118 protein-coding genes (2 of these 118 only partly in view) are annotated in these 115,343 nt (G+C 39.3%); 43 read left to right on the top strand and 75 right to left on the bottom strand.

Features of this window, described 5'->3' with window-relative positions; genetic code table 11:
• Positions 1 to 853: the 5' portion of an acyl-CoA dehydrogenase family protein gene (locus tag B3P16_RS04780; RefSeq protein WP_286754845.1), read on the bottom strand. Its footprint begins 320 nt before the window's first position; 853 of the gene's 1,173 nt are visible here — the first part of the coding sequence; its start codon is at positions 851 to 853; its stop codon lies beyond the left edge, outside the window.
• A 125-nt stretch (positions 854 to 978) separates the two neighbouring features.
• On the opposite strand from B3P16_RS04780, the gene B3P16_RS04775 reads away from it, so the two are divergent.
• A complete protein-coding gene (locus B3P16_RS04775) occupies positions 979 to 2,508 on the top strand; it encodes an aldehyde dehydrogenase family protein (RefSeq protein WP_286841582.1) in 1,530 nt (509 codons plus the stop codon).
• A gap of 19 nt (positions 2,509 to 2,527) precedes the next feature.
• The gene (gene lat, locus B3P16_RS04770; protein ID WP_286841580.1) at positions 2,528 to 3,817 is read left to right on the top strand and encodes an L-lysine 6-transaminase; all 1,290 of its coding nucleotides are present in this window, start codon (positions 2,528 to 2,530) and stop codon (positions 3,815 to 3,817) included.
• Between the two features lie 59 nt (positions 3,818 to 3,876).
• Here the strand turns inward: lat and B3P16_RS04765 are convergent, their stop codons facing one another.
• The 3 genes from B3P16_RS04765 to B3P16_RS04755 form a co-directional block, all read right to left on the bottom strand.
• Complete coding sequence (locus B3P16_RS04765) at positions 3,877 to 4,644, bottom strand: suppressor of fused domain protein (protein ID WP_286770667.1); 768 nt, start codon at positions 4,642 to 4,644, stop codon at positions 3,877 to 3,879.
• A 77-nt stretch (positions 4,645 to 4,721) separates the two neighbouring features.
• Positions 4,722 to 5,171 (bottom strand): energy transducer TonB, encoded by a 450-nt coding sequence (locus B3P16_RS04760; RefSeq protein WP_286841579.1) that lies wholly within the window; start codon positions 5,169 to 5,171, stop codon positions 4,722 to 4,724.
• A 70-nt stretch (positions 5,172 to 5,241) separates the two neighbouring features.
• Positions 5,242 to 6,225 carry a hypothetical protein gene (locus tag B3P16_RS04755; protein ID WP_286754841.1) on the bottom strand — a complete coding sequence of 328 codons (984 nt, stop codon included), beginning with the start codon at positions 6,223 to 6,225 and terminating at the stop codon, positions 5,242 to 5,244.
• A 223-nt stretch (positions 6,226 to 6,448) separates the two neighbouring features.
• On the opposite strand from B3P16_RS04755, the gene B3P16_RS04750 reads away from it, so the two are divergent.
• From B3P16_RS04750 to B3P16_RS04740, 3 genes are read left to right on the top strand one after another with little or no spacing between them, the layout of a single operon-like run.
• Positions 6,449 to 6,955: a GbsR/MarR family transcriptional regulator gene (locus B3P16_RS04750; protein WP_286770665.1), complete on the top strand. Its 507-nt coding sequence runs from the start codon at positions 6,449 to 6,451 to the stop codon at positions 6,953 to 6,955.
• 4 nt (positions 6,956 to 6,959) lie between these two features.
• A complete protein-coding gene (locus tag B3P16_RS04745) occupies positions 6,960 to 7,382 on the top strand; it encodes an NAD-dependent epimerase/dehydratase family protein (RefSeq protein ID WP_286841578.1) in 423 nt (140 codons plus the stop codon).
• Between the two features lie 40 nt (positions 7,383 to 7,422).
• Positions 7,423 to 7,878 (top strand): DUF1731 domain-containing protein, encoded by a 456-nt coding sequence (locus tag B3P16_RS04740; protein ID WP_286841576.1) that lies wholly within the window; start codon positions 7,423 to 7,425, stop codon positions 7,876 to 7,878.
• Between the two features lie 32 nt (positions 7,879 to 7,910).
• On the opposite strand, the gene B3P16_RS04735 is transcribed toward B3P16_RS04740, so the two are convergent.
• Together B3P16_RS04735 and B3P16_RS04730 are read right to left on the bottom strand one after the other, a co-directional pair.
• Complete coding sequence (locus B3P16_RS04735) at positions 7,911 to 10,022, bottom strand: type IA DNA topoisomerase (RefSeq protein ID WP_286841574.1); 2,112 nt, start codon at positions 10,020 to 10,022, stop codon at positions 7,911 to 7,913.
• A gap of 110 nt (positions 10,023 to 10,132) precedes the next feature.
• Positions 10,133 to 11,491: a deoxyguanosinetriphosphate triphosphohydrolase gene (locus tag B3P16_RS04730; RefSeq protein WP_286727371.1), complete on the bottom strand. Its 1,359-nt coding sequence runs from the start codon at positions 11,489 to 11,491 to the stop codon at positions 10,133 to 10,135.
• A gap of 250 nt (positions 11,492 to 11,741) precedes the next feature.
• Between B3P16_RS04730 and B3P16_RS04725 the strand changes: the two genes are divergently transcribed.
• On the top strand, positions 11,742 to 12,800 hold the full coding sequence (locus B3P16_RS04725) for an aldose epimerase family protein (protein ID WP_286841572.1): 1,059 nt from the start codon (positions 11,742 to 11,744) through the stop codon (positions 12,798 to 12,800).
• 84 nt (positions 12,801 to 12,884) lie between these two features.
• Here the strand turns inward: B3P16_RS04725 and argH are convergent, their stop codons facing one another.
• On the bottom strand, positions 12,885 to 14,216 hold the full coding sequence (argH, locus tag B3P16_RS04720) for an argininosuccinate lyase (protein ID WP_070562017.1): 1,332 nt from the start codon (positions 14,214 to 14,216) through the stop codon (positions 12,885 to 12,887).
• A 583-nt stretch (positions 14,217 to 14,799) separates the two neighbouring features.
• Between argH and rbfA the strand changes: the two genes are divergently transcribed.
• Genes rbfA through B3P16_RS04700 form a run of 4 tightly spaced genes read left to right on the top strand, consistent with a single transcriptional unit; the run spans position 14,800 to position 17,582 of the window.
• The gene (gene rbfA, locus B3P16_RS04715) at positions 14,800 to 15,171 is read left to right on the top strand and encodes a 30S ribosome-binding factor RbfA (protein WP_070562015.1); all 372 of its coding nucleotides are present in this window, start codon (positions 14,800 to 14,802) and stop codon (positions 15,169 to 15,171) included.
• 29 nt (positions 15,172 to 15,200) lie between these two features.
• Positions 15,201 to 15,848: a leucyl/phenylalanyl-tRNA--protein transferase gene (aat, locus tag B3P16_RS04710; RefSeq protein ID WP_286727370.1), complete on the top strand. Its 648-nt coding sequence runs from the start codon at positions 15,201 to 15,203 to the stop codon at positions 15,846 to 15,848.
• Positions 15,841 to 16,929 carry an aminotransferase class V-fold PLP-dependent enzyme gene (locus B3P16_RS04705; RefSeq protein WP_286778447.1) on the top strand — a complete coding sequence of 363 codons (1,089 nt, stop codon included), beginning with the start codon at positions 15,841 to 15,843 and terminating at the stop codon, positions 16,927 to 16,929. The genes aat and B3P16_RS04705 overlap by 8 nt, the downstream gene beginning before the upstream one ends.
• A gap of 2 nt (positions 16,930 to 16,931) precedes the next feature.
• Positions 16,932 to 17,582 (top strand): hypothetical protein, encoded by a 651-nt coding sequence (locus B3P16_RS04700; protein WP_070562009.1) that lies wholly within the window; start codon positions 16,932 to 16,934, stop codon positions 17,580 to 17,582.
• A 49-nt stretch (positions 17,583 to 17,631) separates the two neighbouring features.
• On the opposite strand, the gene B3P16_RS04695 is transcribed toward B3P16_RS04700, so the two are convergent.
• Positions 17,632 to 18,030, bottom strand: coding sequence for a hypothetical protein (locus B3P16_RS04695; RefSeq protein ID WP_070562007.1), 399 nt, complete (start codon positions 18,028 to 18,030; stop codon positions 17,632 to 17,634).
• Positions 18,031 to 18,251: 221 nt separating this feature from the next.
• On the opposite strand from B3P16_RS04695, the gene B3P16_RS04690 reads away from it, so the two are divergent.
• The 6 genes from B3P16_RS04690 (at position 18,252) to hemL (ending at position 25,482) form a co-directional block, all read left to right on the top strand.
• Positions 18,252 to 19,091, top strand: a complete 840-nt coding sequence (locus tag B3P16_RS04690; protein WP_286767314.1) for a hypothetical protein — start codon at positions 18,252 to 18,254, stop codon at positions 19,089 to 19,091.
• 219 nt (positions 19,092 to 19,310) lie between these two features.
• Complete coding sequence (gene hemA, locus B3P16_RS04685; RefSeq protein WP_286754835.1) at positions 19,311 to 20,552, top strand: glutamyl-tRNA reductase; 1,242 nt, start codon at positions 19,311 to 19,313, stop codon at positions 20,550 to 20,552.
• Between the two features lie 352 nt (positions 20,553 to 20,904).
• On the top strand, positions 20,905 to 22,491 hold the full coding sequence (hemC, locus tag B3P16_RS04680) for a hydroxymethylbilane synthase (RefSeq protein WP_286841569.1): 1,587 nt from the start codon (positions 20,905 to 20,907) through the stop codon (positions 22,489 to 22,491).
• 90 nt (positions 22,492 to 22,581) lie between these two features.
• Positions 22,582 to 23,550 carry a porphobilinogen synthase gene (gene hemB, locus B3P16_RS04675; protein WP_070561999.1) on the top strand — a complete coding sequence of 323 codons (969 nt, stop codon included), beginning with the start codon at positions 22,582 to 22,584 and terminating at the stop codon, positions 23,548 to 23,550.
• Between the two features lie 141 nt (positions 23,551 to 23,691).
• Complete coding sequence (locus B3P16_RS04670) at positions 23,692 to 24,084, top strand: hypothetical protein (protein ID WP_286841567.1); 393 nt, start codon at positions 23,692 to 23,694, stop codon at positions 24,082 to 24,084.
• 87 nt (positions 24,085 to 24,171) lie between these two features.
• Positions 24,172 to 25,482 carry a glutamate-1-semialdehyde 2,1-aminomutase gene (gene hemL / locus B3P16_RS04665; RefSeq protein WP_046674928.1) on the top strand — a complete coding sequence of 437 codons (1,311 nt, stop codon included), beginning with the start codon at positions 24,172 to 24,174 and terminating at the stop codon, positions 25,480 to 25,482.
• Positions 25,483 to 25,573: 91 nt separating this feature from the next.
• On the opposite strand, the gene B3P16_RS04660 is transcribed toward hemL, so the two are convergent.
• From B3P16_RS04660 to B3P16_RS04645, 4 genes are read right to left on the bottom strand one after another with little or no spacing between them, the layout of a single operon-like run.
• A complete protein-coding gene (locus B3P16_RS04660) occupies positions 25,574 to 26,119 on the bottom strand; it encodes a DUF4252 domain-containing protein (protein ID WP_083295802.1) in 546 nt (181 codons plus the stop codon).
• Positions 26,120 to 26,125: 6 nt separating this feature from the next.
• The gene (locus tag B3P16_RS04655; RefSeq protein WP_046674926.1) at positions 26,126 to 26,647 is read right to left on the bottom strand and encodes a DUF4252 domain-containing protein; all 522 of its coding nucleotides are present in this window, start codon (positions 26,645 to 26,647) and stop codon (positions 26,126 to 26,128) included.
• A gap of 6 nt (positions 26,648 to 26,653) precedes the next feature.
• On the bottom strand, positions 26,654 to 27,343 hold the full coding sequence (locus B3P16_RS04650; RefSeq protein ID WP_112373893.1) for a hypothetical protein: 690 nt from the start codon (positions 27,341 to 27,343) through the stop codon (positions 26,654 to 26,656).
• Positions 27,344 to 27,384: 41 nt separating this feature from the next.
• Positions 27,385 to 27,900 (bottom strand): RNA polymerase sigma factor, encoded by a 516-nt coding sequence (locus tag B3P16_RS04645; protein ID WP_070561993.1) that lies wholly within the window; start codon positions 27,898 to 27,900, stop codon positions 27,385 to 27,387.
• A gap of 273 nt (positions 27,901 to 28,173) precedes the next feature.
• On the opposite strand from B3P16_RS04645, the gene B3P16_RS04640 reads away from it, so the two are divergent.
• Positions 28,174 to 29,010: a hypothetical protein gene (locus B3P16_RS04640; protein ID WP_112374060.1), complete on the top strand. Its 837-nt coding sequence runs from the start codon at positions 28,174 to 28,176 to the stop codon at positions 29,008 to 29,010.
• A gap of 105 nt (positions 29,011 to 29,115) precedes the next feature.
• On the opposite strand, the gene B3P16_RS04635 is transcribed toward B3P16_RS04640, so the two are convergent.
• The gene (locus B3P16_RS04635) at positions 29,116 to 30,408 is read right to left on the bottom strand and encodes a DUF3472 domain-containing protein (RefSeq protein ID WP_286754830.1); all 1,293 of its coding nucleotides are present in this window, start codon (positions 30,406 to 30,408) and stop codon (positions 29,116 to 29,118) included.
• A gap of 429 nt (positions 30,409 to 30,837) precedes the next feature.
• Between B3P16_RS04635 and B3P16_RS04630 the strand changes: the two genes are divergently transcribed.
• The 4 genes from B3P16_RS04630 to B3P16_RS04615 all read left to right on the top strand — a co-directional run bounded on the left by B3P16_RS04630 (position 30,838) and on the right by B3P16_RS04615 (position 34,239).
• Positions 30,838 to 31,992 carry a sensor histidine kinase gene (locus tag B3P16_RS04630; RefSeq protein WP_286754829.1) on the top strand — a complete coding sequence of 385 codons (1,155 nt, stop codon included), beginning with the start codon at positions 30,838 to 30,840 and terminating at the stop codon, positions 31,990 to 31,992.
• A gap of 62 nt (positions 31,993 to 32,054) precedes the next feature.
• Positions 32,055 to 32,744: a LytR/AlgR family response regulator transcription factor gene (locus B3P16_RS04625; RefSeq protein WP_286841563.1), complete on the top strand. Its 690-nt coding sequence runs from the start codon at positions 32,055 to 32,057 to the stop codon at positions 32,742 to 32,744.
• Positions 32,745 to 32,819: 75 nt separating this feature from the next.
• Positions 32,820 to 33,542 (top strand): intradiol ring-cleavage dioxygenase, encoded by a 723-nt coding sequence (locus tag B3P16_RS04620; RefSeq protein WP_070561986.1) that lies wholly within the window; start codon positions 32,820 to 32,822, stop codon positions 33,540 to 33,542.
• Between the two features lie 10 nt (positions 33,543 to 33,552).
• Positions 33,553 to 34,239 (top strand): hypothetical protein, encoded by a 687-nt coding sequence (locus tag B3P16_RS04615; RefSeq protein WP_286841561.1) that lies wholly within the window; start codon positions 33,553 to 33,555, stop codon positions 34,237 to 34,239.
• Positions 34,240 to 34,512: 273 nt separating this feature from the next.
• Here B3P16_RS04615 and argC read toward each other — a convergent pair whose 3' ends face one another.
• The 3 genes from argC to B3P16_RS04600 form a co-directional block, all read right to left on the bottom strand.
• Complete coding sequence (gene argC / locus B3P16_RS04610; RefSeq protein ID WP_139144907.1) at positions 34,513 to 35,526, bottom strand: N-acetyl-gamma-glutamyl-phosphate reductase; 1,014 nt, start codon at positions 35,524 to 35,526, stop codon at positions 34,513 to 34,515.
• 102 nt (positions 35,527 to 35,628) lie between these two features.
• Positions 35,629 to 36,813 (bottom strand): argininosuccinate synthase, encoded by a 1,185-nt coding sequence (argG, locus tag B3P16_RS04605; protein WP_286841559.1) that lies wholly within the window; start codon positions 36,811 to 36,813, stop codon positions 35,629 to 35,631.
• Between the two features lie 161 nt (positions 36,814 to 36,974).
• Positions 36,975 to 37,691: a GNAT family N-acetyltransferase gene (locus tag B3P16_RS04600; protein WP_070561978.1), complete on the bottom strand. Its 717-nt coding sequence runs from the start codon at positions 37,689 to 37,691 to the stop codon at positions 36,975 to 36,977.
• A gap of 575 nt (positions 37,692 to 38,266) precedes the next feature.
• On the opposite strand from B3P16_RS04600, the gene B3P16_RS04595 reads away from it, so the two are divergent.
• A complete protein-coding gene (locus B3P16_RS04595) occupies positions 38,267 to 38,530 on the top strand; it encodes a hypothetical protein (protein WP_046674987.1) in 264 nt (87 codons plus the stop codon).
• Between the two features lie 25 nt (positions 38,531 to 38,555).
• Here B3P16_RS04595 and B3P16_RS04590 read toward each other — a convergent pair whose 3' ends face one another.
• On the bottom strand, positions 38,556 to 40,661 hold the full coding sequence (locus tag B3P16_RS04590; RefSeq protein ID WP_286841557.1) for a S9 family peptidase: 2,106 nt from the start codon (positions 40,659 to 40,661) through the stop codon (positions 38,556 to 38,558).
• A gap of 323 nt (positions 40,662 to 40,984) precedes the next feature.
• Between B3P16_RS04590 and B3P16_RS04585 the strand changes: the two genes are divergently transcribed.
• The 6 genes from B3P16_RS04585 (at position 40,985) to B3P16_RS04560 (ending at position 46,980) form a co-directional block, all read left to right on the top strand.
• The gene (locus tag B3P16_RS04585; RefSeq protein WP_286754825.1) at positions 40,985 to 42,610 is read left to right on the top strand and encodes a S8 family serine peptidase; all 1,626 of its coding nucleotides are present in this window, start codon (positions 40,985 to 40,987) and stop codon (positions 42,608 to 42,610) included.
• A gap of 80 nt (positions 42,611 to 42,690) precedes the next feature.
• Complete coding sequence (locus tag B3P16_RS04580; protein WP_139144906.1) at positions 42,691 to 42,882, top strand: hypothetical protein; 192 nt, start codon at positions 42,691 to 42,693, stop codon at positions 42,880 to 42,882.
• A 167-nt stretch (positions 42,883 to 43,049) separates the two neighbouring features.
• Entirely contained in the window at positions 43,050 to 43,727 is a 678-nt protein-coding gene (nth, locus tag B3P16_RS04575) for an endonuclease III (RefSeq protein WP_070562044.1), read from the top strand.
• Positions 43,728 to 43,794: 67 nt separating this feature from the next.
• Entirely contained in the window at positions 43,795 to 44,820 is a 1,026-nt protein-coding gene (recA, locus tag B3P16_RS04570) for a recombinase RecA (RefSeq protein WP_070561972.1), read from the top strand.
• Positions 44,821 to 45,011: 191 nt separating this feature from the next.
• Complete coding sequence (locus tag B3P16_RS04565) at positions 45,012 to 45,779, top strand: endonuclease/exonuclease/phosphatase family protein (RefSeq protein ID WP_286710089.1); 768 nt, start codon at positions 45,012 to 45,014, stop codon at positions 45,777 to 45,779.
• A gap of 19 nt (positions 45,780 to 45,798) precedes the next feature.
• A complete protein-coding gene (locus B3P16_RS04560; RefSeq protein WP_286841555.1) occupies positions 45,799 to 46,980 on the top strand; it encodes a metallophosphoesterase family protein in 1,182 nt (393 codons plus the stop codon).
• Between the two features lie 58 nt (positions 46,981 to 47,038).
• Here B3P16_RS04560 and pruA read toward each other — a convergent pair whose 3' ends face one another.
• The 6 genes from pruA to B3P16_RS04530 all read right to left on the bottom strand — a co-directional run bounded on the left by pruA (position 47,039) and on the right by B3P16_RS04530 (position 51,377).
• Positions 47,039 to 48,676 carry an L-glutamate gamma-semialdehyde dehydrogenase gene (gene pruA, locus B3P16_RS04555; RefSeq protein WP_070561966.1) on the bottom strand — a complete coding sequence of 546 codons (1,638 nt, stop codon included), beginning with the start codon at positions 48,674 to 48,676 and terminating at the stop codon, positions 47,039 to 47,041.
• A gap of 168 nt (positions 48,677 to 48,844) precedes the next feature.
• Positions 48,845 to 49,492, bottom strand: coding sequence for a peptide-methionine (S)-S-oxide reductase MsrA (msrA, locus tag B3P16_RS04550; protein WP_070561964.1), 648 nt, complete (start codon positions 49,490 to 49,492; stop codon positions 48,845 to 48,847).
• 150 nt (positions 49,493 to 49,642) lie between these two features.
• On the bottom strand, positions 49,643 to 50,251 hold the full coding sequence (locus B3P16_RS04545) for a superoxide dismutase (RefSeq protein ID WP_070561962.1): 609 nt from the start codon (positions 50,249 to 50,251) through the stop codon (positions 49,643 to 49,645).
• 101 nt (positions 50,252 to 50,352) lie between these two features.
• Positions 50,353 to 50,820: a nucleoside deaminase gene (locus B3P16_RS04540; RefSeq protein WP_286754821.1), complete on the bottom strand. Its 468-nt coding sequence runs from the start codon at positions 50,818 to 50,820 to the stop codon at positions 50,353 to 50,355.
• 9 nt (positions 50,821 to 50,829) lie between these two features.
• Positions 50,830 to 51,171 (bottom strand): tRNA-binding protein, encoded by a 342-nt coding sequence (locus tag B3P16_RS04535; RefSeq protein WP_112373905.1) that lies wholly within the window; start codon positions 51,169 to 51,171, stop codon positions 50,830 to 50,832.
• On the bottom strand, positions 51,168 to 51,377 hold the full coding sequence (locus B3P16_RS04530) for a hypothetical protein (RefSeq protein ID WP_112373906.1): 210 nt from the start codon (positions 51,375 to 51,377) through the stop codon (positions 51,168 to 51,170). The genes B3P16_RS04535 and B3P16_RS04530 overlap by 4 nt, the downstream gene beginning before the upstream one ends.
• Positions 51,378 to 51,464: 87 nt before the next feature.
• Here B3P16_RS04530 and B3P16_RS04525 point away from each other — a divergent pair, with 87 nt between their 5' ends.
• From B3P16_RS04525 to B3P16_RS04505, 5 genes are all read left to right on the top strand, one after another.
• Positions 51,465 to 52,061: a porin family protein gene (locus tag B3P16_RS04525; RefSeq protein WP_286841553.1), complete on the top strand. Its 597-nt coding sequence runs from the start codon at positions 51,465 to 51,467 to the stop codon at positions 52,059 to 52,061.
• 171 nt (positions 52,062 to 52,232) lie between these two features.
• Complete coding sequence (locus tag B3P16_RS04520; RefSeq protein WP_112373907.1) at positions 52,233 to 53,003, top strand: succinate dehydrogenase cytochrome b subunit; 771 nt, start codon at positions 52,233 to 52,235, stop codon at positions 53,001 to 53,003.
• Between the two features lie 57 nt (positions 53,004 to 53,060).
• The gene (locus B3P16_RS04515; RefSeq protein WP_286801610.1) at positions 53,061 to 54,995 is read left to right on the top strand and encodes a fumarate reductase/succinate dehydrogenase flavoprotein subunit; all 1,935 of its coding nucleotides are present in this window, start codon (positions 53,061 to 53,063) and stop codon (positions 54,993 to 54,995) included.
• A gap of 14 nt (positions 54,996 to 55,009) precedes the next feature.
• Entirely contained in the window at positions 55,010 to 55,783 is a 774-nt protein-coding gene (locus B3P16_RS04510; protein ID WP_175441957.1) for a succinate dehydrogenase/fumarate reductase iron-sulfur subunit, read from the top strand.
• 170 nt (positions 55,784 to 55,953) lie between these two features.
• Positions 55,954 to 59,700, top strand: coding sequence for a HAMP domain-containing sensor histidine kinase (locus tag B3P16_RS04505; protein ID WP_286801609.1), 3,747 nt, complete (start codon positions 55,954 to 55,956; stop codon positions 59,698 to 59,700).
• A gap of 295 nt (positions 59,701 to 59,995) precedes the next feature.
• Here the strand turns inward: B3P16_RS04505 and B3P16_RS04500 are convergent, their stop codons facing one another.
• The 3 genes from B3P16_RS04500 to B3P16_RS04490 form a co-directional block, all read right to left on the bottom strand.
• Positions 59,996 to 60,922 (bottom strand): hypothetical protein, encoded by a 927-nt coding sequence (locus B3P16_RS04500; protein WP_112373909.1) that lies wholly within the window; start codon positions 60,920 to 60,922, stop codon positions 59,996 to 59,998.
• Positions 60,923 to 61,021: 99 nt separating this feature from the next.
• Positions 61,022 to 62,173, bottom strand: coding sequence for a GDP-mannose 4,6-dehydratase (gmd, locus tag B3P16_RS04495; RefSeq protein ID WP_046674906.1), 1,152 nt, complete (start codon positions 62,171 to 62,173; stop codon positions 61,022 to 61,024).
• A 262-nt stretch (positions 62,174 to 62,435) separates the two neighbouring features.
• Positions 62,436 to 62,990, bottom strand: coding sequence for a lipocalin family protein (locus tag B3P16_RS04490; RefSeq protein ID WP_046674905.1), 555 nt, complete (start codon positions 62,988 to 62,990; stop codon positions 62,436 to 62,438).
• Between the two features lie 54 nt (positions 62,991 to 63,044).
• Here B3P16_RS04490 and B3P16_RS04485 point away from each other — a divergent pair, with 54 nt between their 5' ends.
• The 3 genes from B3P16_RS04485 (at position 63,045) to B3P16_RS04475 (ending at position 65,089) form a co-directional block, all read left to right on the top strand.
• Positions 63,045 to 63,377 carry a hypothetical protein gene (locus B3P16_RS04485; RefSeq protein WP_046674904.1) on the top strand — a complete coding sequence of 111 codons (333 nt, stop codon included), beginning with the start codon at positions 63,045 to 63,047 and terminating at the stop codon, positions 63,375 to 63,377.
• Positions 63,378 to 63,464: 87 nt separating this feature from the next.
• On the top strand, positions 63,465 to 64,379 hold the full coding sequence (locus B3P16_RS04480; protein WP_286841552.1) for a lysylphosphatidylglycerol synthase transmembrane domain-containing protein: 915 nt from the start codon (positions 63,465 to 63,467) through the stop codon (positions 64,377 to 64,379).
• A 2-nt stretch (positions 64,380 to 64,381) separates the two neighbouring features.
• Positions 64,382 to 65,089 carry an SDR family NAD(P)-dependent oxidoreductase gene (locus B3P16_RS04475; RefSeq protein ID WP_070570367.1) on the top strand — a complete coding sequence of 236 codons (708 nt, stop codon included), beginning with the start codon at positions 64,382 to 64,384 and terminating at the stop codon, positions 65,087 to 65,089.
• A gap of 156 nt (positions 65,090 to 65,245) precedes the next feature.
• On the opposite strand, the gene B3P16_RS04470 is transcribed toward B3P16_RS04475, so the two are convergent.
• Genes B3P16_RS04470 through B3P16_RS04455 form a run of 4 tightly spaced genes read right to left on the bottom strand, consistent with a single transcriptional unit; the run spans position 65,246 to position 68,042 of the window.
• Positions 65,246 to 66,619 (bottom strand): alpha/beta hydrolase family protein, encoded by a 1,374-nt coding sequence (locus tag B3P16_RS04470; RefSeq protein WP_286801607.1) that lies wholly within the window; start codon positions 66,617 to 66,619, stop codon positions 65,246 to 65,248.
• Positions 66,620 to 66,631: 12 nt separating this feature from the next.
• Complete coding sequence (locus B3P16_RS04465; RefSeq protein WP_286841550.1) at positions 66,632 to 67,216, bottom strand: hypothetical protein; 585 nt, start codon at positions 67,214 to 67,216, stop codon at positions 66,632 to 66,634.
• On the bottom strand, positions 67,206 to 67,700 hold the full coding sequence (locus B3P16_RS04460; RefSeq protein WP_139145106.1) for a hypothetical protein: 495 nt from the start codon (positions 67,698 to 67,700) through the stop codon (positions 67,206 to 67,208). Before B3P16_RS04460 ends, B3P16_RS04465 begins: the two co-directional genes overlap by 11 nt.
• Before the next feature lie 42 nt (positions 67,701 to 67,742).
• Positions 67,743 to 68,042 (bottom strand): DUF2089 family protein, encoded by a 300-nt coding sequence (locus tag B3P16_RS04455; protein WP_286841548.1) that lies wholly within the window; start codon positions 68,040 to 68,042, stop codon positions 67,743 to 67,745.
• A gap of 123 nt (positions 68,043 to 68,165) precedes the next feature.
• Between B3P16_RS04455 and B3P16_RS04450 the strand changes: the two genes are divergently transcribed.
• Complete coding sequence (locus B3P16_RS04450) at positions 68,166 to 68,906, top strand: lysophospholipid acyltransferase family protein (protein ID WP_286841546.1); 741 nt, start codon at positions 68,166 to 68,168, stop codon at positions 68,904 to 68,906.
• Between the two features lies 1 nt (position 68,907).
• Here the strand turns inward: B3P16_RS04450 and B3P16_RS04445 are convergent, their stop codons facing one another.
• Together B3P16_RS04445 and B3P16_RS04440 are read right to left on the bottom strand one after the other, a co-directional pair.
• Positions 68,908 to 70,038: a glycosyltransferase gene (locus tag B3P16_RS04445; RefSeq protein ID WP_286841544.1), complete on the bottom strand. Its 1,131-nt coding sequence runs from the start codon at positions 70,036 to 70,038 to the stop codon at positions 68,908 to 68,910.
• Positions 70,022 to 70,996 carry a lysylphosphatidylglycerol synthase domain-containing protein gene (locus B3P16_RS04440; RefSeq protein WP_070570381.1) on the bottom strand — a complete coding sequence of 325 codons (975 nt, stop codon included), beginning with the start codon at positions 70,994 to 70,996 and terminating at the stop codon, positions 70,022 to 70,024. The genes B3P16_RS04445 and B3P16_RS04440 overlap by 17 nt, the downstream gene beginning before the upstream one ends.
• Before the next feature lie 100 nt (positions 70,997 to 71,096).
• On the opposite strand from B3P16_RS04440, the gene ruvC reads away from it, so the two are divergent.
• Positions 71,097 to 71,663 carry a crossover junction endodeoxyribonuclease RuvC gene (ruvC, locus tag B3P16_RS04435; RefSeq protein ID WP_046674896.1) on the top strand — a complete coding sequence of 189 codons (567 nt, stop codon included), beginning with the start codon at positions 71,097 to 71,099 and terminating at the stop codon, positions 71,661 to 71,663.
• Here the strand turns inward: ruvC and B3P16_RS04430 are convergent, their stop codons facing one another.
• On the bottom strand, positions 71,664 to 72,710 hold the full coding sequence (locus tag B3P16_RS04430) for a hypothetical protein (protein WP_046674895.1): 1,047 nt from the start codon (positions 72,708 to 72,710) through the stop codon (positions 71,664 to 71,666).
• Positions 72,711 to 73,098: 388 nt separating this feature from the next.
• Between B3P16_RS04430 and B3P16_RS04425 the strand changes: the two genes are divergently transcribed.
• Positions 73,099 to 73,572, top strand: a complete 474-nt coding sequence (locus tag B3P16_RS04425; RefSeq protein ID WP_046674894.1) for an Lrp/AsnC ligand binding domain-containing protein — start codon at positions 73,099 to 73,101, stop codon at positions 73,570 to 73,572.
• A 35-nt stretch (positions 73,573 to 73,607) separates the two neighbouring features.
• Here the strand turns inward: B3P16_RS04425 and B3P16_RS04420 are convergent, their stop codons facing one another.
• The 34 genes from B3P16_RS04420 to rplC form a co-directional block, all read right to left on the bottom strand.
• The gene (locus B3P16_RS04420) at positions 73,608 to 74,672 is read right to left on the bottom strand and encodes a M20 family metallo-hydrolase (protein WP_286770647.1); all 1,065 of its coding nucleotides are present in this window, start codon (positions 74,670 to 74,672) and stop codon (positions 73,608 to 73,610) included.
• On the bottom strand, positions 74,662 to 75,468 hold the full coding sequence (proC, locus tag B3P16_RS04415; RefSeq protein WP_286754814.1) for a pyrroline-5-carboxylate reductase: 807 nt from the start codon (positions 75,466 to 75,468) through the stop codon (positions 74,662 to 74,664). Before proC ends, B3P16_RS04420 begins: the two co-directional genes overlap by 11 nt.
• Before the next feature lie 27 nt (positions 75,469 to 75,495).
• Entirely contained in the window at positions 75,496 to 76,293 is a 798-nt protein-coding gene (argB, locus tag B3P16_RS04410; protein WP_115047047.1) for an acetylglutamate kinase, read from the bottom strand.
• Between the two features lie 51 nt (positions 76,294 to 76,344).
• Positions 76,345 to 77,307: an acetylornithine carbamoyltransferase gene (locus B3P16_RS04405; protein ID WP_286770646.1), complete on the bottom strand. Its 963-nt coding sequence runs from the start codon at positions 77,305 to 77,307 to the stop codon at positions 76,345 to 76,347.
• 138 nt (positions 77,308 to 77,445) lie between these two features.
• A complete protein-coding gene (locus B3P16_RS04400) occupies positions 77,446 to 78,591 on the bottom strand; it encodes an aspartate aminotransferase family protein (RefSeq protein WP_286841542.1) in 1,146 nt (381 codons plus the stop codon).
• Positions 78,592 to 78,748: 157 nt separating this feature from the next.
• Positions 78,749 to 79,252: a 50S ribosomal protein L17 gene (rplQ, locus tag B3P16_RS04395; RefSeq protein WP_070570394.1), complete on the bottom strand. Its 504-nt coding sequence runs from the start codon at positions 79,250 to 79,252 to the stop codon at positions 78,749 to 78,751.
• Positions 79,253 to 79,360: 108 nt separating this feature from the next.
• Positions 79,361 to 80,353 carry a DNA-directed RNA polymerase subunit alpha gene (locus tag B3P16_RS04390; protein ID WP_046674887.1) on the bottom strand — a complete coding sequence of 331 codons (993 nt, stop codon included), beginning with the start codon at positions 80,351 to 80,353 and terminating at the stop codon, positions 79,361 to 79,363.
• A 96-nt stretch (positions 80,354 to 80,449) separates the two neighbouring features.
• Entirely contained in the window at positions 80,450 to 81,058 is a 609-nt protein-coding gene (gene rpsD, locus B3P16_RS04385) for a 30S ribosomal protein S4 (RefSeq protein WP_046674886.1), read from the bottom strand.
• 60 nt (positions 81,059 to 81,118) lie between these two features.
• Positions 81,119 to 81,508, bottom strand: a complete 390-nt coding sequence (gene rpsK / locus B3P16_RS04380) for a 30S ribosomal protein S11 (RefSeq protein WP_046674885.1) — start codon at positions 81,506 to 81,508, stop codon at positions 81,119 to 81,121.
• 10 nt (positions 81,509 to 81,518) lie between these two features.
• Entirely contained in the window at positions 81,519 to 81,896 is a 378-nt protein-coding gene (rpsM, locus tag B3P16_RS04375; RefSeq protein WP_112373918.1) for a 30S ribosomal protein S13, read from the bottom strand.
• A 30-nt stretch (positions 81,897 to 81,926) separates the two neighbouring features.
• Positions 81,927 to 82,043, bottom strand: a complete 117-nt coding sequence (gene ykgO, locus B3P16_RS04370) for a type B 50S ribosomal protein L36 (RefSeq protein ID WP_013665024.1) — start codon at positions 82,041 to 82,043, stop codon at positions 81,927 to 81,929.
• A 45-nt stretch (positions 82,044 to 82,088) separates the two neighbouring features.
• Positions 82,089 to 82,307: a translation initiation factor IF-1 gene (gene infA, locus B3P16_RS04365; RefSeq protein WP_002997456.1), complete on the bottom strand. Its 219-nt coding sequence runs from the start codon at positions 82,305 to 82,307 to the stop codon at positions 82,089 to 82,091.
• A gap of 74 nt (positions 82,308 to 82,381) precedes the next feature.
• On the bottom strand, positions 82,382 to 83,164 hold the full coding sequence (gene map / locus B3P16_RS04360; protein ID WP_046674883.1) for a type I methionyl aminopeptidase: 783 nt from the start codon (positions 83,162 to 83,164) through the stop codon (positions 82,382 to 82,384).
• A gap of 9 nt (positions 83,165 to 83,173) precedes the next feature.
• Positions 83,174 to 84,511, bottom strand: coding sequence for a preprotein translocase subunit SecY (gene secY / locus B3P16_RS04355; RefSeq protein ID WP_046674882.1), 1,338 nt, complete (start codon positions 84,509 to 84,511; stop codon positions 83,174 to 83,176).
• Positions 84,512 to 84,514: 3 nt separating this feature from the next.
• Positions 84,515 to 84,961: a 50S ribosomal protein L15 gene (rplO, locus tag B3P16_RS04350; RefSeq protein ID WP_046674881.1), complete on the bottom strand. Its 447-nt coding sequence runs from the start codon at positions 84,959 to 84,961 to the stop codon at positions 84,515 to 84,517.
• Between the two features lie 119 nt (positions 84,962 to 85,080).
• Entirely contained in the window at positions 85,081 to 85,260 is a 180-nt protein-coding gene (rpmD, locus tag B3P16_RS04345) for a 50S ribosomal protein L30 (RefSeq protein ID WP_046674880.1), read from the bottom strand.
• Positions 85,261 to 85,265: 5 nt separating this feature from the next.
• Entirely contained in the window at positions 85,266 to 85,769 is a 504-nt protein-coding gene (gene rpsE / locus B3P16_RS04340) for a 30S ribosomal protein S5 (RefSeq protein ID WP_236560343.1), read from the bottom strand.
• Positions 85,770 to 85,796: 27 nt separating this feature from the next.
• A complete protein-coding gene (rplR, locus tag B3P16_RS04335; RefSeq protein WP_172462327.1) occupies positions 85,797 to 86,159 on the bottom strand; it encodes a 50S ribosomal protein L18 in 363 nt (120 codons plus the stop codon).
• The gene (gene rplF, locus B3P16_RS04330) at positions 86,156 to 86,710 is read right to left on the bottom strand and encodes a 50S ribosomal protein L6 (RefSeq protein ID WP_088160090.1); all 555 of its coding nucleotides are present in this window, start codon (positions 86,708 to 86,710) and stop codon (positions 86,156 to 86,158) included. The genes rplR and rplF overlap by 4 nt, the downstream gene beginning before the upstream one ends.
• 21 nt (positions 86,711 to 86,731) lie before the next feature.
• Positions 86,732 to 87,133, bottom strand: a complete 402-nt coding sequence (gene rpsH / locus B3P16_RS04325; protein ID WP_223584601.1) for a 30S ribosomal protein S8 — start codon at positions 87,131 to 87,133, stop codon at positions 86,732 to 86,734.
• Positions 87,134 to 87,269: 136 nt separating this feature from the next.
• Positions 87,270 to 87,539 (bottom strand): 30S ribosomal protein S14, encoded by a 270-nt coding sequence (gene rpsN / locus B3P16_RS04320; RefSeq protein ID WP_028071569.1) that lies wholly within the window; start codon positions 87,537 to 87,539, stop codon positions 87,270 to 87,272.
• Positions 87,532 to 88,101: a 50S ribosomal protein L5 gene (rplE, locus tag B3P16_RS04315; RefSeq protein ID WP_046674875.1), complete on the bottom strand. Its 570-nt coding sequence runs from the start codon at positions 88,099 to 88,101 to the stop codon at positions 87,532 to 87,534. The genes rpsN and rplE overlap by 8 nt, the downstream gene beginning before the upstream one ends.
• Positions 88,101 to 88,445 (bottom strand): 50S ribosomal protein L24, encoded by a 345-nt coding sequence (gene rplX / locus B3P16_RS04310; RefSeq protein WP_070570406.1) that lies wholly within the window; start codon positions 88,443 to 88,445, stop codon positions 88,101 to 88,103. The genes rplE and rplX overlap by 1 nt, the downstream gene beginning before the upstream one ends.
• A 2-nt stretch (positions 88,446 to 88,447) precedes the next feature.
• On the bottom strand, positions 88,448 to 88,816 hold the full coding sequence (gene rplN / locus B3P16_RS04305; RefSeq protein WP_046674873.1) for a 50S ribosomal protein L14: 369 nt from the start codon (positions 88,814 to 88,816) through the stop codon (positions 88,448 to 88,450).
• 1 nt (position 88,817) lies between these two features.
• Complete coding sequence (gene rpsQ / locus B3P16_RS04300; protein WP_046674872.1) at positions 88,818 to 89,072, bottom strand: 30S ribosomal protein S17; 255 nt, start codon at positions 89,070 to 89,072, stop codon at positions 88,818 to 88,820.
• Positions 89,073 to 89,086: 14 nt separating this feature from the next.
• Positions 89,087 to 89,305, bottom strand: coding sequence for a 50S ribosomal protein L29 (gene rpmC / locus B3P16_RS04295; RefSeq protein ID WP_046674871.1), 219 nt, complete (start codon positions 89,303 to 89,305; stop codon positions 89,087 to 89,089).
• Positions 89,306 to 89,397: 92 nt separating this feature from the next.
• A complete protein-coding gene (rplP, locus tag B3P16_RS04290) occupies positions 89,398 to 89,820 on the bottom strand; it encodes a 50S ribosomal protein L16 (RefSeq protein ID WP_046674870.1) in 423 nt (140 codons plus the stop codon).
• A 59-nt stretch (positions 89,821 to 89,879) separates the two neighbouring features.
• A complete protein-coding gene (gene rpsC / locus B3P16_RS04285; protein ID WP_046674869.1) occupies positions 89,880 to 90,674 on the bottom strand; it encodes a 30S ribosomal protein S3 in 795 nt (264 codons plus the stop codon).
• Between the two features lie 11 nt (positions 90,675 to 90,685).
• On the bottom strand, positions 90,686 to 91,120 hold the full coding sequence (gene rplV / locus B3P16_RS04280; RefSeq protein ID WP_046674868.1) for a 50S ribosomal protein L22: 435 nt from the start codon (positions 91,118 to 91,120) through the stop codon (positions 90,686 to 90,688).
• 6 nt (positions 91,121 to 91,126) lie between these two features.
• Positions 91,127 to 91,393, bottom strand: coding sequence for a 30S ribosomal protein S19 (gene rpsS / locus B3P16_RS04275; RefSeq protein ID WP_002997495.1), 267 nt, complete (start codon positions 91,391 to 91,393; stop codon positions 91,127 to 91,129).
• Positions 91,393 to 92,220 (bottom strand): 50S ribosomal protein L2, encoded by an 828-nt coding sequence (gene rplB, locus B3P16_RS04270; protein WP_046674867.1) that lies wholly within the window; start codon positions 92,218 to 92,220, stop codon positions 91,393 to 91,395. Before rplB ends, rpsS begins: the two co-directional genes overlap by 1 nt.
• A gap of 6 nt (positions 92,221 to 92,226) precedes the next feature.
• Entirely contained in the window at positions 92,227 to 92,517 is a 291-nt protein-coding gene (rplW, locus tag B3P16_RS04265) for a 50S ribosomal protein L23 (RefSeq protein WP_046674866.1), read from the bottom strand.
• A 1-nt stretch (position 92,518) separates the two neighbouring features.
• The gene (gene rplD / locus B3P16_RS04260; RefSeq protein WP_046674865.1) at positions 92,519 to 93,148 is read right to left on the bottom strand and encodes a 50S ribosomal protein L4; all 630 of its coding nucleotides are present in this window, start codon (positions 93,146 to 93,148) and stop codon (positions 92,519 to 92,521) included.
• 5 nt (positions 93,149 to 93,153) lie between these two features.
• On the bottom strand, positions 93,154 to 93,771 hold the full coding sequence (gene rplC, locus B3P16_RS04255) for a 50S ribosomal protein L3 (RefSeq protein WP_104385215.1): 618 nt from the start codon (positions 93,769 to 93,771) through the stop codon (positions 93,154 to 93,156).
• A gap of 334 nt (positions 93,772 to 94,105) precedes the next feature.
• Between rplC and B3P16_RS04250 the strand changes: the two genes are divergently transcribed.
• Positions 94,106 to 94,576: a DinB family protein gene (locus B3P16_RS04250; RefSeq protein WP_286841540.1), complete on the top strand. Its 471-nt coding sequence runs from the start codon at positions 94,106 to 94,108 to the stop codon at positions 94,574 to 94,576.
• A 149-nt stretch (positions 94,577 to 94,725) separates the two neighbouring features.
• Here the strand turns inward: B3P16_RS04250 and B3P16_RS04245 are convergent, their stop codons facing one another.
• From B3P16_RS04245 to B3P16_RS04220, 6 genes are all read right to left on the bottom strand, one after another.
• Positions 94,726 to 95,679 carry a helix-turn-helix transcriptional regulator gene (locus B3P16_RS04245; RefSeq protein WP_112373924.1) on the bottom strand — a complete coding sequence of 318 codons (954 nt, stop codon included), beginning with the start codon at positions 95,677 to 95,679 and terminating at the stop codon, positions 94,726 to 94,728.
• Positions 95,680 to 96,020: 341 nt separating this feature from the next.
• Entirely contained in the window at positions 96,021 to 96,485 is a 465-nt protein-coding gene (locus tag B3P16_RS04240) for a hypothetical protein (protein ID WP_112373925.1), read from the bottom strand.
• 590 nt (positions 96,486 to 97,075) lie between these two features.
• Positions 97,076 to 98,350 carry a glycoside hydrolase family 88 protein gene (locus B3P16_RS04235; RefSeq protein WP_286841538.1) on the bottom strand — a complete coding sequence of 425 codons (1,275 nt, stop codon included), beginning with the start codon at positions 98,348 to 98,350 and terminating at the stop codon, positions 97,076 to 97,078.
• A 41-nt stretch (positions 98,351 to 98,391) separates the two neighbouring features.
• On the bottom strand, positions 98,392 to 99,657 hold the full coding sequence (locus B3P16_RS04230; RefSeq protein ID WP_286841536.1) for a DUF2264 domain-containing protein: 1,266 nt from the start codon (positions 99,655 to 99,657) through the stop codon (positions 98,392 to 98,394).
• 186 nt (positions 99,658 to 99,843) lie between these two features.
• Positions 99,844 to 101,736, bottom strand: a complete 1,893-nt coding sequence (locus B3P16_RS04225; RefSeq protein ID WP_286841534.1) for a RagB/SusD family nutrient uptake outer membrane protein — start codon at positions 101,734 to 101,736, stop codon at positions 99,844 to 99,846.
• 109 nt (positions 101,737 to 101,845) lie between these two features.
• The gene (locus B3P16_RS04220; protein WP_286841532.1) at positions 101,846 to 105,166 is read right to left on the bottom strand and encodes a SusC/RagA family TonB-linked outer membrane protein; all 3,321 of its coding nucleotides are present in this window, start codon (positions 105,164 to 105,166) and stop codon (positions 101,846 to 101,848) included.
• Between the two features lie 137 nt (positions 105,167 to 105,303).
• On the opposite strand from B3P16_RS04220, the gene B3P16_RS04215 reads away from it, so the two are divergent.
• Positions 105,304 to 109,185, top strand: a complete 3,882-nt coding sequence (locus B3P16_RS04215) for a hybrid sensor histidine kinase/response regulator transcription factor (protein WP_286841530.1) — start codon at positions 105,304 to 105,306, stop codon at positions 109,183 to 109,185.
• 126 nt (positions 109,186 to 109,311) lie between these two features.
• Here B3P16_RS04215 and B3P16_RS04210 read toward each other — a convergent pair whose 3' ends face one another.
• Positions 109,312 to 110,559 (bottom strand): glycoside hydrolase family 88 protein, encoded by a 1,248-nt coding sequence (locus tag B3P16_RS04210; protein ID WP_286841528.1) that lies wholly within the window; start codon positions 110,557 to 110,559, stop codon positions 109,312 to 109,314.
• A 151-nt stretch (positions 110,560 to 110,710) separates the two neighbouring features.
• The gene (locus tag B3P16_RS04205) at positions 110,711 to 112,855 is read right to left on the bottom strand and encodes a glycosyl hydrolase family 95 catalytic domain-containing protein (RefSeq protein WP_286801601.1); all 2,145 of its coding nucleotides are present in this window, start codon (positions 112,853 to 112,855) and stop codon (positions 110,711 to 110,713) included.
• Between the two features lie 383 nt (positions 112,856 to 113,238).
• Here B3P16_RS04205 and B3P16_RS04200 point away from each other — a divergent pair, with 383 nt between their 5' ends.
• Positions 113,239 to 114,507 carry a Gfo/Idh/MocA family oxidoreductase gene (locus B3P16_RS04200; protein ID WP_046674856.1) on the top strand — a complete coding sequence of 423 codons (1,269 nt, stop codon included), beginning with the start codon at positions 113,239 to 113,241 and terminating at the stop codon, positions 114,505 to 114,507.
• A 12-nt stretch (positions 114,508 to 114,519) separates the two neighbouring features.
• On the top strand, positions 114,520 to 115,343 hold the 5' portion of the coding sequence (locus B3P16_RS04195; protein ID WP_286841526.1) for a DUF1080 domain-containing protein. 2,578 nt of this gene lie beyond the right edge of the window; 824 of the gene's 3,402 nt are visible here — the first part of the coding sequence; its start codon is at positions 114,520 to 114,522; its stop codon lies beyond the right edge, outside the window.

The following is a 115,343-nucleotide window of genomic DNA, read 5'->3' as shown; positions in this document are numbered from 1 at the left end:
GAAAACCGGCAATTGGCTTTTCAAACTGATGTCGCTCCAACGCATATTGAACCGCAGTTTCATAACAGTCTATTGCTGCTCCGATCACGCCCCATGAAATTCCATAGCGGGCCGAATTCAAACAGGAAAGTGGGCCACGCATTGAATTTACAGCAGGAAGTATATTTTCCGCAGGGATATAAACATCATGAAAAACCAATTCACCTGTTTTGGAAGCGCGCAACGACCACTTATGCATGGTCTCCGGAGTTTCAAAACCAGCCATTCCGCGCTCAACAATAACTCCCCGTACTTTCCCGGCCTCATCTCGCGCCCAAACGACGGCAATATCACAGATAGGCGAATTTGTAATCCACATCTTTGCTCCATTTAATAAAAAACCAGCTCCTTTTGCCGTCAATTTCGTTTCCATTCCACCCGGATCAGAACCATGATTAGGCTCAGTAAGCCCAAAAGAACCGACCAACTCCCCCGATGCCAACCGCGGTAAATATTTACGACGTTGCTCCTCACTACCAAAGGTATAAATCGGAAACATCACCAAAGAGGATTGCACCGATGCTGCCGAACGAATTGCCGAGTCGCCGGCTTCCAATTCCTGCATAATTAAGCCATAGGAAATCTGATCCAACCCTGCCCCACCATATTCGACAGGAATATAAGGTCCCAACGCTCCAATTGCCCCCAATTTAGGCATCAAACCCGCAATAGCACGGTGCTCCTGCGCCGCATCTTCAATGAAAGGCTTTATCTCTGTTTTCACAAAATCACGGACAGACTGCCGTATCAGTTTATGTTCTTCGGACAATAAATCGTCCACCTGGTAATAATCGGTATTAATCTGTTTGATCATGATATAGTCTACATTAGCTTATCTAAGATAACGATTATTTTTGACTGAACAATATTCAGAACAAACTTGTCAACAAAAAATTTATTTCATATATTTAAACTATTCCACGAATAAAATAAACCATTATGATAAAATCAGCGCTTAAAACACTTGGAATATCTTCCCAGAATTCAGGATCATCAACCGGACAGCAATGGTTTTCCGAAGGTAAAGAATTCGAATCCTTTTCACCTGTCGATGGAAAACTCATCGCAAACATAAAAAGTAGCAATCGTAAAGACTATGAAGCAGTCATTAAGCAGGCCGGAGATGCATTTTTACACTGGCGCCTACTGCCTGCTCCAAAAAGAGGAGACATCGTTCGCCAGTTGGGAGACAAGCTACGTGAGCTTAAACCTACTCTCGGAAAATTAGTTTCCTATGAAATGGGAAAATCTTACCAAGAAGGCATGGGTGAAGTCCAAGAGATGATCGATATCTGTGACTTCGCCTTGGGCCTATCCCGTCAATTGTATGGTAATACCATCCATTCGGAACGTCCTGGGCACCGCATGTACGATCAATATCATCCTTTGGGTGTCGTCGGTATTATTACAGCATTTAACTTTCCAGTGGCGGTATGGGCATGGAACACCGCCCTCGCCTTGGTCTGCGGCAACACTGTCGTCTGGAAACCCAGCGAAAAAACACCGTTATGTGCCATAGCTTGCCAAAAATTACTTGCAGAAATCTTACACAACAACGGGCTGCCCGAGGGAATATCCAACCTCATTATGGGCGACAGGGAAGTTGGCGAGTGGCTTTCGGCAGACAACCGCATCGCCTTAATTTCTGCAACAGGATCTACCCGAATGGGAAAAGAAGTCGCCGTTACCGTAGCCCAACGCCTTGGTAAAACACTTTTGGAGCTCGGTGGAAACAATGCGATCATCGTTACTCCAGACGCCGACTTAAAAATGACCATTATCGGTGCTGTATTTGGTGCCGTAGGTACAGCCGGACAACGCTGTACAAGTACCCGAAGACTTATTATCCATGAAAACATTTATGACAACGTCAAAAAACAACTGACAAAAGCTTATGGTCAATTAAAAATTGGTGACCCTTTGGACACGAAAAATCATGTAGGACCATTAATCGACAAAGCCGCCGTAAAATCATACTTAAACGCACTGGACAAAATTAAAACACAAGGGGGAAAAATGCTGATCAAGGGAAAGGTCCTTGAAGGCAAAGGGTATGAAAGTGGCTGTTATGTGCAGCCTGTCATTGCCGAAGTTGAAAATCATTATGAAATCGTACAGCATGAGACCTTTGCCCCTATTCTTTACTTAATCAAATACAAAGGGGATATCAGTGCGGCCATAGCACTTCAAAACAGCGTCGCCCAGGGATTGTCTTCTGCCGTTATGACCAACAACCTACGGGAAGCCGAGCTATTTCTCAGTGCTGCTGGCTCTGATTGTGGTATTGCCAACGTCAATATCGGCACATCGGGCGCCGAAATCGGAGGTGCTTTTGGAGGCGAAAAGGAGACTGGCGGAGGCCGGGAGTCTGGATCAGATGCCTGGAAAGCTTATATGCGCCGCCAGACAAATACAATCAATTATACAACTGACCTTCCCTTGGCACAAGGTATCAAATTTGATTTATAAACCATTTACACACAAAACTATGAGCAGCGTACATGAAAGATTAAGCAAACATATATTAGCCGATGGATTCCCTTTGGTTATGGATATGGAGAAATCCCATGGTTCTTATGTCGTGGATGAAAATGGGAATGAATACCTCGATATGTTCAGTATGTTTGCCTCCATGGCCGTGGGTTACAATCATCCACATTTGGTCAAACAACGTGACTTCCTGGGTAAAATGGCCGTCAATAAGCCAGCCATGTCAGATATTTACCCCAAAGAGTTTGCTGATTTTGTCGACACTTTTGACCGTGTAGCCATACCGAAAGAACTCCCCTATGCCTTTTTCATCTCGGGGGGAACACTCGCCGTGGAAAATGCCTTAAAAGCTGCCTTCGACTGGAAGACAAGGCTTAATTTCGCACAGGGAATACAAAAGGAAGCCAGCCAGGTCATTCACTTTAAACAGGCTTTTCATGGTAGATCGGGCTATACCCTGTCATTAACGAATACACAAGACCCCAGAAAATACCTTTATTTTCCAAAGTTCAACTGGCCACGCATTACCAATCCTAAATTGAGCTATCCCTTAACAAGCGAACATATCGATCAGACGATTGCTTTGGAGGAAAAAGCTGTCTCGGAAATACGTCAGGCGATCACGGCTAACCCCAACGATATTGCCTGCATTATTATTGAACCGATACAGGGTGAAGGTGGCGACAACCATTTTCGAAAGGAATTTTTCGTACAGCTTCGTCAAATATGTGATGAAAATCAGATCCTCTTAATTTTTGACGAGGTACAGACGGGATTGGGTATTACGGGAAAAATGTGGGCTTACCAACATTATAACGTCATTCCCGATATCATTGCCTTCGGCAAAAAAGCACAAGTCTGCGGTATACTGGCGAGCAAGGAAAAATTTGATCAGGTGGAACATCATGTCTTTCAAGAATCCAGTCGTATCAATTCGACATTTGGTGGCGATTTTATGGATATGCTCCGCTTTAAATTAATTCTTGAAGTCATAGAGCAAGAAAACCTGATTCAAAATGCGGCAGAAAAAGGGCGCTATCTACAAGATAAGCTCCAGGAACTGCTATCGAAAAAACCGCAGCTGTCCAATTTACGGGGTGAGGGTTTATTCGTTGCAGTGGATTTCGAATCGGAAGCTGCACGGAATGAATTTATCAAGAAAGCCTACGCCAATAAACTGATTATGTTAGGCTGTGGAGAGAAAAGTATCCGTTTTAGACCGCACCTCAATGTGAGCTATGAGGATATCGATAAAACGATAGCAATTATAGAAAAAAGTATTTCCTAAAAAGATATGCAATGCTAAAAGCTCTAAAATAGCCCATCGCATTGCATATTTTTTATAAACTATCTATCTTTACAGACATTGGGACGGTCGATATCGACCAGCTCGGAAATTCCATATTCATCAAACAAGTCTAAGAGTGCATCTGTGCCCTCTTCCAGTTTGTAATCCATCTCTTCTTTATACACGGGAATCATTGCATAAAAATTGATCAGATTACCATCTTTGGTCTTTAACTCCAAAAATTCCTCATCAAAACTTAGCATAGGCGGAAGCAGCAACATACAACCGAAACCTGTATTTGCAATATCTTCGGCTTCCATGCCATTGGGAATGGTATGCCCATAGCCCAGCCAGGTTTTGTACTCATGTGGAAACCGCGCTAATCTTTTCAAAAAGTATACCGGCCAATAATTATTGTCATCCTGAAATTCCTCTTCTCCAATCTTCCAATCAGCGGGCAGCACAACCATTAGCTCTGCGCGCTCATAAGACTCTTTGTTTTCCACTTCATCTGGAACACGCATAGCAAGGTCACTCATGCCCGAAGTAACCAATATATGATATGGATAGTTTGCACTTGGTTTAATCCAATGCACATCGATATGAACCAATTCGGAGATAATCTCATGGAATACCATATCGGGTTCGGCAATATATTTGGTCAAATGCTCCTCGATTTCATCCAGATAAACACATTGTACCTCCGGAAATAAGTTTTTAGGATCCTTATCATCAGATTGATCTTCATAACGGTAGACCGTAGAACCTCCGGCAGTAATTTCTGTATCTTTTTTATCAGGCGAAGATTCCTCCGCTCCGCTACTCATAATCTTTTTGACTTTATCCCAAAATGACATATTATCTTATAAATGGTGAAAATTTAAGCTATTCTTTTCTTATCAATTTATTCGATCACAGCAACGACAGGTTGCCTGAATCTTGTTTTAACCGGTTTTCCCTTGACCTGACCAGGCATCCATTGTGGCGACCGGCGCATAGCAGACAACACAGCCTTTGCAAACTCGGGGCTTACCTTATCGGGATTCTCGATTTCAATATTGCAGATCGCCCCATCCTCGCAAACAATAAATTTCAGAATTGCCGTTTGCCGAGATCCGTATTTTGCATAGGCCACACTGTCCATTGCCCGGACTGTTCCGGACAGATCCAGATTATTTTGTATAAATTTGGACCAGGCCACCACCCCGCCCTTGAAATAGGGAAAATCATCAACATGCTGTGCGATACTGTCTGCAGGGATATCCCGCTTAGCAATCACTTGTGCACTTGCGGAAGTACACCATACCATAAAAAGTAAAGCTGAAAAAAGAGTCTTGAATCCTGTTAAATACATACCCTATCCTATCCATAACCGTACCATTTAACGCTTATATAAGATAATTTATTACTTTAATTCTTTTGGACTAATTGAGCGGCCTAGCAATATCAGTAACAAACTCTCCTGCTTCGTCAACAAGAAAACTAATCGGATGCTCTGGATTTTTAATAATCTCGAACAAGGTCAAACCCCAAGGTTTCCAAAAATTTTCCAAAACTTGGCCATAGGTCTTGTTTTGCCAATGATCAAAGATAGGTTTCATCGACATATCTGCTAATGGCATCGGTTCAACATAGACTTTTTGCGGGGTATTTAAATAGGTATAATCTGGTAAACGATTAAATAAGTAGGCTGAATAAAAATAGCGTGCACACAATTCTTCAAACTGAATGGGATGCAATGTTTTGCCAGCAATAATCTTGAGGATATCTTCGTGATAAATATTGTTTGTGGCATTATCTTGAAGACAGGCGATTACAGCAAAGTCCTTCATGCGGATAGAAAAGATCAAGGTATTGATTTCATCACGATACATAAATGTATCGGGTGCATTCTCAACCGGTACAACAACCAATGAAAATGGGAAGGTATTTTCAAACTCCATCGGTACAACCAGCGACTGCAACATCGCATGGAGATTTGTAAAACGCTGTGCAAGCGCCTGAGAAAAGTTCATATCTTCGCCAGAAGCTTTTTGCTGCCGAATTCCCGCAAGAATTTCATTAAAGACCACCCCATAGATGATTTTTGTCATCCATTGAAACAATAATAAGGGATCCAACTGTTTGACGGCTTCATAACCTTGTTCAAACGACTGTTCTACCACACGTTCCATTTGTTCGATCGCTTCAGCTGCAGTTATGGAACAGGGGAGCTTCAACGATTTATAAGTCACCAGATTCTCATCCAGCATTTTAAAAGGTTTATCTTCCAATTGAAAAGATTTCATCATCCATACAGGAAACACCTGAATGGATTCTTCTTCCGATTGGAGTTTATTTCCTGTTAAAAAACAAATATCTGAATCAAACTGAAATTGTTTGAATGGATTATACAAAGTTGCCGCCATAATGCAGGCAAAGTTAAAACAAATCGAAAAGTCCGCAAGAAAAGCAAATTCTTATTACGATATGGTGACTTGTCTATTTAAACTTATTTTATTTTCAGAAATTTTTAAAAGTTCAAAAACTTTGAATAACTTTAATATAAGCAATTCATAAAAAGGACGAGAAAGCCGATCGGTTCAATAGTCCGATAAAAACAAATTAAGGTATTGGCAAAATAAAAGCACGATGGAATTACAAGAAGCAAAACAGCAATTTATAGACACCTGGGGGGCATTAGGTTCTGAATGGGGAATCAACAAGTCCGTTGCGCAAGTTCATGCCTTACTCCTCTCGGCAAGCAATCCCATGTCTACAGACGAGATTATGGAAAAGTTGGTGATCTCGCGCGGCAATGCCAATATGAGTATCCGACAATTGATCGATTATGGCATCGTCTACAAAAAGCATATTGCCGGCGACAGAAAAGAATATTTTGTTGCCGAGAAAGAAGTCTTAAAATGGGCCATGAAAATTGCGGTAATGCGTAAGCAAAAAGAACTTGACCCCGTTATGGATATTCTAAAGGATATCAGCCGAAATACAGAGAAGGATCAGACGGCAGAAGGTAAGGAATTCCATAAAACGGTCAAGGACATCCAAAATCTGACGGATCAACTCGAAACTATTACCAACAAGATTTTCAATACTAGCGGTGGAGATTTATTAATTAAATTGATCAAATTAATGATGTAGCATCATGAACTGGACTGTAAACACACTTGCCATGCATAAAATAGTCATCGCTGGAGGAACAGGTTTTGTTGGACAATATCTTTCCGAGAGATTTCAAACATTGGGTTACCAGGTTATCGTCATTGGCCGTCGGCAGGGCAATATCCTTTGGACCGATCGATCCGGCATTTCCGGTGCACTGGAAAATGCGGAGATGCTAATCAATCTAGCCGGAAAGTCTGTCAACTGTCGATATAACGAAAAAAATAAGGCCCAAATATTTTCTTCAAGAACAAAGACCACAACGATTCTTGGTGAGCTGATCGCAGGCTCTACCAATCCACCAAAATTGTGGCTCAACTCCAGTACAGCAACCATTTATCGGCACGCCGAAGATCGTCCGATGACCGAAAGTTCGGGGGGAGATCGGAACAGGTTTTTCTGTTGATGTTGCCAAATTATGGGAAAAGACTTTTTTCGACTTCAAATTGGAAAAGACAAGACAGGTGGCACTTCGGATGGCGATTGTTTTGGGTGCGGATGGAGGTGTTATCCTTCCTTTCAAAAATTTGGTTCGCGCTGGACTAGGAGGTATACAAGGAAATGGTCAGCAATATTTTAGCTGGATCCATATTGAAGATCTTTTTCAAATTATTTTATTCTTAAAAGATCATGGAGATATGGATGGTGTCGTCAATTGTGCGGCTCCCCACCCGATAATGAATAAGACTTTTATGGCGACTTTTCGACAAGTAATGAACCGTAACATTGGTCTACCATCTCCCAAATGGCTACTGGAAATAGGCGCTGCTTTAATTGGTACGGAGACAGAGCTGCTTTTAAAAAGCCGTTGGGTATTACCTGAAAAGTTGGAGAATAGTGGATTTACATTTAGGTTTCCAACGATATCAAGTGCTTTACAGGATATTCTACAGCAGGGGTAAAAATTGAAAAGATAAACGTGGGGTAAACCAATTTATCCCACGTTAACCTTAAAATTTTCAAATACAAGCGGCGCAGTAACAATAGCACCCTCGTTATTTTTCACCCCTTTAAACTCGGAGGTTTTTCCTTTCTCCAACAGGTTCTTCATCTCTTTTTCGTCGAGAAAGATACCATTCAATGTCCGCCAGATCTTAAAATCACATCCACGGGCATAATGGTCGCATTGGGCTACTTTATCGTAGAGCAAAATTAATCCCTGCTCACATTTCGGACATTTTATCTTTCCTTTTTGTTGAGGTTTAACTTCCTCTTGCGCGAGAGAAATCCGCAGCGTCAACAGTTCTTTTGTAATTTTGGCCGTATAGTCCTTAATATGTTTCATAAAAACATCATAGGACACTTTATTGGCTCGCATTTCCTCCAGCTTCTGCTCCCATTTACCGGTCAAGGTTACCTTGGCAATGGAACGATCTTTTACAAGATTGTATACCGCAAGTCCTTTTTCCGTTGGGATCAGTTTTTTCTTGTCGCGCTTAATATAATCCCGCTGGAAAAGTGTTTCGATAGTTGCGGCTCGTGTAGCAGGTGTACCAAGTCCACAGTCCTTCATAGCCTGCCGCATTTCATCGTCTTCAATTTCCTTTCCCGAAGTTTCCATGGCCTTCAATAAGGAGGCTTCGGTATGTATGGGTCTTGCTTTGGTAAAACGTTCGGCAAGTTCGAGGGTCAGAATCTGCAATAATTCCTCAGCTAACAGCTTCGGTAACTGCGCATTTTCATTATCCTGATCGTCATTGTTTTTATCTTCATCGGGCGCTTCGATCTGCTCCGCGGAAAGACGCCAGCCGTATTGCTTGATTACAGTACCTTTGGCGATAAGTTCAACCCCCTGCGCGTCAATTGTCACGGTGGTAATATCTTTTATACATACCTCCGAGAAACTTTCCACCATGCGCTTGGCGATCATATTGTAAACATTCTGTTGCTCTTTGAGCATGGGACCCGGCTTTTCATCCGTCACCAATAGGGCGTGGTGATCGGTTACCTTTTTGTCATCGACAGAACGTTTGTTCAATTTTGCACCGATCAGATTTTTTGCGATCGACGAGATGGATTCATCTGCGGTATCCGACAAATGTTGAAAAAGTGCGCCAATTTCTTCAAAAACATCCTCACCGATGTAACGGGAACCCGTACGCGGATAAGTGATGACCTTCTTTTCGTAAAGTGTTTGCGCAATACTCAGTGTCTGATCGGCCGAATAACCATACTTCTTATTTGCATCCTGTTGCAGCGATGTCAAATCAAATAGCAAGGGCGGTTGCTCTTTTGTTTCTTTGGCTTCCACCTTTGCCACGCGGGCATTGGAACCAACGGTCAATCGCGCAATGGTTTGCTCGGCGACATCCTTTTTATCGATCTTATTGGAGGTTGCCTTAAAACTGATATTATCTTTTTCAAAACCGGCCTGAATTTTATAGAATGCCTGGGGTTTAAAGTCTTTATTTTCCAGATAGCGCGAACAGATCATGGCCAAGGTTGGCGTCTGAACGCGGCCCAAAGAAAGTAATCCTTTATTCCCGGCCGCCAAGGTGATGGCCTGCGTCGCATTGATACCGATGAGCCAGTCCGATTCCGAACGTGAACGGGCAGACATGTACAGGCTATCGTATTCCGTACCTGCTTTCAAATTGGCAAATCCTTCTTTAATGGCTTTATCCGTTTGGCTCGATATCCAAAGGCGTTTAAAAGGTACTTTAGAACCTAAAAAATAGTATATATTACGAAAGATCAATTCACCCTCCCGTCCCGCATCGGTAGCCACAATGATTTCTTCGGCCTGTTCCAACAGGGATTTTATGGTGTTGAGTTGCTTAACTGCTCCGGTATCATCCATCTGCTTGCCATCACGCTTCACTTTCTTCGATTCTAGCTTAAATGTTGGTGGAATGATCGGCAAATTAGAAATTGTCCACGAATTGTATCCGTAAGCCTGTGGCGTACAGAGTTGAACCAAATGGCCAAAAGCATACGTAAAAGCATAGCCATTGCCGGCGATATAACCGTCTTTGACTTCCTTCGCCCCCATAACTCGAGCCAGATCACGCGCCACGGAGGGCTTTTCAGCAATTACAACCTTCATTTTAGATATGAGATGTTAGATTTTCATCCGAGACTTTAGGATAATACCCTCAGGTATTACAGCGAGTCTCAATTTAATATTGATATTTTACCCCTTTACCTGAAACGTCCCTATTCTATGGATGGTATTGTTATTCCCTTGATTTTACGGTACAGCTCTATGGCATAAACGTCAGTCATACCTGAAACAAAATCCAATACACAACGGATTTTGGAATACGAATCTTGTTTATCCGTATAAAATTGTTCAGGAATTAATGCAACGAGCTTTTTATCGTAATTGTTCTTGTTCTTCTTTAGGTATGCCGGAACAAACTCTTTTAATAGGGCATCCATCACCCGGTAACCAGCAATCTCAATTTGCACAACAGTGGGCGCATTATAGATTTTTGCAATGGAAATCTTCGAGATTTTTTTCATTTGTGTAACAATGTCCTCATCTAAAGCATCCATCAATGCTGATCCGAAAGTTCCTGACAGAAATTTGTCCTGCTCACGTACAAAGACATCAACACATCCTTTAATCAAGGTATTGATCGCTTTAGCACGCAACAATGCTACACGGCTTGGGGTATCCAGCAATCCATCGAGCCTGTCGCGAAGATTTTCTTTGCCACAGAGCGGCAATAGTAATTCTTCCACTTCTTGATAGGACAATATCTTAAGATGATGTGCATCTTCCAAATCAATAATATTGTAACAAATATCATCCGCAGCCTCCACGAGATAAACCAAAGGATGTCTTAGGTAGCCCTTTGAATTGGAAGGATCTTTTAATAATCCCAATTCATTAGCAACCTTCTCAAATGCTTTTTGTTCTTCCGTAAAAAAGCCATATTTCTTGCGATGATGGCTTTTCTTGAGGTGGCCATCAATTGCCAGACAGGGGTATTTTACAATGGAAGCCAGGGAAGTATAGGTCAATGCAAAACCTTTGGGATCCTTTCCTTGAAAGGCATGTGTCAGAATCCGTAGCGCATTGGCATTTCCTTCAAAGTGGGTCAGATCGGCCCATTCTTCGGCTGTTACCTGCTCTTGGTATTTACGTCCATCGCCATCTGTGAAATATGTGGAAATAGCGGATTCACCCGAGTGACCAAAGGCCGGGTTGCCCAGGTCATGTGACAAACATGCCGCAGAGATAATATTTCCTACTTCTTGCAAAAAAGGGTAATCATTATCCAGGTTTGGATTTTCCTCTTTCAACTGTGCATAAAACATACGTCCCAAAGAGCGTCCTACACTGGCAACTTCTAAACTATGTGTCAACCTATTGTGCACGAATACAGCGCCAGGAAGTGGAAAAACCTGCGTTTTATTCTGTAATCTCCGAAATGGGGATGAAAAGATCAAACGATCATAATCCCGTTGAAATTCCGACCGGGCCACCAGGTAACTATCTACGCTCCGATCTTCGTAACCCCAGCGCTTTGCAGAGAGCAAATCTTTCCAATTCATTTTTTCAGACATAGCGCAAACTTAGATAAATTTGCCTTTAAATACAATTATAATCATAGGAGACCGGCTCAGAAATTCCCCGAATGACTGTGCACATATCCCTATATTTTACTGCTGTTATTTACCTGTCCAGGAGTCATTTTTGCAACAGTATCCTGGATTGCATTTCAAAATGACAAATTTTACAAACAGCTGTTGTCAAAGTCATTTTTATACTGGTTATATTCTGTATCTTTAACCTAAATACCAATAGGGATTCATCATGACGAAATATCAAACACTTATTCCAAAACATTTTGAAGGTACAATTGACGGCAAAAACACGCATTTGCTCTTATTAAAAAACGAAGGGGGCATGCAAGTCCTCTTAACGGACTACGGTGCGCGTATTGTCAGCATTTTGGTACCTGATAACAAGGGAAATTTGGTGGATGTTGCACTGGGCTTCGATTCCATTCAGGCCTACCTGGATTCTGATGAGAAATACCATGGCTGCACAGCGGGGCGTTTCGCCAATCGCATTGCTGAAGGCAAATTTGAAATAAACGGAAAACACTATACGCTTCCGCAAAACAATGGCAATAATTGTCTTCATGGTGGTATTTCGGGCTTTCATGATAAGGTTTGGGACAGAAGGGTCACTTATCAATCGCACGTCGAATTTTATTATGTTTCCCAAGATGGTGAAGAAGGATTTCCAGGGAATCTAAAAGTTATGGTTTCTTATACCCTAACCAGAAATAACGAGATTATTATCAAATATCATGCGCAATCGGATGCCGATACGCACGTCAACCTGACCAATCATACGTACTTCAATCTGGATGGGGAAGGCAGTGGCGACGTATTGCAGCAGATCCTTCAAATCAATTCAGATGAGGTCTTATTTGTAGACGACAACCAGATACCCAATGCAATAGTACCTGTGGAGGGCACCGCCTTCGACTTCCGCATACCAAAACCTATTGTGCAAGATATTACTGCAAATAACGAACAATTGATCGCTGCCAAAGGATATGATCATTGTTATGTCAACAACCAGCCTATTTCGCAGCCTTGTTCAACAGTCTATTCTAAAAACACGGGCATTCAGCTGGATGTCTTTACAACGGAGCCGGGCGTACAACTCTATACAGCAAACTGGATGACCGGAAATGATTTTGGCAAAAGAGGTTACAAGTATCTTCCTTATGCCGGATTCTGTCTGGAAACTCAGCATTTTCCGGATACACCCAATCAAGCGGAATTTCCTTCAACTTTGTTAAAAGCAGGCGAATCATTCGACTCCGAGACACATTTTAAGTTCTCCATAAAAAAATAAGAACATAAAACGGCCGATAAGCACATGCTTACCGGCCGTTTTATGTTGATGTGCTATTTCCTCTGTAGGGCTACAGCATATTTTTTATTTTAAAAGGTCATCCAATGCTGATTCGACTTTTTCAAAACCAAAAGTTGCTTTGACCTCACCGAACATCCGTTGAATCTGATCATTGCAGAGATTTCCAATACTTCCTTCATGGGTATGATTTACCTCTTTTGATGGCTTGAAGCGCCCTTCATCAATATCAATCCCGATAGTCCTGTAAGCCTCGCGGAAAGGAACTCCTTTCAGAACTTCATTGTTCACGACTTCAACAGAGAACAAATAATCGTATTTTGGATCGTCCAGGATATTGTCTTTAACAGAAATGTTTTCCAACATGAAAGTTGCGATTTCAAGACATTCATTGAGCGATTTAAACGCCGGGAATAAATTTTCCTTTAACAACTGAAGATCTCTATGGTAACCCGATGGCAGGTTGGTCGTCATCAGCGCAATTTCATTTGGCAAGGCCTGTATCTTATTACAACGTGAACGGATCAACTCAAAGACATCGGGATTTTTCTTGTGTGGCATGATGCTCGATCCCGTAGTCAAATGTGCCGGAAAAGAGATAAAGCCAAAATTTTGGTTGATATATAGACATACATCCATTGCAAACTTGGCCAACGTCGCCGCGATGGAACTCATGCCCTGTGCCAAGATACGTTCGGTTTTACCTCTACCCATCTGAGCATAAACCACATTGTAATTGAGGTCTTCAAATCCTAACAATTGCGTCGTCATCGTTCTATTCAATGGAAAGGATGATCCATACCCTGCAGCAGATCCTAAAGGATTCTTATTACAAACCTTCCATGCTGCACGCATCATCTCCAGATCATCCACAAGACTTTCGGCGTAAGCACCAAACCATAATCCAAACGATGAAGGCATGGCAATCTGCAAGTGCGTGTATCCAGGGATCAGAATATGCTTATACCGCTCGCTGAGTTGGATCAATTCATTAAAAAGAGCCTCCGTATTCTGGATGATATGCTGAATCTCTGAGCGGAAGTATAATTTTAGATCGACCAAAACCTGGTCGTTACGGGATCTGCCGGAGTGAATTTTTTTACCAGCCTCTCCAATACGCTGTGTAAGCAACATTTCAACCTGCGAATGCACATCTTCTACCGAGTCTTCAATACGAAAGTCACCGGCTAAAATTTCTTTATAGATATTTTTCAGTTCTTTTTGTACAAGCGCTAGATCCTCATCGGTCATCAGGTTTATGCTATTCAACATGCGTGTATGGGCCAATGAACCCAAAACATCCGCAGCAGCAAGTTGCAGGTCCATTACGCGGTCATTGCCCACTGTAAACGATTCTACAAAAGAATCGACATCTATATTTTTTTGCCAGATTTTCATTCGTATAATTTCTTTTTGATCCTGTTATTTTCAAAAGCCTTTGGTCGGTTTAGTGTTGATTGAAGCTTCTGATAATTCTATCACATACAATTTTTACAAAAATACCAATTGCAAATGGTTATATCAATGCAAAGATTGCATACATTTTGCTCAGAAAATTGGATGAAAAACAAAAAATCAGGTGGAAAAAAAAGACTGTTACAAAAAAAATAAAATGTTAAAAGTTTGTTAAATCGCGATAAACACACATTATAAGTAACCACTCACTTTATTTTTAAAAGTTATTTTGTCAGTTTTTTAAGTATTCCTATGTTTGTAGTGTAAGGGAGATGAAAAAATAGAAGATGGTAAGGTTAGTAAATACTTACCGCTTTAAATACACCGAAATTTCAAACCAAATATGATAGACCCCAAAGTCTTAAAACTTGAAAGAAATTACCTAACCAATTGTGAATCGAAATTTAAAGGCACGTCAAACCAAGATGTGCCTTTTTTCTTATGTCGAGTCAAGTTTCTCTTTTAATTGAAATTTTGGCTATTTTTGTTTAACATAATTGAGAATATTCAACATAAAACGTATACGATGGGAACAGAAAGCAAGAGACAGCAACGTTTTGCTGGGGTGATTCAACAGGATTTAGCAGCATTATTTCAACGCGAAGGTAATTCATGGGCTCCTGGAGCGTTTATCACGGTTACACGGGTTCGTGTTACACCTGATTTGGCAATTGCCCGTGTTTACATAAGCTTTTTGAACACAAAAACGGCACAGGAAAATATGAAGTCCATTCGTTCCAAAACATCTGAAATACGCTACAAACTGGGAGCAAAAATTAAGAACCAGGTAAAGATTGTTCCTCAATTGGAGTTCTTCCTCGATGATACCAACGAATATGTTGAACACATGGACAAACTATTTGACGAGATCGGCAAAGAACCGCGTCAGCCAGAATAATGCTATCTATCGCAGCCTGTTAAACAACCATGGTATTTGAACTGGATACGAACAGACTGGAGTTTCCACACCCAAGTTATGCAGAAGAAGATGGTTTACTCGCCGTAGGTGGAGATCTTTCGCCAGATCGTTTGCTACTGGCCTATAGTAACGGAATTTTCCCCTGGTTCAGTGATGACAGCCCTATACTTTGGTATGCCCCAGACCCCAGATTTGTGATCGATCCCTCCAAGGTCAAGATCAGCAAAAGCATGGCGAGTGTACTCCGGAAAAAAACATTTTCCTTATCGATAGACCGCAGCTTTAAAGAAGTCATTCAGCTTTGCGCGACTATCAATAGAAAAGATCAGGCTGGAACCTGGATAACCCAGGGCATGATCCAAGCATATAGTAAACTTGCGGAGCTAGGTTATGCACATTCGGTGGAAGTATGGCAAGGTGGTATACTCGTTGGCGGGCTTTATGGCGTGTTAATCAATGGTGTCTTTTGTGGAGAAAGCATGTTTTCAAAAGTCCCCAACGCTTCGAAAGCGGCCCTGATTTATCTCGCCCAAGAAATTGAACTACGTTTAATTGATTGCCAATTTCACACGGATCATTTGGAAAGCATGGGCGGTGAATACCTTTCCTTGACAGATTATTTAGCAATACTAACAAAAGACCAAAGACATGAGTAGTCCCTATCGTAAACATTTTGACATCGCTTCAGCCGTAACTTACCTCACGACACCAGGATCCGGCTTACTTTCACGTGAAACAAAGGCTTGGCGCTCCAAAAGAGACCAAGATTTCTTTGACGCGAACAGTACCTTACGCGAACAGCAAGGTGCAACTTTAGATGCCTGTCGGGATACGCTCGGTAAATTCTTTAATTGCCCTTCCCAAAATGTGTTCTTATCAAGTTGTTTTTCCTTTGCCTTCAATGCGCTATTGGCAGGTTTACCGAAACAATCGAAAGTGCTGCTATTGGACAATGATTATCCTTCGGTTAATTTTCCTACAATTATAAGCGGTTTTGAACATCAATTTGTCAGGATGGACGAACAGCTGGAAACGAATTTATTGGACACAATAGCAACATTTAAACCAGATGTCCTTATTCTTTCCATTGTTCAATATATTTCGGGATTAAAAATAGACCTATCTTTCATACAGGAATTGAAGCATCAGCATCCCGACTTGTTGATTGTAGGCGACGGCACCCAGTTTTTGGGAACAGATCTTTTTGATTTTACGCTTTCGGGCTTTGACGCCGTATTATCCAGTGGATACAAATGGCTTATGGCTGGCTTCGGCAATGGTTTTGTTCTCTTAAGTGACAGACTCAAAGCGATACTTTATGCGGATATCCAAAAAAATTACAGCTTCCTCAACAACCAATGGATGAATAAATCTGTGGTACAACTTTGTTTTGAACCAGGGCATCTGGACACCCTGTCGCACGGAACGCTACAGCAGTCCCTTCTTCAATTGGAGGAATGGGGATTTTCCGAAACAGTGGCCTATACCCAAAAGTTAATTGCAGATGCCCGCGCTGAACTTGCCGACCGGAAACTGTTATTGGACAGCATCATCAATAGACGTCCGCAGAGCAATATTTTCAATATTCAGATCAACCCCGACAATTATCAGACCCTCCTGGATGAGGGCATAAAATGCTTTCCCCGAGGATCGGGGATCCGTGTTGGATTTCATTTATACAATGATCACTCGGATCTTGAGAAGCTATTATATATTATCGACACAAAAGTAAAGTAAACATGAAATTTAGAATAGGCGACTTAGTACGGTTTGTCGATGAGCCCATTGAGGGGCATATCACATCCATGCAGCCCAACGATATTGTAGGCGTTACAGATGACACTGGTTTTGAGATTCCGGTGCCCATGGATAAAATCACCCTCGTCTTCGGTAATATGCGTCGAGCAGATGATGAACTTGACCAGCATGCGACACCACTGACACCACATCGATTTATCGAAAAAGGAATACTTTTGGCAATTTCGGGAGACCACAAAGATGGACTTGCCAAATTACATATCATCAATGAAACGAGTTTTGAGCTCCTAGTGTCCGTAGCTGAAGCTACAGCGAATAAAGTAAAAGGTATTTTCAGCAATAAAATACCGCCACACGATTCGATGCAGTTTTATACAGGCAACTTTGCAAATGTTGGGAAATGGCCTACCTTCCGTTTTCAGATCATACGGCATAGTGCTAGTTTGCAGGAACTGACATCACCAATCAACAGAGAACAGCGTGTACGTCCTGTAGATCTAACTAATCCAAAAGTCCTCAACGAAATTTTGGATGAAAAAATATGGTCCTACGAACTGGATAAGATTGAAGAGGATTTAGGACTGGACAAGCTGAAAAATCATTTCATACCACATCGTCCAAATAAAAAATAAGCTAGATGAATTTCATCTAGCTTATTTTTATTTGGTAAACGGCTTTATTTTATTCAGCCGTCGCAGAAACCTTCTTGGTGCTCAACAATAATAGTACGATGCCAACCAAATAGACAATCCAGCCCCAGCGCATGTGCAGGGATTTAGAAAGCAATTTATCGGCAAATCCCCAGCCGAAATAATTATTGATCTTAAACCAGACCGCTGTTATACTCAACAGGTACCAACAGGCGGCCACTCGGGTCATCCACTGATAAGCTCGAACCGCACGGACAAAAAACAAGAGGGCAGTCACCCCGAGTATAAGTAATGTAATAAAGAACAAGTAGGCATCTACCTGATATAAGTTCCAATTTCCCTTAATAGGCACTTTTAAGAATGGTGTCATGCTGGACAAAAAAGAAATGACTAGTCCAACAATGGCAAAGTATTTTTTGATAATAATCATGGTTCAAATTCCTTTAAAACTGCTACGAATATAAGTTGAATATTGACACATATATAACTTGTATTTCACTTTTTGAAAAATTATTCTATTTTTAAGCGCAATTAACGCTTAGAACAAATAAAAAACAAGACTAATCCAAAGATCATCAATCATTTAAATCTGGTTTTCACTTGTTTAAAAGAGATGAATATAATTTTTAGCATTTAAGCCGAATAATAAACATGAAAAGAGAAGTTGAAGAAATCGCAGCAGAACAACCTGCACAGCCTAATAAAAAGAAAAAGATCTATATCATTATTGGCGTCGTGCTATTGGTTGTCCTAGCGGGTGGCGGATATTACAACTATAGCCATCGACAAGCTATCGACGGCCTGCAGGTGGATAGTACCGCGACAGCTGTTGTAGGGTTTGACAATGCAGATCCCAAAGATCTGGAAGATGCTGATGGTTGGAGTTCACTGGAAGACTATCAACACTGGAACAATGCAATCTTCACGATTCCCGAATACGATAATATCCCGTTACGCTATAGAAGGGGTATTACAAAGATATTCATGGGTAATAACTACCTTGAACCTGTAGATGATAAACCTATATACAAGTTTACACGCATAAAAGATCGTGCTAAATCTGTTTTCTGTTATGGTAACTTTACCGATCGCAACGATTCAGACAGTTGGAATAAAGAAATGGCTTTTTTGGTAGAAAAGAACGACTACCAGAGCAGTGCCATCTGGATCATTTCAGCAAAAGGCGATATTTTATTCTGGAAGGAATATTCAAGCGAACTGCCACTCATCAACAGCTTCAAAAAGGGACAAAAAATTTTTATGGATGAGATGAAGTTAGTACCTGCTCCTGCTGATGGAATTATTGTCAAGAATAAAAATTCCAAGTACGCATTAATTTACAATAAAAGCAGCAAGACCTTCGACAGCTATTACCAATACAGTGATAGTGAAATTCAGGAAGCTACCACTTCTGAAGAGGAGCCTTATGTGGAAGAATTGCAAGATGTCACCATCGACTCTGCAACTACAAATACAGGTATTAAAGAGTAGTTTATCGTATTTTATCGCTTAAAATTTTCGTCACGACAGATCGTGACGAAAATCATTCGATATTGATACGCAAAACAAACACCTGAATTACAGACATATAACCATCAAAATCAGCTATTTAAAATCTTTCTAAATTAATCCCTTTGACAGATTTTTGACACAAGCACAAAGCTTTTAAGCTACATTTGTACCGTTAAATATAAGCGAGGGATTAGAGCTTTGAAAAATCTTAAAGTATTAGCGTTTACTCATAAACATGTCGAACTAAAAGATCTAGGTAATCTAGTGATCTGCAATGAGGATTTAGAAAGTCGCCTCATCAATCTAAAGCATAGCCTAGACATTCCAGAGATCTTTTATATTGGTACTTGTAACCGAGTAGAGTTTGTATTTTATGGTGCTCACGAATTGACCCATGAATTCATTGCTGATTTTATGGGAAAATTGAACTTCTGTGTTCCTCAGGAGAGACTACAATGTTATTTAGGACAGGTCAACAAATACGAGGGTATGGATGCTTTAAACCACCTGCTTCGGATGTCATGTTCACTTGAAAGTCTTGTTGTTGGTGAAAAAGAAATTTTGGCACAGGTACGTCGGGCTTATGATCGTTGTAGAGAAGCTGGTTTTACTGGAGATTTTCTACGTCTGATGATGGATCGTCTCGTAAAAACGGCTAAAGAAGTATACACCTATACTAAAATTTCCAGAAACCCAATTTCCGTTGTCTCGCTTGCCTATCGCAAATTGCGCGAACTAAAACTGGTTGAAAACCCTAGAATCGTCATTATCGGTTCTGGAGAAACCAATCAGAACTTAGCGAAATATTTCCAAAAGAACCAAAAAGCTAAGTTCGTTATTTTCAACCGCACACTAGAGAACGCAAAGGCCTTAGCCGAAGAATTAAATGCTGAAGCTTATCCCCTAGCTGATATTGATCAGTACAAAGAAGGCTTTGATATTTTAATTACTTGCACAGGTGCTCCGACCTCCATTATTGACAACACACTTTATCAATCCTTATTAAACGGAGAAACGGATAAGAAAATAATCATTGACTTAGCCGTTCCGAATGATATTGATGCTGAAGTTCTCCAAAACAATCCGATTCATTATATCGAAGTAAGCAGCTTACAAGCTATTGCGGAGAAAAACATCCAAGAGCGTTATAACGAATTGGAGAGTGCCGAAAAGATTATACAGGACAATATCCAAGAATTTTTACCTTTAATCAAACAGCGACGTGTAGAGGTTGCTATGCGTGAGGTTCCTGAAAAGATTAAAGAAATTAAATCATTTGCGCTAAATGAGGTTTTTGCTCAAGAGGTTCAAGCCCTAACCCCTGAAGCGAGAGAAGTATTGGAAAAAGTCATCAACTACATGGAAAAGAAATACATCAAGGTTCCAATGGTTATGGCGAAAGAAATTTTGGTTAAAACTCCAGAAACGGAAAAAAACTAATACTAAGCTTCCTCTTCGAACAGCGTTATATTCTATTACTTTTTGTTGCTTCCCTAGGTTTTGTACCAATGCCTATTAGCGGAATGAATCTGTGCCCGTCACCCGGAGCTATCCTTTGACTGTTTCTTTAAATTTCGGTTTGTCAATTATTTCCTGACATATAATGACAGTAACGTGTCAACATATTCCTTCTATTTATTTATTTTTGCTCTGATTAATGGTATTAAACACATTTTTCCGAAATTGTTTATTTCCGGGGCTCAATTGAATTAAAACACATGCTGTGCTAGTTGAATACGTCGCTACTGGGGGAACATTTTGTGATTGTTTTAATAGGTAAAGTAAAATTAACGTGAATAGAAAACTAATTATTGGTACCCGGGGAAGTGTTCTTGCCATGTGGCAGGCAAATTTTGTAAAAGATCGATTGGCAGAAATCGGAATTGAAGCAGAATTAAAAGTCATTAAAACACAAGGGGATATCATTCAACACCTTCGTTTGGATAAATTAGAAGGCAAAGGATTTTTCACCAAAGAGCTTGAAGAGGAGCTTTTAAGCGGGACCATTGATTTAGCTGTACACTCACATAAAGATTTACCTACGGTCAACCCTCCGGGATTGATCATTGCAGCGGTTTCTGAGCGTGAAGATCCCGCTGAATTATTGATTATCCACAAAGATTGTGTGGATATCAAAAAACGTCTTTCATTAAAACACAATGCGACTGTTGGGACATCATCCAACCGTAGAAAAGCGCAGATCTCGGCGCTACGTCCGGATCTAGAATTTGACGATCTCCGTGGTAATTTACAGACAAGAATCCAGAAGCTACGTGATGAGCAATACGATGCTATCGTACTTGCAAAGGCAGGTATTAGCCGTATTGAAATGGATATTACAGATTTTCATGTGGAAGAGATTCCTCCTGTTGAAATTATCCCGGCACCGGCGCAAGGAGTACTTGCTATTCAGATCCGTGAAGTTGACAAGGAACTTTTTGACGCTTTACAGCCCTTAAACAATGAAGAAGTAGCAAAAACAATCTCCGTAGAACGTTTGGTATTAAATAAATTTGACGCGGGATGTCATGCGCCATTAGGCTGTTATTGCCGTAAAAGCGGTGATGAATACGAAGCTTGGGCCTCTATTGCTGACACAAGCGAAGATTTTCCTGACCGTGTTTACCTTAGAGATACCGATGCGACGCGGTTAGCGGAGCGTATTTTCAGCAAATATGCAAAGGATAGAAAATTGCCACAATCTGTATTTATTTCCCGGGAGGTAGACGAAAATTCCTATTTCGCAAGAGCAATGGCCAAGCACAATATTACTATTGAGGGCCGCTCTTTGATCAAAATATTCCCCATCATCAACAAATTGGATCCTTTTATCCTAAAACACGTGGATTGGATTATATTTTCAAGCAAGAATGGTATTGAGCACTTTTTCAATTTAGAGCCACGTTTGAGCAAAAAGACCAAGATTGGTGTCATTGGCCGTGGCTCGGAAGAGATTTTGCGCAAATATGACCGCGTTGCTGATTTCTCTGGCGACAGAGAGGGCATCAATATGGAGGAAATTGCGAAGAAATTTGCTGAATTGGCCAATGGTGGTACCGTGCTTATACCACGTGCGAAGGAATCTTTGGAGACGATCCAAAAAGCATTAAGCCCGGAGACAAAAATTATCAATATACCGGTATATGAAACGGTCTTAGAAGAAAATGTAGATCCATCCAATGCGGAGGTATTGGTCTTTACCAGTCCGAGCAATGTGGAAGCATATTTTGCAGACAACCTACTGGAACCAGACCAAAAAGTAATCTGTATTGGCCGCTCTACCGGTGCAAAGTTTGATGAGATGAATGTCCCTTATGCACTTCCTTATTCTCCAGATGAAATAGGTCTTTCTGAAGCCGTTTTTGGATTGGAGTATTAGAATCGTATAAAGTAGTTTGTATTTCAACGTCGGTAAACGATTCCACTGACTTTGAAATAAACAACATAGATCATAAATAATCTTAATATAATGTTACAACGTCCGAGAAGAAATCGTAAATCTGCCGTGATTCGCGACATGATTCAAGAGACACGTTTAGACGCGTCAAATTTGATTTTCCCACTTTTTATCGTCGATGGGCAAAATCAAAAAACTGAGGTTAAATCGATGCCAGGCATCTATCGCTATTCAATAGACAATCTATTGAAGGAAGTGGAAAGTTGCCTGAAGTTGGGCTTACGTTCATTTGATCTTTTCCCTAACATTGAAGAGTCATTAAAAGACAAATATGCTACAGAAAGCTACCGTGATGGAAGTTTATACTTACGTGCAATTGCTGCGGTAAAGAAAAATTTTCCGGAGGCTTGTATCGTAACGGATGTTGCCATGGACCCTTACAGCAGTGACGGGCACGATGGAATTGTCGAAAACGGTGAGATCCTAAACGATGAGACATTAGAGGTATTGGGCAAAATGGCCTTGGCACATGCACAATCAGGTGCAGATATCATTGCACCATCAGATATGATGGATGGCCGCATCGGTTACATCCGTGAGCTATTGGACCATAATGGTTTTACTAACGTTTCTTTGATGTCGTATACGGCAAAATATGCTTCGGCCTATTATGGTCCTTTTAGAGATGCCTTAGGCTCGGCACCCAAGCATGGCGATAAAAAGACCTACCAGATGAATCCTGCCAATGCAAAAGAGGCGCTTATTGAAGCACAGCTCGACGCACAGGAAGGAGCGGATTTTCTGATGGTGAAACCAGGACTTCCCTACTTAGATATCGTTAAACTTCTTGCAGACAACTTCGATCTACCAATTGCAGTATATAATGTCAGTGGAGAATATGCGATGTTAAAGGCGGCAATTCAAAACGGCTGGTTAGACGAACGTGTCATCCTAGAAACGTTATTGAGCTTCAGACGTGCTGGCGCTACAGCAATCTTATCCTACCACTCCAAAGAAGTATTGGAGAAAGGTTTTATTTAACAACTTCCAGATTATCTTCGATAATCGGAATTTAACTAACAGAAGCTCGGGAATTCATTTTCGAGCTTCTGTTTTTTTAAAATATTATTTAAACCTTTTTACGACATTGCGGTCAAACAGAAAATTATAATGCGCCTTATTATGTTAAAAAGTATCATAATCAGCAGTTTCCTTTTATCGGCTCCCTCCATACATGAAACTACCTTTTACTTCTTTTTTGAAGGCAATTGGATTGCGGACAACGCTAAGCTGAAATCAATCACATTTAATAAGAATGGTGACGCCTTATTTACCTTTTCAAATTCAAACCCTCAGGGTCCCCAGACCTCAATTCATCAGAAAGTAGATAGCATTGCTATATTAAATCGCAGAAAATTTAGTGGCTACTTTTTTAGTCCAAATCTTTTTGGAAAATATAGTGATAACAAGACGGCTTTTGAGATTGAAATTAAGTCAGCAAATGAGATTATCCTGTTTGTCAATAAACAGGAAATAAAATTGCTAAAAAAAGAAGCTGTTACTCAATTTAAATAGCTAATATCAGGCTATTATGGATTCCTTACGTTTCTATGAGACTTATCTTCTTAAAAAAAGATAACTTCGCATTCAAATACATAGACTATGCAAGCACCTGATATTTCAAGAGCAAAATCTGCTGAGCTATTTGAAAAAGCAAAACAATATTTCCCTGGAGGCGTAAACTCTCCTGTTAGGGCTTTCAAATCCGTATATGGTACCCCATTATTTATTGAGCGTGGCGATAAAGCACACCTGTGGGATGCTGACGGAAATGAATTCATCGATTTTTGTTGTTCATGGGGCCCCTTAATTTTAGGGCACAATAATGATCAAGTTCGTGAAGCTGTAGCGGCACAACTCGGGAAAGGCTTAAGTTTTGGCGCTCCCACTGCGTTGGAGAACCAACTGGCTGAGTTGATTATCGAAAACAATAGGTTTATTGAGAAAATTCGCTTTGTCAGTTCCGGAACTGAGGCCGTAATGTCTGCAATCCGTTTGGCTAGAGGCTACACGAAACGTGATAAGATCATCAAATTTGATGGCTGTTATCATGGCCACTCCGATTCTCTTTTGGTTAAAGCGGGTTCTGGTTTGGTCACTTTTGGTGAGACATCATCGGCTGGTGTACCTAAAGCATTTGCAGACGAAACCATTGTTATCGAATTAAACGATAAGCAAGCTTTAGAAGCTGCTTTTGCAGAATTTAAAGATCAGATTGCCGCAGTTATCATTGAGGGTATACCTGCAAACAATGGCTTATTGTTGCAATCTAAGGAATATGTTCACTTCTTACGTAATATCACCAAAGAACATGGTGCAATGTTGATTATGGATGAAGTGATCACGGGATTCCGTATTGGTTTTGAAGGTGCTTCGGCTTACTATGACGTACAACCAGATATTATTACCTACGGCAAAATTATTGGTGGCGGAATGCCTGTTGGTGCCTATGGAGCCTCAAAAGAATTGATGGCCTGTATATCTCCTGATGGTGCAGTTTACCAAGCCGGAACTTTATCCGGAAATCCAGTTGCTATGGCTGCCGGCATTGCCGCATTAGGTATCTTGGCACAAAAGGATTTCTACACAAATTTAAATGCCAAAACAGAAGCTTTCGTCAATGATATGCGTACTTATATTGCGGAGAAAGGATATAAAGTTCAACTTTTCCATGTGGCTTCTATTTTTTGGTTTGCCTTCACAGAACAGCACGAAATTAAAAAAGCGAGTGAAATCGATCCTAAATCGATGGAATCTTATAAAATTATGCACCGCGAATTGTTAAATCGTGGCGTATATTTTGGTCCTTCAGGCTATGAAGTAGGCTTTGTTTCTGATGCACATACAGCAGCGGATCTTGACCAGGCAAAAAAACATATTTTCGATGCTTTAGACATTGTCTTTAGTGCATAAAATCAAACTACTATAAAAAAGCCCTCCAGTATATTACTAGAGGGCTTTTTTTATAGGTTAGTGGAAGTATAGGCTCGAATCAACGTGCTTATTACAGTTTGTTTGCCAGCTTCTTATCTTTAGATTTCATCTTATTTAGTCCGGCAATAAGTTCATCCAATGAAAACTTACCTTTGATATCCATAAAAACACTTTCATCTTCGTTATCATGAACGAGTAGAGAAACCCGCTGAATAACATTATTCTTATCAATACGCGCATTCAGCGAAATCTCCTGTCCATCCGTGTTAATAACCAGTAATTCCTCAAATTTGTTCTTCTTCAAAAACTTATGGTAATCGTCCAAAATCCGTGCATTCTTCGTTTTGTCATTATTTGAAAGTGTCAGCATTCTGAACTTCTTTAATTTCTTTACAATTTCAGCCATTGCACGAGACTCTTCATCATTATCGTCCTTTAAGGCTTTTTTCATAAAGGGTTTTGTTAACCACATCGGTAAATTAATGGCAACAATCTCAGCGTCGTCCGATACATTAGACCGGCTGACGAAATCCATATTGGAGGCTTTTTTTATCATGCATGACTGCATGGAGAAAAGAACGCCAACTAGGCACAACAAGGTTAGTAATCTTTTCATAATCTTCTACTTTTTGTTGTTATCACCTTTATTCTTACTCACTTTATTGTTCCCTTCGTTGACCAAGCTAGTCACGTCTTTCAACGGTATAGCCCCGTCAAGGATCATAAATAGATTTTGCCCATCTCCGTTGATCGTTAGTAACAGATTGTTTAGGATGTCGGCATTTGCAGACATATTTTCCACCATGAACCGGATATCCTGACCTTCATTATTGAGCGACATGAGTTCTTCATACTTTAAATTTGAAACTGCCCCTTGAATAATACCTGTTAAGGCTTTATCCTCCCCATCTTCAACAATCAGCATCCGCAACGATTTAACATTCTTAAGTAGTGGTGTAATTGTCTGCATATCCTCATCGTCTATTTTCAAATTACCCAATAGCTTGAACATCGGCGCCCCGATTTTAAGTGTTGTCACGCCCTTTTTTCCTTGATATTGTTCAAAAAGTTTATCCAATTTTGAAATTTGTGCATTTGCCATACTTGCTACAAGTAGAAGGCAAGCTATTAAAAAACCTTTCATTTTATTTTAGTTAATCGTTATTGACATTTGTTTTATATTCATTGCTTTATCTACACCATTTTCCAGATTATTTGCCAGTAAGCCTAAAGATTTTAGGGTCAGTTCAACAGCTTCCTGTTCGTTCGCGACAGGTTTCCCATTCAAAACAACATAATCTGCCTGATAGGGTTCACTTTCGACTGATTGCAGACTTTCAGCAACTATTTTCTTCTTTTCAGTCCATTTCTTCGCTTGTTTTTTAACTTTAGAATGTTTGAGCGTTTCTGCGATCTGTAACGTCTTACCGCTTTCCACCGAAGGGGTCCCATCATTAGCATTGGAAACTACCGTTTCTTCATTTTGTTGTTCGATCAGCTTCTTGTCCGCGGATTTTAGCTCTTTCATTTCCTTTTCGGCAAGTACAGGTACTCGCGTTGTTGGTTCCTGATTTAGGAATAGTGCAATTCCAATAGCCATTACCAACATGGCTGCCGCAGCATATTTTATCCAACTCTTATTCCACCATACAATACGTTTCTTATCCTCATTGATCTCACTTTGGAAGTCCTCAAAGGACCAGTCCATTGTTCTATTCTTTTCTTGATTCAATGATTGAAAAAAAACATCATCCGAGCTTTTCAATGCTCTTTCTTCCTCTAATGACGACTGGCCATTAAAGTACTTCTCTTCCAATTCTTTTAATTTCTTATCTTTCATCACTGTGCATCTTATTTTCAAAGACGATGAAACATTCGGGTTTATTTTTTACCTGAATAAATCCGAGTGGTTTCATAATCGAATAATTTTGTCAATTGTTCTTTTACCTTCTGTCTAGCACGCATCAGATTAACTCTTACCGCAGACTCGCCCATCTCCAATACTTCACCGATTTCATCGATGTCATAATCCTCAACATCGCGCAGATGCATAACAAGCCGTTGTTTTTCGGGAAGGGAATTGATCATTTCAAGGATAATTTCTTTCGTATTCCCAACAGTATGTTCCGTCATGGTAACAACCTGATGCTGCTCAACAAAGTCTGCCCTGACCTTATCTTTTTTTAGACGATTGAGCGCTTCATTTTTGACACTCTGCATGCAGAAGGCTTCCATATTTTTATACTGAAGCAGCTGATCTTTTAATTGCCACAAACGCATCATCACATTTTGTACCGCATCAAAAGCCTCGTCATCATCAACCAAGATCCGTTTCGCAAAGCGAAATAGCTTATCCTTATGGATGAAAACGGTATTTTTAAATTGCTCTTGGTTCATGTTATCGTCAATATTGAGACTTACGCTATTTTAATCTTCTAATCGGCTTTTGCCCCATCTCCGTATCACCTGTGCCTTTTATATTATCAAGACATTTCAGCTTATCGATTTATTACATCTAATATGACTATTTTTTTAAAAATATTTAATTCACTGTGTATTAAACTTCAATGAGTAGCCCAAACGGCCTATTTTTAACCTTATTACAAACAAAATAGGTATATAGACTGTTACTTAAGATGCTGAATGATTAAAAATTTAAACAAAAAAATTATGAAGTATTACAGAATTACAGGTATTACTGCTGCAGTAGCACTCCTAGTAGGCGCCATTGGATGTAACAACTCTTCTACGAAAAGTACAGGTGGAGCTGACTCAAGCAGCAGTATCGACACAAATACTGCACAAAAAATGGACTCTATCACCGTTAGTCCCATTGCAGACTCGAAAGAATTTCCTGGAGCTGATCTGCAGATCGCCTCGATCACTGCAGAAAAGGTAGGAACAGACTCCGCAAAAGTAACTGTAAAATATGCGATTAAGAATTTCAAATTGACTGAGATGACCGATGATGCCCATGCCGCCCATATGGCGAATTCGCATGATGGACAGCATATTCATTTTATTTTAGACAATAAACCTTATACGGCTCTTTATAAGCCCGAGAACTCCGTAACCGTACCGTTAAATTCGGAACATTACCTACTCTCGTTTCTATCGAGATCCTATCATGAATCCATAAAAACCACTGAAGCTTCTAAATTGGTAAAATTTAAGATTGATGCAACGGGTAAATTGACGACAGATGCAACGCCAAAGGAACCATCGCTTTTCTATTCTCGACCTAAAGGCGAGTATAAGGGAGATGAAACAAAAAATCTACTGTTAGATTTTTACCTAGTCAATACCAAACTTGCTCCAGACGGCAACAAAGTAATTGCAGATATCAATGGCCAGACATTTACATTGGACAAATGGGGGCCGTATGAGATAAAAGGGCTGCCAATGGGCAACAATAAAGTAAAATTGACCCTAGTAGATAAGGATGGTAACGCTGTTACAGGAGATAATGTTTCGGTAGAACGTGATATCAAACTATCTGAAAAATAAATCCAGAGCTGTACAAAACAAAAAAGAGTCGCATTGAAATGCGACTCTTTTTTGTTTAGGATAAACTTTGAGCAACAATAAGGCATCGTCTTTATTCCTTTTTGATTAAGGTAGTTTGTCAAAATCAATTTTCGGAGCACTATTTTTATTCATGAATTCAAATGTACTTCCTGGCTTAACAATGTCATTAAAGAAACCACCATTACGGAGAAAGTATCCATTTTTCGTAATCCCGCCGATTGCATCAATGCGCTGATTTGCACGATAGGTATTATCGACACTGAAAGAAGCCGCTTGTACAGCTTTCCATTGCCCATCATAGACCCATTGATTGCCAAAATCGACCTTTCTACCCAGGTAGCCTTGATTCGGACTAAAGTTCTCCAAGAAACTATGGAATCGTTTCAGGTAGGTATTTGTCTGTGGACGTTTGAAGCTTGCGATCACATTCCATGCATTCTCTTCAGGCACAAAAAACCAAGCCGTATAATCGGTATTCCCTTTTCCATCGGGCACACCTTTCAAGAGAAACTTATAAGTTATACCTGCTTTCCAAAAGTACTTACGGTAACTCTGCCCGCCTGACCCTTCATTTCCAAACTCGCCCGAATGCACATCCTTTCCTTTTTTTAGCAGATGGATTTTTTGCTCGTCCGGAATACTTTTCGGATCATCTGTATGGAAAGGACTCCATACGGAAAATAAAATACGCCGTTCGGTTTCTGAATTAACCTGTATACCAAAATAGCCTTCTCCGAAACCGTTCGCCATAAAATAGGAACCAACTTTATCTTCACCTTGAGGAACGGTTACTTCATTATAATAGTAACTCACATTCCCCTCCGTAGGAACGGTATAATTAAGATGACAGGAAGGTCCTCTCCGGGACCAATAGTAATAATCAGGCTTATCAGAGTAAATAAGTCCTTCTGACGCAGCTTCGCCGCTAACAAGTAGTTCTGTCACGTTAGCAAAATTACTGCCCGATTTACTGACTCCTTTTAGGTTGACCCGAACATAACCGGGGGCCTTTACTACAATAGACAGAGGAGCTGTTTCGGCAAGTTCAGTGCCTTCAACATCTACAACAGCTTTTTTCCCTAGTGCGTCAATTTCTATTTTAGATTTCCCAGCATCATTTTTCGCTTTCAGCTTTAATGTCAATTTCCCTGCTTTCTGAGCCCGAAAATAAACCGATGCCACTTCCTGATTGCTTGACCATTTTACAAGGCCATTATGACCGGAAATTTCCACATCACCCGCTTGTCCTGCGGTAATGAAAGCATTCCCCGCTAGAGGAACGGCATAAGTCTTCCCTACAGTCTGCGCGATACTGCTTATCGAAAGACAGGATAAAGCTCCCATAAAGAGATACTGGATAAAGTGTTTTCTTTTCATACTTTATTTTTTTTATCAATTTATATATCAACCTTAAGTTAGTTACACTACCTATGGTTATTCATATTCGTCATAAACTCGAGATGCTATTATACTCGAATACTTCGCGAAACCGACTTCTTTATTAGTTCCGAAATTCAATTTTTCAGCTATCGTTCTGCAGCACTTTATTATTGAATCAAGATGGTATCGGTTTGTGAAACTGGATTATTTGATGAAGATAAGGCTTAGATTTACAGAAAAAGAAAGGAAATGTATATCAATCGATTGTGTAAAAAAACAGCAATAATTGACTATCGTTCCTTTCCCATTAAAGGATCTATTATAAAATGAGATGCTGTATTTTAATATTTTAAAAATACAGTATCATCTTTTTGTGTATTTTTAGGTTCAGAGTCCCCTTTAATAAAAGCTAAAATAGCATGCTCCATGGACAAATCTGCTGATCGCACGTCAAAACGTATCTTAGGACAACGACAAATCTCAATATTGATTCATGGGCTCGCCTGGCTTATTTTCTTGTCTTTTCCAGTACTATTTTTTAACAACGGCCAACTGGGAATCAAGGAAATGCTTATTGCAGCAGCATTTTGGATTTTCACGGGCTGTTTTTTAATCCTATTTTATGTCAATGCCTATGTACTGATTCCATACAGCATAAGGCATCGAAAATTTATCAGTTACGGAATCTCCATTATTTTGACAGGTTTGTTACTAGCTTGCTATCTTCAGCCCTTTGACCGGCTGATGCGTATTGGACGTCAACAATTACCGACCCCTGGGGACAGAGAATTTTCACCTAGGCATCATCCTGATTTTCCACCGCCACCATCTGCTAGGCATTTCCCATACCGAGGTCCAGGGCAATCCCCGGGACAACGGCCACAACCTATCGATATCGCTTCTGTGTATATTTTCCTGTTAACTATTAGCCTTGCCGCGCTCTATAGAATCGTAACCTATTGGATGGAAACGCAGCAAAAAATGCAATTGGTCGAACAAGACCGTATGAAGGCCGAACTTTCCTTTTTAAAAGCGCAAGTCCACCCCCACTTCTTGTTTAATACCTTAAATAATATTTACGCATTGGCACTGACCAATGATGATGCCGTCGCAAGTAGTATTCATCGTCTTTCGCAATTAATGCGTTATTACATGGATGAACGGCACAGTGATACGATTGACATCAAGATCGAAATCCAGGCTATACAAGATTTTATCAATCTCCAAAAGCTACGCATTGGCCCGAATTGTTCGATCAGTGAACACTATACGGGGCTCGAACACCCTAAAACGATACACGCATTTGTGCTGCTTCCTTTTGTTGAAAATGCGTTCAAATATGGATTAAGCACCATAGAGCCCTGCCAATTAAGTTTTGAGGTCATTCTAACGCCAACATCCTGCACATTAAATGTAAAGAATAGCATTGCTACACAGTCAACCGAACAACACCGCACAGGAACAGGCCTTAAAAATGTTCAACGTCTATTGGAACATTTTTATGCCGACAGGCACCGCCTGACGATCCAACAGGAGGATCATTCTTTTTTTGTTCAGCTTATCCTCTATATTTCTCCATAAATTGTTTTTATATTAGGCTATACGATTATGTATACATAAAGCAGTCTATCTTAATTTAATCGATGTTAACTTGCATAGCTCTTGACGATGAACCATTGGCTCTTCGTGTTATTTCTACGTTCACAGCAAAGCATCCCGCTATAAAGCTTGCTGGAACCTTCAATAACCCCCATGAAGCGAAGTTGTATCTCGCCAATAACAGTGTTGATTTGATTTTTTTGGATATTGATATGCTCGAAATCAACGGTATTGATTTTGCAAAAAACTTAAATCCAAGACCCTTATTGATTTTCACTACGGCACATAAAGAATATGCGATAGATGGATTTGAACTTGATTCAGTAGACTATCTTCTCAAACCATTTGACTTCACTCGTTTTGAACGGGCTATCGATAAGGCAATGACACGTTCAGCTTCACAGAGCCATCGCCCTTTCTTAATCGTTAATGTGGAATATCAACGCATCAAAATCTACCTTGATGAAATTGAGTGTTTGGAAAGCATGCAAGATTATATCAAAATTCATCTCATACAAGGAAAAACAATATTGACTTTGTCGACGATGAAAGCCATGTTGGATCGTTTACCGCCAAATCAGTTTATCCGCATTCATCGCAGTTTTGTTATCGCGGTCAAACACATCATTACGTTTTCACAACGTAAAATACAATTACCCAACTTCACATTGAAAGTCGGCGATGGGTACTATAATGAAGTGATCAAATGTTTACGTGATTCGTCGATGCAATAAGCCTCTTTATCGACACTTAACATTATTTTACATCTCCGTCCACTACCTTGCTTCCATTCATAAAAAAGAAGAGATATGGAACGCAAAAATTTTATAAAAACCTTATCATTGCTGGCATTTACAGGTCCAATGGTCTGGGCAGCCTGCAAGAAAGACGATACCGCATCAACCACGGACGAGGGCACTGACGTCAATGTCGATTCAAGCTGTAGTGTGACACCATCTGAAACCGAAGGGCCCTTTCCGACAAAAACACCTTCAAGTTATGTCCGCTCAGATATACGCAAAGGTGATGGTATTGGGGCTAATATGCTCGGTTTAATTACTATTGTCAATACAAATAATAACTGTGCGGCACTAGAAGGTGCCTTAGTGGATATATGGCATTGTGATGTGGAAGGTAATTACTCGCAATATGGTGGAACACAAATGCAATCCAGCAACTATCAGTCTGTCAATTGGTATCGTGGTAGACAAGTTACCAATGCCAATGGACTTGTTTCTTTCCAAACCATCTTTCCGGGCTGGTATCAAGGCCGAGCAACACATATTCACGTCCATGTATATGATGCTACCGGTAAATCGCTATTAGTGACACAAATCGCTTTTCAAGATAGCCTGTGTCTTGAAGTCAATAATACAGGTTCATCTTATGGTTACAAAAAAGGAGTTTCAGGCTATACCTATAATGCCAACGACAACGTATTCAGCGATGGTGTTACCAAGGAAATGTCTACGGTCACAGGATCCTTATCTGAAGGTTTCCAAATGAAAATGACAATTCATGTAAATGCTTAACAGCCTGATCATGCAGGATATTAGAATCTATATCGCGGAACAGCGTGGGGAAACATCCATCGGAACTCATGTAGTCAGAAGCACACTCAATTATGGTTCCTTTGCTTCTCCTCACCGGGAGTCTATTGGTCGACTTCAACAGGTCAATAACTGGGAAGTTGCGCCTCAAGGCACTTTGGATCTCCCGACCAATAAAGGTACGGTCTCGCTTTTGATTCCTTTGATTGGGGATCTACTTGTAACAATGAATGGCCAAACCTACACGGTACCCGTTGGGACAATCTTAATATGCAATCCTAGAAATAGTACGGCAATTCATATAAGGGCATCGTCCGAAACTGAAGGCCCAGTGACCTTTCAAGAATTTGGACTTAATTCGACAATACACACTCCTACACTACCTCATATCGTGGATCTTCCATTTACATCTTCATTTGAGAAAAACAAGATGTATCCTGTAGGCACCGATTTAGCTACTGATTTTCAGTTCTACTTCGGTGCATTTGCTGGAAAACATGATTTTGAATTACAAACTGGCCCAGACCACAAAAACGTATTTGCATTTACGTTAGATGGTAATTTTGAAATTGAAGAACGCATCCTTTATCCATTTGATGGTCTTTATCTACCATATTCAAACAATTTGGACATCGAATGTTTATCAGCAACTGGCCTTTTGGTAGTTTTGAGTTTCTAAAAATAATATCCATCATCAAAGTCCAACCTATCAATTCACTCTGATTCAATAGGCTGTCGACATAAGAGTCCGTTTTTTTGAAAAACGACATATCATTGTTCATAACTGGATAATGTACGTTTCGAAAGCCCGATTCATAAAAAAAGTGAAGGGGCTACCCTTCACTTTTCCACACGATATTAATAAAATGTTGAAAACCTTATTTCGCTTTCAGGACGATCTCCCAAGTTATTCACAACTTGTTAATATTGCTGTTTAATATCCTAAAAAGGGTTAAAAACCAACGCTTTTCAAGTTTAATCCTGTACGCTCGTCTAAACCGAACATTAAGTTCATATTTTGTACAGCTTGACCGGATGCTCCTTTAAGCAAATTATCAGTCGCATTTAAAATAAGGAGCTTATTTCCGTGCTTTTCAAGGTGGATAATACTTTTATTTGTATTGACAACCTGCTTAAGGTCGATATTTTTTTTGCTGATATGCGTAAAAGGGTGAGCGGCATAATAGCTCTCATACAATGCGTAGGCCTGCTCTTCAGACAAATCGGTGTCTACATAAATAGCCGAGAAAATTCCCCGGGCAAAATCTCCACGTTGTGGAACAAAATTAATTTTTGCTGCAGCACGTTCCAACAACGATCCTGCTGACACCGGTAAAAATCCCGCTTGCAGCTGATCCAAAGATTCTGAAATTTCCTGTAAATGCTGGTGTTCAAAAGATTTGTAAGCAGAAAGATTATTGTTACGCCAGGAAAAATGCGTGGTTGCACCCGGTTTTTGCCCCGCTCCTGTTGATCCAGTCGTTGCATTAACATGGATTTGATCCGGTAATAAGCCTTTACTCGCTAATGGCAATAAAGCCAATTGTATGTTTGTAGCAAAGCATCCTGGGTTTGCAATATACTGCGCTGTTTTGATTGCTTCTTTGTTTAGTTCTGGAAGCCCATACACAAATTGGTGCCCTTGGAAAGCTGTATTCGCACGAAGACGATAATCTTGTGAAAGATCAATAATCTTCACGGATGCATCGATCGGATTTGCATCTAAAAATTTGCGTGCATCTCCATGGCCCACACATAAAAACAAGACATCAATCGCGGAGTGATAGTCGGAAGAGAAGGTCAATTCAGTATCGCCAAATAAATCATTGTGAACTTCATATAACTTATTTCCTGCATTGGAAGCACTATTAGCAAATACGATTTCCACCTCAGGATGATAAATCAATACACGTAATAATTCACCACCAGTATATCCTGCCGAACCAATTATTCCTACTCTTATCATTTTTTTGAATTTAGAATTTAGGGATGTGTTGTCCCCCATTATGCCCTGTATTTTTTCTTATCAATTTTACGTTAAGAAAAAATACAGGGCACAAAACACGGTTTATTTTTTATTCACTTTGTGCCAAATGATGGTTTGATTTCCAAAAATTTTGGAGAAACCTTTCACATCGTCACCTGTATAGCCCTTATTCATCTCACCATAGCTACCGAATTTATTGGACATCAAATCGTGTTCAGACTCGACACCAATGACGACAAAACGGTATGGGTGAAGTTCAACAATCACTCGGCCAGTCACTGTTTCTTGTGAAGATTGCAAGAATGCTTCAATATCACGCATAACGGGATCGTGCATTTGGCCTTCGTGCATATAATTTCCATAGAAAGCAGCGATTTGGTCTTTCCAAGACAATTGCCATTTGGTCAAGGTATGTTTTTCTAAGGCATGGTGTGCCTTAATTAAAATGACAGAAGCAGCAGCTTCAAAACCCACACGACCTTTGATACCAATGATGGTATCACCCACGTGGATATCACGGCCAATACCGTATGGTTGAGCGATTGCCTGTAATTCTTGAATCACTTTAACAGAAGCCATTTTCTCACCATTTAAGGCCACAGGCTCTCCTTTTTCAAAATCGATTGTAATTTGTTGTGGCTCTGAAGAAGTCACTGGAGTTGGCCATGCCGATTCAGGCAAATATTGGTTGGATGTCAATGTTTCTACTCCACCAACAGAAGTACCCCAAAGTCCTTTATTGATGGAGTATTTTGCTTTTTCAGCAGAATACTCTACACCATGCTTATTCAAATACTCAATTTCGGCTTCACGCGACAATTGCAGATCACGGATTGGGGTGATAATTTCCACTCCTGGAATCAGGGTCTGGAAAATCATATCGAAACGTACTTGGTCGTTTCCTGCACCGGTAGATCCATGAGCAACACATTCAGCACCAATTTTCTTTGCGTAGTTTGCAATTGCGGTTGCTTGGCATACACGCTCAGCAGATACTGACAATGGATAAGTCGCATTTTTTAACACATTGCCAAAAATCAAAAATTTAATAGTTTCGCGGTAATAGTCTGCCGTTTCGTCTATAGCTGTATGTGATTTCACACCTAAAGCATAAGCACGTTCTTCAATATTTTTTAATTCTTCATCCGAAAAACCACCTGTATTTACAACTACGGAATGAACTTCTAAACCTAAATCTTGTGTAAGATAAATACAACAGAATGAAGTATCTAATCCGCCACTAAATGCTAAAACTACTTTTTTCATTAGAATGTTATTTTATGAGTGTTTGTTTTCAACGGCTGACTTAAGCTCGTTTCACTCGGTTTTTTATTATTATGTTGAGAGAACCTTGAACTGATCTTGTTATTATGAACGTCTTCAGTTACCTGTTACATCTATTTTCAATATAATCGCTCAGCTTTAGCTTAATATCCTTTTGCGACTTTGTTATGCTTCGGAAAATTGACGGCAATAAATTTATTGGCCGATTTCCAAAACTTCGCCTGTATACGCTTTAGCAGAGACTGTTTTTGTGTAATTCTTTCCAAGCGTTCTTTCGCTTCATGCTTGCGCTGGATCTTCTCTCGCAATTCACGTTCTTTCTCTTCAGGGTCCCAAAGCATGGCTGTACACATACAGTTTTTACGGTCTTTGCTCATCAGAATTTCATAATTCACGCAACTTTGACAACCCTTCCAAAATTCATCATCGGAGGTCAATTCGGAATATGGAACCGGTTCATAGCCTAGTTCTGAGTTGATTTTCATCACGGCAAACCCGGTTGTCAAACCAAAGATCTTCGCTTTAGGGTATTTCTCACGGGAAAGTTCGAAGACTCTTTTTTTGATCGCTTTTGCCAAACCGACTTTTCTGAATTCGGGATTGACAATCAAACCTGAGTTCGCAACATAATCACCATGCCCCCAAGTTTCTATATAACAAAAACCTGCCCATCGGCCATCTCTATGTAAAGCAATCACTGCTTTACCTTCATTCATCTTGTTGGCAACGTATTCTGGTTTACGACGCGCAATACCAGTACCACGAGCCTTTGCAGACTCGAACATTTCGTCGCAAATAACCTCTGCATAATGTGCATGCTCAGGTTTAGCCGGGATAATTAAAAAATCTGATATAGTCATTGACTTACGACCCTAATAATAAAACAACAACTACTGTCGTGTTTTGTTACTAAATAAATTAAAATAATGGATTCAAAACCATCGGACAATCATGGTCTTGCTTGGAAAGATTCACTACCTCAAATCAAGCCCGAGGTAGTATAGGTCGTCGGAGGCGTAAAACAGGTATTTCTACAAAAATGAAAGCACAGAAGACCTTCCTCATAAACTTCTCAAAAGCTTGAGTATAAGAATAATCGTTCTTTTTGTTCTGTTTCATTTTTTAATGCGCTGTCAATTGTTTCTGACGATGCAAATGTATAAAAATATTTTTTTCTTTTCCACAATATTCTAATTGATTTTTTGCAAAAATCAAAAATTTACAATCTACCATCAAAACCGCGTTGTAAGCTTCATTTTCAAGCAATTAATCCGCAATAAGCCGGCAATAGACCGCGCACATTAGCGATATTAATTTGACAACAAAACGTATAAAGGTTTAAGGCTTTATCAATTGAAATTGTTGTTTTTCCTATCGGTTCGTTATTTTTAGTCAAAAACAATACTTTTGTAGGGATCATTTAATGGAGAATAGTATGTCACCGAGTTTAATTTTCTATCTTATTTTTGCTGTCCCTTACATTATCTTTATGTATTGGCTCGTCAAACAGGACAAACATAAATATGCCTGGGGAATAGCAATCATTACTATTGTTGCCCTATTAGCGATTTACGTATCGCAGAAAGCCAGTAAAGTGGCCATGGACAATTATCAACAGCATCAGATCGACTCGAGAGAGATCGAGCGGGAAGAGCGTTTACAAAAACAACAGGATAGCATTAATCATGCTCAACAATAAAAAAGCGGCTAATGCCGCTTTTTTATTATTCATTTGTATAAATTGGAATAATCCCTTCCAATTTAAAGAGAAAAGCATATTCCAATGCAATTTCCTTTAAATAGTCAAATCGACCCGATGCCCCACCATGACCATAATCCATATCTGTTTTTAACAGTAAAACCGCATCTCCTATTTTAGTAGCTCTCAGTTTTGCTACCCATTTTGCTGGTTCAAAATACTGCACCTGACTATCGTGCAGCCCGGTTGTGACCAATAAATTAGGGTATTCTTTTGCTTCAATGTTTTCATATGGAGAATAGGCCTTCATATAATAATAGGCTTCCTTCTCATTGGGGTTACCCCATTCATCATACTCATTTGTAGTCAACGGTATTGTATCATCCAACATGGTATTCACCACATCTACAAATGGTACCTGAGCTATTATGCCATGATATTGCTCAGGCGCAATATTAGCGATTACACCCATCAGCAAACCTCCGGCACTTCCCCCTTGCGCATAGAGATGTTCGGGCATACAATAATGTTGATCAATCAGGTATTTACCACAATCCACAAAATCATAAAAGGTATTCATCTTGTGCATCATTTTTCCATCTTCATACCATTGGCGCCCCATTTCCTCACCGCCTCTGATATGTGCCAAGGCATAGATAAATCCACGATCCAACAGACTTAGTCGATTGCTCGAAAAAGTGGGATCCATCGACGCACCATAAGATCCGTAGGCATATTGCAATAATGGAGCTGAACCATCAAGTTTGGTTCCCTTTTTATAAACAATAGAGATGGGCACTTGAACACCATCTCTTGCTGTTGCAAAAACACGTTCGGTGATATACGCGGTTTGGTCATACCCTCCCAAAATCTCCTGTTGCTTTAATAATATTTTCTTCTGCTTAGCCATATCATATTCATAGACTGAGCTTGGTGTCACTAAAGAAGTATAGCCATATCGTAACTTATCACTGTTGTATTCAACATTAATACCCGGGTATACCGTATAGGCAACTTCTCCGAAATCCAAATAGTGCTGATGCTGACTCTTTAAATTATAAATTGCCAATTGAGTCAATCCGTTTTTTCGTTCAGCAATAGCTAGAAAACCCTTAAACTCTTCAATATCGCTGACCAATACATCCGGTCGATGATCGATGAATGTCTGCCAGTTACCGCGCTCTGTACGATCTAAGGGACATTGCATGATTTGAAAATTGATGGCCTCATCATTGGTCAGAATTAAAAAGCGATCGTCCAATGCAATGACCGAATAGAGAACATTGTGTATCCTTGGCTGAAAAACGCGAAATTCCGACTGCGGTAAATCAGCATTCAATATCCAAATTTCTGAAGACAATGTCCCTTCAGAATTGATGATGATATATTTTCCATTTTTGGATTTCCCGACAGCAATATAATTTGTATTATCTTTCTCTTCATACACGGCCACATCCGCTTTTGTATCGCTGCCCAATGTATGTCGCATAATCCTCTCGCTAAGTAAAGTTACAGGATTTTTAGCCGTATAAAACAACGTCAGGTTATCATTTCCCCATATCGCTGCCCCCTCTGTATTCTTTATCTGGTCGGGATAAATTTCTCCGGTCTCAATATTTTTGATAAATATGGTATATTCCCTCCGGGATACGGTATCCACACTAAAGGCAAGCAAACGATTATCCGGACTAACCGAAAATCCCTTTGCCGTATAATATGCATGCCCTTGGGCAAGCTGATCTACATCCAATAGCACTTCTTCTTCGCCCTCAAGCGTACCCTTTTTCCGACAGAATTTAAAATACTGTTTCCCCTCTTCCGTACGGCTATAATAGTAGTAGCCATTTTTGAAATAAGGTACCGACTCGTCTTTTTCCTTAATACGGGACTTCAATTCGTGAAAAAGATCCTCCTGTAGGTCTACTGTATCCTGAAGCATCAAACTGGTGTAATCGTTTTCCTTTTCCAGATAGTCAATAACTTCTTGAGCTTTTTCTCCTTTTTTAAAGTAATCAATCATCCAATAATAATCATCTCGCACAGCATCATCATGTATGTTTCTTACATGAGGGTAAACTGCTGCCATTGGGGCCATTACATTAGGCCAAACTATTTTTTTATTTTGTTGCATTCGCTTTCTTATTCGCTATTTAATATAAACGCTTTCTCATTCTGCTGTCCGGACCATCCCATAAAACAGGAGCCTCCTAGAAAGATTTGAATTTAAGATATTTCGTCAACAGTTTAATAAGAGATATGGATTATAAATACTTTTAATAAAAATTAACAGTTCAGAAGAAGCATTAGCATTATCTTTGCTATTCTGCTATAGTTAGGAATAAATGAGCAGGCACGCTCTTGAAAAAAAATTAAAACACACAGGAGAGAATAACCAGGTGGAATGCGTTCATGGCAATCATTGAAAGCAGACACTTCATTAAGAATTATTTACATATGAATTTAAAAAAATCACTATATCTAATTGCTTTAGGCTCATTGCCACTTATCTCTTTCGGACAATCGGATACCATTCCAGCAAATTGGTTTAATTTGGACTATAAAACGGATGGGGTGATGGGAATCAGTACCGAAAAAACGTATAAAACTTTATTGAAAGGGAGAAAATCCACTCCAGTCATCGTTGGCGTATTGGATGGAGGTGTGGATGTTTATCACGAGGACCTCAAAGATGTCGTGTGGATCAATGTGAAGGATAGTCTTGCAAATGGTATAGATAATGATGGCAATGGCTATATCAATGATAAATATGGCTGGAACTTTATTGGAAACGCCAATGGAGAAGATGTTCAGTTCGACAACCTTGAACTGACAAGACAGCTTAGGATACTGGACGAAAAGTTTGCAAACATCACAGCGGCAACAGAACTCAATGAAGCTGGTCGAAAAGCTTTCGCTAGTTATCAAAAAATGCTTGCCAAATATAAAAACAAGCTAGAAGAAGCTAAAATGGGTCAATTTTCGTACGATGCGCTCAAACGCAACATAGACGCTGTGGTACGTGAAATAGGTAAAAAGCCCGAGGATATCACACAGGAGGACATAGACAATTTCAAAGCGACCACAAATACGCAACGCATCGCACTGGGCTATGCAAAGGATGAAATCCACAACGGCGGCTTTGCCAAATTTTTTGATGATATCACCGAAGGTGCAAAATATTTCAACAATCAAGTTGATTATCATTTAAACAAAGCATACGATTCTCGACCTATTGTTGGCGATAATTATGAAGATGCTTCAGAGCGCCATTATGGCAACGCGGACGTAAAGGGACCAGATGCATTACATGGCAGCCATGTCGCAGGAATTATCGGTGCAAAACGCAATAATAATATCGGTATCAATGGAGTAGCGGATAACGTTAAAATACTCACGGTTAGACTCGTCCCTGATGGTGATGAGCGTGACAAAGACGTCGCAAATGCTATTCGCTACGCTGCAGACAACGGAGCCAAAGTACTGAACATGAGCTTTGGGAAAAGTTATGCCCATAATAAGCAGGCCGTAGACGATGCCATCAGATATGCTGAATCCAAAGATGTATTGATGGTTCATGCCGCAGGAAATGACAGTGAAGATAACGATATAGAACCTAATTTTCCAATGAAGTATTATACGGATGGAAAAGGTGATACCACCGGAGTTGCCAATGCATGGATCACCGTAGGCGCAACCGGTCTTCATTTGGACAATGAACTATTAGCCGATTTTTCCAATTATGGCAAAAAAACGGTCGACGTTTTTGCTCCTGGCGTCCACATCAACTCAACGGTACCAGATTCCAAGTATAAAGAAGAACAGGGCACGAGTATGGCTGCGCCCGTTGTCGCTGGTCTGGCGGCAATGATTCGATCTTATTATCCCAATTTGAGCGCGGTGGAAACCAAACAGATTATTATGGAATCGGTGGAAAAGCCGAACCAACTGGTACAGATAAAGGTTGGTGAAGATGCCACCAAAACGGTTCGATTAGCGGACATCTCGGTCACCGGAGGAATCGTCAATGCTTATAACGCCATTATAAAAGCAGAAGAATATACCAACAAAAAGAAAAAATAAATATTTTCTCGTTTTTTATACCAAAACTATCTTTTGTCCGTTTAATTATTTAACTTACAGAGACAAAACAACAGATGCTTATGGTAGAAAACTTTACCCAATCAGAAAACGAAGTTCAAAATTTGCTAACCCAAAACGAGAAGGTAATGACAGACGAGGACATAGAAAATGAATTGAAACTTCAATTACCAAAAATGTTGCTTCATCCAAGCAAAAGAAGTGTAGAGAATATCCTGGCATATTCGAAACAACTGGAAAAAAGAAAGGCCTAATCTGGGAGATTAGGCCTTATTTTTTAACCTTAATATCGTCTTGATTTATCTATGATCCAAAACAGTTGAGACTTCCCTTCCGTTTTGCACATTAAAATCAGAGTATTCACCATGTAGTAGGTTTCAAAATTTCTTTTTTGATGGAAATTTTGGCTAGTTTTGAACCGATGTTAAAACAAGAACGATACAAGGCTTTCGTAGATTATTTCTCCAAAAATAGTCCTGACGCACAGACAGAACTCAACTATAGTAATCCGTTTGAATTACTGGTCGCTGTTATTTTATCTGCACAGTGTACAGATAAAAGGATCAACCAAGTCACGCCCAAATTGTTTGAACGCTACCCTGATGCACACAGTTTGGCAGCTTCTAGTGTAGACGAGGTGTTTAGCTATATACGATCCGTAAGCTATCCAAATAACAAGGCCAAACACCTTGTTGGAATGGCTCAACTACTGATTGAAAAGTTCAACAACATTGTACCCGAAAAAATTGAGGATCTTGTGAAACTTCCGGGTGTAGGTCGAAAAACTGCTAATGTCATTTCATCTGTTGTTTATCATAATCCGGCGATGGCCGTAGATACCCATGTTTTTCGTGTTGCAAATCGTCTTGGGCTAACCTATCGTGCGACAACGCCATTGGCTGTAGAAAAACAGTTGGTAAAAAATCTACCCAAAGATACAATTGCCATTGCTCATCATTGGCTGATCTTACACGGACGTTACATATGTCTGGCCCGAAAACCAATGTGTGAGAAATGCCCTATTACTTATATGTGCAAATACTTTGAAAAAAATCACCATATAAAAAGTGTTTCAGCTATATCAGAAACAAAAAGCTAATTTTTTTAGTGAAAATATTTGGTTTATGATTTTTAATTTTTAATTTTGAGAAATATATACTAAAAATATGAGCAACACAGATAAACTAAAGGCTTTACAGCTGACGTTAGATAAATTGGAGAAGAACTTTGGAAAAGGTTCAATTATGAAGTTAGGGGATACTGCTGTTGAGCCGATCGAAGCTATTTCTACAGGATCTCTAGGCTTGGATATCGCCTTAGGCATTGGCGGTGTACCAAAAGGCCGTATCATTGAAATATACGGACCTGAATCTTCGGGTAAAACTACCTTAGCAACTCACATTGTTGCAGAGGCACAAAAAAAAGGCGGTATTGCAGCAATCATTGATGCTGAACATGCTTTTGATAAATATTACGCTCAAAAATTAGGCGTAGATGTAGAAAATTTATTGATTTCTCAACCGGATAATGGTGAGCAAGGTTTAGAAATTGCTGATAACCTAATCCGTTCTGGTGCAATCGACGTTATTGTCATTGACTCCGTTGCGGCTTTGGTACCAAAAGGCGAGATCGAAGGCGAAATGGGCGATTCTAAAATGGGGCTTCAAGCTCGTTTGATGTCTCAGGCTTTACGTAAGTTAACAGGTACAATTTCAAAAACAAACTGTTGTTGTATTTTCATCAACCAATTGCGTGAAAAAATTGGTGTCATGTTTGGTAACCCAGAAACAACAACTGGTGGTAATGCCTTAAAATTTTACGCTTCTGTACGTTTAGATATCCGTCGTACATCACAAATCAAAGATTCTGATGAAGTATCGGGTAACCGCGTAAAAGTGAAGATTGTAAAAAATAAAGTAGCCCCTCCGTTCCGCATAGCGGAATTTGATATCATCTTTGGTGAAGGTATCTCTAAAGTAGGTGAAATCATTGATCTAGGTGTTGAATATGGTATTATTAAAAAAGCAGGCTCCTGGTTTAGCTATGGTGAGACCAAATTAGGACAAGGTCGAGACGCTGTTAAAGCCTTATTATTCGACAATCCAGATTTAATGGACGAACTTGAAGCTAAAATCCGCGCTGAAGTGACAGGAGAAGATCCAATGCTTAACACCGAGGAAAACGAAGACTAGTTCCTGTAAAAATTAGTATAATGTAGGTAGCCATCCTGTTTAGGATGGCTATTTTTTTGCGAAAGTTCAAGTGCTTAGATGATTATTTTGTTACATGTCCAAAGTTTTCAATTTGTACTCATAGATTTTATTAATTTTAGAAAGGCGAATTAAAAACGCCTGACATCCAAATGCTAAACTTAATATAAACAATGAATCGTAAACTAATTCTATTCCTTCTGATACTGCTAAGCTCAGTATTCCATCTACATGCACAAACAATACGCGTACTCTCGTTCAATATCCATCATGGAAACCCACCCACTGAAAAAGAATCTATTATCAATCTTGACACGGTTGCCAAGATTATTAAAAATTCCAAAGCTGACATTGTAGGTCTTCAGGAAATCGATGTTAATCTCGGTAGATCATATTTTGAAAATCAAGCCAAGAAATTAGCCGAATTAACAGGCATGCACTATATATTTTCCAAAGGAATAGACTTGGATAAAGGTGAATATGGCACCGCCATATTGTCAAAAAATCCGATTGAACGTGTAGAAAAACACCTTCTACCCTCACCTGTGGAAAGCGAAACACGTAGTTTATCTGTAATCGAAGTCACTATTCACAAAAAGAAACTCTTATTTGCGAATACACACCTTGACCTGAAAGACAAAAACAAAATCGAACAGGCAAAATTTATCACCAATCGCTTCAAAAACGAAAAGTTACCCACCATCCTTGTCGGTGATTTGAACTCCGAGCCCAATGATCCAGCGATTATTGAACTTAGCAAAATATTCACAAAAAGCAGTATTGCCAATGGATTTACGTTTCCTCAAGATAAACCCACTACTGAAATTGATTATATCATGATCAATAAAACAGTTGCCGCAAGGTTTTCTAACCATCGAATTTTGGACGAGAAATACGCTAGTGATCATCGTCCATTATATGTCGAGATAAATATTAAATAACCACTTGTGACCTTTAAATATGAATTTTAACAGAAGAAGATTTTTAGAAGTCCTGGCGCTGGCTGGGATTACATTACCGAATATAAGCGTCGCGCAAGAAAAAGAAGCAAATGAGGCAGAAGGCGAGTTCAGTTTTCTCGTACCTGCCTATCTACAGAATCAAACGGAAACAGGCGTCAGTATTTTTACAATTTTGAGCAAAGAGGCTTTTGCTTGGCTCGAGATTCTCGATAACGCAGGAAATGTCCATAAAAAAATCTACCAATCCGAAGATGGGATGATCAACGCCAATACTGACTTTTTTCATTTTACAATTGAGGACGCGCCGCGCTCATTTCGCTATCGCATCAAGGCGAAGGAAGTCCAAAAATTCGATCCTTATAAAATTGTATATGGCCAAGAAATAGAAACACCTATTTTTGAGGCTAAATTAGCCAAGAGCGATCAAGAGCAGATTCGCTGTCTTGTATATAACGATGTACATGAGGAAAAGAGCAGTTATCATGACCTTATCCCAAATCAGGATATCGCGCCTTACGATTTCTTTGTGATAAATGGAGACTCATTTCATTATGTCACCAATCAGCAAGATATCACAGAGAAATTGCTAAAGCCAATTGAATTTTTTGCGACAAGCAAACCATTCATCATGAATCGAGGAAACCATGAGACAAGGGGATCTTTCGCACGTAATTTCAAACGATATTTTGGTTATCCGGACAACAAGTATTACCAAGCCTTTAAAAGAGGGCCTATTTTTTGGATCATGCTAGACAGTGGCGAAGACAAGCCTGACAATCATGAGGTATACGCCGGAACAGTCGATTACGATAACTACAGAAAAGAACAGGCTCAATGGCTGGAACAGGTCCTCCAATCCAAAGAAAGAAAGCGTGCTCAACATACTGTTGTCATTAGCCATATTCCAATTTTTCATTCGGACGACTGGCATGGCACCCTGGATAACAGAGCATGTTTCCATCCCTTGTTTCAGAAATATAAAATTGATGCCATGATCTCGGGCCACACCCATCAATATGGATACTATTCAGCAGATAAAGACCACAATTACCCTGTCTTTATAGGTGGTGGTCCAAAAGCGGGGAAAAGAACCATCATCGATGTGGCCGGGAACAACAAGTCATTGAATATTCGGATGACTAGAGACGACGGAACAGAATTGGGATTATTTAAAAAATAGAAAAAGGCGCTTTATAAGCGCCTTTTTCTATTTTAACAAAGCTGTTATGCTAGCTTCTTTATTCTCCCTTTTCCAAGAAAGGATATCTATAATCTGTATCTGGATTAAACGTCTCTTTAATTGTACGAGGAGATACCCAACGAAGCAAATTGATCATTGATCCTGCTTTGTCGTTTGTACCCGAACCTCTAGCACCACCAAACGGTTGTTGACCTACGACAGCACCTGTACACTTATCATTCACATAGAAGTTACCCGCAGCATGTCTCAATTTATCTGTTGCTAAATTAATGGCATAACGATCTTGCGCAATGATTGATCCTGTCAAGGCATAAATAGATGTTGTATCAACAATAGCTAACGTTTCTTCAAACTTAGCATCCTCGTAAACATATACCGTCAGCACAGGTCCGAACAATTCCTCAACCATGGTCTCGTAATCTGGTTTTGAAGCCTCAATGATTGTTGGATGGATGAAATATCCTTTAGATTTATCGTATGTACCACCAACTACAATTTCTGCTTCATTAGATTCTTTAGCTCTGTCGATATACTTCGCTAATTTATCAAACGACTTCTCATCAATGACAGCATTGAAAAAGTTCGTGAAATCCTCTGTTCCGCCGATTGTAAAAGATTTTACGTCATTCGTCATAGATTCTTTCAATGCTGGCCACAATGATTTAGGAATATATGCACGTGAGGCAGCAGAACATTTCTGGCCTTGGTATTCAAAAGCACCACGAACTAAAGCTGTATTCGCAACCTTCAAATCAGCCGAAGGGTGTACAACGATAAAATCCTTACCACCAGTCTCACCAACAATACGTGGATATGTTTTATAACGGTGGATATTGTTACCGATCGTTTTCCAAATGTCTTGGAATACTCCTGTTGAGCCAGTGAAATGGATACCTGCGAAATCTGGGTGTTGGAAAATCACATCACCTGCATCAGGACCTGAAACATACACCAAGTTGATTACACCATCCGGAAGACCAGCTTCACGGAAAATTTTCATCAATACATTTGCTGAATAGATTTGGGTATTGGATGGTTTCCATACAACAACATTACCCATCATTGCAACACACGACGGTAAATTACCCGCAATAGCTGTAAAATTAAATGGAGTCAATGCAAATACAAAACCTTCAAGAGGACGTTGTTCTACACGGTTCCAAACACCTTTACCTGATATAGGAGGTTGTTGCTTATAGATTTCGCTCATGTACTGTACATTGAAACGCAAGAAATCCACAATCTCACATGCCGAATCAATTTCTGCCTGATAGGGGTTCTTCGATTGCCCCAACATTGTAGCAGCATTCAACTCATAACGGTATTTTCCCGAAATTAATTCAGCAGCTTTTAAAAAGATTGCAGCACGATCCTCCCAAGTAAGATTTTCCCAATCCTTTTTTGCCGCCAAAGCAGCATTGATTGCATCTGTTACGTGAGATTTATCGCCTTGATTGTATTGACCTAAAATATGTTGGTGGTCATGTGGAGGAGCTAGGTTTACTTTTTTAGAAGTAGTGATTTCTTTACCACCAATATACATTGGGATATCGATTTGTTTCGAACGTGCCTCATCAATTGCTGCTTTCAACAATTTACGTTCTTTCGTTCCGACAGCGTAAGTATACACCGGTTCATTGGTAGGAACAGGAACTGTAAAAAATCCTTTAGACATATTACAATTATTAATTATTCATCCAAAAAATGCTATCAATGAATCATGAAGCTATCAAGTTTGTTCGTTCCATTATTTGCATGAGAAACCATGGTTTCAACTTGTTAGCATGATACTAAATAGCGTTAATAGAAGTAAAATTACCTCAAATTTTATGAATACCCAAAGTTACTGTCCCTCTTTGAGCACCTTGGAAAAGATACGTTTAAATTTTTCCAATTTCGGTTTAATCACCAATTGGCAGTATGGTTCTTTCCCATTTAATCTGTAATAATCTTGATGATAGTCTTCTGCAGGATAAAAGACTGTTGCCGGAACTACTTCGGTTACAATAGGTTTATTGAAAACATGCTCTTTTTCTAACGCCGAAAGATAATACTGCGTCTTGTCAAGCTGCTCTTTATCGTGCACAAAAATAGCCGAGCGATATTGGGTGCCGATATCATTCCCCTGGCGATTGAGCTCTGTTGGATCATGTGCGACAAAGAAGGCCTCCAATAGTTTGTCGTAGCTGATCACTTTTGGATCAAAAATAATATTGGTTGCTTCCGCATGCCCTGTGCTCCCTGTACAAACCTGCGTATAACTTGGATTTGCTACCCATCCGCCAGTATATCCTGAAACAACATGTACAACCCCCTTTAACTCTTTGAATTGTGCCTCAGTACACCAAAAACAACCTGCCGCAAATGTCGCTGTATCCAAACTTGCCGTATTTTTTGCCGGTAACTTCGAGAAATCAGTTTTTTTTGCCTGCTGTCCCTGGCAGGAGCCTAAAATAAAAAGTGCTGCTAATAGCATTAAAATATTTTTCATCAGTAGCGGGTATGATCGTGGAGTTAACTATTATACTGTAGTGTTCTACTATGGTCTTATAAACAAATACAACTGAGGTTTTGTTTATAAAATAGAAAAGCGACAATAAATTAGTATTGTCGCTTTTCTATGGTTCTATCAAATGTTCAATTATTTTGCTGCAGCATAGTTTTGTGCTACGGCATCCCAATTGATAACATTAAAAATTTCTTCTAAATACGCCGGACGCTTATTTTGGAATTTCAAGTAATAAGCGTGCTCCCAAACATCGATACCTAAAATAGGATTTCCTTTTACTTCAGCAACATCCATCAAAGGATTGTCTTGGTTTGGTGTAGAAGTTACGGCTAATTTACCATCAGCACCAACGATTAACCACGCCCATCCTGAACCAAAACGAGTTGCACCAGCTGCTTGAAGTTGCTTTTTCAACTCATCAAATGAACCAAATGTTGCATTGATTGCTTCGGCTAATTCACCTGTTGGAGCTCCACCAGCATTTGGGCCTAAAACTTTCCAAAACAAAGAGTGATTGTAATGACCACCACCGTTGTTACGTACTGCTGCAGAATATTTACTTACATTTTTAATGATATCCAATAACGATAAGTTCTCAGCGTCTGTACCTGCGATTGCTTTATTTAAGTTATCCACATATGCCTGATGGTGTCTGTCATGGTGGATTTCCATTGTAGTTTTGTCAATATGTGGTTCCAATGCGTCGGCTGCGTATGGTAACGCTTCTAATTCAAATGCCATATCTATTTTAATTTAAATGTTTATTACTTCGTTTATACATACAAATATAACACAATATACACGGTTATGTTTTTATGTGTTACACTAAATCCATTATTTCCTTACCGTTTTTGACGAAAAAATGATTTTACCAAATCAGCACATTCTTCCTGCAAAATACCATGTGTAATGACTGTTTTGGGATGTAATATTTTATCGTGAAAATGAGAATAGCCACGCTTTTCATCTTTGGCGCCATAGACTATTTTACCAATATGTGTCCAATAGGCCGCTCCGGCACACATAATACAAGGTTCTATGGTAACGTATAATGTACATTCATCCAGGTATTTGCCTCCAAGGTAATTAGCAGCTGCTGTAAAAGCCTGCATCTCAGCATGAGCTGTCACATCATTCAATCGCTGCGTCAAATTATGACCTTTCCCTATAACACGTCCTCGATGAACAATAACTGCTCCAATAGGTACCTCCCCCTCTTCGTATGCAACCTTAGCTTCGTTCAATGCCATACGCATGAACGACTCGTCACTATCGATGAGTTGTGTTCCTTCAAAATCTATAAATGTCATGGTACAAACTTAACTAAGTTTAGATCCATTTGGTAATTTTTTGTCGACGGATGTCAAAATAATATCGCCATTTTCGTCGGCAAATCCGGTCACGAGACACTCCGAAAAGAAATTAGCGATCTGCTTTTTGGGAAAGTTCACAACTGCGACCACTTGCTTTCCAATCAACTCTTCTTTGTTATAGTGTACTGTAATCTGGGCACTACTTTGTAAAATACCAATTTCATCTCCAAAATCAAGTTTCAATTGATAGGCTGGCTTTTTAGCTTTCGGAAAGTCCTTTACTTCTAAAATAGTTCCTACCCGTAAATCCACTTTCTCAAAATCGGTCCAACTAATGGCATCACTCATAATCGGTTGCTACTAATATCCTGGATCTCTTTACCTATCGTAAATAAAACATAGGAAGGTTTACGGCCCAAACGAGAAGACAATCGATCAATCAGTTTATCCTCCTCTCCAGCTTTAAAAGCTAAATCTTCATCACTTAAGTGGTTGTACTTGCGACGGAGTTTTTCTTTGGCTACTTGCCACTGTTCTTCGTTAATTTTCAGCATAACTCAGATTTAGGTATAAAATTTGTATATCTTTACTGAACTGTAAAAGTTTGTTTAAAGATACAATATATACATAAATAAAAGATTATGAAAAAGATTTTACCAGCATTACTTTTGATTTGTGGTAGCATAGCAACGGCACAGGCGCAGCTTTTGCCGGGTTTTGAGGTGGGTGTAAAAGGAGGTTTGAACTTCTCCAAACTTAAAAGCGATGGCAAATATTTCAATTCCGACACGAAAGCAGGCTACCAAGCTGGTCTTTATGGACGTGTTGGTGTTTTGGGATTCCATATTCAACCTGAGGTGTACTTAACAGGTAAAAACACAACAGTGAAAGCTGAAAATGGGGAATCTACAGATGTTAAATTTACAACAGTTGATGTTCCAGTATTATTGGGCAAACGTTTTGGCTTAGGTCCGATTGGCGCGAGAATTCAAACTGGCCCAATATTTTCGTTTAAAGTAGATGATAAGCAAGATAAAGTCATCGACCAATTGAATCCCAATAACTACAAAAAAAGTGGTACAGCTTGGGCATTTGGCGTAGGAGCTGACATTTCAAGTTTACGTGTCGATGTTAGATACGAAATGGGCTTAAACAAAGTAAATAACGAGAGTCAGGCAAATCCAAAAATCAATATGTGGAGTATCGGGTTAGGCTATAGATTATTCAGTATGCTATAGTTCGTCCAACCTTGTTTATATGCAATTGAAAAGTCCGTTTTTATTCAAAACGGACTTTTTAATTGTATAGACTTTAGAACCGTTCTAAATTATTGCTTTTTCTTGTCAAAATGGTATCATATTTAATAGCAAATAGTAGATTTGCCTAATTCAAATTAAATTACAAGGATAATGAGTAAATCAAAGCCAGTTTTCAGTTCTTCGATTGGGAAGAAGCTAATCATGAGCTTAACAGGAATCTTCCTATGTTTATTCCTAGTTGTTCACTTGGTTGGTAACTTGCAATTATTTAAAGATGATGCGGGTCTAGCGTTCAACAAGTACGCCTATTTTATGACTCACTTTACACCAATCAAAGTTGTTTCTTACTTATTGTATGCTTCGGTCATTGTTCACGTCATCTACGCTATTACATTGTCGATGAAAAACAAGGCCGCTCGTCCTATTGGTTATGCCAAATATGATGGTCAAGCAAACAGCAAGTGGAATTCACGCAACATGGGTATCTTAGGTACTGTCATTTTAGTATTCTTAGCTACGCACATGTCTAATTTTTGGTGGAAGTTTCACAATGATGAAGTGCCGTACATCGAATACCGTACTGATTTGGCAACTGGACAAACCACAGCGAGAGAACTTCAAGCTTCTGAATTCCACGACTACCAAGAAACGGTAGAAAACAATGTTCAAATCTTAAAAGCGAGAGATTTGTACAAGCAAGTTGACTTTGCATTCCAAAATATTGCATTGGTCGCATTGTATGTTATTGCGATGGCAGCATTGGCATTCCACTTAATTCATGGTTTCCAATCTGCATTCCAAACTTTAGGTTTTAACCACAGAAGATATATTGGAATCATCAGAGTAATAGGTGTTTGGGTATTTGGAGTTTTAATCCCAATTGGCTTTGTATTAATGCCATTGTTTTTCTTCTTTAAATAATTCAGAATCTTTTAAGATAGAGCAGCAGCTCTATTCATTAATATAAAATTAAGAGATATGTTAGATTCAAAAGTACCAGCGGGCCCATTAGCCCAAAAGTGGTCAAATCATAAATTTAATCTTAAGTTGGTTAACCCTGCTAACAAACGTAAATTTACCGTTATTGTTGTTGGTACAGGTCTTGCTGGTGCATCTGCAGCAGCGTCTTTAGCTGAATTAGGATATAATGTAATTACATTCTGTTATCAAGATTCACCTCGTCGTGCGCACTCTATTGCAGCACAAGGTGGTATCAATGCAGCAAAGAGCTACCAAAATGACGGTGACTCTGTTTTCCGTTTATTCTACGATACAATCAAAGGTGGTGACTACCGCTCACGTGAGGCAAACGTTTACCGTTTGGCTGAGGTATCTGTCAACATCATTGACCAATGTGTTGCTCAAGGTGTTCCTTTTGCGCGTGAATACGGAGGTCTATTAGACAACCGTTCTTTCGGTGGTGCGCAAGTTAGCCGTACGTTCTATGCACGTGGTCAAACGGGACAACAATTGTTGTTGGGCGCTTATTCAGCGTTAAACCGTCAAATCAAAAAAGGGAAAGTAAAATCGTATACGCGTCATGAGATGTTAGACTTAGTTATGATCGATGGTCATGCTAAAGGTATCGTCACTCGTGACTTGGTTTCAGGTAAAATCGAAACGCATGCTGCACATGCAGTATTGATGTGTACTGGTGGTTACGGTAACGTATTCTTCTTGTCGACAAATGCAATGGGATGTAACGTTACAGCAGCTTGGAGAGCGCACAAACGTGGTGCTTACTTTGCAAACCCTTGTTATACGCAAATTCACCCAACTTGTATCCCGGTAACAGGTGATCACCAATCTAAATTGACATTGATGTCAGAGTCTCTACGTAATGACGGCCGTGTATGGGTTCCTAAAACTCAAGAAATGGCTGAAAGATTGCGTAAAGGTGAGATCAAAGCCAATGACATCAAAGAAGACGACAGAGATTATTTCTTGGAGCGTAAATATCCTTCATTCGGTAACTTGGTACCACGTGACGTGGCATCTCGTAATGCAAAAGAAGCTGTTGATGATGGTCGTGGTGTTGGTAAAACTGGTTTTGCGGTATTCTTGGATTTTAAAGAAGCTATCGGTCGTCTAGGCGAAGATGCTGTACGTGCTAAATATGGTAACTTATTTGACATGTACTACCAAATCACGGACGAGAACCCTTACAAACAACCAATGCGTATCTATCCAGCTGTTCACTATACAATGGGTGGCGTATGGGTTGATTACAACTTGATGACTACAATCCCAGGTTTGTATGCATTGGGTGAGTGTAACTTCTCTGACCACGGCGCAAACCGCTTAGGTGCTTCGGCATTGATGCAAGGTCTTGCCGATGGTTATTTCGTAATTCCTTACACTGTGGGTGATTACTTAGCTAAATTAGGTTCATTCGCACCAGTAGATCACAACCATCCGGCATTCGAATCTACACGTAAGGAAGTTGAAGACAAAATCAACAAATTGTTGTCTTTAAACGGTACTGAAACGGTTGATGATATCCACAAAAAACTAGGTCTCATCATGTGGGAATACTGTGGTATGGCTCGTACTGCTGAAGGCTTAAAGAAAGCACAAGGTTTGATCCAAGAGTTGAAAAAAGAATTCTGGACAAACGTTAGAGTCCTTGGAGAGAATGAAGAATTAAATCTTTCTTTAGAAAAAGCTGGTCGCGTAGCTGACTTCTTAGAATTAGGTGAGTTAATGGTAGTCGATGCATTGCAACGCGCGGAGTCTTGTGGTGGTCACTTCCGTTTAGAAAGCCAAACTGAAGAAGGTGAAGCAAAACGTAACGATGATGAATTCGCCTATGTATCTGCTTGGGAATACAAAGGAGACAATGTACCTGAGGAATTACACAAGGAAGACTTGGTATTCGAGAACGTTCAGTTAACACAAAGAAGTTATAAATAAGAAGGAAAATTATCATGGCACAACATATGAATTTAACGCTGAAAGTTTGGCGTCAAAAAAATGATAAAGATAAAGGTCAATTTGTAACTTATCAGGCAAACGATATCGCTGATGATATGTCTTTCTTAGAGATGCTTGATATTGTCAATGAAGAATTGACTCGTAAAGGAGAAGATCCTATATATTTCGATCACGACTGTCGTGAAGGTATCTGCGGGATGTGTTCATTAGTCATCAACGGTCGCCCTCACGGTCCTAAAGAAGGTACAACAACATGTCAATTGCACATGCGTAGCTTCCACGATGGACAGACTATCGTGATTGAACCTTGGAGAGCTGCTGCATTCCCTGTATTGAAAGACCTTGCAACAGACCGTACGGCTTTTGACCGCATTCAACAAGCTGGTGGATATGTAAATGTTAATACAGGTGGTGTTCCTGATGCCAATGTTATTCCGATTCCTAAACGTATCGCTGACGAAGCATTTGAATCGGCTACATGTATCGGTTGTGGTGCTTGTGTTGCAGCATGCAAAAATGCTTCTGCAATGTTATTTGTGTCTGCAAAAGTATCTCAATTTGCCTTATTACCTCAAGGCCAAACTGAGCGTTACGAACGTGCACAGGCAATGGTAGATCAAATGGATGCTGAAGGTTTCGGTAACTGTACCAATACAGGTGCTTGCGAAGCAGAATGTCCTGTAGGAATCAAATTAACAAACATTGCTCGCTTAAACCGTGAGTACTTGACTGCTAAAATCTTCAGACAAGAAGAACCGCACGCTTAATAAGCAATTAAAATCCTTCGTGTTTTCGATAGCGTTAACAAAGCTTAAGAAACCGATTGAAGATTCTTTCTAGCCAATTAAAATAGGCTATTCAGAAAATAATATAAAAGTCCTTGCCCTAAGAAAGCAAGGACTTTTTTTTATATTTACAATAATGTAAATTGACGAACGTGAATTCTGGTATAAAAATTCGATTACTCCTACTTATCTTGACTTTATGCTTTATAGGAACAGCTATCACCATTAAAGAATCTGTTACCAATAAGGAAATACTGGACATTGATACAAAATCACTCAATGATTATATCGCTCAACAAGAGAAAAAAGTCGACCGAATTTTTAATGATTCACTCCTGCTCAAAACATTTAAAAACTACGATCAGTACCCAATAGCAGTTTATCAGGCATTTGAAAAGTTCAAAACCAATGAGAAGGTTTATTTATTTCTCTTTAAGGACCATGAACCGAAGATGTGGAGCACTCATTTATTTGTGCCAATTACAGATCAGGGATTTCCGGAAAAATCCAATTTTATTCAGGATGATAACCGTTCTTACGTTGTTCGAAAAAAAACAATTGGCAATATCAGTATACTCGCCTATATTATTGTAAAAGGCTATACAAATAACAACAACCCCTATTTAAATAGCTCATTGCGGAGGAACTTCTTCGACTCTCGAAATATCGACATTGCCTCCTATACAGACACGGTCACCATTAAAAATATCTATAGCAATGAAGGGTCTTATCTATTCTCTGTTAAGCTAAAAGACGGAGAGCATGAAAATGCCTATACGATTTTGCAATTCTTCTGTTGGCTACTTGCCTGGATCGCATTACTGATCTTCTTCAATAGTCTCTGCCTACATATGGCCAAGACAGGAAGGGCCTGGTGGTCTGCATTACTGCTATTATCGGTATTTAGCCTCGTCAAATTTGCCGATCTTAAATGGAATCTGCTGTCCGAAAACGCGACATTTTCAATTTTCGATTCGCGCAATTACGCTTACAATCGCTTCTTCCCCAATATATGGTCCGTGATGTCCACCACCATATTGGTGTTATGGTTGATTCTATTTATCTATTCAATTCGCAAAGAGCTCAATTTCGACAAGATAAAGAACATCCGGTTCTTCAGAATTCCTATCGCAATCGGATTTATTCTAAGTATATACCTGTCGTTCGGTCTATTGTATGACATCGCTGGTACCCTGATTACGCACTCTAACAACATCTATTTTGATTTCACAAAACTTGTCGATTTACATTTCCTAAGTTGGGTAGATTTAGGCATTGTTGGCATGGGTATTTTGGCCTTGAGCATCTACATTGATCTTGTCCTATTTTTTCTTAAAAAATTAGAGTTAAAACCGACGCAGCTACTCAACATTCAACTGGCATGTGTCATTTTTGTCATCCTGATCATTTCCTTTTATATTGAGAAAAATAGCCTGGTCAATTTGTTACTTGCACTGATCATCCTGATTAAATCATTTGGCGAGAAGTATTTCGACCGACATATATTAACAAATTATATCGCCGTACTGATACTTTGGGCAATCATAAGTGCAATCACGCACGCTCGTTTCTATCAGGAACGGAACTTAATTGACATGAAGATCTTATTGAGTAACCTACAATCAGAAGATGATGTCAATGCTGTTTCATTGTTCTCCGATATTGAAAGTAGCCTAGCAAACGATCAAGAATTAAAACACCTATTTAATATCAGTCTCCCCTATACCAATACTGAGGGGATCAACGATTTCATCAAGAAAAAGTACTTTAGTGGCTATCTTTCCAAATATGAGTTCAAAGCATATTATTATGATCAGAATAATATTCCGCTCAATCCAGCCAGTCAGAATAAGATCAATGAATATCGAGAAAAAGTAATCAACAAGTCGATAAAAGTCACGCAGAACTTTTACCGTTCCAGTGCGGAATTAGGTACGCATGAATACTTCTCCATCATCCCTGTCACCATTGACCAAAATAGAATTGTCAATGTTATCGTCAATCTTTCCAATAAAGATTTTAGCTATACGGTTCCCTATCCCGAAATCCTTACCGATATGCGGATTAACAATTCGCAATATTATAATAAAGGAGATTATTCGATAGCCCTCTATAAAGGCGGCTCCTTAATAACACAGTTTGGGAAATATACTTACGAGAACAATTTGAGGGGGCTGAAAGGTGTTCCAGGGGAATATATTCAAGTACTCGACCGAGATGCATACCTACATATGGCTTATGTTGCCAATAAATTCTCTACATACGTTATCAGTAAACAAAAACCTTCTTTTTGGGATTATCTAGCGACGACTTCATTTCTGTTCTTGGTATTTTTTATGATTTTCATGCTTTTCCATTTCATAAAATCACTCTATATCTTTCTTAAAAATACCAAGCTAACTTTCCGTAATTTAAAGTATCAGTTCTACAAAATAGTAAATAAAATACAGTACTCTACACGTATTCAGACTTCCATCATCTCATCGGTAATTCTGGCTATTCTTATTTCAGCGGTAATTTCATATATAAGTATCAACAAGCAGCTTTATAATAACAATAAAGCAAGTAAAGAGCGCTTTATTATCGAGCTGGGTAAACGGATGGAAAATATGTTGACCTACACAGATGAAACATCCACCGAAACGCAGCTGATTAGTATTCTCAAGACATTATCCGAAACAATTTCCAAAGACTTCAATCTTTATTCCAAATCAGGCAGGTTACTTTACAGTTCGCAGCGTAGAATCTACGATCTGGAGCTTTTCTCTACTTTCATTAATCCGGCTGCACTGAAAAATCTTTCCATCTTAAAAAAATCGGAGACAATTGAAGATGAGCGTATTGGCACTTTCCAATTTGAGACCAGCTACGCCACCATCAGGGATAAAAACTATAATACACTGGCTTATATAGGTATACCAAACTTCTCACTTCAGAAGGAAGAAAATATCAATAAGAATCTTCTTTTAAATACCATAGTGAACATTTATTCGCTGATTATTATAGGCTTTGGATTTTATGCGACGTTTGTGGCCAACAGTGTCACCAATCCATTGAGCATCATCAGTAAGAAGATTTCACAACTACGCCTGGGGCAGCCCAACGAGCCTCTGTTTTGGCAACGAAATGATGAAATAGGTACATTGATCAAAGAATATAATCTTATGATCATAAAGCTGGAGGACTATGCTAATAAGATCAAAGATACCGAGCGAGAATCAACTTGGCGTGAGATGGCTCAACAGATTGCCCATGAAATCAAAAATCCGTTGACACCAATGAAATTAGGCATTCAGCAACTCCGTAGATCTTACAAAGACGAGGACCCTAAATTTCCGGATCGCTTCAATAAATTCTCCACTTCATTCATCGAACAAATCGATGCATTGACGCATATTGCCTCAGAATTTTCACATTTTGCAAAATTCCCAAATACGGTAATGGAAAACATCAATATTGTAGAGAAAGTAACAAAGTCCATTTCCTTGTACAACAATACACCAAATGTAAGTATTCGTCTCATTAACAATGCGGATCACAGAACCCTTATCGTTAAAGCAGATGGTAATGAGCTATTAAGAACCTTCAATAATTTGATAAAAAATGCGATTGAGGGCGGTTATGGACGAAAAAACATGAAGATCGAGATTTCCATTGAACGCTACTCAGACAAATTTGTCAAGATAGATATCAAAGACAACGGTTATGGGATTCCCAAAGAGATGCAGGATAAAATTTTCCAGATTAATTTCACGACAAAGAGTTCCGGAAACGGTTTAGGACTAGTTCTTGTCAAAAAGACAATTGAAGCCTGTAACGGGCAAATCTATTTTGAGACTGTAGAAGGCGAAGGTACAACGTTTCATATACTGCTTCCTTTGCAACAGATAGAATCTTAAATCAACTGTAATCAGACATCCAAGAAAGCGGATAGGATACTGCACCCAAAGCATCTAAATAATAAGATGAGCCGTTCCAAGTACATAAATAAGAGGCTACCACATTCAAGTAATGTAAATAAAACTAGGGCGTTCAGTTAGGCTCCTTATATCTCAAACATTGATTACATAAAACTGAACGATAAATGGGAATAGTCCTATTCTTACGACGTTCCAAGGATCAGCCTAACACAAACAGCGTACTATTAAACAAAAAAGCTCTNNAGAGCTTTTTTGTTTAATAGTTCATTTATTTTTAACGTAACACAACCGTAGATCGTCCCATGATTGCATTATCTTCATATAGCAAAACCGTATAGGCCCCTTTTGAGAACCCCTCTTCTGCTGCCCAATAGACGATATAATCTTCACCTTTGTTGGTAAATAAAATATTGTGTTTAAAGGTATATTGCAATTTCTCTCCATGTACATAGAAAATATTATCACCTTGCACGACCAGATTTCCCTGTGGATCGATAATTCTGACATATATATCACGTTCTCCACTTTTAGCTAACGGATTATCAGCAACGGTAAAGTTGATTTTTAACTTATCGATTTTTTTAGCACGTTCTTCTACGACTTCCTTTCCATTCTTTTTGACTTCAAGTCCATTTATACTGATACTTGAAACCTTCAATGCTGAAGCAGTTGCAACTTTCTCTTTCAGGTCCGAATTTGATGTAACTAAAGAAGTAATTTGTTTTTCTTTTTCAACTACAGATTCGCTCAAATTGGAGTTTTGCTTCGATAAAATTTGATTTTCCTGAATCAGCCGTTGCACATTTACACGATAAGTATCCACCTGCTTCTTAAGCTGATTGATCTTGTGCTGTGCATCATCAATATCTTTTGGAGTAATACTTTTATTTTCAAGCTTTTTACGAAGTACTGCGATCTCCGCCCTAGAATCATCCTTCTGCACAGTCATCTCTGGCGTCAATTGGACATTTTCTACATCAATTTTATCCAATTCAGCTTCAATACGATCGATTTGTACCTGCAGATTTTCTTTTTCTACTGTAAGTGTATAGACCTTTTCACCATTGGTCTTAAACTTGACATAAAAATATATGTTTGTTGCAAGTAATGCTGCTATCGCAATGATAAAGAAGTAAATCTTCGAAGAATCTTTCTTCTTTTCTTCTTCTTTCTTACTCGAAACAACTTCTGAATTTATCATAATATACTGTCATTTTCATAGGTATAAATCTATAAATTTATACTATTGAATGTTTAAACAAAAATTATTCCAGTTTTATTTTTTTTTACCAATTATGAATTATTCAAAATAATTCAAGGTTTCAAATCCGCCTTGTTTTAAGTATTCTTCCTTTCTCATCAGATGAAGATCGGATTGTACCATGTCTGTTACCAACATCTGAAGATCATATTTTGGCGTCCATCCAAGTTTTGTATTTGCTTTTGTCGGATCACCAATAAGTAAATCGACTTCAGTTGGCCTATAATATGCCGGATCAACTTTGACAACAGTCTGACCGAATTTAATCAGCGACTTATCAATATTTAACTGAGCTAAGCGTTCCTCGTCAATATCGATAATTACCCCCTTCTCCTGCTCTCCCTTGCCACTGAACTCAATTTCAATTCCCAATTCTGCAAAAGCCATGCGAACAAAATCCCTAACAGTTGTTGTCACACCTGTAGCAATCACAAAATCTTCTGCGGTTTCTTGTTGTAGAATCAACCACATTGCTTCTACATAATCTTTGGCATGCCCCCAGTCACGTTGTGCGGACAGATTACCAAGATATAATTTATCTTGCAGCCCTAGCGCGATTTTTGCCACAGCCCTGGTAATTTTACGTGTCACAAAAGTTTCTCCTCTTACAGGGCTCTCGTGATTAAATAAAATACCATTACAGGCATACATCTTATAAGCTTCACGGTAATTTACAGTAATCCAATAACCGTACATTTTTGCTACAGCATACGGACTTCGTGGATAAAAGGGTGTTGTTTCACTTTGTGGAACCGCTTGCACCAATCCATACAATTCGGAAGTGGAAGCCTGATAAATACGGGTTTTTTCGATCATTCCCAATAATCTGACCGCCTCAAGAATCCGCAATGTACCGATACCATCTGCATTAGCAGTATATTCTGGCGTATCAAAACTAACCTTTACGTGAGATTGTGCCGCAAGATTGTAAATCTCGTCAGGCTGTGTTTCTTGTATAATACGAATCAAATTGGTTGAATCCGTCAAATCACCAAAATGCAATGTGAAATTTCGATTGTCGAGATGAGGATCTTGATAAAGATGGTCAATACGATCAGTATTGAATAAAGAGCTGCGGCGTTTTAAACCGTGTACTTTGTATCCTTTCTTCAATAGGAATTCTGCTAGATAGGCACCATCTTGTCCTGTTATACCTGTTATTAAAGCAGTTTTCGTGTTTTGTTCAGCCATGTTTCTCTCTAGATTAAGCAATACCTGACGAAATCGTTAGATATTTATCCCATATCCATACATACAATTAGTTTATCCGCGATTAATTTAGCTACGCACAAGATTATCATTCAATACTTGCCGGTCACCGTATTCGTAAACTCATCCGTCTACAGCGCAAATAAATCATAATGAATTGGGAGTGTAAAAGTATTAAATTTTAAACAAAAAAAGCCATAGGAATTCCTATAGCTTTCTGTTATTCTTTTTTTATCGTTTACGTTTAGTTTGAGCGCGTAAAGTTAAAAACTAGATAGGCTTCTCCATTCGCAACAGTCAATGGCATACGCATAACTAATTTATTCCCATCAGAATAAGATAAATCTAAGCGGTAACCTGTTGTGACATTTTTCGCCTTATCGCCCGCATAAATCTTTTTAAATTGAAACTGAGGCTCTCCTAAGCCTTTTCCAGGGTTATAGATAGACCAAAAAATCTCACGTGATGCTCCTGGAGCACATAAAGTTCCTTGCGCATTAAATGTAATTGATCCTTTCCCATTTCCAATAAAATTCCATGTACTACCTACGAAACATTCTGCCGGAGCCTCTTCAAATACACTTTTGATCGTGAATGAAGAAGGTAAATTCTCTCTATCGATTGTATTCAATGTCCACGTTCCTTTTACCGCGGATTTCCAATCCGAAGCGCTAGGACCAGAAGCTGCACTCGTATTGGAAGAAGGATTTCCAGTTGATGTACCTTGCTTTTGTGCTCCACAAGAAAATAAGGTCACCGTAGCAAAAACAGTTGCTAATGATAAAACGAATCGATTCATATGTATAAATTTTAATTTCAAATTGTATTTTTGGGGTAAATTAATCCACAAATCATGAAGATTACAGCCAAAAATCATACCATAAGCAAAATAATCGCAAAAACGCTGTTAAGGTTATTTATCATTTTATTGGCCTTTGCTTCTTATCCGCTTTTTTTAGGACAGGAAGCAAAAAGCAAATTGAATCAAATCAGCCTTGCTTTTACGAACAAGATAGCACTCATAGCTCCTATCTTGTTATTTTGCTTCATCATTGGATTAATGATCGCTGTGCTCAAGCACAAATATAACAGAATTGACCTAAATTGGCTATTTTCTCTTGCTACTATCTTTGGTATTTTATATTTGATATTATTGTATTCAAGAATTTACCCAACGATTGCTTAAGCCCAATTGCACAATTCGCCAAAGTTTCTAACTTTGGATTCTCCAAAACGCTAATTACAGCCGAACAAGATTGGATGTATAATTTATATGGATAAAAAAAAGGGGCTCAAAATAGCCAAAAATATAGCAAAGATTGTCGTTACTGTAGGAGCCTTATACTGGGTATTTAGCAAGGTATCGCTAAAGGATCTGAAAGAAGCCGTCATCAACTCCAATCCTCTCTATCTATTCTTTGCTTTAGTTGCTTATAGTATCTCAATTTTTATTTCTTCTTCGCGCTTATTGACTTTTTTAAAGGCAATCGGTTTAGATGTTACGGAAAAATATAATTTAAAACTGTATCAACTTGGCCTATTTTACAACCTCATTTTACCAGGCGGTGTTGGCGGAGATGGTTATAAAATATTCTTCCTCAGGAAACGATTCAATATTAAAGGACGAAAATTATTTACGGCCTTATTTTTAGATAGATTAAGTGGATTATGGGCACTGTGCCTCATCATTGCAGCGCTAGTTACTTATATGCCACAACTCGGAATTCCAAACTATCTGACCGTTATTCTATTTATAATAGGGAGCGTTCTCTATTACTTTATCGTAACCAAGTTCTTTAAAGAATACAAGGCTACATTTTTAATAGCCCATTTAAAAGCAATCGGTGTGCAATCCATGCAAGTTATTGCAGCAATTCTTATCCTTTATGCACTAGGATTTAGCGGCAAATTTTCTCCTTACCTATTTTTATTCCTTGCATCTTCTCTTGTTTCGATCATTCCGTTTTCAGTGGGTGGTTTAGGGATGCGTGAGCTTGTGATCATGTGGGGAGCGGGCATATTCCACGTCGACTCACACAATGCGGTTTTAATCACCTTGTTATTTTATATTATTTCCGCTCTCGTCGCGCTTTCAGGAATTTATTTTATCTTTCATCCGCAAGCAATTGGAGAGGACAAATTACCTTCCGAAGAAGAAGTTGAACAAAGTCAAAAACTAGAAGAATAAACATGGCAAATATTATTATTACAGGTGCAAGCAGTGGTGTTGGATTTGAAGCGGTGTTGGATTTGACCTCTAAAAAGGACAACAAAGTCATTGCTTTGGCTAGATCAGCAGACAAACTGAGAAAACTTCATGAAATTGCAGGTCAGCTCAACTATGATGGCGGCACCTTATACCCGGCTCAATTTGATATTGTCTACGATGACTATACTACACTTGTTCCCTTCATCCAATCAAAATTTGATAAGGTTGATATCTTGATAAACAATGCTGGAGCACTCATCAATAAGCCATTTATGGAAACTGATGGAAAGGATTTTGCTGAAATGCTACAAACCAATGTAATGGGACATGTAAATATGATACAAAACGTTGTTCCCATGATGCCATCAGGCTCACATATTGTCAATATTGGCAGTATGGGGGGATTTCAGGGATCATTGAAGTTTCCCGGACTTTCGGCATATTCAACCAGCAAAGCCGCATTAGCAGTGCTTACAGAATGCTTAGCGGAGGAGTTTAAGGAAAAAGGAATCAAAGTGAACTGTCTAGCCTTAGGATCTGCTCAGACCGAAATGTTCGAGGCTGCTTTTCCGGGTGTTGAAGCGGGTACTTTAGCCTTTGAAATGGGACGCTATATTGCAGAGTTCGCTCAAAATGGACATCACTATTTCAATGGGAAAATACTTCCTGTAGCCAATACAACACCTTAATTGGAAAGCCCTTCAAAAAAATATCCCTTGATCTAATATAGTCAGGTTGGTGTAATATAGTCAGGGCCATTTAATAGAACATTAAATGGCCCTGATCTTTTACCCCTATTTGATCCGGAAAGAAATACTAAAACTCGCGGCCTTCAGTTTATTAAATCAATTTGTCTTCAATTTAAGCCATTTTGTAAGGTCATCCATCAATTGTTCATTAAAACTCTCTGAGTTTTCAAAATATTCTTCGATTTTTCCAGTTTGCGCATGCTGAAAAAGGTGATTCAAATTGGGATAATCCTTAATGGTGAGGTCAGTAGTCTTTAAGTGCAGGTGTTGGAGACAATAAATGTTTTCATTTGCAGGAACTTGGACGTCCTTTCCGCCAAATGAAGCAAAAACCGGTATTTTTAGCTGCTTCAGATAATAAGCCGGATCGATACGAAGAAACGTTCTAAACCAGGGGCTCATCATTGGACTGAGTTTAATTTTCATATCAGCAGTCAGGGGATTACCGTTATTTTGCTGAATAAGTTCTTTTTCCAACGATTCGGCCAATGCCTTTGGTGGCGCATCTTCCAATAGAATAGTATACAATCTTCGATTATTTGCTTTATTGATCTGTAATGCTGCTTCAGATAATCCGCCCGCTTTTCCTAAAGCATAACTCTGTAAGATCAGTAAAGAATCTCCTTTGATCACTGGGCCAGACAAAAGTGCAATATACTTTACCTTACTGTTCTCGGATGCCACTATTTCGGCAATTAGGGCTCCCTCACTATGCCCGATCATTCCGATTTTATCCACATCTACTATAGCTTTTTTGCTGAGAAAATCAACTGCAGCATTGGCATCAGAGGCAAAATCAATTGTTGTCGCTAAATTCACTTCTCCTTTAGAGCCGCCTACCCCTCGATCATCGTAACGTAATACAGCAAAACCGTTTTTGGTAAGATGATCTGCAAGCACCTTAAATGGCCTGTGACCAAACACTTCAGAATCCCTATTCTGCTGACCGCTACCGTTGACCAACACCAATGCGGGGAATGGTCCACCATTTTTAGGATAAGTCAGAGAGCCCGTAAGAACTGCATTGCCGGCACTATTTTTAAACGAAACTTCCTCTTCCGTATAGCTATAAGGAGGAAAAACATCCTGCTTACGAGAAAGCCCACTCTGTTCATTCTCGCTTCGTACTAAAATCATAGCAGATTCAAAGGGGCCTTGTTTCATCACCCCTTTCATAACATCTTTATCCCGATCCAAAAAGCCCGCATACAGAAGACCTATATTCTTAACATCCATCCAAATGGAATCGTGTTGAATACGTATTTGATTGATTGGAAATTTCTGCGCTGTTTGCATCGGACTCTCAAAGGTACCATTCCACTTCCCTGCACTATCTTTTTGAATATTGAATACCAGTAGCAGCTTCTGCCCTGAAACCTCAACCTCGCCCTTCCATGAGCCATCAAATGTCTGCGCATGGGTACATGAAAAATGAAAACAAATGATAAATAGGTATAAAATTTTTCTCATTGTCGTTTTTTACTAGAAATTAAACTGTATGCATAAATCCAATATAAAATATAATGCCACAAATACCATACTGATTCCAATCTTCTTATTATTAACGGCTACATTCATACCCTTAACCAATAAATAGAACTGATAGCATAGCAATAACAAACTGATGATTCCAAACATGCCAAACAAGAGCATCTCCGTTTTATCAACTCCAACCAATGTATGATCGTCGCTTTGCACTGCCTTTAAGACTTCATCCGTAAATTTGTCCTGGTTTAACAATTTCCCTAAAAATAAGGCAAGATAGAGCGGAAATGGTATAATCAGAACGACATTTATGACATCGATGATTCTGGTCTTTCTGTTCAATAACATCCCAGTACCGTAAAGAAGTGTAAAAGGAGCCAAAACCATACAGGCATGAACGCCCAATAAAGCCCATATCGAAATCACCCTATCCGGTTGATAGAAATGCATAAAACCATTGAACTGCTGGCCCGATAAATAAATAACATAGCTTGATAACAAAAATCCGATAACACCAGCAAAGAATAACTTCCACTCTGGGAATTCCGCAAATGGATTCTGAAAAATCTGTTTAACTTTCATTTTTTAAGAATTGAGATAAGTTCAGCTGTTCAATCGCAGCCGGATTTTGGGTTCCAATAAGTAATATCTTACCAGTTTCCAATGTAAGTTGCAACCCCATATTACCACGAGCTGAAAAAGCCAGACCTCTCACCCCCCTCCTCAATCCCCATCCACCAAACTCACCGATCGGGTTATAGTTTCGTACCTGAATAGCACGGATATCTGCCCAAAGCGTCCTTTTACGATAGAAATTAAATGGGAAAAAATAGACTTCAATTCCATCTTCACGAATAATAGTTTTTAATCGTAGTATGCCAAATAACCCCCACAATACCAAATTGATCCAAAATCCTGGTAATTGAAATAATGGAACAAAATCCAACTGCAAGATATCATGCCAGTGCACAGAAAAACTGGCTACACTGACCGTTAAAAGGATCAAACATAATAACCAGCTAAAAAAAGATTGGCTTTCGGTAAAAAGCGTATTATTTTTCATCATGACATCATTCTATGTTCATCAATCATTCGATTTCCCTCGCCACTAAATATTTCTATTTCTGCCAACACTATTTTTATTCGTAAGAGCTTTCACTTTTTGAATCAGATCATCCAGGATATTACGAACTGTCGGATAGGATTTTCCCATTTGGTTTGCCATTTCCTTAAAACTTCCTGAGTGTATCAAAAAATTCAGAACAAATTCTTGCTCCTCAACAGTAAGTTGCATTAACACGGGTAATGAAAACTTTCCAACAACTTCGGTTTCACAGGAGTCACACACCAATTTAGCGACTTTTAACTTCGCTTCACAACAAGGGCAATCAACCGGTATTTTTTTCATTAAATAATAACTATATTAATATTATTAAAGATAACATTAATAATATTAAAACAAAACACTATAAAATCAATATTTTTTAAAAACCACTGCTTAATGATATATTTGTATCATTAAATAACATTTATGAAGAAGTTTTTAGGCTATTTCCTATCTATAATATTTTGGTTTTGTTTTGGTTTATCCTTGATTATCTTTCACCCTATACAGTGGTTATGTTTAAAGCTGGGTGGATATAATGCACACAAAAAGAGTGTGGATATATTAAATGCCTGTCTCGTTGCCTGCTATTACACACTATTTAATCGGGTGACGTTTATCGACAATAAAAATATTCCAACAGGGCAACCCATTGTCTTTGTAGCCAATCACCAAAGCACCTTTGATATTCCGCCAATGATCTATTTTTTACGCAGGTTTCATGGAAAATTTATTTCTAAAATTGAACTTGCCAGCGGTATACCTAGCATCTCCTTTAACTTAAAACATGGTGGTGCCGCAAATATAGATCGCAATGACCCCAAACAGTCTATTGCTGAGATATTGAAGCTTGCCAATAATATGAAAACCAAAAACTGGTCCGCGTTTATTTTTCCAGAGGGAACAAGATCGAAAACCGGAAAAATGAAGACCTTTCATGTTGGCGGAATTGCCACATTACTAAAGAAGAATCCGAGCGCACTCGTTGTTCCTATCGCCATCACAGGATCATATGAAATGGTACAATATGGGATGTATCCATTAACCCCATTTCTTCATATGACCTGGGAGGTTCTAAATCCTTTGGATACGGAGGGCAAGAATATTGAAGAGATCGTTAAATTAGCTGAGGAAGCTATAAAACTAAAGGTCGAAAAATTGCAGTAAGCTACTTGACCTGCCTTCCTTTCCAGTCATACTTTCCAACATTACCCAATATGCCGATATAAGCTAGATAAAGGATATGAGCCAGGCTTAATAAAGGAAGATACCATAAGAGTTCATTTCTGCTTGCGAACCTGGTTAAAGGTTGAATAAAAAGAAATTCGACAGTCATCTTCAATAACAACGCGAACAGTACTACCCAAGCAACAAATTTCACACCACAGAGCGCAAGAACTGCAGCAACCAATATCAATAAGTTGAAAAACCAAATGGAAATCCCCAATGCGATGACACCTTTATTTTTATATTTGGTACTTTTTGAAGCCCAGCGTCTACGCTGACTAATGAATGATTTCAAATCTGGTTTTGCATCTGTATAAACAACGGCATCTTGTGATTTACAAAAGATTATACGATCGGGATATTGTTCTGCTACCTTATGTAAAAAAAGTTCATCATCTCCGGATGCAAGCTCATCAATCCCTTTAAATCCGCCCATTTGTTTAAAAATATCCTTTCGATAGGCCAAATTCGCTCCATTACAGGTCGTTGGTTTTTTATTACCAATACCTGCAGCGCCCAAACCTATCAAATACAAAAATTCCAGGGTCTGCAGTCGTTCAAAAAAACTCTTTTCTTCTGAATACACTACTGGAGAAGATTGTAGATAGGCACCTTCTTTCTCAAATGAACTGATAACTGTCTTTAGCCAGTTCGACCCCATGCGGCAGTCAGCATCTGTAGTGATAATAATTTCGCCATGACAGCAATTTATCGCTCTTGAAATTGCTAATTTCTTGTAGGAATTCAAACGGCCATTTTCGTTCAATTGAATCAGCTTGACACCTTTTTCTTCATATTCTTTCACAATCAAAGACGTACTATCGTCCGAATGGTCATCGATAATAATTAACTCCAGGAGCTCTCTAGGATAATTTTGTCCTAGTATCGATTCAATGGTGCGCCTAATATTTAACTCCTCATTCCGCGCTGCGATAATGACAGATACAGTCATTGTTGGCCTAACAGTATTGTTAGGCTCCGAAAGCAAGAACCAGCCTCTGCGCATCCATAAAACTAGAATTACGTATACGCAGGCAAAAATGATCAATAAATAGTTAAGAATTTGTATCACCGAAAAAATTTATCTTAAAAACAAAAATAGAACCAAATATAGCTGGAAGAATCAAATTGACGAACCAAATACAGGAAACAATAGCCATTACAGCAATTTCCTGTGTGGTAATATAACTATATAGATTGCTTGCAACGAAACTCCTAACACTGAAATCAAAAATATCCAATGTAGGTAGCGCTGCCTGCACAAAAAATAGGATAAAAATCATAAGAACCATGGATAAAAGCGGTAACTCAGGTAGCGTTAGCTTCATCAAGATGATATACTGAGAAGTAAAAATGACAAATCGCGCCAAAGAATTTAAAAGAACAATACGGAGCTCGCGCATTGAATAGTGTTCCAATACTTCAAAGAAAGGCTTAATCCGTTTCAAAAACTTAATTTTGCCGACCAATAAATCGATCCATTTTACATTGAAATATAAGATGACAAATCCTCCGGCATAAATAATTGCAAGTAGCCATACACCAAATTGTACGGTTAAAGGAGTTGAGAGAAATTTACAGATAAACCAAGCGATACTTAATGATCCCGCAACGCTTGTGAGCACCAATTGTGCAAATAATCCAACGCCCATCGCCACGGCTCCTTTTGCCCGATGTTGAGGCTGTAAAAAAAGAACGCGTCCACCATACTCTCCAATCCTATTGGGAGTAAAAATAGCCCAGGTAAGTCCGCAAAAAACGGATTGGAAGGCCTGCCAAAATGAAATACGTTCCAGTTTAGAGGCAAGATACTGCCATTTAACGACTTCAAGCAACCAATTTACAAGCATTAACACCACGATCAAAACCAGGGTCCAAACAACAGAATGTTGTTCTAAACCTGCTACTAGGGTTTTAAACTTCGCAATATTACTTTTATCAGATACTTTCACGGCAATATACCAGGTCGCCAGGGCGAAAACCAGCATCTTCAATAAAAGACTGATGTATTTTTTTTGTCTTCCAGTCAACTTTCGATAATTAGAGAGCAATGTTACTAAATTTTAGCCAAATGATTAAGTTTTGTCGAATGCAATCCGCGAATAAAACGCAAAATTTGTAATATTGTATATGCAGAAGGAAAAGGCGAAAGAAAGAATAATTTTAGGGATCGACCCCGGTACCGTTGTACTGGGATATGGCATCATCAAAGAAGTTGGCAATAACATATCCTTGATCTCAATGGGGGTCATCAAAATGGGACATTTAGACGATCATGCTCTAAAACTACAACGTATTTTCAAAAAAACTTCGGCTTTAATGCAGGAATATAATCCCGACTGCGTAGCCCTTGAATCACCATTTTATGGCAAAAACATACAGGTCATGCTCAAACTAGGGCGAGCTCAAGGTGTTGCTATGGCGGCGGCGCTGGCGCAAGATATTCCGATCTTTGAATATTCTCCAAGAAAGATAAAACAATCCGTTACAGGAAATGGAAATGCGACAAAGGAGCAGGTTTCCGCTATGCTAAAAAATCTATTAAAATTTGAGGAAACACCACAATTTTTAGATGCCACCGACGGATTGGCAATTGCTGTCTGCCACTCGTTTCAGAAAAATGCAGTATCAGGCAACAGTAAGTCGTACACGGGATGGTCCGCCTTTATCAAAGATAACAAGGATCGAATCAAGTAATCACATTTGCACCTGACGAATCACATTCTTCACATTCAATTCCACAATATCCGTCATCGTTTTACACTTGAGGTAGGAGTTGTTCTGATAAAATTCAGCATAGCCCTCACGTAACTGTTTGATATTCTCCTGGGTCGAGAGCACCTGCGTTTGCGAGGCATCCCTCAGATCAGCGATCCGATGTCTTTCGCTTCGAACTCTATGCACAATAGAGGAACGCTCCTCTTGTTGGTATTGCAGTACTGTTTTTTCATTGAGATGTTCCATCGCCAGTTTGACATAGGGAAGATTCTCCTTAAAAAATTGCGGCATATATACCTTCGGATTTCCTTCATAAAACTGCTGGTCAAAATCTATTGCCCGAATTCGAAACTGGAAATCATCAAAATCTGGTGTAATCTGCATCACGAAATTGTATGCCCGCATATCCCCCAACAACGTAATAATACATCGCTCATTAAACTTGACAAATTCTTTGGAAATCCGGGTCAGATTATAATCAGGCGAGAACATACGTGTTTTCGAAAAAGTGTCTCCCGGAATTCCAACAATATGTTCCTCAACCAAGGTATCATGGTCTACCATATAATTCACCTGATTGGGCGACAATATTTCTTCCAACTCCAGTCCATATATTCTTGATGCATCGGCCTGCTTGATGTAAAAATAATCATACACATCATTTAAACGGTTCACGATACGAATACGAAAGGGTTTCGTATTGCCAAAGCCGCAGTACTCGACACGATCAATATATTTATGCTGGACGATTCGCGTATTACCTGATGCTTTCAATTTAGCATAAATCACCTTCAACCCGTCATATAATTGGTCAATGAGATATTGTGGATACAGTGGAGTCTCCCAAAAAGTATCGTTGCCAAATTTATCCATAACAGGTACTGTCTCCGTAAAATTCAGTAGATCCTTATATCCTATAGGCAATTTTTCATCTCGCTGATACAGCTTAAGGTATTTATGAAGTCCTTCCCCTACTTCAAAAATCGGCTTCTTTTTCGAAATCTTTACATCTTGAACTTCTTCCATCGCTATTCCGTATTTGATTTTTCGTTTATTCAAACATCACACGGTTGGCTACATTTTTAACCTAACAACCGCTAAATACGAACTGATTAGATTGTTAATAGGCCAACTGCATTTCCTACTTCTTAAAAAGGCAATACTAAATTAATTTATCATAATCCTGATATCAAACATGAAAACAATCACTTAACCTATAATAAGATCACCATGAAACAATTATAATCACTTTCAATCAAAAACATATAACATTATCAATATGAATAAGTATTTTTTATTAAATTTACATCTATAAACCGAAAATTCTTAGTAATTTTGAAATAAATTTAATTATTTTAGCTATTGGTCCGATTTTGATGCAACGGCCAATTAATGAACACAAAAACCATTGTTAATGGAAAATCAATATGCAAACTATGATCTAGACAATTTGGATATCCAAATCTTGTCTATTCTAATGAACGATGCCTCTATTCCTTATACAGAAATAGCAAAAAAGCTAATTGTATCAGGTGGTACAATTCACGTTAGAATGAAGAAGATGGAAGAACTAGGTATCATTAGAGGGTCAAATCTAATTATCAATCCTCAAAAAGTCGGATTTGATATCACGGCCTTTTTGGGTATCTATCTTGAAAAAGGTTCACAATATGCAGATGCGGTAGATAAATTGAAAGAAATCAAAGAAGTGGTCGAATTACATTATTGTACTGGCCAATACAGTATTTTTGCAAAAATCATCTGTAGAGATACAGTTCACCTCAGAAAAGTATTGAATGAAGATATTCAATCCGTACCTGGGATTCAACGTACCGAGACGATCATCTCTCTCGAGGAGAGTATCAAACGTCAAATCAGCTTAGTCTAGTATAAAAAAAGCTTCCATAAAAATGGAAGCTTTTTTTATACTATCTGTTCTAACATTTCGATATAGAGATCGATCCCTGCTCTAATTTCATCGATATAGATAAACTCATCCGCCATATGCGACCTTGCGCTATCACCAGGTCCCAACTTCAGAGAAGGGACAGGAATAAGAGCCTGATCGCTCATCGTCGGCGATCCATAGACGGCACGCCCCAGTGTAACACCTGCTTTGACAATTGGATGCGTTTCAGGAATGGAAGAAGACTTCAGACGCGTTGATCTCGCTGTGACCTCTGATTTGACATGAGACTTGATAATATCCAACGTCTCTTCATTCGAATAAGCATCTGTGGTTCTGACATCGACAACAAAGTTACAAGTAGCCGGTACCACATTATGTTGTGATCCCGCCTGAATTACTGTCACCGACATCTTAATCGGGCCTAAGGTTGACGAAGTCCTTTCAAACGTATAATTTTGAAACCATTCAATATCCCTAATCGCTTTGTAGATTGCATTATCGCCCTCATTACGTGCGGCATGTCCAGCTGTCCCTAATGCTGTACAATCCAACACCATCAGTCCCTTTTCTGCAATTGCCAAATCCAATAAGGTAGGTTCACCCACAATTGCAAAATCAATTGAACCGATATCATCCAAAACAGATTCTACACCGTTCTTACCTGAGATCTCTTCTTCGGCACTAGCGACAAGACAGAAGTTATACTTCAAGTCCGTCTGCTGGTAAAAATACAAAAATGTAGCTATCAATGATACCAAACAGCCTCCGGCATCGTTGCTCCCCAATCCGTACAATTTACCTTCCTCTACAGTCGCCGCCAAAGGATCTCTTGTATAACCTGTATTTGGTTTTACTGTATCGTGATGGGAGTTGAGTAATATCGTAGGTCTGGTGCTATCATAATGAGCGTTATATACCCAGACATTATTGCCTTTTCGATGTGTTTTGATATCACGCTCCTGAAAGAAGCGAACAATTAAATCCGCTGTGAACTCTTCCTCTTTACTTAAAGACGATAGTCCAATTAATTGTTTTAAAAGGGCCAGAGCATCTTCAAATAAGCCCTGCTTATCCTTCATGGTATAGTCCTCCTGCTTTATCCGCAGACAGTTTAATTCCTTTTATAAAAGCAGAACTAAAACCATTATGTTCCATTTCGTTCAATCCCGCTATTGTACAGCCCTTCGGTGATGTTACCTTATCAATCTCTCCTTCTGGATGAGCATTGGTGTGCAATAACAAATCAGCAGCGCCTTTTGCAGTTTGAACCGCCATCTTTAATGCATCATGCGCATGAAATCCGATTTCAACTCCACCTTGTGAAGCAGCACGGATCGCACGTAGGAAAAATGCAATACCGCAAGCACACAATGCCGTCGCCGATGTCATTAGGTCCTCATTAATAACAACGACTGAACCAACAGTTTCAAACATTTTCTCAACCTCCTTCAAACTGTCGTCTGAAGCATTGTCGCTGGCGATACACGTCATTGATTGCGCTATTGCAATTGCCGTATTAGGCATTGCTCGTATCACTGTGGCATCTGCCCCCAACTCTGCTTTTAAATCGGCACAAGAAACTCCCGACACAATAGAGACAAAAATCTGATTGGTCTTTTCAATTACAGGAGCCACTTCCACCAATACCTTTTTTAGTTGTTGAGGTAGGATTGCGAAAACAACAATATCAGCCCCCTTTACAGCGAGTTTATTATCATTACTTATTGAGAAGCCTTGGCGCGCTTCTTCGGCCAGTGCATTCAAATTTCTCCTCGTCAAGGTAATATCGGCAGCATGGGCAAATTCACTTTTTACAAGTCCTTTTGCCAAAGAAAGACCGATATTACCGCTTCCGATAATGGTGACCTTTTTCATAGCGATCGTTGGGTTTAGGTTAGATTTTTATTTTAATGTCAAGCAAGTGCCAAATTGTCCTTGTTGAAACAAATGCAAATTATTAGCATTTCCAATATAGACCTCTTGAACACCTTTATTTATAGCATTGAATGCATTTTGCAATTTAGGGATCATCCCGTCGTTCACTACGCCGGATTCCTTAAGATGTTCAAACTCTTCTGACTTAATCGTTGGGATTACCGAATTCTCATCTGTTACATCCCGTAAAACGCCGTTCTTCTCGAAACAATAAACCAAAGAAGTTTCATATAATGAAGCCAAAGACACCGCCAATGAAGAAGCTATTGTATCCGCGTTGGTATTGAGCAATTGTCCAAGGCCATTATGTGTAATAGCTGAAAACACAGGAACAAAACCCGCTTCCAAAAACTTTTTGATGGCCAAGGTATTTACAGAGTCATGTAACAAATCACCTACAAAACCATAATCGATATCTTTTACAGGACGCTTTATCGCTTTAATGACATCCCCATCAGCTCCGGTTAATCCGACAGCATCACATTTCAAATTTTGCAACTTCGCAACGATTGTCTTGTTTGTCAATCCGGCGTATACCATTGTTACAACGCGTAACATTTCCTCATTTGTCACACGCCGCCCTTCTACCATTTGGGCTTCGATGCCCAGTTCACTAGCCAAACGAGTTGCAATTTTACCTCCACCATGTACAAGAATCTTTTTCCCTGATAATGCGGAGAACTTTTCTAAAAAAGAATCCAATTGGCGTTCATCATCAATAATATTCCCGCCAATTTTAATAATATTTAATACACTATTAGCCATTACGCAACTTTTCCCAATAAAAATAGTTTTTCAAAAATCAATAGGATTGTACTATACCAAATCCTCTAACATACGTTTCAAAACAACCTGAGCAGCCCAAACACGGTTGCTGGCCTCTTTAATCACGAGTGAGTTTGGCCCATCCAAAATTTCTGAAGATAATTCGAGATCTCTTCGTACTGGCAAGCAATGCATAACTTTGGCATCATTTGTCAGCTTCAGCTTCTTATTATCCATCATCCAATCTTCATCAACACCATATACCTCGCCATATTCCTGATAAGAAGACCAGTTTTTCACATAGACAAAATCAGCATTCTTTAAACTTTCTTCAAGATCATTAGATATGGTTGCACCGGCTGTAAATTCTTCACTTAACTCATAGCCCATAGGTTGAGCTATCGTAAAATCAACCAATCCCTCTTCTTGCGCTTTACACATCCATTCTGCAAAAGAATTAGGTACCGCTTGAGGTAATGCCTTTACATGCGGAGCCCAAGCCAAAACCACTTTTGGTTTCTCGGTCTTTTTATACTCAGTGATGGTAATCATATCCGTCAAACTCTGTAGCGGATGCCGCGTTGCACTTTCTAAGGAAACAACAGGAACACCACAGTATTTAATGAATTTGTTGAATAAGTCTTCACTATAATCCTCTTCGCGATCTTTCAATTTTGGAAAGGAACGAAGTCCCAAAATATCACAATACTCGCCCATAACAGCAGCGGCTTCACGAATATGTTCAACAGTTGTCCCGTTCATCACAACACCATCCTGTGTTTCAAGAGCCCAACCATCTTTATCCATATTCATAACCATCACATTCATGCCCAAATTCATCGCCGCTTTTTGTGTGCTCAAACGTGTACGTAAACTGGGATTCAAAAATACAAGTCCCAGCGTTTTGTGTTGACCAAGATCCTGATTGTCATATGGTGCAGCTTTCAAATTTAACGCTTCTTGAACAACGTCCGCTACACTGGAAACATCCTTAACAGAGAAAAACTTTTTCATCTATATCTATTTATTCGAGTGCATCTTCAACGGCAATAAATAAGCGCGTCACACTCAGTATATATTTTAACTAATACAGTGCAATCAAATTTCCACAAGCTGAAACAGCCATTGGCCAATTTGACAGCATTTAGGGGTTTACGCAACCGTTACGGCCTTTACATGCTCCTTTAATGCAGATAAAAACTGATCCGCATGCTCTTTCGTCATATTCAGGGCAGGTAATAAGCGAATCACAAATGGCTTAGCCTCTCCCGTAAAGATACGGTTCTTTAACAAGAGATCCTTCTTCACATGACCCAACGATGCTGGAAGTTCGATACCGATCATTAATCCCCTACCTCTAACTTCAATAATTTCCTCTATTTGCTTCAATTCATTGATAAGATAGGTGCCGACTTGTGCAGCATTTTCCATAAGCTGATCTTGTTGGATGACCTCCAAAACAGCCAAAGCTGCCGCGCATGCAAGATGATTCCCCCCGAAGGTAGTACCCAAACTGCCGTAAGTAGCTTTAAATTTAGGCGATATACTTATTGCTCCGATTGGAAACCCATTGCCCATACCTTTTGCCATGGTATAAATATCAGCTTCGACGCCGGAATAATCCTGGGCGTAGAATAAGCCCGTCCTGCCGTAGCCACATTGTACTTCGTCTGCAATGAAAACTGCATTATATTGATCACAAAGAGACCGAATCAAACGAAGAAAAGAAACTGAAGCCTCCCGAATACCGCCAACTCCCTGAATACTCTCTACAATAACGGATGAAATTTCCTCACCATAAGATGCGAAAGCGCTGGCTAAAGCCTCTTCATCATTAAAAGGAAGAAAAACAATATTGTCCGTCTCGTTTACAGGAGCCACGATACTCGGATTGTCTGTTGCAGCAACAGCTAATGATGTGCGTCCATGAAATGCTTTTGAAAATGCAATAACCTTCTTTCTTTTGTTATAAAAGGAAGCTAATTTCAATGCATTTTCATTCGCTTCTGCGCCCGAATTACAAAGAAATAAATCATAATCAACCTTTCCCGACACTTCCCCCAACAATCGGGCAAGTTCACGCTGAATTGGAATTTCAACAGAATTAGAATAGAACGCAATGCGGTTCAATTGCTCTGTTATACGTTGTACATAATGTGGGTGCGTGTGTCCGATCGATATCACAGCGTGGCCACCATACAAGTCCAAGTAAGCATTTCCTTCGGCATCCCACACCGTTGATCCATTAGCTTTTACTATGTTAATGGGATTAATGGGATAAACATCAAATGGTTTCATCTTAATGAATTATAGATTGATAAACGAAATAGCTTGTAATAGAAAAAGCTATCAGATTTTAGCAATACAAATATATTAGTTATAACGGTAGGAATGGTCATAAAATAAAAAAAGTCCTCTTAAAAAGAGGACTTTTTTATGTTAGATCAGCAGAATACTATTCTCCGTCTACTTTTTCTTCACCTTCTACTTCGGCTTTAACTTCTGCAGGAGCTTCAGTTTCGGCAGTAGCAGCTTTTTTAGCACCACCACGACGACGAGTCGCTTTTTTCTCAGCAGCAGCAGCTTTTTTACCGTAGATTTCGTTGTAATCAACTAGCTCGATGAAAGCCATTTCTGCGTTATCACCTAAACGGTTTTCCATTTTGATGATACGCGTGTAACCACCTGGACGGTTAGCTACTTTTTCAGAAATTTCGCGGAATAAGATAGAAACTGCGTCTTTATCTTTCAAATAAGCGAATACTGTACGACGAGAGTGTGTTGTGTCGTTTTTAGATTTAGTAATCAAAGGCTCAACATACGTACGTAACGCTTTAGCTTTAGCCAAAGTAGTTGTAATACGTTTGTGTAGGATTAATGATGTCGCCATGTTAGCCAACATTGCTTTTCTATGGCTATCCGTACGGCCTAAGTGATTTACTTTTTTTCCGTGTCTCATTTTGATTTTATTATACTAACCGTACCGTTTTTGTATAGTTCAAATAGGTGAAAATCACCTATTCAGACAGCCAAAAGGAATTACGACTAGTGGTCGCTTAATAAATTATTATTCTTCGTCTAATTTGTATTTCGCCAAGTTCATTCCGAATGATAAACCTTTTGATTTAACCAATTCTTGGATTTCACTTAACGATTTTTTACCGAAGTTTCTGAATTTCAACATATCAGCCACGTCATAAGTTACTAACTCAGCCAATGTGCGAATATCTGCAGCCTTCAAACAGTTCAATGCACGAACTGAAAGATCAAGATCTACTAATTCTGTTTTCAGAATCTTACGCATATGTAAGATTTCTTCATCAACAACTTTAGTTTCTTCTTTCGTTTGAGACTCAAGAAGCATATTCTCATCAGAGAATAGAATAAAGTGTTGAATTAAGATCTTAGCAGCTTCTTTCAAAGCTTCTTCGGGGTGAATTGAGCCATCAGTAGAGATATCCAACAACAATTTCTCGTAGTCAGTTTTTTGCTCTACACGGTAATTCTCAATGGTATATTTAACATTCTTGATCGGAGTAAAGATCGAATCGATTGCGATAACACCTACTGGAGCATCCACAACTTTATTCTCATCAGCATTTACGTATCCACGACCTTTGGCAATACTCAATTCCAATTCAATTGTCACTGAATTATCCATGTTACAGATTACCATGTCTGGGTTCAAGACCGTAAAGTTATTAGAGAATTTTGTGATATCACCAGCTAAGAATTGTTCTTGACCATTGATTACTACAAATACCTTTTCGTTGTCGCCAATCTCACCTGTTTTTTTGAAACGAATTTGTTTCAAGTTCAAGATAATTTCAGTTACGTCTTCAACAACACCTTTGATCGTTGAAAATTCGTGCGAAACGCCAGAAAACCTTATCGACGTAATTGCATATCCTTCTAAAGAGGACAATAGAATACGGCGCAAAGCATTACCAATGGTTACACCAAAACCAGGCTCCAATGGACGAAATTCAAACGTACCATCAAAATCCGTAGATTTTTGCATGATAACTTTATCCGGTCTTTGAAATGCTAAAATTGCCATTTATTTTCTTTTAATGTTTTATTTGTAATAATAATTGTAATACAATAGAAGATGCATACCCCAAAAATTGGACTATGCATTCTTCTATTTTATTTATTATTTAGAGTATAACTCAACGATTAAGTTCTCTTTAATGTTTTCAGGAATGTCAGCTCTTTCTGGATAGCTTAAGAAAGTACCTGTTAATTCTTTCGCATTCCACTCTAACCAAGAAAATTTATTTACAGTACGACCTGCAACTGAATTTGTGATGGCTTCAAGTGTTTGAGAACGTTCACGAACTGCTACAACGTCACCTGGACGCAAGCTATATGATGGAATGTTAACAACTTCGCCGTTAACAGTAACGTGTTTGTGGGATACCAACTGACGAGCAGCGGCACGAGAAGTAGCGATACCTAAGCGGTAAACTACGTTATCCAAGCGAGCTTCTAACAATTTCAAGAAGATCTCACCTGTAATACCTTGTTTAGAGGCAGCTTTAACAAATAAGTTTGAGAACTGACGCTCCAATACACCGTAAGTGTATTTTGCTTTTTGTTTTTCTAACAACTGAATAGCATATTCAGATTGTTTACCTCTGCGTTTAGAAGCTCCATGTTGTCCAGGAGGGTAATTTTTCTTTTCTAACGCTTTATCTGGGCCGAAGATCGGCTCTCTAAATTTACGGGCAATTTTGGACTTAGGTCCTGTATATCTAGCCATTTTCTTTTACAATTAAAGTATCTATCAGCCTATAGCCGATGAATCTTATCTTTAAATTAATTAAACTCTTCTGCGTTTTGGAGGACGACAACCGTTGTGAGGAAGTGGAGTGATATCTTTGATAGTAGTCACATCGATTCCTACTGTTTGCAATGTTCTGATTGCCGATTCACGACCAGCACCAGGTCCTTTAACAAACACTTCAACTTTACGTAAACCCAAATCGTGAGCAACTTTTCCACAGTCTTGTGCAGCCTGACCAGCAGCATATGGCGTGTTCTTTTTAGAACCACGGAAACCCATTTTACCAGCACTAGACCAAGAAATAGTTTGACCTTGATTATTCGTCAAAGTTACAATGATATTGTTAAACGTTGCGTTAATGTGAGCCTGACCTACAGGTTCGATAACAACGATACGCTTTTTTGCAGCTTTTTTAGTTTTAGCCATTTCTTATTTATTATTTAGTAGCTTTTTTCTTGTTTGCAACTGTCTTACGTTTACCTTTACGAGTACGTGAGTTGTTTTTAGTACGTTGACCACGAACTGGTAAGTGTTTACGGTGACGCAATCCACGGTAACAACCGATATCCATTAAACGTTTGATGTTTAATTGAATTTCAGAACGCAATGCACCTTCAACTTTCAATTCGTCGTTAATGATGGTACGAATTGCTGCCAATTGATCATCATTCCACTCTTGTACCTTCACATCTTCGCTGATACCAGCTTTTTCCAAGATATATTCAGCTCTTGTACGACCGATACCAAAAATATAGGTAAGGCCGATCACACCTCTTTTGTTTTTAGGTAAATCAATACCTGCTATCCTTGCCATATAATATTAAGCTATTATTTTTTTAATGAATTAACCCTGACGTTGTTTAAACTTTGGGTTCTTTTTGTTGATTACAAAAACTTTACCTTTACGACGGATGATCTTACAGTCCGCGCTACGTTTTTTTATTGATGCTCTTACTTTCATGATATTTATTTTTTCAAAAGCTTGCACTAATACAAGGGCTTACGGCTATTTATAGCGATAAGTAATCCTTCCTTTAGTCAAATCATACGGAGACATTTCCAATTTAACTTTATCACCAGGTAAAATTTTGATATAGTGCATGCGCATTTTACCAGAAATATGGGCAATGATTTCATGTCCATTTTCCAACTCTACCCTAAACATAGCATTAGAAAGTGCCTCTCTAATTATACCGTCTTGTTCTATTGAGGCTTGTTTAGCCATATATTCTCGATTAAATTTAATTTAAAAGCCTGCGAACAGGAGTGCAAAGATAAATAAAAATAATTGAAAACCAACTACTTTTTGTTCAAAACTTTCTCTACATGTTCGAATGTCAGCAACACATCTGGTTCTCCTTTTCGGATTGCAACCATCTGTTCGAAGTGCGCCGATAATTTCCCATCCACTGTACTTACTGTCCAACCATCATCCCAAAAACGAACACCCGCACGCCCTGCATTGATCATCGGTTCGATACAAATAACCAAACCTTCTTCCAATTTAGGACCAGCACCTCGTTTTCCATAATTAGGAACCTCAGGTTTTTCATGTAAGTGATAACCAACTCCGTGTCCAACCAGCTCGCGCACAATTCCGAATCCGAATTTACTCACATACTCCTGAACAGCTGAAGAAATATCCCCAACACGTTTACCAGCCACCGCCTGTTCAACACCTTTGTACAATGATTCCTTTGTTACATCCAGTAACAACTGTGCTTCTTCAGATATTTCACCTACACCAAAGGTGTATGCTGAATCACTGATAAAACCATTCAAATTGACACCACCATCGACCGAAACAAGATCTCCATCTTTAATTTCATAATCACTTGGAAAGCCGTGTACAATTTGATCGTTGACAGATATACACAAAGAATATGGAAATCCCTGATAATTTAAGAACGCAGGCGTTCCGCCGTTATCATGAATATACTCATAAGCTAATTTATCAAGAGATATAGTCTTTACCCCAGGCTTAATCACTTTTGCGATTTCACCAAGCAATTGCGAAAGCACATCTGCTGACTTTCGCAATTGCTCTATATCTTCTGCTGACTTATAAAATACTTTAGACATCTAAAGAAATTAAATTGCCGAATGATCCATTCCCTCAACAGACGCGGCCGAACGACCTTTAATACGACCTGTTTTCATTAATCCATCGTAATGACGCATCAATAAATGAGATTCGATCTGTTGCAAAGTATCCAACACCACACCTACTAAAATCAATAATGACGTACCACCGTAGAAGTGCGCAAATTGATTGTTAATACCAAACAAACTTGCAATAGCAGGTAGAATAGCAATGATCGCTAAGAAAATTGCACCTGGAAATGTAATATTTGATATTACGCGGTCTATAAAATTACTAGTTTCCAATCCCGGTTTAATACCTGGTACAAAACCTCCGTTCTTCTTCATGTCGTCCGACATCTGTTGTGGGTTCACCATAATCGCTGTATAGAAAAACGTAAATGCGATAATTAACACCGCAAATGTCACGTTGTATGCAACAGAAGTATAGTTACTCAACGAAGTCAAAAATTCCGACTGAAGATTTGGGAAGAACTGTCCTAAACTCATTGGCACAAACATGATTGCCTGCGCAAAAATGATAGGCATTACACCTGCAGCATTTACCTTTAACGGTATATACTGACGTACTCCACCGACTTGCTTGTTTCCAACGATTTTCTTCGCGTATTGTACAGGGATCTTACGAACACCTTGTACGATCAAGATCGTAAAGATCACAACAAAGAACAAAGCTACAAATTCAAGCAACAATGGAATTGGACCACCACCACCTTTCGCCATTCTAGAAACCCATTCCGCAGTGATACCACTTGGCAATTGAGCGATAATACCAGTCATGATGATCAAAGAAATACCATTACCGATACCTTTATCCGTAATTTTCTCTCCTAACCACATCACAAATAAAGTACCGCCTGTCAAAACTATAGCAGTCAGAATAGTGAATAATGGGTCAGCTATTGTCTTAGCACTTGGCTCGATTTGAGTACGTACATAAGCAAAAGCTTGAAGCAAAGTAATCCCTAAAGTTAAATAGCGAGTAATTTGATTCATTTTTTGACGACCACTTTCCCCTTCCTTCTGCATCTTTTGGAAGTAAGGAACCGCGATGCCCAGCAATTGAACAACAATGGATGCCGAGATATATGGCATTACCCCTAAAGCAAAGATAGCCGAACGAGAGAATGATCCTCCCGCAAACATATCCAGTAAGCCCAATAAACCCTCTTTTTGACCAGAAGCCAAAGCATGAGGATTTACACCTGGTAATACCACGTGACATCCAATACGGTAAATCAAAAGAAAAAGTAAGGTATTTAGAATACGCGTACGTAAATCATCGATTTTCCAAATATTGGTTAAGGTTGTGATTAGTTTCTTCATTTATTAAATTTTAACGATAGAACCGCCTGCAGCTTCAATAGCTTTTTGAGCAGAAGCAGTAAACGCGTGCGCTGTTACTTCAACTTTAGCTTTCAACTCACCGCGACCCAAGATTTTAACTTTGTCATTTTTAGACACTAAACCATGAGCTTTCAATGCGTCGAAATCTACAGCTGTTAAATTGTATTTCTCGATCAACGCTTGTAAAGTATCTAAGTTTACACCATTATACTCAACACGGTTGATGTTTTTGAAACCAAATTTAGGCACACGACGTTGCAAAGGCATTTGACCACCTTCGAAACCGATTTTCGTAGAGTGACCTGAACGAGAACCAGCACCTTTGTGACCACGTGTTGAAGTACCACCACGACCAGAACCAGTACCACGGCCAATACGTTTGCTACTTTTTACTGCACCTTTTGCAGGTTTTAAATTACTTAAGTTCATTTTTAAACTAAATTGTGCTAGCCCTTCGCTCTCACTAAACAGGTACTAGCGATTAAAAAATAATGATTATTAATAACAAGTAATGGAAGAAGCCCAAAGACCTCTTCCATATGCTAATATTAAATAGTTTCGATAGCTACTAAATGGTTTACTTTACGTACCATTCCAATAATTGATGGAGTAGCTTCAACTTCTACTGAGTGGTTGATTCTTTTCAAACCCAATGCCTCAATAGTTTTCTTTTGGCGCTCGCTTCTGTCGATAACGCTCTTTATCTGGGTGATTTTGATTTTTGCCATGATAATTAACCGTTAAATACTTTATTCAAATCGACACCGCGGTGTTGTGCTACTGTATACGCATCACGCATATCTGCTAAAGCAGTTACAGTTGCTTTTACCACGTTGTGTGGGTTAGAAGAACCTAATGATTTAGCCAATACATCTTTGATACCAGCAGACTCCAATACTGCACGCATTGCACCACCTGCTAAAACTCCTGTACCACCTACAGCTGGTTTAATCAAAACTGAACCACCAGAATATTTACCATATTGTGCGTGCGGAACAGTACCTTTGATAATAGGAACTTTTACCAAATTTTTCTTTGCGTCATCGATACCTTTCGTGATTGCTTCAGTTACCTCTTTAGCTTTACCTAAACCGTAACCAACGATACCGTTTTCATCACCTACTACAACAATTGCAGAGAAGCTGAAAGTACGACCACCTTTAGTAACTTTAGCTACACGTTGGATACTTACTAAGCGATCTTTTAATTCAATTTCGCTTGATTTTACTCTTTTTATATTGCTTAATGCCATTTCTTTCTATGATTAAAAGTCTAAACCGCCTTCGCGAGCACCTTCAGCCAAAGATTTGATACGGCCATGGTATAAGTACCCATTACGGTCAAAAACTACTTTATTAATACCTGCTGCTAATGCTTTTTCAGCCACCAATTTACCTACAGCTTTAGATTGATCAACCTTGTTACCAGATGCAACAAACTCTTTTGACAAGCTAGATGCAGCAACTAATGTTTTGCCTGCATTGTCATCAATGATTTGCGCATAGATACCTTTGTTACTTCTAAAAACCGATAAACGTGGACGTTCAGACGTTCCAGCAAGGTTTTTTCTGATTCCTTTTTTGATTCTCTCTCTACGAGATGCTTTTTGTCCTGCCATGATTATTATTTTTTAGCTGATTTACCTGCTTTTCTTCTCAATACTTCACCTGCAAACTTGACACCTTTTCCTTTGTAAGGTTCTGGTTTACGGAAGCCACGGATTTTAGCCGCTACCTGACCGATCAATTGTTTGTCAGCGCACTCTAAAGTGATTGTAGGGTTTTTACCTTTGTCAGCAGTAGTTGATACTTTAACCTCGTTTGGCAATACAAAAACAATCTGGTGAGAGAAACCTAAAGTTAACTCTAATACATTACCAGTACTTGAAGCACGGTAACCTACACCGACTAACTCTTGCGTAGTTTTGTAACCTTCAGTCACACCGTGAACCATGTTAGCCAACAGGGAACGGTATAGACCGTGTAATGCTTTGTGTTTCTTTTGATCAGTTGGACGTGTTACAACGATATTACCCTCTTCTTGAGCAATCGTGATGTCACGGTCAACTTGTTGTGTTAATTCGCCTTTAGGACCTTTTACTGAAACTAAGTTTTTGTCCGAAATAGTAACAGTTACCCCAGCAGGGATAGCGATAGGCGCTTTTCCAATTCTTGACATTTCTTTGTGCTTTTACCTAGATTAATAAACGTAACATAAAACTTCACCACCAACATTTTGAAGTCTAGCTTCCTTATCTGTCATTACACCTTTCGATGTTGACAAGATAGCAATACCTAAACCGTTCAAAACACGAGGCATAGTATCAACGCTTGCATACTTTCTTAAACCAGGTTTACTCACACGTGTCAACGTACGAATAGCCGGAATTTTGCTAATTGGATTATATTTCAATGCGATTTTGATCGTACCCTGTACGCCATTCTCATCGAATTTGTAATTAGCAATGTAACCTTTGTCAAAAAGAACTTTAGTGATCTCTTTTTTTAGGTTCGATGCAGGAATTTCAACAACCCTGTGGTTGGCCTTGATGGCATTCCTTACTCGTGTAAGGTAATCCGCAATTGGATCTGTAGTCATTATATATGAAAATTTGTGACAGCGGTTTCCCTCCCAACCATTGGTATGGGACCTTCTATCTGTTAAACAATTTTAAAATGCAAAAACCCCGGCAATCCTCAGTTGAATTGCCCGGGCAAAATTAAGTATTTTTTTTTAATTACCAAGAAGCTTTTTTCACCCCTGGGATTTTGCCATCTAAAGCCATCTCACGGAATGTTACACGAGAGATACCGAATTGACGCATATATCCTTTAGGACGACCAGTCAATTTACAACGATTGTGTAAACGTACTGGAGAAGCATTTTTAGGCAATTTATCTAATGCAACGTAATCGCCAGCAGCTTTTAATTCTGCACGTTTTGCCGCATATTTAGCTACCAATTTAGCGCGTTTTACTTCGCGTGCTTTTAATCCTTCTTTAGCCATTGTTATTAGTATTTTGATTTTTAAATGGTAAACCGAATTGTTTCAACAATTCTAAAGCCTCAACATCATTTTGAGCTGAAGTCACGAAAGTGATGTCCATACCTTGGATCTTGTTGATTTTGTCAATGTTGATCTCAGGGAAAATGATTTGCTCAGTGATACCTAAGTTATAGTTACCACGTCCGTCAAAGCCTTTATCGTTGATACCGCGGAAGTCACGAATACGTGGAAGCGATACTGCTACCAAACGGTCCAAGAACTCAAACATATTGTTGTCACGTAAAGTAACACGTGCCCCTACAGGCATACCTTTACGTAATTTAAAGTTTGAAATATCTTTTTTCGATTTTGTAGCAACGGCTTGTTGACCTGTGATTAAAGTCAACTCAGCGATAGCGTTATCGATTAATTTTTTGTCAGCTGTTGCAGCTCCTACGCCTTGTGAAACAACGATTTTCTCAAGTTTAGGAACCTGCATAATACTTTTATACTGAAATTTTTCTTGAAGTGCTTTACGGATTTCCTCCGCATATTTCACTTTTAATCTTGGTACGTAAGTCATTATTTAATTTCCTCCCCTGATTTTTTAGCGTAACGAACTAATTTACCATCTGCATTTAACTTACGACCTACACGTGTAGTTGCACCTGTTTTAGGATCGATAACAGCTAAATTAGAGATGTGAATACCAGCTTCTTTCTCAATGATACCACCATTAGGATTAGCTGCACTTGGTTTAGTGTGTTTTTTTACGATGTTAGCGCCCTCAACGATAGCTCTATTTTTATCCACTAAAACAGTTAATACTTTTCCTTGAACACCTTTAGAGTTACCAGCGATAACTTTCACTAAATCACCTTTTTTAATTTTGATTTTGTGCGTAGTTGTTTTTGTTTTCTGTGCCATAATTATAAAACCTCCGGTGCTAATGATACAATTTTCATGAACTGTTTCTCACGCAACTCTCTAGCAACAGGGCCAAAGATACGTGTACCACGTGGTTCATCATTATTATTTAATAATACAGCGGCGTTATCATCGAAACGGATGTATGAACCATCTTTACGACGGATTTCCTTTTTCGTTCTAACCACTACTGCTTTAGAAACGGAACCTTTTTTCACGTTTCCTGAAGGCATAGCGCTTTTCACCGATACAACAATCTTATCTCCGATTGATGCATAACGCTTGCGCGTACCGCCCAATACACGGATTACTAAAACTTGTTTAGCACCGCTATTGTCAGCTACATTAAGTCTTGATTCTTGTTGTACCATGTTATTTAGCTCTTTCTATAATTTCTACTAATCTCCAGTTTTTTGTTTTACTCAGCGGACGAGTTTCCATAATTAATACCGTATCGCCGATACCGCAGGTATTAGTTTCGTCATGAGCTTTAAATTTAGTAGTTTTTTTAACGAACTTACCATAGATCGGGTGTTTCACTTTACGTTCCACTGATACCACGATAGACTTGTCCATCTTGTTGCTAACTACTAAGCCGATTCTTGTTTTTCTTAAATTTCTTTCCATTTCGACTTTAAATTTTACGCCTCAGAGGCTGTTTCATTTTTAGCTGCAGCTTTGCGTGCACTGATCTCTGTACTGATACGAGCGATAGTTTTGCGTGCTGCTTTGATCACGTTAGGGTTCTCAATAGCTGAAACAGCATGTGCAAATTTCAATTTTGTAAGGGCTGTTTTCTCTTCTACAAGACGAGCTTTTAAGTCCTCATTAGATAATTCTAAAATTTCTGAATTTTTCATGTTTTTTCAGTTGTTATTTGGGTTATCATCGCTTTATATATAGCGTTAGGGGTAACGGCCCTAACGCTTAAATGATGACATTACCAAGATTTTTATGCTTCAACGTAGTCTCTACGAATCACAAACTTAGTTTGAACCGGAAGTTTTTGAGCTGCAAGGCGTAAAGCTTCTTTGGCAATTTCCAAAGGCACACCTTCTGCTTCAAATAACATACGGCCTGGGCGTACTACTGCTACCCAGTATTCTGGAGCACCCTTACCTTTACCCATACGTACCTCTGCAGGTTTTTTCGTAACAGGTTTGTCAGGGAAAATACGAATCCAAACTTGACCTTCACGTTTCATATAACGTGTAACCGCAATACGAGCTGCCTCGATTTGACGACTAGTGATCCATGCTTGCTCCATTGTTTTGATACCGAAAGAACCGAAAGCTAACTCCGCTCCACGAGAAGCGTTACCTTTCATGCGGCCTTTCTGCATCTTTCTGAACTTCGTTCTTTTTGGCTGTAACATGTTCGTATACTTTTTAAATCTGCTTTTTCAGCAGGTTTTTGTTGTAATCTAAATAACTATTAATCTTTTTTCGGACCACGGTTGCTTCCACCACGGTTGTTTCCACCACGGTTGTTTCCACCGCGACCACCTTTGTTGTTACGGTTGTCACGACGTTCGCCACCACCTTCGTGGTTGCCACGTGATTTTACACCAGATGCTTGACCAATGTTTGGAGATAAGTCACGTTTACCGTAAACCTCACCTTTACAGATCCAAACTTTGATACCAATTTTACCGTATGTAGTCAATGCTTCAGCTAAAGCGTAGTCGATATCAGCACGCAATGTGTGTAAAGGAGTTCTTCCTTCTTTGTATTGTTCAGTACGCGCCATTTCAGCACCACCTAAACGACCAGAACACATGATTTTGATACCTTCTGCACCCATACGCATCGTAGAAGCGATTGAAGTTTTCATTGCACGACGGAATGAAATACGCGCCTCTAATTGTTTAGCGACACCTTCAGCTACTAACTTAGCATCTAACTCAGGGCGTTTGATCTCGAAAATGTTGATTTGAACATCCTTTTTAGTCAGTTTTTTCAACTCTTCTTTGATCTTGTCAACTTCTTGACCACCTTTACCGATAACGATACCTGGACGAGCAGTGTGAATTGTAACAGTGATACGTTTTAAAGTTCTTTCGATAACAACTTTAGCTACACCACCTTTTGCAATACGAACAGAAAGATATTTTCTGATTTTTTCGTCTTCAACTAATTTATCGGAATAGTTTTTACCTCCGAACCAGTTAGAATCCCAACCTTTGATGATTCCTAATCTGCTACCTATTGGATTTGCTTTTTGTCCCATTTCTCAATAAATTAGTTTTGTTCAACGTTTAATTTGCTATCAACTACCAACGTAACGTGATTTGAACGTTTACGAACTCTGTATCCGCGACCTTGAGGAGCCGGACGCAATCTTTTCAATTGACGACCACCACCTACTGATACTTCTTTTACATATAGTTCGCTTTCTTCCACTGATTTACCTTCGTTTTTGGCTTCCCAGTTTTTGATTGCAGATAATAATAATTTTTCTACACGAGCAGCAGCTTCTTTACTTGAGTGTTTCAAAATGTAAATTGCATTTTCAACACGTTGACCGCGAATTAAGTCTACCACCAAACGCATCTTACGAGGCGAAGTCGGGCAGTTCAATAATTTGGCATCCGAAGCTCCTCCTTGTTGAGCTTTCTCTTGCTCTTTACGTTGTCTAATTAAGACAGACTTTTTAAGTTTTTTTGTTGCTTCCATTACCTATTATTTTTTCTTTTCTGCGTGGCCTCTGAATGTACGCGTAGGCGCGAATTCACCAAGCTTGTGACCTACCATATTCTCTGTTACATAAACAGGGATAAATTTATTCCCGTTGTGCACTGCGAAGGTATGGCCAACAAAATCAGGTGAAATCATTGATCTACGAGACCATGTTTTGATAACTGACTTTTTGTTAGTTTCATTCATAGAAAGAACTTTTCTTTCTAAGTTGTGATCGATATAAGGACCTTTTTTAATTGAACGAGCCATTATTTTTTCCTTCTCTCAATGATGTAACGATTCGATGTTTTCTTCTTGTAACGTGTTTTGAAGCCTTTAGCTAATACACCTGTACGTGAGCGTGGGTGACCTCCTGAAGTACGGCCTTCACCACCACCCATAGGGTGATCTACTGGGTTCATCGCAACACCACGAACTCTTGGACGACGACCTAACCAACGTTTGCGACCTGCTTTACCTAACACTTGGTTAGATCTTTCATGGTTCGATACTGAACCAATTGTAGCAACACAAGTCAATAAGATCATACGTGTTTCGCTCGAAGGCAATTTGATGATGGCATATTTACCATCACGAGCAGACAATTGAGCATAAGTACCAGCCGAACGAGCAATTGAACCACCTTGACCAGGATTTAATTCAATGTTGTGGATGATAGAACCCAATGGAATGTTTGCTAATGGTAATGTATTACCAACTTCTGGGGCAACTTTATCACCTGCGATTACAGTTTGACCAACTACTAAACCAGCTGGAGCAAGGATGTAACGTTTTTCACCATCAGCGTAATGCAACAAGGCAATACGAGCAGTACGATTTGGATCGTACTCGATAGTAGCTACTTTTGCAGGGATATCTTTTTTATCGCGTTTGAAATCAATTAATCGGTATACTTTTTTATGTCCCCCACCGAGATAACGCATAGTCATTTTACCGGAGTTATTACGACCGCCTGATTTCTTGTTGATTTTTACTACTAACGATTTTTCAGGAACGTTTGTAGTAACATCAGAGTAGTCAGCGCCTACTCTAAAACGAGTACCAGGGGTTACCGGTTTGAATCTTTTAACTGCCATTTTGTATTATATAGTACTGTAAAAGTCAATAGTTTCGCCGTCTTTAATCGTAATGACAGCCTTTTTATACTTAGGAGCTCTACCAGATACGAAACCTGCTTTTGTGTAACGGCTTTTTGCTTTACCAGCTACTACTGCAGTGTTTACAGCAAGAACTGTAACACCAAACATAGCCTCAACAGCTGCTTTAATCTGGATTTTGTTTGCTCTGTGATCTACTTTGAAAGCGTAACGGTTTAATTTTTCCGTTAACAAAGAAGCTTTCTCAGTCAAGATAGGTTTTTTAATAATTTCCATATTACTTAGCTAATGCTTCCTCCAAAGTTTTAACAGAATCTGTAGTCAACAATAATTTTGTTGCGTTCAATACATCATATGTATTTAAATCAGCTGCAACAATAACTTTTGCTTTTTTCAAGTTTCTGCTTGATTTATAAACAATCTCATCGTAAGCTGGTAATACCAACAATGTTTTCTCATCAGCTACGTTCAACGCATTTATTAAAGCAACATAGTTTTTAGTTTTGATAGCATCGAATTTTACTTCATCCAATACCACAATGTTATTATCTTTTGCTTTGTAAGATAACGCTGATTTACGTGCTACTTGTTTCAATTTTTTATTCAATTTGAACGAGTAGTCACGAGGTTGAGGACCGAATACACGACCACCACCATTAAACAATGGAGATTTGATAGAACCCGCACGAGCACCACCAGTACCTTTTTGTTTGTGTAATTTACGAGTAGAACCCGCGATTTCGTTACGTTGTTTAGATTTGTGAGTTCCTTGGCGTTGGTTCGCTAAGTATTGTTTCACATCCAAATAGATCGCATGATCGTTAGGCTCTAACCCAAATACCGACTCAGGAAGTTGCACCTTGGCACCTGTTTCTTTACCTGATAAATTTAAAACTTTAACTTCCATCTCTACTATTTGTCTACGATTACATAAGAACCTTTAGCTCCTGGAATGGAACCACTAACAACGATAAGGTTTTGCTCAGCGTAAACTTTCAACACCTGTAAGTTTTGAACTTTAACTCTGTCACCACCTGTACGACCAGCCATGCGCATACCTTTGAATACGCGTGAAGGCCATGATGAAGCACCTAATGAACCTGGAGCACGTAATCTGTTGTGCTGACCGTGAGTCGCACCACCTACACCACCAAATCCATGACGTTTCATTACACCTTGGAAACCTTTACCTTTTGAAGTACCAACTACATCTACGAATTCGCCTTCCTCGAAAAGTGTAACGTCAACTACGTCACCAAGTTGTTTTGCATCTGGGAAAGTTTTAAACTCTACCAACTTACGCTTAGGCGTTGTGTTTGCTTTCGCAAAGTGCCCTTTCAAAGGAGCTGTCGTGTTTTTCTCCTTAGCTTCGTCGAAACCAAGTTGAATTGCCGAGTAGCCATCCTTTTCTTCCGTACGTATCTGCGTAACCACGCACGGCCCGGCCTGAATCACTGTACAAGGAATATTTTTCCCATCAGCGTTAAACAGGCTCGTCATTCCTACTTTTTTTCCAATAATACCTGACATGTTGTAAATTAATTAATTAAAAGTCCTTCGAAGCAGTAGGGCTTCGCTCAAGACATACTATTCCCATTAAGGGACTGCAAAGTTACAAACATTTTTATAACTGTCAAATAATTAGTGAATTATTTTTTTTTATTTTCTACTTCTTTTAAAACCACTCCCCTATTTTTACGATTTGTCCTTTCAACATTCCTTACATCGAATAATTCCCAAAAAAAAATAAAATTAGCACCCAAATTCATACTGCCATACAGCTGTCATAAGTTGCGCTAATTTTGAACAGTCATACAACACGTCAGGTGATGTATCGCTTACTAAAATTTTAAATACAAAAATCATGAAAACAGAAATCATTTCGAAGAACGAGCTACTTCAACATTGGCTAGGCCATAGAAACCTAACAAGACAGACTATCGAAAAATTTCCAGAAGAAGGATTGTTCAATTACAAGGTAGAAGGCATGCGCACTTTTGCAGATATGATTAAGGAGCTATTAGGTATTGCTGTTCCAGGTCTCCAAGAAATTGTCAACAACAAAAGCGGCGAACTCAACGAGAATCTCAGTTATTCGACCAAAGCACAATTACTTCAGGCTTGGGATGATGCTACTCCTCAGATCAGTGAACTGTTCAATCAAATTCCAGAAGAACGTTTTGCCGAAGAGTTCAATTTATTTGGACAATACAAATCCCCTATTATCCACAGCATATTTTATTTTATTGACAACGAGATCCACCATCGTGGTCAGGCCTTTGTCTATTTACGCTTACTGGGTATCCAACCACCATTTTTTTGGGAAAGGGGTTAATAACTGATACAGACAACGGAAGTTTTCTCCTGACATGGATCAAAAACTTTTTAGTACAATTTACAGTTTAACTTGTTCGGCATCCTCCCTTTCCGCCGAACAAGTCTTTCCTTTACCATAGTAAAGAATCCTGATTACTTCATTTATAGCTAAACTTGCTCCAAAGCAGATGAAAGCAAACCTCTGACAACATCTTTTAGCGATTCGGGTTCAATTATGCGACCTTTATCTGCAAACATCAGATACCATCGCGCAAACCCATTCTCCATATTCATGCAGTCAAAATGCATTTCCACATAGTTATCGGTTACAATTTCTTCTTGGAAACCAAAATAGTGACGATCCCACTCCATATACCTAGCCATTTCTTTATCCACTTGCACCACCACTTTGGTTGTTGGCACTTCATGCCGCTTACTCAGAAAGAAAGATAGTTCGGGATGCTCTTTTCCAAAATCTTCAGCAAGTATTCTAATATTGTTTATTCTATCCAAGCGGAATTGCCTATAATCTTGTCGCAATCTACAAAAAGCAAGTACATACCAAAACTTGCTCTCCACAAAAATACCCACAGCTTCGATTTCACGCCTTTCTGGAGTTTTATCGGAAGGTTTGGAATAATAGATTTCCACACATTTCTTTGCTGCGATGCTTTCGATCAGAATATTGGTGCCATGGGTTAGCTTCTCATTGAATTGATGACGCCCACCGCGCACCAGAAAGTTATCCCCAACTAAGGCTACCTGTTCTTTTTCGTTGCCCCGTAATATAGCTTTCATTTTCAGCAATGCCGTGGTAAAATGATGAGCAAGATTCCGGTCCGTATATTTTTCAACTAATTTCTCTGCTGCGACAAAACTCAATGCCTCTTCCCTTGTAAATTGCAAAGGTGGCATCTTATATCCCTCCACCAAAGAATAACCGCTTCCCGCTTCACCATAAATAGGTACCCCTGCCTGCATCAGGGAACGAATATCTCTATAAATGGTACGCTGACTTACTTCATATCTTTCTGCCAACGCTGCAGCTGTCACAACAGGTTTAGCTTGCAGATGCATATAAATAGCGAGTATACGGTCAAATCTCTTCTGGATATCGGTCATAGGGATAAAGATACAAAATCTAGGCTTTAACGCTACAAAAGTTAAGTTTGAGCACTCCTGTTAAGGAAGGCAATAAATTAATAGGATTTTATTAAATAACAGGGAGTTTATAGGGACTTCATACGGACTTAATAGGGACCTCATCCGGATGAAAGCGTATAATATCCGATTTATCTACGGATAATATTTATTTAAAATCTGCACTAATCAAAAAGGCACCTCCACCTCTGTTTTATATGGGATAGAACCGACGCTATGTTTCAAGATATAGCCCCCTGCTTCCTTAAAATAGCTGCCCCAATGAAGACATTGAGACAGCAACATTAATTATTATGTGTAACTTAATTGCTTCCGACATCTAATGATGTACAGCCAGTATCGCTCAAATAGACATTTTCGAAAGTGTAATATTGTCCGGAGCCCGAATGACCGCAACTCATCGCATACCACATTGTTAACCAACTAGGGCAACTTGCATAAATATCATAATTTCCACTTTGAATATTAACGGGATAGGAAAGCGTATTCGCAGGGACTACAACATGCTGTGTGGTTCCTCCTGGAAAATTCCCACTAAAGGTCAAATAAATAGGGGAATTACTAAAGTTATACACATAAAAGTCGAATGTGCTACTTAGTGTTTTAATATTCGTTTTGGTATTTTTTTTTGCACCAACGTTTTCTGTAGAAATTACATTTCGTTTATTAGATAGTTTTATAGCTGGTACACTCAAATCTCTAGCTTGAACGAACAAACCGGTGACAATAAATAACGCAAAGGCTATTACAAATGATTTTTTTAACATAATTCAAAAGTGTTTATAAATAATTGACTATTTCAATAAGCTTTTTTTGAGATATAGCTTATCAACAATTGGCTTCTGCCTTAACTAAATCATAAGTGACCTCCTTTCTTTTAGATAAATTGACTAAAGTTTCTCAATCCTTAGCGAATGATGCCTCATCGTTAATAATTATGGTCGAAAAATCCATGGCGCATCGCATTAAAAAATCTTCCGTAAAAAAATAGGTTTACTATCTATAAATCCGTCCAAATGATTACTTAACCAAAGTGTACTAGTTTGAAATACAAAAACTTACCGACCTCTAAAAAAACACTAATCAGTGCAATTTCAATAAATCTGACTTTACTTTGTTCTTTTCATTCTTTATTAGATTTATGCTATTGGTAACTTATAAACGGAGCGGTATAGATCTGACAATTCGAGTGACAGATCTCGCTAAATATGATGTGTCTATCGCGACTATTATAACAGGAGATGATCCAATGAAAATATGGGGTTGGTTGGAACGGCATTTTTCCGGGTGCACGAACGGCTAAAACTGTCCCTAAAACAACACTCATTTTAGGAACAGTTTAAAGGTCCCTTATCGCCTATTGTTTAATCACTTTCTCGCCATCAAGCAATCGATTATACCGCACCAATGCTTCTACATAATAGTAATCGGCATAGGTTAAAGGCACATCTATCTCTGTTTTATGTGGAATAGAACCGACGCTATGTTTCAAGATATATCCCCCTGCTTCTTTATAATCTGCTTTGTAGGGTTTAGATGATAAAGACCGCAACATCTGCTCGGCCTTTGAAATATAGAGCTGGCTTTCACTACCTGTTGTGTATTGTGCCAATTCCAGCAAAGCCGAGGCCGTTACTGAAGCTGTCGACACATCACGAAGATCTTTTTGGCTATAATATTTACTGTCCGGTGTAAGCTTGTTTTGGTCCATATCCCAATAGGGAATTAGATCTTTTGGAAGGTTGGGATGATTCAGATAAAACTGCGCAATATGCCGCGCTTGCTCCAAATATTTCTTGTCGCCGGTCTCACGGTACATCATCGTATAACCATAAAGCCCCCAAGACTGTCCCCTAGCCCATGCAGACTCGTCAAAAGCACCTTGGGCAGTCTTTCTCGAAATAATACGTCCATCTTTTGGATTGTAATCCACGACATGATAGGAACTATAATCTTTTCGATAGTGATTGACCATTGTTGTATTTGCATGCGTTATAGCGATATCACGATAGCGCTTATCACCTGTCATCTTGGAAACTTCCGTCAAAAACTCCAGGTTCATCATATTGTCGATGATTACCGGATAGGTCCAAGGCTGCCCATCCCAGTTTTTTCCACCGTCCCATGAACGGATAGTTTTGGGTGCTTCGTGAAAGCGTGTTGCCAACGAGGCTGCTCCAGTACTTAAAATTTCCTTATATGCAGCCGAATCTCCCGTCAAGCGTAACGCATTCCCAAAGCTGCAGTACAACATAAAGCCCAAATCATGTGTTCCCTTGTTGTTCTTTTCCTTCTCGAGTTCTTTTAATTTGCTTTTTGCTTCCGTCAAAAGTTTTTCATCCTTGGTATACTCGTATAAGTATAACACTGTACCGGGATAAAAGCCCGAGCACCACCAACTTGAACCCCAATTCACATATTTACCATCTTTATACGTCGTCGGCATATCCGATTCATTGATCGATGCGGCAAGGTAGGCGATTTGTTTATGTGCATCTTCCAAATTTGTGCGAACAAATTCTTTGTCAAGTCCCAATTTCACTGCTCCTAGGTTTCGCTGACTGGAACAGGAAATTCCCTGCATTCCTAGCCCGAACATTAAAGCTCCCGTAATATAGTGTTGTATCTTCATTTTATCCAATCCTTAATCTTTTGCTTTTTATTCTTTTTCGTTTAATAACTTACATAATAGTCTTTGGGAAATTGCTCAGCATTCCAGCATTTTTGGGAGGTCCATGGTTGTGGAGCACAGGTCCAGAACTCGTCGTTTGCTGGTAGTCCTAATGGCAAAAACGACAAGGAAGCTACATACATTGAACCTGCATTTGTATAATAATCTGCGAGATTGGATTGTTTATCACCCACCACGCCCATACGTAGCCATCCAGATGGCGCAAAGGTTTTGTCAATATAAATATGTCGAAGTATAGTCGTCAACGCTGCCCTGACCTGACCCTTCGAGATGTCTTCGGGCAACTTATTTTCTAGAGCAACTGTTGCTAGCGGCTGAAAAGCAGCATTCTTATAAGTTGATGAACGGCCAACGACAACATAATGGCCTTCTGGGGAAATCATGCGTTCCAAATGATGCGCATAACGCTGCATCCGTTTGTATGCCCGCTCATACATCTCTTTGTATTTTCCACCCGCTGGGATATTATGACGCAGCGACTCAACCTGCATGCAATGGATTACGTACCCGTTGTAGTGATCAAAACTAAAATGGGCGCCATCGCTATACCAGCCATCTCCCACATACCATTCCTGATCAAATTTATTGACGGCATAATCGATCTTTTCTCGCGCACATTCCTCACCTATGCTGTAAAGAAATGTTTCTGTCATTGCAGCAAACAGCAGCCAATTACTTTCATTCGGCTTAATCTTACGCAGCAGTTTAAACTCTTCGACCACTCTTTTCTTTGTAATTGGGCCCAATGGTTCCCATAAAGCTTTTGGAGCTCTCAGAAAAGCCAGCGCAAGATGTGCTGCATCTACGAGTGTTTGAGACGACGGACCTCGCCAGGTAAAATAATCCGGTGATTTAGGATCTACACCATACTGTATACCGAGTAATGCTTGATCGCGTAATTTTTTTCGCAATTTTCCTTCCTCAGTGACGTCATCCGGTAATGCCAACCAGGGTGCCATTCCTGCCAGCAAACGTCCAAACGCTTCTAGGTATCCGACTCCAGGGTCCCTACTATCAAAAGTCGGGCTCACCTCCATCGGCATATTTTTACGCCACTGCTGCTTGCTGATATTACCTAATATTGGAGCAGCCATCTTATGTAAGACAGATACCCAATAGGCGCGATCGTTTTCGTTAACGCTTGTCTTATTGTCCAAACTGCTTGCCTCTGCTTTTATTGGTAGAGACGCAGTTAATGCGCCAACTCCAGCTCCGCCTAACAGTTTTAATAGGAATCTTCTCTTCATTCGATAATGGTTTATAAATTAATGTGAGCTTGATAATGCTGCACAAAACATTAAAAATCTTTAATTTAACCTAAAAAAACAAACCTAAATAAATCAATCGCTCTAGCAAACGATTGCATGAGCGATTGATAACAGCTTTTTTACAAAATCATCATGAGATTTTAAATTTAGCTGAAACGTTTTTTATTAATATACCCAGCCTGGTGTTGGCTTCAAATTTTTATTTAACTCTATTTCAGATTTTGGGACTGGCCAGGTGTACCATTGGTCACCTATCCATTCATAAGTGGTACCGCCCGTATTTTCTGTACCACCCCAAGCATGTTGTGCAAATTTTTCGTTGAACTTTGTCTCTTTCAGTGTTTTCCAACGCATTTCATCAAAAAAGTTAACTCCCTCACCAATTAATTCCCGACGCCGCTCGTCTCGTACATAATTACGTGCTTTGCTTTGATCTGAAAAAGAGGAGGCCATTGTTGGAATTCCAACCCGATCTCTGACCTGTTTTACTTTTGCCATAGCACCAGGTAAATCATTCATCTCGACTAACGCTTCTGCCCACATCAACAAAACATCTGCATAACGAATAATAGGCTCGTCTACTGGGTTTTGCTCACGACGAGCGTATTCTAAACCTTCCCCCACAAACTTGCGATGGATATACTTAAACTCAGCCTGTGCATTGGCGCTTCCCGAAGTATAATAAGTACTAGGTAAACTACTATTCAAATTAGGCTCAGCTCCAGATTGGTCCACATAGTATTTACCAGTGACCGGGAATCTATAGGTATACATACCTGCAGTAGTGGAATTGCTGTTTACTCCCTGGAAAGATGCATAAGGAGTTACCACGTTATACGCTAAACGTGGATCCCTATTTGCGTAAGCTGCTTTAAGGCGTGCTTCATTCCCTTCTGGTAGGTAATACGCCCGCGCAGTACTATTCAATTTATTCAATTCTGTATTGATTACCGTGGTAACAGTAGAATGGACATCATTTCCGTTAACTTTTTGATCCCGGATAAAAAAGACTTTTCTATTGGGAGCTCCTAAAGCATTTACCGTATTCCATTCAGGAATATAGTCTGACCAACTAAAAGGACGTACGGTAGTTCCATCAATTATTTCTTCATACAAATTAACCAAAGCTGGGGTCACTTGTAAATCTGTCCAACATCCCCGGCTATCTTTTGCCCCCTGTTGAAATGCGGCGGTATACTTCTGTACGGCCGAACCGTATCCTGAAGGTTCCTCTATATATTGAACGCTCAAAATCATCTCTTCACAACGTTCATTGGCAACTTTAAATAATTGCTTATAATTTGAGAAAAGTTTGTAGCCGCTCTCCCCAACTTTCGCAAAATCAGCAACTGCCTGATCGTATTTTTTTGTCATAAGATAAGCACGGCCACGTAGTGCATAAGCAGCACCTTTACTCACACGTCCTTCACCTTGGATTTGATTGTTTGGCAAAGCACTCTCATTGATTGCATCAGTTAAATCCTTAATAATAAGCGCCCAAACTTCCTCTTCAGAACTCTGTCCTTTGTTACCTTCTGCAGGACTAATAGGCTCGGTGTAAATAGGAACACCTAAACCATTCCGACCATACAGCTCATTGAGTCGCATGTAAAAAAAGGCTCTTAATACTTTACATTCCGCTACTAATTTGTTCTTTTTTTCCTGAGCCATCATGGCATCGGGTATATGAACAATTGCATCGTTAGCGCGATGTACGCCATCATACAACCATTTCCATTGGAATGAAAAATAGGAATTACTTGGATTCACGGCGCTGGAGAAAAGGTTATTTAAGTTATATTCACCTTGACCAGTCATACCGAATGCCTCATAAGCATAATACCCAATATTTGCAGATGTTCCTACAATTCCGTCACTTCTTACTGGACGTTGTAATGAATAGTAAACACCTATTACCCCTTGATCAACCAACGTTTCCGTTGACCACATTGTTCCCGAAGATATTTTGTCATTAGGTGCAAGGTCCAATATTTTCGTACAAGACGATAAAGAACTTGCTATACCAATTGCTATGACAGATTTTAATATTTTTTTCATCTCTATTTCTATTTTATTTGACTAAACAGAGTTTAAGATTAAGATGCTAGTCTAAGTCTTACTCTATTGAAAACTTCAAATTAACTTATCCTGCTGTTCTGAGATTAAGTTAAAAAGTTACCGATACCCCGGCGGAATATAGCTTCGCGATGGGATAAACAATCAATGAACCACCTAATTCCGGGTCCACTCCTGGAAAGTCTTTATGTTTAAATGTCAACAGATTTTCTCCTGTTACAAATACCCTTAAGTCTTTAATTTTAGCTTGATTAATCCATTTTTTAGGAAATGTATACCCCAACTGCAAAGACTTTAACTTTAAATACGAGGTATTGTACAAATAGAATGTATTAGCCTGCATGATTGAACTTGAAGAAAGCAAACGTGGGTATTTACCATTTATATTTGCATTTGGATCTGTAGCTGGATCATAATTATCATAATCGCTATTTGCTCTTACTGCATCATAAGAATAGTATTTGGTCCAGGCATCTGCTGGCAATTGATCTCCTGTATTCGCTAAGATTGATCCATTGGATCCACGCTCATTAATATAATGATAAGAGCCGACACGTCCCGCCAAAAGCATGTTTAGATCAAAACCCTTGTAAGCTGCTGTCAGATTTAAGCCAAACACAAATTTGGCAACAGAAGACTTCCCTGTGAATTCACGGTCATCATCATTACCGTATTTACCATCACCGTTCGCATCCGCCATAAGCATTTGTCCATACCATATATTTGCTGCACCAGGCCCAACCGTATTATTATTAAAAGAATAATTTGCAGCAATCATAGATTTCACCCACTCCAGATCAGCTTTAGTACGGATCATTCCGTCTGTGGGTCCACCATTTGGATCTACACTTCCGTCAGATTTCATATAGGTTCCAGTTCCCGCATAAGGCCTTCTTAAAAACCACTCGTCAAGCATATGTTGTTCCACACGACGCTCATTCCCTCCTGTAGATACATCGGCTAAATTCGTATAGCGCCAAGTTGGATTACCCCATATATCGAGAGTGGATGGATCTTGCTCATACTTTAATGTGCCTTTAAAACCTGAAACTCTGTTCATGTTATAGGAAATATTACCATTTACTCCATATCTAAACTCTCCAATTTTATCGTTCCAACCTAGATTAAGTTCTATCCCTTTATTATTCATTGAAGCAGTATTGGACATAGGGGCATTGATATTACCCATTGTCAAATAAATAATAGCTGCAGTTAAGATATCAGAAGTCTTTCGGGAATACATATCAGTCTCGACACTCAAACGGCGATTTAAGAAACTGGCTTCCAACCCAACATTGTATGTCGTTAGCTTCTCCCATGATAAACTAAGATTTTGGATAGTTTGCTGAATAACCCCATTAGCGACCGACTCGTTAAATACATTATTCACTTTCTGATAAAGAGTCTGCCAATCGTAATTTCCACTTATTGTATTCCCTAAGGTTCCATAAGACCCTCTAAGCTTTAAGTAATTAACTGTTGTTTTAGCCGGATCAAAAAAACGTTCGTTACTGATCACCCAACCTGCCGAGAAAGAAGGAAAAAATCCGGTGCGATGTCCCGGAGCAAACTTAGATGACGCATCCGAACGAAAGTTTCCTTCAAACAAATATTTACCATCGTAGGCATAATTTACCCGGCCAAAATAAGAAATCATTGCGTTCTCCGCCTTTGCATCACCTCCAATTGATTCCATTGTCGCACCTGAAGTTATATCCGTTACGTCCCAGTCTAATAAGCCCCTTTTTGTAGCATTAAACCCGCTTGTCTTTGAATAATATTGCTCGTATCCTACTAATCCACCCACATCATGTTTCCCAAAAGTATGGGCATAACGTAATAATGCATTCGCTGTATAACTCGATGATTTATAAGAAAAACGATAAGTAGTTGCCTGATCCAAATTCCCTATGCCTTCTTTAGGTTTCTCAAAGCTTTCTCTAAAACTATATCTAGGCAAGTTTTGTGAGTAATTTTCATCCTCACGCATATATTCACTGTAATTAAACCGCGCTTCGGCGACAATCCCTTTCCAAAGATCCGCGTTAGCATACCACGTACTATTGATACGTGTGTAGTTGTTTTCCCCTCCATTTGAAGCAACCTGTTGCAGAATATTGTCCTTATTTGTTGTATTAGGATCTTCACTAGCACCATATTTCCCCTGATAAATGGGGGTCATGCCTGGGAAAGCCTGCAACAAATAGGTCATCGAAGTGCTACCTGGTTGCTTATACTCCTTTGTTGCATAGGTTTGTGTACCAAAAGTAATTCTATCCGCAATTTTTGTTTCCAAATTGGTACGAATATTAAATCTTTTCATCCCAGTATTTGCCAACGTTCCAGGATTATTTTGGTATCCAGCGGACATGAGATAAGAAGATTTATCACTCCCTCCCGTTACTGAAACACCATATCGTTGATAATATTGTGGTTGAAAGAGAACCTGTGCCCAATCCGTATTTGGATAAGCTAACCAATTTGGAATGCTATTCCCAGTGATTGGATTAGTATAGATACCATTAGGATCCCCATTCGCTTTTCGCCAATCTTCAATGGTTGACAGTGTATAATCGGGAGATGTGGAAGTTGGGTTAGCATTCACTTTAGCGATGTTGTGCAGTTCCATCCAATCCGCTGTACTCGACATAAACTTTAAATCAGTTTGTGCTTGTTCACGTGCATACAATGCATTGAATGCTATTTTAGGCGCTTCACCTTTCTTCCCTTTTTTAGTGGTCACGAGAATTACACCATTTGCTGCACGAGATCCATAAATCGCTGCAGATGCCGCATCTTTCAAAATGGAAATGTTCTCAATATCATCTGTATTTAATGGAACCATATCGGCCACGGCACCATCCACAAGGATCAGAGGGTTATTATTATTGAAAGATCCTGTACCACGAATACGAATCGATACATCCTCGCTTCCAGGATTACCATTTCCTTGCGTAACACGAATGCCCGGAGCCGTTCCGCCTAAGGCCGCCGCAAGGTTCATAATAGGTCTATTGGTAAGCTTATCTGCACCAACAGTAGCGACAGATCCAGTCAAATTGACTTTTTTCTGTGTGCCATATCCTACAACCACGACTTCATCAAGTGCTGAAGTATTTTTTTCTAGACTAACATTAATTATCGAACGCCCTTTAGAATTGACTTCTTGATCCTGATAACCAATGTATGAAATCAGTATGATAGTATTTTCTGGGACAGAGATGGTATACTGACCCGTCTCATTAGTAGAAGTAGAGATCTTTCCACCCTTTTCTCGAATCGTTACACCCGCTAAAGGTGCACCTTGACTGTCTGTAATCCGCCCCGTAATCGAAATTTTCTGCTGTGCCATACTCGCACCCACAGTAAACATCATCATAGCAGACAGTCCAACTTTGTAAAACTTTGCCATACTTTAGGAAATTAGCTTTATAATAAAAATTGGTTGTTTAACTAGGTCAAAGATGGGCCTATACGCAAATTAAGAGGGGTGAAATTCATAAATATTTGGGGGTAAAATCTTAAATTTGATCCAAATACCCCATAACCATGAACATATTGCCTATTTTATCGCGACAATTTCTGCTGTTGATATCCATCATTTCCCTTTGTCATGCTCAGGATCTTAAGTTTGAGACACTGAGCCAGGAGAATGTGTTGGATAAACAGGCAGTATTAACAATTGCGCAGGATAAACAGGGTAAACTTTGGTTCGGTGGTGGCGCTAACCTATTTGTATATGACTCCCAGAATATCACCAATATTTTAGTACAGGATACCGTCTTTAAAAAGGTAGATTATATTAATAAGATTGGCATCAACGAAAAAAATCATCTTTTCATCGCTACGGCAACCCAACTATTCATTTTCGACATCGACAAACGTAAAGCTGTATTTAAACAAGGAAAACCTTTTCAGGAAAAAATTGTCATCACCGACATCCAGTTTTTATCAGACCAGATATTTCTATGCACTGACAAGGGGCTTTATCAGGCAATCCCGACAGCCGGCTCCTACAATCTCAAGAGAATCCTCGACCGCCCCCGAGTGCAATCGATCATCCAAACCAGCCCCAACACCTATACAGTAGCAAGTTATAAGGGCATCGAGTCTTTTTCATGGCAAAATAATCAGATCTTCCATATCCAGAATCTGATGTTTCCCCCGCTGCCGTTAAAAGAACGTATTTTCAGTGCCCAATATTTCCATCAAGGTATCTTGTGGGTTGGCACAAAATTGCACGGAATATTCCAATACAACTTCATTGATAAAAAATGGAATAACTTAACAGAATCAAACAGCAACCTACTGAGCAATAACATCAGAAAAATAGTCCCAACCAAACAAGGAGATCTCTTGATCGGTACACTAAAAGGACTCTCCATCTTTAACGGCTCGCCACATTTCCTAAACTATAAACACAATACCTCCGTCAAAAACTCATTGAGTCAAAATTCCATCTATGATATCTTCATAGATCGCCAACAGATCACTTGGATAGGAACTTATTTTGGAGGAATCAATGCCATCTACCCCGATCTCATCCCCATACAGCATTACTCAACACGTTCGCACACTGCTCTCAGCCTCAGTAGCGATATCACCGGCAGTTTTGCTGAGTCAGAAAATGCGTTTTGGATCGGAACAGAAGAAGAAGGAATCAACAAAATTGACAAAATAACTGGAGTAACTTCACCTTTATCAAAATTAACCCAGTCAAACCTGATCAAGGACCTCTATGTTCGCGATAATAAAATCTACGCGGCACAATATGGCGGCGGCTATTCCATTATCGATGCACAATCTGGAAATGCACAGCATTTTTACCTCGAAAAAGAACTCCTAAATCTCAAAAATAACATCTACAGCATTTACGTCGATCCGACACACCGTATTTACCTTGGAACCAACAAAGGGCTCTATATCGTGGAGCCAGGAAAACCTGCAACGTATCATGCTGCATTAAAAACAGGTACAATTGATGATATCCAAGCTGATCATAAACAGCAGACCTATTTTCTTAGAGGCGGGACACTTTTTCGCAAAAAACCGAATGAATCAAACATACGACCAATAAAACAGCTTGATACATTAGCCCTGGGTGGATTTTATGTGCATCCGAATGGTGACATCTGGCTGACGTCAAAAGAAGATCTTTATCATCTTGATCAGCACGATAAGCTTACCAAAGTATCACGTTTTCCAAACAATTCCTTAGGCTGGCCCATCATTGTGAACAATCAAGTGTGGCTTACAAGTAAAAATGGATTAATATGCTACAATCCCAAAACAAAACAGCGTTATCTCCTGAATCAATATGACGGTTTACCGGTCAAAAATCTACTTGGTGCCAAAGTCTTTGCCAGCAAAGCAGGAACACTATTCGTCACGACACTAAATGGTGTAGTTTCTCTAGATACCCGAAAAATTATCTTTAATCAGAACATCCCCGAAGTACTCTTTCGAAATATCTTTCTCGAAGACACGCCATTGAACTACGGACGTTTACAGAAAACGTCGGACCCCAACAGCTACCAGCTCAAACTCCGACACGATGAAAACTTTGTAACGATTAATTTCTCAGGTTCCAATTTCATCAAACCGCAGAAGAACAGATACCGCTATAAGCTCGAAGGTTTCGACAAGGATTGGGTTGAAACAAATACCCCCTCTATACGATATACCAATATTCCTACAGGTATGCACACCTTGACCATTTTCGCCAGTAACAACGATGGTATCTGGAGCAGCATACCCCTGCGGATCAATATCGATATTAAACCTCCCTTTTGGAGGACCTGGTGGGCCTATCTTTTGTATGCCGGCTTGTTTACTCTCGGTGTACATTTTGTTATCAAGTTTGTTGTCGAACGTGAGATGTTGATCAACTCAGAACGGGAACAGGAAAAGAAAATAAAGTTCTTCACACAGATATCCCACGAAATCCGTACACCACTGACTTTGATAACGGCTCCTTTGGATGAAATTATTTCCGAAACAGCCAATCTTACTTCTACCCAGAACAAGGTAAAACGGATAAAAAAGAATGCCAGTAAACTCCTGGGTGTTATCAACGAGCTACTGGATTTTAAAAAATTAGATGACAAACACTTTGTACTGAAGAAAACAGACATCTCTTTTCGGGAATATATAGAAGATACATTCTACCTATTAAATGACCTTGCAAAAGCAAAACACCTCAACTACTATATCCGGCAGCTGGACGCTGTGGGGCTACAATCCATAGATACTGTACAATTTGATAAAGTCATGTTTAACCTCTTATCAAATGCGATCAAGTACACACCAGAACATAGCACAGTTTATCTGGATCTTATCGAAAATGATCACACAATAGCGATCAGTATTATCGATAATGGTATCGGTATCGCTACCGACAACCAATTTAAAATATTTGAAGAGTACTATCGTGAAGAACAGGCTAATGACGTGATCGGAACAGGTATTGGTCTAGCACTTACCAAACAAATTGTGCAGCAGCACGAAGGAGATATTCGCTGCTCAACGATGAATGATGAAAAAGGCCAATGGACTGTATTTACTGTTAGTCTCCCCAAGCAAATAAACCAAAAAACCGGAGTTATACCGCTAGAAATATTAACAAAAGAGACAGAGGAAGCAAACACAACGAATTTAGGCACGCTGGATATTTCCTTAAAGCAGACCATCTTGATTGTAGAGGACAATAGCGAATTATTAGCAGCCGTTGTCAGTCTATTTGAGGAGAGCTTCAGCATTATTACTGCTGTCAATGGTGAGGAAGCCCTTTCTAAAGCATTGGAATATATCCCTGATCTGATTATTTCGGATCTGATGATGCCTTACATGGACGGTGCTCAGCTATGCCAGGCCATTAAAACAAATATGACGACCTGCCATATACCATTCATCTTGCTGACTGCTGTAACCGACAACGATTCCCAAACGTTGGCCTTAGAGCATGGCGCAAACATCTATTTGACAAAACCTTTCGACAATAAACAGCTTTTTCTTTCTGCACACAATCTCATAGCGGTCAGTCAGAAAAGAAGCAAGGAATTTGAAGTCAAAACGGCTATATTCGACAATGAACTCGATGCACAATTTATCTCATCCCTAAATCAGTTGATTGAAGAAAATATCCAATCAGATGGCTTTGATGTCAATTTTATAGCGCGAACAATGGGAATGAGCGCACCAATCCTCTATCGCAAGCTAAAAGCCATATCCAATTTGTCACTCAACAATTATGTAAAAACGTATAGGCTAAACAAAGCGAAAGAGTTACTAACATCCGCAATGAATATCAGTGAAATCGCTTATGCCGTAGGCTTTTCCGACAGGAAATACTTCAGTAAGGAATTTAAAAAACAGTTCGGATACAATCCGTCAGAGCAAACAACAAATTCTAGCCAGACCACTGAAACTTAGTGATATTTCAAAGTAGTCTAGATCCTATCCCATAAAAAAAGAGATGTCTCTAACATCTCTTTTTTTATCTATACCTGTGTACTTAAAACGAGTTAATTTATCAACGACAAGCTTTCTTTGATGGTCCTATTTAGCGATCTCTTTGATCATTGGCTCTCCTGACAATAGGCGTTGATAACGCACCAAGGCTTCAACATAGTAATAATCTGCATAAGTCAAAGGCACATCGATTTCGGAATTCAATGGCAACGCTCCAACACTATGTCTTAAAATGTAACCGCCATTTTGACCATAAGGAGCAAGATAAGGCGCCTTCGACAGGTTTTTAAGAATAATTTCTGCTTTGTTAAAATAGTTCACAGCCTCACTTCCCTTTGTGTATTGCGAAAGTTCTAATAAAGCCGATGCATACAATGCCGCTGCCGACACATCCCGAAGGTCCTTATTTGGATACATTTTGTCCGACTGCGCAATTTTATCTTTATCAAAATCCCAGTAAGGAACCAGATCAGCAGGCATATTTGGGTTACTTAAGATATATTTTGCGATTTGCTGTGCCTGCTTCAAAAATTCTTTCTTCTTGGTTTCGCGATACATCATCGTATAACCATAGAGTGCCCATCCCTGCCCTCTTGACCATGCCGATTCATCAAATGCACCCTGATGTGTTTTTTTTCCAATAGCCTTACCAGTCTTCTTATCATAATCGATCACATGGTAGGAACTATAATCTTTTCTGAAGTGATTTTTCAAGGTTGTTTCGGCATGAGCTACCGCAATGTCATAGAATTTTTTATCTCCAGTCATTTTAGATACCTGTGTCAAAAATTCCAAATTCATCATGTTATCAATGATTACAGGATATTGCCATGATCCGTGATCCCAAGAACGAATTGTTTTGGTAACGGGACTATAGCGAGATGCTAGGGAATTCGCACCAGTGCTGAGTATCGGCTCATACTTTTGCGTATCTCCCGTGAGACGAAGTGCATTTCCAAAACTACAGAATAACATAAATCCTAAGTCATGCGTACCCTTGTTGTTCTTTTCTTTCTCCAGATACGTCAATTTCTCAGTTGCTTTCTTTAATAATCCCTCATCTTTGGTGCCTTCATATAAATACAGCAATGTCCCCGGATAGAAGCCCGAACACCACCAACTGGATGAAGAAAATACCTCTTTCCCATTTTCGAAAGTTTTTGGAAACTTTTCTGCCGGCGTTTCATTCGCCAGGACTTTTATTTGCTTTGCTGCAGCATCTAACTGTTGCTGAATGAACTCTTTGGATAGATTCGGTTTTGCTGTTTGGGCCTGAACGACAGTCGAAGTGCCCAAAACGGCCAATAATAACACAGAAAGTTGTTTTAATTTCATTATTTTTTATTCGTTTATTTTTATTTGGTCAGCGCATGAGCGCGTCAATTCTATAGTTAAATAATCAGCTCTTTTCTCCATTTTAATATGGAGCGTGGGTTCAAAGCATCTGCCTATCCAGCTTTTCCTGTCTTCCTTTCTCTAAGCTCGATTATCCATGTGCGTTGATCAAAGCGACTGCTCCCTTATCGAGCTGCAGATCAATTATTCCGTCTTGCGCTACAGTAAAGGTACCTTTTCCCTGTATTTTTACCTCTGGTGTTCCGATATCGGATTTTAAACGTAGACGACCGCCATATTGACTTCGGATTTGGATGCCGACCGTTTTTCCATTTTTACGCTCCGCTGATACGAGATTTCCACCATCTGTCAAAAAATTGGTAAAGGAAACATCCTTCCATTTAGAAGGAATTGCAGGAAACACACGTAATATGCCATTCCAATACTGCATACACAGTTCTTGAATACTCGCCATCGCTGCGAGTGGGGTTTCTATCACCGGACCGCTTTCGGCATATAGTGTATTGGATTTAATATATTTCTGTAACAAAACATCCAGCGAAGCCAAAGCCGAATCTCCTCTCCCCATCATGGCATACATTGAGGCAGCACCCGTAAATGAATAGCCCTGTAACCATTGCTTTTGGCTCTGCCAATGTGCAATAGAACGTTCAATAAGCGCTTGGTTATTTGCCTGATCCCAGTTTATGTCGTAAAACGGATAAATCATCATGAGATGCGAATAATGACGATGCGACTCACCATAGGGAAGGTCTCTTGCGATCATAAAGCCATCGGCATCTTGTGGATAATCAATCAAGTTGGCTAACACGTCTTTCCAGACCGCATAAAGTTTATCCTTGCCGCCTCTTTCTTGATCCAGCTCTATAAGTGTCTTGAGTCCCCACCTGAAAATGGAAAGATCATAATTTGTATCATAAGCATAACCTTTAGGGTATTCCGGTGAATAGGTTTTCACCCCGATATGGTATTTACCCTGTTGGTCCTTTTGCAATAAGTGCAAATGATAATTTATAGCTTCCTTCAGTAGCGGGAACAAGCGATCATATACTTCCTGAGAAAGGGTCGCTCGATAATACTGATAATAACTATGCAGAAGCCAAACGAGATTTCCCAATTCTTTTTCTCCATCGGAAGCGCCTTCCAGCGCAACATTTTTTGCCAGAAGAACCGGACTCCATAAACTTGGTCCCGAGGAGCGACCTACAGCCAAACTATTATAGCGATAAGGCTCGGGAACATTTTGTCTTAGCTTATCTTTATTTCGATCAATCATCTGGATCAACGAGTTTGCAATACCGAGCTGGTTGGCTTTGAAAACTGGTGAATAAGCAAGTTGCATATTAAGATTAAGCCAGTAAGCTGGCCAAGGAGTTGGACTCGTCCATGGCCCCTGTAAATCCATGGCGGGTTTATCTGACCTTGTTGCACTGGCAAGCTTATACAGTTGCATATCATAAAACCGCTGATAAACCGTATCTGGCAATTCTAGCGTCGATGCCTTAAAATAGTTTGTCCACCACTTGCGATGGGATGCCAGTCCTTTCGTTAACTGTAGAGCATTAAAATTCCGAACATAATGAATCGCCTTTTTGAAATAAGCAGTCCCATGCTGGCTATAATCTACAGTAATTAAATAGGTATCCACTTCTTTATCAGATTTGCTCCAATAAGCCGTTACATACCCTCCCCCCGCTAAGAGAGGCTGGTCAAAATATTTAATTCCGCCTTGTGTACCAAAACTGCCTTTTGGATTTGTCGGATAGTTTTTCGGTTTTTTCGTATAGCTGAATCCCATCCTTGGGCTGATGGCTTCGTCGGGTTTCCATGTAAGCTGGTAATTCCCGTTAAAATCTTTTTTAAATACCTCCAGCAAGATAATATTGTCATTCGATAAGGTGGTTGTCCGAATTCTCATTATGCCCTTATCCGTGCTGACTTTCGCCTCTGCATAAGCATCTTTTAAATAAATTTCTCCTTGTGCCTGTACAATCGGGCTTTCAAATTCCATTTCAAAATGACCTAACGACATACGCGCCTGATCAAACAATTTATCGGCCGAATTCGCGCGATGATCATAAACATCAGTTCGTCCAATATCCACACGCATTGAATTCTTGCCGGCTAAGTAAGTCATCGTTCCCAGTAGACCATTTCCGGTAAATACACCTTCATAGATCGTATGACCCAACACGGGAATTCTAAATTGAGCTGATCCTCCAAATGGCCGGCATAGGATGCAAACGAGTAAAAATAGTATTCTTAGATTCATCATTAGGATTTAATGCTATCAGAGCGACCATAAAGATGCTGGATTATTCGACTGAAATCAAGCCTCTTTTACGAAAACGATTGAGAAAAATTGATCGGTAGGGCTTTCCGAATCTATCCACAGGTCGGTTACCAAGCTGAAATGTAACAATTTAGCAGACAAAATAACAAAGCATAGGCAATAATGGGGTGGCTATATATGAAAGAAATGAATTCAGCAGCATTCTTTTGTTATTTTTTAATAAAACACAAATAAACAATACGTAAAATTTTAGTTATCAGTTTACATTTATCAGTTTTTTATCTATTTTTAAGATTAAATATCCAATGCCGTTATTTTTAACAGCCTAATAGTGGATCAATTATAAAACAACTAATCCAACCAAAATGAAAGAACAGAATTCATCAAGGCGTGATTTCATAAAAAAATCCGTGGTCGGTGCTGCGGCATTTTCTATTGTACCACGCTTTGTACTCGGAGGACAGGGCTATCTTGCTCCGAGCGACCATCTAACCAAAGGTGTAATTGGTGTCGGCAATATGGGGCGTGGACACTTTGGCTACGCCGGAACTAAAACAGTAGCTATTTGTGATGTGGACAAAACCCATCTGGCGGCAGCACAAGCAGACTTAGGCGGTGGTGTGAAGGAATACCATGACTTTAGGGAGTTGATTAAATCTCCGGAAGTAGATATCGTACATATTGCTACTCCGCCACATTGGCATGGACTGATGTCCATTGAAGCGGCAAAAGCAGGAAAAGATATCTGGTGTGAAAAACCGATGACACGCACTATCGGTGAAGGTAAAAAAGTGAAAGAAGCCATTGCACAGCATGGTAATATCTTTCGTTTAAATACCTGGTTTCGTTTTAAGGATGATTTTTATGGAATGAATGTTCCCGTAAGCAAAATCAAAAAATTAGTTGATACAGGGATGTTGGGTTGGCCTTTGAAAGTGACGATAAGCAAACATACGGGCTTTGACTGGAAATTTTATTGGGTAGGAAAGGAAAACCTACCGGAAGAGAAAGTACCAGCGGAACTTGACTACGATTTTTGGCTAGGCCCAGCACCATACAAACCTTATAATAAGCACCGTGTACATACGACCTTTAGAGGATATTGGGATTATGATGGCGGCGGCCTAGGAGATATGGGACAACACTATATGGATCCTGTTCAATACTTCTTAGGAAAAGACAACGAAAGTCCCGTTACTGTTGACGTTGATGCTCCGCAGCAACATCCGGATGCCGTGGGCACATGGAGACGAATTACATTTACCTATGCCGATGGTTGTCAGATCATTCTAGATGGTGAAGCGAAAGATGAAAAGGCAGCCTATATTGAAGGTCCAAAAGGTAAATTATATCGAGGGTTTCAATCAGATATACCAGATTTGGAAAGAAAACTTGCACAATATCCTGAACCAGCACCACAGATTACCGACTTCCTGGAATCTGTGCGCACAAGAGAAAAGTTTGCACTGAATGAAATCAATGGACACCGTTCTTGTACTTTGGTCAACATGGGGTTAGCAGCATTGCGACTAAACAGATCATTAAAATACGACTCTCAAAACGAGCTATTTATTAATGATGACGCCGCAAATAGATTGATTCACCAACCAATGAGAGGCCCTTGGTCTATTTAAAAAGAAATCCCAATGAAAAGAATATTCAATTCGCTGACTGTATTGCTTCTTATATCTAGTGCAACTTACGCTCAGCAACCACAAAATAGAACGACTGCAACCAAAATAGCAGACGTATTGGCACAGCAGCCTGCCGAAGAAAAAGAAAAATTTTTGCTTGCCATGCATGAGTTGGAAGGTTTTTCGTCTGACGACGTTGCCACTTTCCTCAAGGGACTTAAAGCACCGGGAAGCAATAATGCTCCGATAGAATTTGCAGCAAACAGCTATTCATTCTATGTAAATCAACCAGGTAAAGAACAGCATAAAAGAGTTTTTGTTGAAGGTTTGGCAAAATCCATCTCGCAATTGAGTGAACCAACAAATCAGGTCTTTGCCCTACGCCTATTACGTCAATGTGCAGATAATACCGCTATACCCGCTGTCGCAAATTGCTTGGCAAACGATTATCTTGCCGATGCTGCAGCGAGAACTCTGGTATCTATTCGTACCCCTGAGTCGACAGCAGCATTAGAAAAAGCTTTAGCTGCGTCAACGACAGAGAAAACTGCTATTGCCTTAGTTACTGCACTCGGAGATTTAAAGGATAAAAATGCTGAAAATGCTATTTTGGGATTGACCAAAAAATATAATTCGGACGGTTTTCAACGGACAGCATTAATCGCATTAAGCAAAATAGGTGGCACAGCTTCTGAATCGCTGTTCCAGGAAAAACTAACTGCTGCAGGTTACAGCTACGACAAATTTGATGCGGTTGGTCTTGGTATCGACTATGCCCAAGCATTGATCGACAATAAGCATGATCAAGATGCAATCCAGTTTCTGAACAAATTTTT

Origin of the sequence: Sphingobacterium sp. UBA7631 (assembly GCF_002483935.1) — a bacterium.
GTDB classification, from domain to species: Bacteria; Bacteroidota; Bacteroidia; order Sphingobacteriales; family Sphingobacteriaceae; genus Sphingobacterium; species Sphingobacterium multivorum.
The sequence above is the reverse complement of the archived record's forward strand: the minus strand, read 5'-3'. Positions and strand labels throughout refer to the sequence as shown.

Excerpts from the sequence above, each read along its gene's own strand:
- argH (WP_070562017.1), bottom strand. The coding sequence starts at position 14,216 with ATGAAAATCTGGCAAAAAAATATAGATGTCGATTCTTTTGTAGAATCG.
- rplV (WP_046674868.1), bottom strand. The coding sequence starts at position 91,120 with ATGGAAGCAACAAAAAAACTTAAAAAGTCTGTCTTAATTAGACAACGT.
- B3P16_RS04540 (WP_286754821.1), bottom strand. The coding sequence starts at position 50,820 with ATGACATTTATAGATTTTGAAGGAACACAACTCATCGATAGTGACGAG.
- B3P16_RS04515 (WP_286801610.1), top strand. The coding sequence starts at position 53,061 with ATGTTAGATTCAAAAGTACCAGCGGGCCCATTAGCCCAAAAGTGGTCA.
- rplW (WP_046674866.1), bottom strand. The coding sequence starts at position 92,517 with ATGGAAATTATTAAAAAACCTATCTTGACTGAGAAAGCTTCTTTGTTA.
- B3P16_RS04420 (WP_286770647.1), bottom strand. The coding sequence starts at position 74,672 with ATGAAGGATAAGCAGGGCTTATTTGAAGATGCTCTGGCCCTTTTAAAA.
- B3P16_RS04560 (WP_286841555.1), top strand. The coding sequence starts at position 45,799 with ATGAATTTTAACAGAAGAAGATTTTTAGAAGTCCTGGCGCTGGCTGGG.
- rpsS (WP_002997495.1), bottom strand. The coding sequence starts at position 91,393 with ATGGCTCGTTCAATTAAAAAAGGTCCTTATATCGATCACAACTTAGAA.
- B3P16_RS04245 (WP_112373924.1), bottom strand. The coding sequence starts at position 95,679 with ATGACCGATATCCAGAAGAGATTTGACCGTATACTCGCTATTTATATG.
- argG (WP_286841559.1), bottom strand. The coding sequence starts at position 36,813 with ATGAAAAAAGTAGTTTTAGCATTTAGTGGCGGATTAGATACTTCATTC.
- rplC (WP_104385215.1), bottom strand. The coding sequence starts at position 93,771 with ATGTCAGGTATTATTGGAAAAAAAGTAGGAATGACGAGCCTGTTTAAC.
- rplP (WP_046674870.1), bottom strand. The coding sequence starts at position 89,820 with ATGTTACAGCCAAAAAGAACGAAGTTCAGAAAGATGCAGAAAGGCCGC.
- B3P16_RS04565 (WP_286710089.1), top strand. The coding sequence starts at position 45,012 with ATGAATCGTAAACTAATTCTATTCCTTCTGATACTGCTAAGCTCAGTA.
- B3P16_RS04735 (WP_286841574.1), bottom strand. The coding sequence starts at position 10,022 with ATGAAGGTTGTAATTGCTGAAAAGCCCTCCGTGGCGCGTGATCTGGCT.
- B3P16_RS04625 (WP_286841563.1), top strand. The coding sequence starts at position 32,055 with ATGTTAACTTGCATAGCTCTTGACGATGAACCATTGGCTCTTCGTGTT.
- B3P16_RS04700 (WP_070562009.1), top strand. The coding sequence starts at position 16,932 with ATGAAATTTAGAATAGGCGACTTAGTACGGTTTGTCGATGAGCCCATT.
- B3P16_RS04500 (WP_112373909.1), bottom strand. The coding sequence starts at position 60,922 with ATGATAAATTCAGAAGTTGTTTCGAGTAAGAAAGAAGAAGAAAAGAAG.
- B3P16_RS04450 (WP_286841546.1), top strand. The coding sequence starts at position 68,166 with ATGAAGAAGTTTTTAGGCTATTTCCTATCTATAATATTTTGGTTTTGT.
- B3P16_RS04655 (WP_046674926.1), bottom strand. The coding sequence starts at position 26,647 with ATGAAAGGTTTTTTAATAGCTTGCCTTCTACTTGTAGCAAGTATGGCA.
- B3P16_RS04635 (WP_286754830.1), bottom strand. The coding sequence starts at position 30,408 with ATGAAAAGAAAACACTTTATCCAGTATCTCTTTATGGGAGCTTTATCC.
- B3P16_RS04695 (WP_070562007.1), bottom strand. The coding sequence starts at position 18,030 with ATGATTATTATCAAAAAATACTTTGCCATTGTTGGACTAGTCATTTCT.
- B3P16_RS04390 (WP_046674887.1), bottom strand. The coding sequence starts at position 80,353 with ATGGCAATTTTAGCATTTCAAAGACCGGATAAAGTTATCATGCAAAAA.
- msrA (WP_070561964.1), bottom strand. The coding sequence starts at position 49,492 with ATGAAAAATATTTTAATGCTATTAGCAGCACTTTTTATTTTAGGCTCC.
- B3P16_RS04480 (WP_286841552.1), top strand. The coding sequence starts at position 63,465 with ATGGATAAAAAAAAGGGGCTCAAAATAGCCAAAAATATAGCAAAGATT.
- B3P16_RS04750 (WP_286770665.1), top strand. The coding sequence starts at position 6,449 with ATGGAATTACAAGAAGCAAAACAGCAATTTATAGACACCTGGGGGGCA.
- B3P16_RS04600 (WP_070561978.1), bottom strand. The coding sequence starts at position 37,691 with ATGACTATATCAGATTTTTTAATTATCCCGGCTAAACCTGAGCATGCA.
- nth (WP_070562044.1), top strand. The coding sequence starts at position 43,050 with ATGTTAAAACAAGAACGATACAAGGCTTTCGTAGATTATTTCTCCAAA.
- B3P16_RS04455 (WP_286841548.1), bottom strand. The coding sequence starts at position 68,042 with ATGAAAAAAATACCGGTTGATTGCCCTTGTTGTGAAGCGAAGTTAAAA.
- B3P16_RS04775 (WP_286841582.1), top strand. The coding sequence starts at position 979 with ATGATAAAATCAGCGCTTAAAACACTTGGAATATCTTCCCAGAATTCA.
- rpmC (WP_046674871.1), bottom strand. The coding sequence starts at position 89,305 with ATGAAAAATTCAGAAATTTTAGAATTATCTAATGAGGACTTAAAAGCT.
- B3P16_RS04200 (WP_046674856.1), top strand. The coding sequence starts at position 113,239 with ATGAAAGAACAGAATTCATCAAGGCGTGATTTCATAAAAAAATCCGTG.
- B3P16_RS04210 (WP_286841528.1), bottom strand. The coding sequence starts at position 110,559 with ATGAAATTAAAACAACTTTCTGTGTTATTATTGGCCGTTTTGGGCACT.
- B3P16_RS04520 (WP_112373907.1), top strand. The coding sequence starts at position 52,233 with ATGAGTAAATCAAAGCCAGTTTTCAGTTCTTCGATTGGGAAGAAGCTA.
- recA (WP_070561972.1), top strand. The coding sequence starts at position 43,795 with ATGAGCAACACAGATAAACTAAAGGCTTTACAGCTGACGTTAGATAAA.
- B3P16_RS04725 (WP_286841572.1), top strand. The coding sequence starts at position 11,742 with ATGACGAAATATCAAACACTTATTCCAAAACATTTTGAAGGTACAATT.
- rplB (WP_046674867.1), bottom strand. The coding sequence starts at position 92,220 with ATGGCAGTTAAAAGATTCAAACCGGTAACCCCTGGTACTCGTTTTAGA.
- B3P16_RS04225 (WP_286841534.1), bottom strand. The coding sequence starts at position 101,736 with ATGAAAAAAATATTAAAATCTGTCATAGCAATTGGTATAGCAAGTTCT.
- B3P16_RS04525 (WP_286841553.1), top strand. The coding sequence starts at position 51,465 with ATGAAAAAGATTTTACCAGCATTACTTTTGATTTGTGGTAGCATAGCA.
- pruA (WP_070561966.1), bottom strand. The coding sequence starts at position 48,676 with ATGTCTAAAGGATTTTTTACAGTTCCTGTTCCTACCAATGAACCGGTG.
- B3P16_RS04645 (WP_070561993.1), bottom strand. The coding sequence starts at position 27,900 with ATGAACCAAGAGCAATTTAAAAATACCGTTTTCATCCATAAGGATAAG.
- B3P16_RS04400 (WP_286841542.1), bottom strand. The coding sequence starts at position 78,591 with ATGAAACCATTTGATGTTTATCCCATTAATCCCATTAACATAGTAAAA.
- B3P16_RS04230 (WP_286841536.1), bottom strand. The coding sequence starts at position 99,657 with ATGAAGAGAAGATTCCTATTAAAACTGTTAGGCGGAGCTGGAGTTGGC.
- rplN (WP_046674873.1), bottom strand. The coding sequence starts at position 88,816 with ATGGTACAACAAGAATCAAGACTTAATGTAGCTGACAATAGCGGTGCT.
- B3P16_RS04660 (WP_083295802.1), bottom strand. The coding sequence starts at position 26,119 with ATGAAAAGATTACTAACCTTGTTGTGCCTAGTTGGCGTTCTTTTCTCC.
- rplO (WP_046674881.1), bottom strand. The coding sequence starts at position 84,961 with ATGAACTTAAGTAATTTAAAACCTGCAAAAGGTGCAGTAAAAAGTAGC.
- B3P16_RS04670 (WP_286841567.1), top strand. The coding sequence starts at position 23,692 with ATGTTAAAAAGTATCATAATCAGCAGTTTCCTTTTATCGGCTCCCTCC.
- B3P16_RS04580 (WP_139144906.1), top strand. The coding sequence starts at position 42,691 with ATGGTAGAAAACTTTACCCAATCAGAAAACGAAGTTCAAAATTTGCTA.
- B3P16_RS04585 (WP_286754825.1), top strand. The coding sequence starts at position 40,985 with ATGAATTTAAAAAAATCACTATATCTAATTGCTTTAGGCTCATTGCCA.
- rplD (WP_046674865.1), bottom strand. The coding sequence starts at position 93,148 with ATGGAAGTTAAAGTTTTAAATTTATCAGGTAAAGAAACAGGTGCCAAG.
- rpsK (WP_046674885.1), bottom strand. The coding sequence starts at position 81,508 with ATGGCTAAAACTAAAAAAGCTGCAAAAAAGCGTATCGTTGTTATCGAA.
- rplF (WP_088160090.1), bottom strand. The coding sequence starts at position 86,710 with ATGTCAAGAATTGGAAAAGCGCCTATCGCTATCCCTGCTGGGGTAACT.
- B3P16_RS04640 (WP_112374060.1), top strand. The coding sequence starts at position 28,174 with ATGAAGTATTACAGAATTACAGGTATTACTGCTGCAGTAGCACTCCTA.
- B3P16_RS04590 (WP_286841557.1), bottom strand. The coding sequence starts at position 40,661 with ATGCAACAAAATAAAAAAATAGTTTGGCCTAATGTAATGGCCCCAATG.
- B3P16_RS04530 (WP_112373906.1), bottom strand. The coding sequence starts at position 51,377 with ATGCTGAAAATTAACGAAGAACAGTGGCAAGTAGCCAAAGAAAAACTC.
- aat (WP_286727370.1), top strand. The coding sequence starts at position 15,201 with ATGGTATTTGAACTGGATACGAACAGACTGGAGTTTCCACACCCAAGT.
- B3P16_RS04460 (WP_139145106.1), bottom strand. The coding sequence starts at position 67,700 with ATGATGAAAAATAATACGCTTTTTACCGAAAGCCAATCTTTTTTTAGC.
- proC (WP_286754814.1), bottom strand. The coding sequence starts at position 75,468 with ATGAAAAAGGTCACCATTATCGGAAGCGGTAATATCGGTCTTTCTTTG.
- B3P16_RS04765 (WP_286770667.1), bottom strand. The coding sequence starts at position 4,644 with ATGAGTAGCGGAGCGGAGGAATCTTCGCCTGATAAAAAAGATACAGAA.
- ykgO (WP_013665024.1), bottom strand. The coding sequence starts at position 82,043 with ATGAAAGTAAGAGCATCAATAAAAAAACGTAGCGCGGACTGTAAGATC.
- infA (WP_002997456.1), bottom strand. The coding sequence starts at position 82,307 with ATGGCTAAACAAGCCTCAATAGAACAAGACGGTATAATTAGAGAGGCA.
- ruvC (WP_046674896.1), top strand. The coding sequence starts at position 71,097 with ATGCAGAAGGAAAAGGCGAAAGAAAGAATAATTTTAGGGATCGACCCC.
- B3P16_RS04745 (WP_286841578.1), top strand. The coding sequence starts at position 6,960 with ATGAACTGGACTGTAAACACACTTGCCATGCATAAAATAGTCATCGCT.
- hemL (WP_046674928.1), top strand. The coding sequence starts at position 24,172 with ATGCAAGCACCTGATATTTCAAGAGCAAAATCTGCTGAGCTATTTGAA.
- B3P16_RS04690 (WP_286767314.1), top strand. The coding sequence starts at position 18,252 with ATGAAAAGAGAAGTTGAAGAAATCGCAGCAGAACAACCTGCACAGCCT.
- rbfA (WP_070562015.1), top strand. The coding sequence starts at position 14,800 with ATGGGAACAGAAAGCAAGAGACAGCAACGTTTTGCTGGGGTGATTCAA.
- B3P16_RS04615 (WP_286841561.1), top strand. The coding sequence starts at position 33,553 with ATGCAGGATATTAGAATCTATATCGCGGAACAGCGTGGGGAAACATCC.
- B3P16_RS04465 (WP_286841550.1), bottom strand. The coding sequence starts at position 67,216 with ATGAAAGTTAAACAGATTTTTCAGAATCCATTTGCGGAATTCCCAGAG.
- B3P16_RS04595 (WP_046674987.1), top strand. The coding sequence starts at position 38,267 with ATGTCACCGAGTTTAATTTTCTATCTTATTTTTGCTGTCCCTTACATT.
- B3P16_RS04730 (WP_286727371.1), bottom strand. The coding sequence starts at position 11,491 with ATGTCTGAAAAAATGAATTGGAAAGATTTGCTCTCTGCAAAGCGCTGG.
- secY (WP_046674882.1), bottom strand. The coding sequence starts at position 84,511 with ATGAAGAAACTAATCACAACCTTAACCAATATTTGGAAAATCGATGAT.
- B3P16_RS04405 (WP_286770646.1), bottom strand. The coding sequence starts at position 77,307 with ATGAAAAAGTTTTTCTCTGTTAAGGATGTTTCCAGTGTAGCGGACGTT.
- rpsM (WP_112373918.1), bottom strand. The coding sequence starts at position 81,896 with ATGGCAAGGATAGCAGGTATTGATTTACCTAAAAACAAAAGAGGTGTG.
- B3P16_RS04620 (WP_070561986.1), top strand. The coding sequence starts at position 32,820 with ATGGAACGCAAAAATTTTATAAAAACCTTATCATTGCTGGCATTTACA.
- rpsC (WP_046674869.1), bottom strand. The coding sequence starts at position 90,674 with ATGGGACAAAAAGCAAATCCAATAGGTAGCAGATTAGGAATCATCAAA.
- B3P16_RS04490 (WP_046674905.1), bottom strand. The coding sequence starts at position 62,990 with ATGAATCGATTCGTTTTATCATTAGCAACTGTTTTTGCTACGGTGACC.
- rplQ (WP_070570394.1), bottom strand. The coding sequence starts at position 79,252 with ATGAGACACGGAAAAAAAGTAAATCACTTAGGCCGTACGGATAGCCAT.
- B3P16_RS04755 (WP_286754841.1), bottom strand. The coding sequence starts at position 6,225 with ATGGCGGCAACTTTGTATAATCCATTCAAACAATTTCAGTTTGATTCA.
- rpsQ (WP_046674872.1), bottom strand. The coding sequence starts at position 89,072 with ATGGAAAGAAATTTAAGAAAAACAAGAATCGGCTTAGTAGTTAGCAAC.
- rplX (WP_070570406.1), bottom strand. The coding sequence starts at position 88,445 with ATGGCACAGAAAACAAAAACAACTACGCACAAAATCAAAATTAAAAAA.
- rpsD (WP_046674886.1), bottom strand. The coding sequence starts at position 81,058 with ATGGCTAGATATACAGGACCTAAGTCCAAAATTGCCCGTAAATTTAGA.
- B3P16_RS04630 (WP_286754829.1), top strand. The coding sequence starts at position 30,838 with ATGGACAAATCTGCTGATCGCACGTCAAAACGTATCTTAGGACAACGA.
- argB (WP_115047047.1), bottom strand. The coding sequence starts at position 76,293 with ATGGCTAATAGTGTATTAAATATTATTAAAATTGGCGGGAATATTATT.
- B3P16_RS04220 (WP_286841532.1), bottom strand. The coding sequence starts at position 105,166 with ATGGCAAAGTTTTACAAAGTTGGACTGTCTGCTATGATGATGTTTACT.
- gmd (WP_046674906.1), bottom strand. The coding sequence starts at position 62,173 with ATGGCTGAACAAAACACGAAAACTGCTTTAATAACAGGTATAACAGGA.
- B3P16_RS04535 (WP_112373905.1), bottom strand. The coding sequence starts at position 51,171 with ATGAGTGATGCCATTAGTTGGACCGATTTTGAGAAAGTGGATTTACGG.
- B3P16_RS04510 (WP_175441957.1), top strand. The coding sequence starts at position 55,010 with ATGGCACAACATATGAATTTAACGCTGAAAGTTTGGCGTCAAAAAAAT.
- B3P16_RS04250 (WP_286841540.1), top strand. The coding sequence starts at position 94,106 with ATGAAAACAGAAATCATTTCGAAGAACGAGCTACTTCAACATTGGCTA.
- B3P16_RS04235 (WP_286841538.1), bottom strand. The coding sequence starts at position 98,350 with ATGAAGATACAACACTATATTACGGGAGCTTTAATGTTCGGGCTAGGA.
- B3P16_RS04485 (WP_046674904.1), top strand. The coding sequence starts at position 63,045 with ATGAAGATTACAGCCAAAAATCATACCATAAGCAAAATAATCGCAAAA.
- B3P16_RS04545 (WP_070561962.1), bottom strand. The coding sequence starts at position 50,251 with ATGGCATTTGAATTAGAAGCGTTACCATACGCAGCCGACGCATTGGAA.
- B3P16_RS04705 (WP_286778447.1), top strand. The coding sequence starts at position 15,841 with ATGAGTAGTCCCTATCGTAAACATTTTGACATCGCTTCAGCCGTAACT.
- rplE (WP_046674875.1), bottom strand. The coding sequence starts at position 88,101 with ATGACTTACGTACCAAGATTAAAAGTGAAATATGCGGAGGAAATCCGT.
- B3P16_RS04470 (WP_286801607.1), bottom strand. The coding sequence starts at position 66,619 with ATGAGAAAAATTTTATACCTATTTATCATTTGTTTTCATTTTTCATGT.
- map (WP_046674883.1), bottom strand. The coding sequence starts at position 83,164 with ATGTCTAAAGTATTTTATAAGTCAGCAGAAGATATAGAGCAATTGCGA.
- B3P16_RS04430 (WP_046674895.1), bottom strand. The coding sequence starts at position 72,710 with ATGGAAGAAGTTCAAGATGTAAAGATTTCGAAAAAGAAGCCGATTTTT.
- B3P16_RS04760 (WP_286841579.1), bottom strand. The coding sequence starts at position 5,171 with ATGTATTTAACAGGATTCAAGACTCTTTTTTCAGCTTTACTTTTTATG.
- B3P16_RS04205 (WP_286801601.1), bottom strand. The coding sequence starts at position 112,855 with ATGATGAATCTAAGAATACTATTTTTACTCGTTTGCATCCTATGCCGG.
- B3P16_RS04475 (WP_070570367.1), top strand. The coding sequence starts at position 64,382 with ATGGCAAATATTATTATTACAGGTGCAAGCAGTGGTGTTGGATTTGAA.
- B3P16_RS04425 (WP_046674894.1), top strand. The coding sequence starts at position 73,099 with ATGGAAAATCAATATGCAAACTATGATCTAGACAATTTGGATATCCAA.
- rpmD (WP_046674880.1), bottom strand. The coding sequence starts at position 85,260 with ATGGCAAAAATCAAAATCACCCAGATAAAGAGCGTTATCGACAGAAGC.
- B3P16_RS04240 (WP_112373925.1), bottom strand. The coding sequence starts at position 96,485 with ATGTTAAAAAAATCATTTGTAATAGCCTTTGCGTTATTTATTGTCACC.
- argC (WP_139144907.1), bottom strand. The coding sequence starts at position 35,526 with ATGATAAGAGTAGGAATAATTGGTTCGGCAGGATATACTGGTGGTGAA.
- hemB (WP_070561999.1), top strand. The coding sequence starts at position 22,582 with ATGTTACAACGTCCGAGAAGAAATCGTAAATCTGCCGTGATTCGCGAC.
- rpsN (WP_028071569.1), bottom strand. The coding sequence starts at position 87,539 with ATGGCTAAAGAAGGATTAAAAGCACGCGAAGTAAAACGCGCTAAATTG.
- B3P16_RS04215 (WP_286841530.1), top strand. The coding sequence starts at position 105,304 with ATGAACATATTGCCTATTTTATCGCGACAATTTCTGCTGTTGATATCC.
- lat (WP_286841580.1), top strand. The coding sequence starts at position 2,528 with ATGAGCAGCGTACATGAAAGATTAAGCAAACATATATTAGCCGATGGA.
- B3P16_RS04650 (WP_112373893.1), bottom strand. The coding sequence starts at position 27,343 with ATGAAAGATAAGAAATTAAAAGAATTGGAAGAGAAGTACTTTAATGGC.